This window comes from Clostridium sp. DSM 17811, from assembly GCF_018861905.1.
GTDB classification, from domain to species: domain Bacteria; phylum Bacillota; class Clostridia; order Clostridiales; family Clostridiaceae; genus Clostridium_AD; species Clostridium_AD frigoriphilum.
Window position 1 is genome coordinate 1 of the sequence record NZ_JAHLDU010000014.1, and the last position, 112915, is coordinate 112915.

Below are 112915 nucleotides of genomic sequence, written 5' to 3' on the forward strand. Positions count from 1 at the left end.
TAATAACACTTCCTTATTTTTTATTTCGACAATAAAAGTTTATAGGAAGTGTGTATTATAATAAAGAAGTATCTTAGTCAAATAAGATACTTCTTTCTATTTTATTTAAGTAAAAATTAAATTAATATGATTAGCACTCGTCTGCCACCGTTTTTAGCGGTTTAGTTCTATATCCGAAATACGAACTCTTCCTATATACATAGTTTCAATTACCTCATCAAATAATAAACGAACTTTCATTGATATAATACGAACTTTTGATGTTTTTCATTCATTTTATCATTATTGTTCTGATTCTTGGCTAAGGGAATAGTGGTATAATCAAATGAAATATGTATATATGAATTTGATTTTTTTAGGGGGAAAATATTATGAGTCAGATTAAAAAAGATAATTTTTGGGCTACTTTTATAAGTTGGTTCGTTACATTTACTCTAGGTACTGCTGTGGGTGATTATTTTGGACTTAAAGGAAGAATATTTTCATTAGATACTGTTTTACGTTTTGGAATATTTATGATTATCTTTTTTATTATGCAATTCCTTGTTTCAAAGGTTATATATGTATGGAACAAAAACGTAAATAATAATAAATAGCGAGATATTGCTAACTAAAAACCATTAATAACTAAACTATAAATATATCAGAATATTCTTTTATGTCGACACAAGTAAACCCATATCTAATGATATGGGTTTACTTTATTAAGCGTGTATTGATATTCTGAAAGTAACACAATACCAATTGAGTTACTTTCACATTGAGGCTATTAAGCATTTTAAGTGAATTGTAAATATACTTAAAATGGTAATTATGGTATCATTAAATATATTGTTAGTTGAAATAAGCTCATAGTTTATAACTTTAAGTTTAGCTGTATTAAACATTTATGGACCTTTTACAACCTCAATAGTATTTTATTAAACTATTAATAGTATGTCACCTAACCACTTATATATTCTATTTTATCAGACATATAAAACATATACACCTTGGTAAAAATTTTTCTAAAAACATTTAGATTCTTTTTTCCAATTTAAACAATCATCTTTTGCTGAATTCATTTCTTTTTTAAATTTTTGTATATTGTCATAAGCAACATTATCTTTTATTTTATCAGTATTTAAAGATTCATCTTGTTCGGTTGATTTATTTGTGCCCACTTTCATACTATTACTTCGTCTATTAAATATTTTCATTTTTAATCCTCCTCTTTCTATATTTGTTATTAACAACAGTTTCGGAGCGAACAACTCATTTTAGCATATTTAGAAGCAGGCAAGTCATCAGTAGTTGATGATCTTTCCAAAGCATCAAATTCATCTTCATGTGAAATTACTTTAAGTTCAGCTAGTCCTTCTGCAAGGGCTTCCTTATCTTGTATTTTACGCTCTAATCTACTTAGAATCAATATTATTACCTTTGGTTTTAATATTAGCTGTAATTAAATTAACCTCCGCTGCTACTTCTTAATTTATAAGCTGTCAGGGGTAGCATACACAAAAATGATATTTCGTACGTTAAGGAAACTAAAATGCCATAAATGTAAATACTTTATTCGTTAATTAACGGTAATAATAGTATAATTAAATAAATGTTTTGTGTCGCAACAGTAAGAAAATGCGACATATGAACGATATAAACAACTCAATAAATAGTAATTTCGGGAGGCATTTGATGATAGAAAGAGAAGAAATTTTTGCTTATGTAAAGGAAAAATTTAATACAGAACCAGACTATCCTTGGTTTAAGTATCCAGATTATGCGGTACTTAGACATGATGGTGGCGGCAAATGGTACGGACTAATTATGAATGTACCAAGAATTAAATTAGGTTTAACCGGAACAGGAAGTGCTGAGATATTAGACTTAAAGTGTGCCCCAGTAATAAACAGTTTATTAAGAGGTCAACAAGGGATTTTGCCTGCATACCATATGAATAAAGAACACTGGATTACAATTGTTTTGGATAGCTCTTTTCCTAAAGAGGAAATCTACAATTTAATTAATTTGAGTTATGATTTGACAAAATAGAAATTACTGAACAAAAATATAATTCACAAATTCCAATTTGTAGGGTTGCTATAGTATAATTTTAGATTCTTCAGTTACGTCGTATCTTTCTTTTATGTCGACACAATGAACCCCAAAATCATTAGATATGGGGGTTCCTTGTTAAGGATGTACTAATTGCCCTTACAATGATATTAGCACCTAATAATGTCGTGGAAGTCTGATTTCACATCATTTGTCTTTTTAAACTTTTAAAGTTGGACAACTTTTTATATGGGAATTACAATATTAATAGTATAATTAAGTAAATATTTTGTTTAACAATAGTATTATATAACGTGATAAATATACAATCTTATTAAGTAAACTGAGTAGGAACCTTCATATAGGCCGTATAAATTGATGGGAGATGATTGAATGGCTAGATGTCCGTATTGTGAAAATGAAATGAAAAAAGGTTTCGTTGTTGGTGATCCAAGAGCTGGTTTAATATGGGTAGGAGAAAATCAAAAAAGAAGTATTATACAAAAATTTAACAATGAAAATTGTATTGTGTTAGAAGAGTCAAATATGTTCCATAAAACTCGTCTTATGTCCAATTACTGTGATACCTGTAAAAAGATAATCATTGACATTAAATAAATAATCATCATTTACATAACATTCTTAAACTATATAAATAAATCTGTAAATTTGCTAATTTTTAGGCAAGGAACTTATACTAGATACAGTTAATAACTGTATAAGAAGTCATAAATCAAAAGTTCGTTAAATATTTATTTTTAGCATTAATTTTCACTATATGTTTAATTTAAAAAATAAGACCCCAAAAGTATTGTAAATATACTTTAGTTTTAAGGCGTACATTCTAAATAAATATCCATAATAATACAAAAACAACATTTTTAATAAAAGGGCAACGTCATCTGGAGTAAAGGTGTTTTTTTCCTTTTGGTTCACTATACTGTCTTATTTATCTTGAATATGTTTCGTAATTCAAGATAAATACTTACTAAATTTGTTAAATATAAAACTTATGTAATTGAAAAATTTACTTATTTTCTTTTATTACCCCAAGTCTTGCCCACTGTCCATGCTGCTTTTACTGATCCAAGAATGATAGCTACCAATGCAGATTTATCCATTAGAATCCCTCCTCACCTCATAACTAATTGTAAATTTAACCCAACTATATCATAATACCTATAAATTAAATGGTAGTATAGCACTTTGCCTAAAATTGTTATGCTTAAACAACATATAAATTCTCTCTAAATATTTTAGTTAAAATACAACATAGCATTAACATAAACCGTAGTTAAATAATAACAAATAGCTCAAAAGTGAAAGTAACTCAATAGCAATTGAGTTACTTTCACTTTGAGTCTATAGGCTAGATCTGCATATAGAACAAATACTGTGATTGGTAGACTATTCATTTCTAAAATCCAGCAGATATACCTGCATCGACAATTTGTTTTTCCTCCACGCTACTCCATGAATAGATTTTTGTTTTCGAAGTATCCTTTTTAAAAACAATAAATACTTGATAAGGAAGCACCCCCCCCTTCAATGGATCATAACTTACTTTTATTTTTTTTATTTCGTTTTCCTTATATCCATCTTTAGATAATTTCCATACGGTCGCATATAATATTTTTTCTCTCTCACTTTGCTTTCCTAAAAAAAATAATTTACCTCCCAAAAATAAGCTACAAAAAATTGATGTAATAAAAATTATAATCATTAAGTATTTTTTCATTACATTATCCCCCTTTAGTTTAAAAATTTTAAGAATTTTTTGATATTTTAATAATTAAAATTTCATTTAAATAAGTTATATAATACCATATACTTAAGGTTAAAATGTAAATTATATTCTTCATAGATTAAGATATTATCATAAAATCAAATTTTTATAATTGTATTGAATGTAACTCAGTGTTGATTTGTTACATTGAATGTAGCAAATTCGCTTTGCTCATAAAATCCCCCGGGGCACATGAACAAATTGTAACCACAATTTATTTTGCTAAAATATGTACTCATATTTATCTTGATAATATTACAAAAAATAAACTAAGCCTGAACTTATAATATGAAATGTATCTCAGGCCAACGTGTTCTCTTTTGAGGTGCATAGGTATGAATTAGCACATCAAATAGTGTGTATTTTGCAAATCTATTATTTTAATGCAATACCAATAGATCGAAGTAGTATTCACTATAGCACTTTATTATATTACATGGTTCTTAAATCTCTTTTTTATCTAATTTAAGGTAATCACAGTATACTTAAACACTACTGATGCTTATAATACGCTATCTTATTTTTATAATTTTGGATTCAATTTGTTTTCTTGTTAAATTGTAACCATTTGAAGGTAACCATAATTCATAGTAACTCTTATCTTTTTCATATGAGAATATTATACTATTCGTAACTATATTTTTCTCTTTTAAAATTTTCAGCACATCTTTTGCGTCCGAAATCTGGTCTACACCATTAATTAGGTCTATATATATTTGTATGTATGAAGCATTATTTTTAAACGGTATTGCACCGCTTCCCGTTACACTTTTTATGTGTTTCTGAATAGCTCTACCCTTAAATGCACTTTTAATCTTGGAGTTATATTGCATTACACTTTTGTATTGAATATAATCTTCGGAGATGTTTTCCTTATCTTTAGAAATAACAAAATATGTTCCATCATTTAAGCAAGTCACATCTGAATAATAGTTACCGTATAAAATATTATTTTTTGTAAGTCCTACTTTGAATGACAGTCTAGGATATTTTGTATCCAGATATTTTGTAAACTCACTTCTTATACTCAAAGAATAAATAAAGGCGGCTATTATAACAACGAGTATTATTCCCCCTATTTTAATTAATGCAACTTTCTTTTTAACCATAAAGTCACTTCCTATTTATTTTTTATCTACATACGCGAACTCTAGCTATCAGATAAATATACAAAGAATAAGACTTCAAGTATATATATGGGTTTAAGAAATGATTTTTAATATGATTTCTTATTAAGCTTTGAAATAATATTATATGATGCAAAAAATTTGAAGAGGACAGTTTATGGAATTTGTATTGAAAATTGTATTCATTTTGTTAGGCATCATCTCTTTACTAAGTGGTAAATATCAATCTCTAAAAATCATATTGAACGAATACATGATTAAGAAATAAAATACTATTCCATTTTTGATATCTTTGCTAATATTTCAGTAGATGCTGTTATTTCCTCTAAAGTTGCAGTTATCTCTTCAGTTGCGGCTGCTTGGGAATCAGCAATTAAACTTGAACTGTTAATTACATCTGTAATCTTTATTATGGATTTTTGTATTTCAAGTAGAGTTTTAGATACCTTTTTTGCTGATTCACTACTTAACTGAGACAACTTCTTTATTTCACTTGCAACTACACCAAATCCTCTACCTGCATCACCTGCTCTTGCAGCTTCAATGGCAGCATTTAATGCTAATAAATTCGATTGTGATGCAATATTTTCAATTGCAGATAAAATAGAACCAGTATCCTTGATTTTTTGACCAGCATCAGATGCAGCATTAACTACAATATCGATTGTATCAACTAACTTTTGGGAACCTGTTGCAATTTCCTCTATGCCTATGTTAGATTGTTGCATAGAACTAAATATATTGTTAGTGGCATCATGAATCGCAATGGGTTTTTCCATACTTTTTGCAATACCTACTGCACCAAAAACATTACCATTATTATCAATAAGGGGGTAACATATTGCCTTAAATACTATTCCTAAAACTTCTTTTGGAACTATTATTGTTAGAACCTTTTTGCTTTTCATTGCTTGTAAATAAGGGTCTCCTTCTTGAATTATATCACCGATTTTTAACTTTAAGGGAACTGACTCATGTGGCCAATATGATATAAACTTTGTTCGATCTGTAATTGATATCGCTAAGTCTTCTTGCAATATATCCATAACCAGCGGTAATACTTCTGTAAGTGATTTAATTATACTTTCATCCATAAATACTTTTTACCTCCAATTTTAATTAGCATATTTAGTTAAATTAAACAAAATGCACTATATTTGTATGTACGTTTATTGGTACAATATACTTTAAAATACAGGTAATTGTCAATAAGTAATAATTTACACCAGAGTTAAAACATGTTTAATTGATTTATATAAGATGCCTTATTTGTAAGTCCATGTAATAACCGTATTTTGAAGAAGCGGATACGTTGACCATTTTTGATACTAAATAAACTGTATCATCAAGTTTTATATTATTGGTATGTGCATATCTTAACAAATCACGCAGAGCGGCTGAACAATTTTCTTCTGAATAAAGGAACCGTTTGGTAATGTAACGGCCTTCATTGAGAAAAATTGTTTTGAGTCTTGATATCTTTTGGTCAGAAAATATGCCAAATCCTTTTACCTGAAGCTTTTTTGTCTTTGCATACTCAGATATGGAATATATAGAACACATTACATTGTTTTCACTATTATCTATAGTGATGGTGTCAATAGTATTTCTATTTACATACTTATCTATATCATAAATAGAAATATCCAGTTCAATATAATAAAGATAGCGATTCATGAGATACTGTTCAAATATTTCAATTTTTTCTGGATACTTATCACGATATTTAATATCGGCTATCAAACCATCAGTGATTCTTTTTGAATATTCGAGTTCGGCTATTCTTTTATCCAATAGATCTTTATGCGACTCTAAAATGCTTAACAATTTATCCTTTTCTTTATTTTCATCTATTAATTTTTTTATATTCTCTAACGGAACATACAGCATTTTATTTAAATAGCGAATGATATCGATAATAAAGAATTGCTCATAGTTATAATAGCGATATCTTGTATCAGTATCTGTATAAGAAGGTTTTATTAAATTTATTTCATCATAATGACGCAATGCTTTTGGTGGTATATTCAAAATGCGAGACACTTCGCCGATAGAATATAATTTTGTCATTTTTTTAACACTTCCCTATTGACCTTACCCTTAGGGCAAAGATTATAGTTGTATTATAATTTAATAGTTAAAAAATAGTCAAGTGGGTCGAAGAGATATTTAAAAAGGTATTAATGCTTCCATAATGGAAGCAGCTAAAAATAACTTAGTAAAAGATTATAAGAATGGAGTGTAAATAATGAAAATGGTATCGATTACGATTGATGGCTATAATTTAGAAGTAGACTCAAATAAAAGCGTTTTGAGTGCAGCGTTAGAATCAGACATGTATATTCCTCATTTATGCCATCATCCAGATTTGTCAGATATCGGGGCATGTGGATTGTGCGTTGTAGAAATAGAGGGATGTAACGAGATTAAGAAAGCCTGTACTACTAAGGTGGAAGATGGAATAGTTATACATACCAAAACAGAGAAGTTAAATGCAATGAGAAGGTTGTCAATGGAATTAATGTTGGCTAATCATGTTGATGATTGTACTACTTGCCCAAAATATTTAAATTGTGAATTGCAGTCATTAATTCAGTACTTGGGAGTGAGTACCTCTCGTTTGAAAAGAACATTAAACACTGTACCAGTGAATACTTGTAACCCACTTATTGTACGAGATTTGAATAGATGTGTGTCCTGTGGACGTTGTGTACGAGTTTGCAGGGACGTTAGAGGAGTCAATGTTTTAGATTACGAAGTGAGAGAAGATGATAGAATTATGGTTAATATTCGCAACCATAACTCTTTAGCAAAAGAAAATTGCCGTTTTTGTGGAGCTTGCGTAGAAGTCTGTCCTACAGGAGCATTGCAGGATAAAGAGGGAGTGTTTAAACAGAATTTCAATCGTGAACTGGGTCTTGTTCCATGTAAGGCAGAATGTCCGGCAAATATTGATGTTCCCAAATATATTAGATATATTAAAGAAAAAAAATACCAGGAGGCTATTGCGGTTATTCGTGAAAAGGCACCATTTCCTCATTCATTGGGATATGTTTGCATGGCGTTTTGTGAAAGTGCATGTAGAAGAAAAGAAATCAATAATTCATTATCAATCAGGGAATTAAAGAAATTTGCAGCTAAGCATGATCAGGGATTATGGCGTGATAAAGTTACCTTTAAACCTAAAACAAATAAAAAAGTTGCAGTTGTAGGTAGCGGACCTGCAGGTTTAACAGCAGCATATAATCTTGTAAAATGCGGACATGAAGTTACAGTATACGAAAAATCACCAGTGGCCGGAGGAATGTTATCAACGTGTATTCCAGAATATCGTCTTCCAAGAGAAGCAGTTAAGGCGGAAATTGCGGAGATAGAGCGTGCTGGAGTTAAAATAGTAACTAACACATATGTGTCTTCACTTAAAGATTTAAAAGCTAAAGGCTTTGATAAAATTTTAATAGCAATTGGCGCTGGAAAAGGTGTACGTTTACCAATTGACGGAGCTAATTGTGAAAATGTATATGAAAATATAGATTTTCTACAGAAAGTATCATTTCAAAAGCCTTTACCTATAGGCGAAAAAGTAATAGTTATGGGTGGCGGTAATGTAGCATTTGACTGCGCAAGAGTAGCAAAACGATTAGGCGCAAAAGATGTCACAATTGCTTGTCTTGAAAGTAGAGAGGCTATGACTGCAAGTGCTGATGAAATAGAAGAAGGATTAGAAGAAGGAATTACAATCTTGAATTCAAGAACATTTATGAATATTGAAAATGACGGAACTACTGCATCAGGAGTGAAGTGCCAGGAAGTAGCATCATTTAGCTTTGATGAAAATAAAAGATTGCAGCTTCAAATTGCACCAGATTCAGAATATGTTATCCCAGCAGATACAGTTATCTTTGCTACAGGACAAAGACCAGAAATACCGCAAGGATGGAATGTTCCTACTGGGAGAGGCAATTCAATTACAACTGAAGATGAAATGAAAATAAATGACTGTGATATGTATGCGGTTGGTGATGTAGTATATGGAACCAATTCTGTAATTAGAGCAATTGCAGCTGGACGTAGAGTTGCATCGGCTATAGATGTTGCATTGGGTGGAGATGGAATAATTGAGGACAAATTAACACAAGATGTAATGCCTAACCCATACATAGGTAAAGATGAAAATTTTTTATCTGTTGAAAGAGAAAAAAATGAATGTGAAGCTGTTGAAAGCCGTATTCAAAACTTCAAAGAAGTAAATCATTGTTTAAGTGAATCTTCAGCTTGCAAGGAAGCAAACAGATGCTTGCAGTGTGATTTACGTACACAGATTGCAAGACCAAAATTATGGGCTCAGTACAAGATTAAATAGAAGGAGGTGAAAAAGCATGACATTACGAGAAAGAAGATTATGGAAACAAGCATCTGTGGAAGAAATCAAAGATTTTGTAACTCAGGCATATAATCAAGAGGTAGAAAATCCATGCCCTGTTGATAAAATGAGAGCATTTACTGATAATATAAGACGTACAAGCTGTGGAGAATGTGTAATTTGCAGAGAGGGAATATTGCAGCTTAATGTATTGGCAGAAGGAATTACCCAAGGTACTGGGCGCGATGGAGATATTGAAGTTATAACCGAAGTGTCAGATAATTTAATAATAGGTTCCTGCTGTAATTATGGTAAAGAAGTCGGAAAAATCACTAAAAAGATAATTGAAAGTGATCAGGAGCAATTTGAAAAACATATAAAAAGAAGAAGATGTGATGCTGTAGTATGTAAGAAGTTTTTCAGTTACTACGTTGCACCGGAAAAATGTAACGGTTGCAATAAATGTGTAGATCAGTGTCTTAAAAAAGCAATTGATGGTGGCAAAGATTTGATTCATATAATTGATTCATCTCTTTGTGACAGATGTGGAGAATGCGTAACAGTATGTGAAGCATTCGCAATTCAAAAAGCAGGACCAGTAGTACCTAAAGTTCCAACTAAGCCCATAGCAGTGGGAAGTTTTGACAATCAGCTGCAAAATGGCGGTGGACTTATGACTCGCAAAAGACGTAGAAGAAGTGAATAATGTAAATATAAAAACTTATAATATAAAAGGAGGAAATTAAAATGAGAGAATTTGAAACAGACGTGGTTGTAATTGGAGGAGGAGCATCAGGACTTGCAGCAGCAATTACTGCAGCTGAAAAAGGTGCGCAGGTAATGATACTTGAAAAAGCCAATTCTACAGGTGGATGTGCCAATATGGCTATGGGACTTCTTGGAGTTGAAACAAAACTTCAAAAAGAAAGATTAATTGGTCTTACAAGAGAAGAAGCATTCGAAAAATTTATGGACTATACACACTGGAGATCAGATGCAAAATTAGTTAAGAAATATATTGATAAGTCAGCAGATACAATTGAATGGTTACAGGAAATGGGAGTGGAATTCGCATTACCTTCAAAATATTTCCCAGGTTCAGAAGCAACTTGGCATATTGTTAAGCCTAAAACTGGAAATCCAGGACTACGTGCAGCTGCTACAATGATTAAAGCAATGACAGAAAGAGCAGATGAATTAGGTGTGAAAATCTTATTAGAGACACCCGTAAAGAACCTTATTAAAGAAGATGGAGAAGTTATTGGTATAACAGCCAATGATAAAGATGGAGAATTAGAAGTTTATGCTGGAGCAGTTATTATTTCTACAGGTGGTTTTGGGGACAGCCCAGAGTTCATTAAGAAATACACTCCATATGAATGGGGAAAAGACATATTCTCATATCGTATCCCAGGATTAACTGGAGATGGAATTCAAATGGCATGGGATGCAGGCGCAGCTAAAGATTATATGAGCATGGAACTTGTATTCTTTGCTCCAAATACAGGAGGATATGCACCAATAGAACTACCCTTCCGTCAGCCTAATGTTTTCGTTAATTTAGATGGAAAGCGCTTTTACAATGAAGAAGTTGTTGAGAACCCAGTATTTTCAGTAAATGCTATTTCACGTCAGAAAAACCGTGTTGCATTCTCAATTATTGATGATAAATTAATTGAAAAATATGAAGAAAACGGCTTAGATTTAATTAATGTGGTAACATCTTCTATGGATATGTCATACTTTAATCACGAAAAAGAAGAAGCAATTAAAAACGGAAGTGACGTTTTATTTATTGCTGATTCAATTGAAGAGTTAGCTGAAAAGACAGGTATTGATAAAGAGGGATTAAAAACTACTTTGAAAAATTACAACGAAGCATGCAAAACAGGAGACAAAGACTTTGGCAAAAATCATAAATATATGCTTCCTATTGATGGTTCGAAGTTATATGCTTTGAAATTTGCACCAAGTGCATATGGAAGTTTAGGCGGAATTAAGATTAATGATATGACTGAAGTATTAACCGATGAGTTTAAAGTTATTTCAGGATTATATGCTGCAGGAACTGATGCAAATTCAGTTTGTAATCCTGATTACGTATTTATTTTGCCAGGCAATACTCTAGGATTTGCCGTAAATAGTGGTAGAATGGCAGGTAACAATGCTGTTGAATATATTAAAACAAACCTTGTAGAGGAATAGACAATAGCCCCAAAATGAATGTAACACAATTGTGTTACATTCAAAATATCCACACAACTTAAAAAAGCCACCCTCTATTATTAAGATATGGGGTGGCCTATTTGCGACGAAATAAAAAAACTTGTTATGTTAGGCTCAAATAGTTAATTATATTATCTATACTAACTTGTTTAATGCATTTGTCAATTTAACATTTTCACTGTAATCTACGGGACAATCTATAATAGCAGGAATGTTTTGAGCAAGTGCTTCTTTTAATGTTGGTATTAAATCCTCTGCTTTTGTTATTCTGTATCCTTTTGCCCCCATAGCCTCTGCATACATTACAAAGTCCGGATTTGTAAATCGTACATTCATGTCCTCACCATACCTATCCTCTTGCTTCCATTTTATAAGTCCATAGCAGGCATCATTAAATATCAATGTCACAAAAGGTGTTTTTATTCTTAGCGCAGTTTCTATTTCCTGACTGTTCATCATAAATCCACCATCACCAGTTACTGCTACAACTTTTCTTTGAGGATTGACGAGTTTTGCTGCCACTGCTCCAGGTACTGCAATTCCCATTGAGGCAAATCCATTCGATATTAGGCAAGTATTTGGCTTTACAGCTCTATAATGCCGTGCAATCCACATCTTATGAGCACCTACATCAGAAATAACAATATCATCATCACCCATTACCTTCCTTAAATCATACAATATCTTTTGTGGTTTCATTGGATAGCTAAAATCTTTTGCATAAGATTCATAATTAGCTTCCATCTTTGTTTTTATATGCAGAGCAACCACTGGTTCCAATACCCTATTAGCAAGTGCACTTATTTCATTAATAGAGTAAGATATATCACCCATAACCTCTACCTCAGGTATATAGCATTTATTAACTTCTGCATTTTCCTCTGCAATATGAATAATTTTAATATTTTCATTCTTATTCCATTTTTTAGGATCATATTCAACTATATCATATCCTACAGCAATTACTAAATCTACTTTTTCAAAAAAACAATTTACATAGTCGCGTTGTGCAAGTCCAATACTCCACAAAGACAAGGGATTTTTATATGAAACAACTCCTTTTGCCATAAAAGTGTTAGCTACAGGAATTCTCAGCTTTTCCACCATTTCGGTTAGTGCTTTACTAGCTTTTGAACGTATTATCCCATTACCAGCAAGAATAACTGGGTTTTTAGCATTACTTATAGCGTCTGCAGCTCTTTTAATGCTGCTATATGTGGCATAACTTTTTTCATTATCTCCATGAGCAAGCGGTCTTCCTAGTGCTGGCATTGAGGCTATGTTTTCTGGTAAATCTATATGGACAGCCCCTGGCTTTTCACCTATAGCCAGTTTAAAAGCTTTCCTTATAATTTCTGGTGCTGTATCTGGTCTTACAATCTGTTTATTCCATTTAGTAATTGGTGCAAACATTGAAATTAGATCTAAATGTTGATGAGATACAAGATGCATTCTGTCAGTTCCAGCTTGTCCTGTAATAGCTACCAAAGGGGCACCATCCATATTAGCATCAGCAACCCCAGTCATTAAATTTGTTGCTCCTGGACCAAGAGTTGAGAGACATACTCCCGGAGTACCTGTTAACCGTCCATAAACATCTGCCATAAAAGCTGCTCCTTGTTCATGACGAGTTGTAATAAACTTAATTTTAGAGCCCTTGAGTGCATGTAAGAATGTAAGGTTTTCTTCTCCTGGTATTCCAAATATATACTTAACCCCTTCACTTTCAAGGCATTGTACCATTAGTTCTGATGTATTTAGCTTTTCGATATTCTTCTTTACCTCTAACTTTTGCACTTCATTTCCATGTACATCCATTATTTTTTCTTCCTCCTATATAGTTATGTTTTACATTTGTTATCTTATATTAAATTAATTATGTTTACAATACTATCCTGGTATAAATGTTAAAATATTAAACAATAATATAATTTATTCCAACACATCATCTCTTGATTTACATTCAGATTTTGTTGTATGCCTTTTATCGTTTAACTTTAGTTCTCTTTTTTCCATAATATATAGGAGTGTGTATAATATGCTTAGAAGTCATAAAAAGGAAGCACATAGTAGAAGATTTATAACAGTAGTGACAGAGTAACTACTGTTATTTGGTTAAAAATCTCATTAATTGTGGTGCATTTATTATTATTATTTTCATTATAACAGGACCAAACATTGCAATTAATATAATTGAAAATACAATTTTCTTAAATGTTATATTCAAAGCTTACACTCCTTTGCCACATTAGAACTTCTACGAAATAAGGTAGCTGATTTATAGTTGTTTATATTTGTATCATTTACCATATTATAATAGTTCTAAGTCTTATGCGATACAGGGGTCTTTCCATTTTAAATTTTCCCTGCCAACCAATTAATAAATTGTTGTGCTGTCCTTCCCGAGGCCCCTCCATGTTGCATTTCCCACCTATTTGCTTCTTCACATAATTCTTCCTCGGAAAGTGTAATATTTCCGTGCTTCTTAGCCAGTTCTTTTACAATTTCATCATATTCATCTCGGCTAGGATTGTTATAACCAATAGTAAGACCAAATCGATTTGCTAGCGATAATTTTTCCTGCATAGTATCATTAGTATGGACGTCACCTCTTTCTTCAATATCGTTTCGATCATTCCACGTTTCGCGAATTAAGTGTCTTCGATTAGATGTAGCATATATTAATACATTATCTGGTTTAACTTCCACTCCACCTTCAATCACAGCTTTCAAAAATTTGTACTCTATTTCAAATTCCTCGAAAGATAAGTCATCCATATAAATGATATATTTATAATTTCTATTTTTAATGTGAGCAATTATAGCTGATAAATCCTGAAATTGATGCTTGTAGATTTCAATCATTCGCAAACCACGGTCATAATATTGATTAAGGATTGCTTTTATGCTTACTGATTTCCCAGTACCACTATCTCCATACAATAAAACATTATTGGCTGTCCTTCCTTCTACAAATGCTTCAGTATTCAGAGCAAGTTCTTCCTTTTGAAATTTATACCCCACTAAATCATCTAATATGACCTCATCCATATTGCTAATTGGGTAAAATTCTAACTTTCCATTTGTGTGGCCAACGCGAAATGCTTTATTCAGTCCAAACATTCCAACACCAAAATCCTTATAGAATCCTGTTATAATACAGAATACTTCTTCCTCGTCTTTTGCATTTTCAATGCAACTACTGATATATTGAACTTTCTCACTAACATTTTTATTATACATTCCTGCTTTTTTTACAATAGCTTTATAATTAGAAATAGTCGTAAAACAATCTATATCTAAGTCCTGTTCAATATGCGAAAAATCATAATCAAATAGGTTCTTGAATATTTTAAAATCATTTTTTGCGAAGTGATTCACCGTTCCATCACTTGCTCCTACTTTTTCACATGTAATACTAAAAGAATTTTCGTTGGTGATGAGCAGAAAAACTAAATAATTGTGCCATATATTTTTATCAAACCCATAGTTTGTTGCTAAATCCAAAATACGTTTCATTTCCCTATAAATACGGGTTATAATCTTTTCATTAGTGCAACTCTTTGAGTCATAATCCTCAATAATATCTGCTAAATTACATAAAATGCAGTTATCTCCCAAATCATTATATATGATCAACTTTGAAATTTCTTTATACATAAAATCAGCTCCTTCTATTCTTTATAATTATTCTATTTTGTTTACTAAAAATACTATAGATCAATGCGTGTTTCTGCCACCGAGTAGTATGAAAATCATCGATTTTATCTGGATATAACATGTGATAATACTTATGAACCCACTTGCCATCGCTGTTCCTTTTGTACATTATAAATTTAAATGAACTTCCCCAAGCAATGCTACCATAGCTACTAGTGCTAGTCCTAAATTAATCATCGTTTTTAACAAACACTTATATTTATACATATTATATCCTATTTAACTTATTAAAGGGATTAATATCTATTTTATGCAACAAAATATATCAAAAAAGCTAAAAAGACTGCATTCCTTTAATTTATATTAAAATGAATGTAGCCTTCCCATGTAAATGAGGGTAACATCGGAAGTATGAACTATATTATAAATTCATTTCAGGTAGAAAAAGTATTTTTTATTTAGTAATATCTTCGATCAGTATAAATGATTTCTACTTGATTATATTATTTTTACCGTAAATTTTATATAAAGTTAAAATATGTTTTGTTAATAGTGCAATATAATAATGATGTATGGAAAACACACAATGTCGTGAAAAAATAATTGAACTAAGCCGCTAATAGCGGTGGCAGACAAGTGCTAATTAGGTTAGTTTAATTTTCACTTAAATAAAATAGAAAGAAATATCCTAGTTACTAAGATACTTCTTTCTTATAATGGACACTTCCTATAAACTTTTATTGTCGAAATAAAAAATAAGGGAGTGTTATTATTTATGTCAAAATTAAGAGAAAGATTGAAAATGGATATGGAACTAAGGGGTTATAGCCCTGGAAGCATAAAAGCCTATACCAATCATGTTAGTAACTTTGCTAAATTTTATAATAAATCACCAAAGTTTTTAGGTGAAAAAGAAATACGCGATTATTTACACTATTGTATCACGAAAAAAAAATTAAGTGAATGTACGGTTAATTATATTAACTCAAGCCTTAAGTTTTTTTATACTAAAACGTTAGATAGGAATTGGAACAGTAATAAAATTGTGGAAATTATAATTAATAACCTTAATGTTAAAGCAAATTTCAGAAAGAGGTGAATGATTGAATCTCCATAGTAGAGTTAACGCGGCATCGTTCAATAGTTCGTTATACGACTTATGAATGATGTAAAACAACTCAGCAAAATCAACTACATCTAATTGGTCAATATAGAAATGGATTTACATCAATACTGTTGCACCATTCAAGTCTTTCTGAACAAAAATACGAAAGTGAAAAAAGTTGCAATAAATATAAAAATCTCAAATATAAATAAAAACTTTATCAAAAAAATATATTGGGATGAGAAAAATGAGGAGTATAAGAAAAAATGCTCCTCATTTCTATTATAGAAATATTAATATCAGTGTATTTGGATTAAGTAAAAAAAACAATTATTGTTGACTATGCAACAATAATGCGTTATACTTATATTGTTGCATAGTCAACAAAAACATTTTACTTGTATTTGTTGAAAGGAAGTGAACAAAAAACATATGTTGTATTCAGAATTATTACTTGATCAATTTACAGAACTTTTTGAAAAACACGATGTATTAGATAAATTAAACTCAAGAGAAATTTTATATAACTATGGACATTCGGAAATCCACTGCATTCACCTAATAGGTAAATTAGAACAGCCAAATGTTACAAAAATATCATTAAAGTTAAAAATGGATAAAAGTGCTATTAGTAGAATAGTAAAAAAATTATTAAATAATAGAGATATTGAAAGTTACCAATTAGAATGTAATAAAAAAGAGATTTATTACAAATTGACCCCAAAAGGTCAAGAATTATTTGATGAACATTTAAAAATACATTTTTCTGGGAGAGAAAGAGATAAAAAGTTTTTTGAAGAACTTGATGATATTGATTCCCACATTGTAAGCAAGTCCCTAAGTAAATATATCAAATACTTAGAAATTCAAATAGAGAAATTAAAATAAGGAGTGATAAATTTTGTTAATAGATTTAAGCGTAAAGATTACCAAAGAATCCAATAAAAATGTTTTAAATAATGATGAGGCAAAAATGGCTTCATTCGGTCATTTGGGAACTCATTTTGATGTAATGGACAAAGAGTTTCAACTAGAATATACAAAGAGGGACGCTATAGTATTTGATGTAAGTCAGATATTAGATAAAGACATTGATGTATCAGATATAGATATCAATTTAGTGAATGAAAATATGTTTGTTGCTTTTTACACAGGATATATAGAAAAAGAAGGATATGGTACAAAAACTTATTTCACATCACATCCACAGTTATCGGATGAATTAATTACTCAGTTGGTTAATCGTAAAATTTCAATTATTGGTATAGATTTTGCGGGAGTAAGACGTGGTAAAGACCATACAACTAAAGATCAATATTGTGCAGATAGAGATGTATTTGTTATTGAAAATTTATGTAATTTAGGTAAAGTTTTAAATCAAAAAAAATCAATTAAATTCACGGCTAATACATATCCAATTAACTTTGCAGATATGACAGGATTACCTTGTAGGGTAGTAGCTGAGATGGAATAAATATTATAATGAAATATTTAAGTAAAATGTAGTAGAGGAGAGTGAAACGATGAGAAAGAATTTTGGAGCAAAACCGTACACATTACCGCAGCCGGTTTTTATCATTTCAACCTATGGCGAAGACGGTACACCAAATGCGATGCTTGCCGTATGGGGAGGTATCAGCAATGAAACTGAGATATCAATATGCCTCAGTTCACAACGTAAGACTGTGAAGAATATCCTTGACCGTGGGGCGTTCACTGTTAGTATGGCAGATGCGGCTAATGTTGCAGCCTGTGACTATGTAGGAATTGAATCTGGTAATAAGGTGTCTGACAAATTCGAAAAAGCTGGCTTTCATGCGGTGAAGTCTGAGTTTGTAGATGCACCTTTGATTGAGGAACTGCCAATGGCTCTGGAGTGCAGAATTAAAAGTTACGACGAAGAGACCTGGAGAATGGTGGGAGAAATCGTTAATGTCAGCATAGATGAGCGTATTCTGGGAGAAAACGGGAAGGTATCACTTACGAAGTTTGACCCGATTATTTACGATTGGATGAGTAAGGATTACCTGAAAGTCGGAGAAAAGGTCGGCAATGCGTACCGTGATGGATTGGCACTAAAATAATAGACCAAAGCTGTGTAAATTCAAAAAAGAGAGGCAATGAAGTGTTCAGAACTGGTTGCAGAGTAGATTATCAGATGAGCAGTCTAAAAAATTGAGTATGCCTTAGTGTTAATAATCCCTACAAGGAATAAAATTTTACTTGTAGGGATTTTTATTCTATCATGGAGGTCATTGTGAAAAAAATACAAATATAAGTAATAAGAATTATTTCTTAAATCCATATATACTTGCTGTGAACCCAATTAGCATAATAACAAATCCTGCAATATCAAAATAAAAGACGTCACTAATAGCATCGAAACCTCCTCCACCCATTGCTATGACTGCAACTCCAAGAATGGTAATTTCCAAACCTATCAACATTATTTGCCATGGGGTATTGTGTTACATTAAGAATATCAACATTTGCTTAATAAAGTAAACCCATATCTAATGATATGAGTTTACTTGTGTCGACATATAAGAAAGTTGCGAACTACTTAAATTTTTCTGGATTTGTTACTCTCGTAGATAAAATGTAACCACATTCTGTACAAATCTCTGCAATTATTTCTGAACCCAGAGAAAAGGTTTTATCTATCGGGTACATTTTTCCTTGTGCATATTGCTTTCCCTTGCCAATTTCTTTACATCCACAAATAGGACAAATGTTATTATTTTCCATGAAATTCTCCTCCTATTTTTCTTAAACAATGGTTTACGAGTATTACATAATACATTTATTCAATTATATCCTATTGCCTTATCCAAGAGTCAGAATAATAATGAAAAAACGTTAAAAGTTCGTGTTATATCAACTTAAAGTTCGTTTATTTTATAGCGAGGTCATGGAATCTAGTTATATAATAAAGTTTATGATAGCCTTATATAATATTTAGTTTAATTATTTTAAGTTATCTTTAGCGTATTGAGCCTCTGATGGTGTAAATTTATCACCTGCTGAAGATATCAATTGATCATAAACTGCACTTGGAGACATTTCCTTATTACACGCTTTACAATTAACTAATGTACTCATGTTAATATATCCCCTTAAATTTTTGAGAGATCTCACGGAAACTCCTTAAATAAAAACCATAAACCATTGCTGAAGCCGAATGAGATTTTTTAGCATGTTCATATCGAGAATATTGTATGCCTTTTTGCTATTTTAATATTATAATGTAACTTTATTTAATTTCATTAATGATCTATCTATATTTCTAACATATTTATTTTTTGAATAGCCTAGAGCCAGCGCACCAACAATTATATTATCTTTTGGAATTTCTAAATATCTATAAATATCCAAATTATTTTCTGAAGCCTTTATGAAATATCCTGGTATAAAACTGCCAATTTCAATTCCTCTTGCCATATCCATGCAATTTCCTAGGGCCAGAATTCCATCTAGTTCTGTATAAGCAACATTTTTAGGGCCATAAAGGATTAATAAATTCTTTGAATTGAAAAATACACGATCCTCGTTAATTTCATTGGCATCCACTATTCCTTGAAAGCTTCTTAATAGTTTTCCTGCATCTTTGATTTTATTTGGTGCCATCCACTTTAATAGTCGTAGCATAAAGGGATGTTGCAATTGCTTAATTGTCTTTTTTAAATAAACTGATGTTATATTAGATAACTCAGCTATTAATTTAGAATCATTCGTGACAACCGCCTTAATATTATGCTGGTTATGAGCACTTGGAGCATTTGAACCAGCTTCAATAATCAAATTCATATCTTCATCACTTATTTCTTTGTTAGTAAATTGTCTAATTGAGTGACGATTCTTGTAAAATTCTATTAATTTATCTCTTTCAATAATTGGTTCTTTTGGGTTAACCCTATCATTTTCTTCTTTATAATTTAAGTTTTCATTTTTTATTGCATTTTGAGGACATACACTTATACATTGTCCACATGCAAAACATAAACTAGAATTATTGATTTGTGGAACCTGATCTTTTTTAGTTTGTCTAAAAATATTCTCTGGACATACATTTTTGCAACTACCACATTTAATACATTTTGAAGCATTAATCTCAATTTCCATATTTAAAACCCCTCTATTTTATAATTTTGGTGTTTTCATATCATTATTTTATATCATAAAATTTGAAGTGCTTATGCTCATTTTCTGCTTTATATCATAACCAGTCATGTTATTGGTCATAAGAAAACCAAGTATTGTAAATTCAGTCATTTAAATTGTCTCCTAATATAATTCTATTTTCTTAATATCTCGTTGATATATATCGTATCGATATATTATGCTATAATTTTATAGTATACACATATTATTCTTTTGTATATACATTTTTAATTTGATTTATATATTGGAACTGTAGGTTACAGTACTGAGCATACTGAACTTTCAGAAAAGGTACCATTTCATTAGATGAACTATTGTCTTTTAATTCTAAACTGTTAGAAGCCGATGTGAATCTAATTGATAAGTTGGAATTTCAGAAACTCCATAAATTAAATATTTTTAAATTTAGGTTGAATTTATCCTAAAAGTAATATAATAATGTATGACAATTAAAATTATACGAGGAATATATATGTTAGTAAACAGTCAAAAGATGGTTTCGATATCAGAAGCTAATCAGAATTTTTCTAAAATAGCAAAGTTAGTAGATGAGGACAAATCTGTAGTTATAATGAAAAACAATAAACCTAAATATATTCTTTTAGATTTTGATAAATTTAGCAAAGGGTCAATATCAGAGGAAGAAAAACTAGAGACAATTGCCGATAGAATATTATTTGAAAATTTAGATGCCTTTAAAGAATTAGCTAAATGAAATATATGTAATGTTAATTTTATTAGAATATAATGAAATTATATTATCATTTACACAAAATGAATTAATAGATTTAGGATTAGGTATAGCCAAAGGAGAAATCAAACAGAAGAATATATACGAGTGGATAAAAAAGCATAAAACAACTAAAAAAGAAGGTACCATTATATATACTATGTACCCTCTTCATCCTTTTTAGCTAATGTATTACTTCGACTTTTAATTTTGCATTTTGTAGGTCTCATTAATCAAATAATATCATAACATTAAATTATTCAGTGCATGTCCAACTTTTACTCCTAATAAAAATATTAAAGCACCTACACCTATAATCAAACAAGCTTTAATAAAGGGGTTGTCATTAATGAAAGATATAATATGAAAAAAAAATTTATTTTTTACCATTAATAAATCCAACAACAACACCTCCGACAAATATTGTACCCGCAACTACATAAGGAGTTGCTTTGGCAGCGCCTACAGCAACAAGCCAAGACCATATTCCACCATTAATTTCCGATAAATCACTTTCATTAAGTTCAATTAAATTATTCATAAGTATAAATTCACTCCCAAATTAACGTTTGTCATAAGCACTTCTTAATTCTTTGCCAACTTCAACACCTAGCTTAAACACTCCAACACCAGCGGTTATAATACCACATGCTAATAAAAAGCTACCACCATCAATATTTTCAAGTTCATTTGTTTCTAAAGTTTCAAAATTACGGTTTAATTCCACAATATCACCTCTTTTTAGATAAAATTATACAATATACGATTAATTTTACAATGTAATCATAGCATAATTTATCATAATTTGCTTTAATTATGATGAATTAATCATAATTAGATTGTGAGGTGCATAATGAAAAATATATTTAAAAAGTATTATTGTATTAAGCAACATGACTATAAAGATTGTGGTTGTGCTTGTCTAGCAACAATATGTAAGACAAATGGTTTAAAATATCCAATGTCTAAAATAAGAGAGGCATCTGATACAGATAAAAAGGGGACAAGCGCTTTAGGAATAATTAAAGCGGCAGAGCAATTAGGCTTTTCTGCTAAAGGGGTTAAAACTAATAAACCAGAATATATATTTAGTGGTATCCCGCTACCAACTATTGCGCATGTAGTTATAGATAAAGCTTTATTACACTATGTGGTTATACATAAAATAAGCGAAAATGAAATGAACTTAAGGGAGTATTTTCAAGTTGTTATTAGATGATATAGTACCAAATAATCTAACTCAATCATTACATATGTTTTCAATTGGATTTATTATTTTAATTACATTTAAGGTTATTACAAATGCATTTAGGTCAACGTTTAAATATTCCATTAATGCTTGGATATTATGACCATGTAATTAATTTACCAATGAACTTTTTTGGAACTAGAGAAGTTGGAGAAATCATATCAAGATTTAATGATGCGTCTAAAATAAGAGATGCTATTTCAGGGTTAACTCTTACTATGATGATAGATGTTTTTATGGTTATAATAGGTGATATAGAATTTAAAGATTTGGATTTTAAATATGGGACAAGAAGTCTTATATTAAAAAATATAAATCTAAAAGTTAAATCTGGAGAAAAGATAGCTTTAGTTGGTGAAAGTGGTTCTAATTTTTCAGGAGGACAAAAGCAAAGACTATCAATAGCAAGGGCCATACTTAGAAAGCCTGAAATCCTTATTATGGATGAAGCAACAAGCAATTTGGATTCAATAACTGAAAGAGCTATTGAAAAAGGCGAAATTATAGAAAGCAGTTCTCATACCGAACTTATAAAACAAAAGGGGAAGTACTCTGAGTTATGGAGAGAACAACTTCCTGATAGTTATGCAGAAGAAATGGTAGCAGCTACGGAGGTAGAAACAAATGATATTAATAATTTAGGTAAACTAAAGAAAAGCATTGCTGATGATACTAACTATTTCAAAGGTAGTAAAGAAGAAAAAGAGTATTATTATAAATATGAAAGTTATATTCTTGGTAATACGGTGTCAGTTGAAGATAAAACTAATTTAATAAACTCTAAAAATGATTCAGTTAATCAAATAAATCATTTAGAAAAATTAATTAGATCAATCGAAGATAATAAAAATTATAATGCAAAAGACAGTATTTATAATGAGCAGTTTAATAATTATCAAATTTCAAGAAAATCTATAGATGATAAAATACAACAATTAGTAATAAGCAAAAAAGTATTACAAAATAAAATAGGGTCTGATGATGCAATATCCGAAATTGATGCTGAAATACAAGATAATAAGAATGGGTTAATTAAATTAGAGAGTGATATTAAATTGGAGGCTAGGAAGTCAATCAATGAATTAAGGGGACAACTAAAAACTACTAATAGTAATGTAATTAAATTTGATGAAGGAGTAAATTTATCAAAAGAAAAAAACAAAATAACATTACTAGCTCAAATAGAGGAAAAGTTAAATTCAAATGCTTACAAAGTTGAATTAATTATACCTGATAAAGATATTGCAAATATAAAAGATGGACAGGAGATTAAATATAGTTTTACTTCATTACCATATAATGAATATGGATTTTTAAAAGGTAGTATGGAAAGCATAAGTGTTACTTCTCAAACGGATAGTGAAAAAGGTGTTGTTTTTTATAAAGGAGAAGGAATATTAAAAAATAACATTCTATATAGTCATAAAAATGAAGAAGCAGTAATAAAACCAGGCATGACATGTGAAGCAAGAATAATTACGCGAAGAGAAAATATGTTATATTATTTATTAGAAAAATTAAATCTTAAAGATTAATGAGGGTGTAAATTATTTTGTGTATTCTCTTTCTTTAAGCAAAATAATTTACACCCTCCATCAAATTAAAGAAATAGTAAATGCAAATTCTTCATTTACTATTGTAAACAAATTATATTATTATTCTTCACCACAAATGTCTCCAATCATTTCTAAAACTACATGTCTATTAATAGGCTCACCTTTATATACACCAGTTACACTACATAAACTTTGACAGCCGACAATCTGTACATCCTCATGAATAAATTCTGGTTCGTCAATCATTGCTACTAATTTTAAATTAAGATCTTCTGTTGGAATAGAAATACTAACTACTTTAGGATAATGTCTTCCTGTTTTGCTACTTGTCCAAATTTCATCATAAGTAACATCTGGGATTACATTTAATTGTGTACCATTTTTATTTATAATAGTAGCAAAAGCATATCTTCCATCATTTGAATAGTTATCCCAAAGAGAAATTGCTCCACTATTATCATCATTAAGAGTCATACCAAGCCATAGCCAAGAAGGTGGAACTACTCCGGACGCATCAGGTGCAAAAGATTCTGCATCTAATTTATGTGACCATTGTCTATCAAACCATGCAGTTGCATTCTTTATTTTATGTTCCTTACCTTTAATAGTAAATGTTCCTTCTATACTCATGTTAGGGAAAGAAAATTGAAGTGAATCAGTACCCATAAAATTTAATAAACCTGTTGTTCCATTGTAAAGCACTTCTTTTTTAGGAGTTAAGATAACATCTAAATTTCCATCTGCCACTTCAAGTTTTAATGCCATTTTGTTGTGATCTCCAGAAAGCACACCTAAAGATGAATATACATGCATTTTTTCAGCATCTGTTCCATTTTTTTCAGACTCTGGTTCAGTTATATCATTGTTAATCCAAATGTTTTCAGTACCATTCATTAATAAAAATTCTGCTGTAACCATTTTACCTGCTGGACCTGCATTAAAACTTTGTTGATGCCACATAAAACCTAATTGTTGTCCTTCACATTCAAAATTACTAATAACATACCATGAATCTATGCTACTCTTAAGCTTTGCAGGTAAATCCTTCTTATAATCCACATATAGTGGTATTCCTTTGTTTGTCATAAAATTCTTTCTCATTTAAATACACCTCTTCTTAATCATATTTTTAAGTAATTATTGAAATTTTCACCAAGATTGCAGCCTCACATTAAAGTTATAATATATTAATATTGATAGCTTGAATGTATGCCTTATTTCTTAATAATGTTATTATAATTGGGTAATATACATAAATAAACTTACAAAAACATCGAAATGTAATATTCTTTTACACTTCGATGTCTTTGTAAGTCTATAAAATTATTTAATGTTTATTATTTCTCCTGAAACTAATTTATCTATTTTATCTATCAAATCCCTTGTAGAAATTTGTAAGCTTTTATCACTCATTAGCCTAATACATATTCCAGTAATAGCACAACAATAAAACTCTATTGAAAAATCATAATCTTCCTTTTTTAGTGTATGTCCAAATTCTTGAACCTTTTTAAAGCTATTTAGATATTTTCTTATATTATTAAAAATAATTTTTTCTATAAATTCTCTTTTGGATGATTGTAATGATTTACCAATAAGCATTTTTTGTTGATTAATATAATCGAAGATACATTCAAGTGCATCTTGATAATCTTCACATTCAATACTTTTTTCAATTATTTCTTCAAAGTCTGTTTCGATAATCCATTCCCGGAGGTCGTAAATGTCTTGAAAGTGATAATAAAATGTCTGTCTAGATGTTTTAGCTTGCTTTATAATACTACTTACGGTTATCTTATCAATATCATTACCCATACTTAGTAGTTTTAAAAAACTATCCTTTATTATGGTTTTTGTAACATCTTTCTGCATATTTTCACCTCTGTAAAATTTTACATAATATGAACTTTCTAACTTAACCTAATACTATGCCAATTGATTCCAAAGTAAAATCATTATCTATAAATGAGTAATTTCATAACAAATTTCGAAATTAGAAAAAAATCAACAAAAATAGACATTCTATTCGTCCTAAAATATTATATTACTGCAAGACAATATAACTAAAGGATAGATTAAAACTTCTACATAAAATAATATAACATATGATAAATCTATTAACAACTTTATGGGGTGCCGCCACATAGCCATCAAGCTAAGAGAATCCTATAAAAAAGGAAAGTACGTTATTTATGGCTAATGCGAACCTTGGCTGAAAATAAAGGCCTTGAAGCCAGCGAAATCAAGACTTATGAAATAGTTCATGAATATCTACTGGTGTGATTCAGACTTATGTTGGAGAGAACCCAAATTGAGAACTTTAAATTAATTGCTCTTAAAACATGCATTTTTCACTAAAAGCAATTCAGTTAATTGCCTAGAGATTTGCTCAATAGGCATCGACATATTATTTTCAAGCCACCAAGATATTACAGAAAGTATAGCCCCTGCATAAAATTGAGAAACAATAGTGAGTGTAACAGTTCCATTACTATTATTAGCCGTTGTTTGTTTTAAATACTCCTTTATATCTTGAGCTATTTGATTGCAGAATATATTTCTAAGATTCTGGTTATCTTTTTTTAGAAGAATTTCAAAATATAAAGTATAATAAGAAGCCACATGTTTAAAAACATCAAGAGTAATCTTTCCAGCCTCTTCGAAGTTATCGTTACTAAATTTATCTGATGTAAGCAGTTCTATAATATTTTGTAATCCATATGTAAGTAAATGACATTTATTCTCAAAATGCATATAAAATGTGGAACGATGAACCATTGCTCGTTCACATATATCTTTAACGTTGATTTCATCAAAAGAGCATTCTTTCAATAGTTCCAAAAGAGCATTCCACAATAGCTTATGCGTTCTAATTATTCTAAGGTCTTTCTTAGGATAAGAATCAGATTTAGTCATAAAAGCCTCCTATGTTAGTTATCCGACACATTACTATGAAGTGTCTTTTGTATATAATACAACTGTATTGTACAATATTATTAAATAAAAATATATATTTATATTTTATTAATGAAAGGATGATGTAATAATGGAAGCAAATAAGAAACCTTTACTTGAAAACTTAAAAAAAATTGGAAAAGGCATAGTACCTTTTGTAAACCCTTTAGAGGATCTTTCTCGAAAAAAAGATTTTGATACTAATTCCTGGTTTGTAATAGGGCATTTTGAAGCAGAAGGGCATAAGTTAAATTTTTTATTTCATCTCATGACATTGCATATGCAAGATAACATGTCTATTCTAACTTCAGTGTTCTCCATTACTGATGAAACTACAGGTTTTTATTATGGAGAAGATAAAGTTTTTCCTTTATCTCTTGCTGAGATTTCAGAGACAGAATTCAGTATAAAAGCACCAAACGGATTCATGTCAGGCGATTTGAATCAAATGCATGTACAGGCTACAATGCCTTGCGGTAAAGTAGATGTCACACTGAATCCGGTTGGATATGCGTTATACAATGGCAGTACAGGATACTTCCCAATGTTAAACATGAACATTCATCAATATTCACTTCCAACACTGGCTACTACAGGAACTATAACAATAGAAGACAAAACATATGAGATAAATGGAACTTCCTGGTTTGATCGTCAGTGGCAAAACCAGTCTATCGATATTGGCGGTCACTGGAGTTGGATGGATATTAATTTAGATAATGGAGATAAGATAAGTCTTTGGGATACAGTTGAGGATTCAACGGGAAATGAAACTGCATGGGCTACAATTCTTCATCCAGATGGTTCTCAAACGGTAACTGCAGTTGAGCCGCTATCAATAGGTCAATCTGATTACTGGTTAAGCCAAAAATCCGGACAAAAATATCCGACTCATTGGATGGTGAAAATACCTACTTTAGATGCTTGTCTTGAAGTTACTCCTTGCCCAAAGGAACAGGAAATTGTATCTCAACATGAAGCTCTTCACAAATATGAAGGAGCTAGTTCAGTCAAGGGTACTTACAGAGGGAAAGAAACAACCGGTTATTGTTATGTGGAATTAGTTGGATCATGGAAGTAGAGTATTATTAGTTGTTATATTTTTAATGGATTAGATTTCTTCTTATTAGCCTTATAAGCGCATAAAACTGTTAGGATATAAGTATTTATATAATCAATACAAACCTAAGAAAGACTCAAAAACTTATAAAAAAGTAAGATACATTTCAATTTTCATAATATCAATAATAATAATAATAATAATAATAATAATAATAATAATAATATAAAACATCAAAAATTTAAAGATGTTATTGAAGGAGAGAAAAAAATGTTCCAATTAAGAACTTATACACTTGCTAATCAAGAAGCAGCACAAACTTATTTAAGCATACATTGGAAACGACATCTAGAAAGTTTACCTAGATTTGGAGTTAAAGTACATGGAGTCTTCTCAGTTAAAGACAAAGCACAGGTTGTTGCACTGGTTTCTTATCAAGAAGGTGTCAATATTTCAGAAATTGATGATGCATACATGAAAAGTCCAGAGTTTCGCTCAGATATGGATGGATTTGACATAAAAAACATGAAGGGCGTAGATACTATATTGTTAGAAGCAGCATATTTTCCATGCGTAAAGTAAATACAAAAAAATCTACTGTCACAATTATAATGTATTTATAATTGTGACAGTGCCTTAAATACGAGTTGAGCTGACATCCAACCGCCGTATATGGTTGGATATTTATAATATTATTACCATGGATTTACTCAAAAGAACCAATCTTTACATGATATTATATCAAAGACAGTCGTTATAAATAAGTAAGGATTACTTTCAATACTATTCCGTAATTAATTGATATTGGTTTATTGGCTTGTCATATATAGACAAGCCAATTTTTTTCATATATTCGTAACAAATAACCCCACTATTAATTAAATAGAGGGGTCATTCTATTAAGCGTGTATTAATTGTGAATGTAACACAATACTGAACTGTTACATTGAATGTATTTCAATAAGATAAACCTACACCATTGAGGTGATTAGAAAAGTTATCTGCCTGGGCATTATATTGTTCAAACTAGGATCTACTAAAATACAATTCACTTATGGATTAACAGTCTTCTTTGCTCCAGTAGTATCATATTTACTAAAAATATAACTATAGAGTATTAAAGTAGCAGTCATAAAAAATAAATCCAAGAAGAAGAGCTCTGCGGGTCATTTTATTTTTTATCACTGATCCTATTCCCATGTGTATTAGCTATCTTAAATTTAGAGGTTACCTTCAGTAGCTACCGGTTTTCTCATAAAACAGCTTCGCATAAATTTTTAACTAATAAATCAATTTTAAATTCGCTATTTTAATGAAAACGCGAGCTTTATTATGTATGGTTCTAAGGCGGTTACCACAAGTGGTAATTGATAAGGTAATGCTCAGGTGTCCTTTTTAACGTATTAAAATTATCTCAAATGTATATCCATGATATTATTTTTTAAAGAATTCCATTCCAAGTTCCAGATCACTTTTTCCCATTACCTTTTCTATAGTTCCATTTTTAAGTTTAGCGGCTAGAGCTAAAATATTAGTTATAACTTTACTAAGCTCTTGGAGCTGCACTTGTGATTTAGGGAGAGCCGATTCAATATTAGCTGTTAAGGTTTCTTCATTATGCCATTTTGATATTTGATTCTCATATAAACATATGAAATCTAATTGCTTCGAAAATACCTTAATAACTCTTTCTACTATTTCATCATTCAAAACATATGGTTTAGATTGCGCCTTCAAAAGATTTTCATATTGATCTTTAGCTTCTTCTAGTTGACCAGATATCATTGTAGACATCATAGGTAGCATACTGACAGGTAAATTATGCAAAGTAAGACTCGATGGTACAGGTTTAGTTAAATCAAATAGCCTTGGTTATGCTCAATATCTTTATGTTTTGAATAAGCAAATATATTATGTTAGTACATGTGCAAACATCACTAAGGAAGAATTTTATAAAATGACGAATCTCATTTCATTAATGCTTATAATGGTAGTATATTTTATAAAAATTTTTCTGCATGATATGCTTTCCATGTGCCAGGTGGTCCGTATAAAATCACTTGTTTTTTACGACTAATGACACTTTCAATCTCTGCAACTATACCAGTAAGATTTTCAAGCAAAGGTTCTTTCGATTCCTTAACTTTGATTTCATCATCAATCTCATTAGGTTCAATATAGACAAATAATATAGATCTTTAATATTTATTTTCCTATTGGATAAAGAGTTTATCATTTAGTGATTAAATCCTAGATATATCAATATTTTACACTGATGCTATATTCAAAAAGGATAAGATGGTGGTAAAGCAGACATGGATGAAACAAAAATAATCCTGAAGTAATGAAAAAGTTTGAAGTAGATATGACAATTTACGTTAAAAAAATGAGTAATAATTTTATAAATAAAAGTAAATGCCAATACAAAACTGATATTTTAGATTTAGGAAGAATTGCTGCTGCAAAGTATGGAAGATGTAAAGGGACTGATTGGGATAAGGTAATATGTAATTCTGATATTAAAGTTAATGTAAAGTTTACAGTAGATAAGCAAGGGAGAGGAAGTTTTTAGTTTGAAAGCTTATCTCGGATATAGCCGAAAAGCCAATCCATTCACATTGGATCTATTACCTATACCTTAAAGATCTTATTATGTTGAATGCTTTTTATCATATCTAATACAATGTAATTGGATAGAAAAAAGGCCATAGAAATACTAACAGATTTTCTATGGCCTTTTTTCTATTGGGTTCATGTTAAGTCGACTGTTACTGTCCTTATATTGAAAATTAGTCATTGCATGTATCTTTCTATAATTTGAATTTAAGCACCATTTCATTAAGCTTTTGTGCCATTTCAGCTTGACTTTGAGCTGTAAATGCAATCTGTTCTACACCTTGGGACACCTCGTCGATGCTTTCTTTTATAACTCCCGTACTTTCAGAAGAGCTTTGTGCAAGTGTGGACATATTTTGCATTCCATCATTCACTTCACTGATAGTTGTAGTAAGGTCTTCGGACATAGAAGCTATTTCTCCAGACATTGTACTAATAAAATTAGCATCATCATAGTATTGGATTCCCATTTTACTCATATCTTCAAGCTGAGGTTTAACATTTTCTTTAATAAATATTAATACCTCATTGCTATTTTTGGAAAGATTCTTAAATGCAGTTTGTACGCCACCAATTGTATTTTGGATGCTTACAACAGCCTTTGAAGTCTGTTCTGCGAGTTTTCTAACTTCGTCTGCCACGACCGCAAATCCTTTTCCCTGTGTACCAGCTCTTGCAGCCTCGATGGCAGCATTTAGCGCTAATAAGTTTGTTTGTGTAGAAATGCTTGCAATAGTGTCTGCCATTACCAATATATCATCAACTACACTACCCTCTTCTATAGCTTTCAGAATGCTTTTTTCTTTTTCGCTAAATACATTCTCTATACTTTCAGTAGCTTCTTTTCCTTTTTTTTGAACCTCGATTGCTCTTTCTTTTGCTTTTATTGAATTATTATTTCCTTCTATTGATTTGATTGACAATACGTGTATCTTAGAATCCACTGTTTGAGCAGATACTGTTATTTTATTTGAAGTGGTACTAGTCTCTTTAACCTTAATAGCTATTTGTTTTGTCTCATTATTTATCTGTTGGAATTTTGCCGTCAACTCTTCAACTGTGGCGGATAGTTCTTCACTTGAAGCACTTAAATCCTGAGAGTTTCCTAATATGCTTTTTATTAGAGCAACTAATTCTTTCTTCATAAGGACAAATGCATTTGCAAGCTGTCCTACTTCATCGTTTGATTTCAGAAGATGATTACAACTGTCATCCTCAGACAAATCAAAATCTGCTGTTTTTTTAACAAGCTTTGTGGTCAAAATAATGGGTTGTGATATTTTTTTACTTATCCACCACCCTATTATAGAGAACATAATTGTAAGAAATAAAGCAAGACAAATAATTATTTTCTCTAAGATGATTATTCTACTAAAAATATCTGAGTTTTTAACAGCTATAACCATAATATCACCATTTATTAACTTACTATAACCAAAAACATTTTCTTCACCATTTATTTTAGCATATGTATAACCGTTCGTATTATTTCTCATAGTAGTAGCAACAGATTTTAAATCTCCATTTTGAATTTTTTCTAAATTATCTTTAGTAGTATATTTTTTATCTACTAAAAAATCATATTTGTTGTTCAACAAAAACGCATATCCGTTATTATAAACACTTACACTATTTATCATTTTCACATAATCACTAAAGAACAGATCAATAGCAAGAACTGCTACTAATTTATTATTTTTATAAATTGGCATAGTATACGAAATTCTCTTGTCGTTACTAACAGATTTTCCGCTAGCATTAACATGTGGGTCACTCCATATACCATTTTTAGTTTTTATTGGGTTATAATACCATCCCATATTAGTTTTAGCCTCATTGAAATCTGATAAAATAAACTTACTATTTTTTTTAAATTGTTTATCTGTGTTTGTCCCTTCGTAGCAAATTTGATATAGATCCTTTGTAATATCAGGATTTAGTATTAAAGTAATTCCTAGCCCATTCTTTTGACTTTCCCCTATCTTTTTTATTGTAGGGTCTATCGATGCAAGATAAGCCTTCGTATATTTTGGGTCTGTATTTGCTTTATTCTCATCAAATGTTGTTGATAATATATTTTCTACATTATTTGCAGTATTTTCAGTGTTTAATAACAATTTGTTTACTTCGTTTGCCTTGTTTGAAGAAATATCAGTAAGTCGTGATTCAGCTTCACTTTGTATAACATTCTTACTCTCTATAGTACATACCGTTGCTATAATAGATGAAGTTAACAAACAACAAACAGTAATCGCAGCTACTATTTTGTAGCCAATACTTGATTTTAGTTTTTCTAATAATTTCAAAACAAATCCCCCTCATGTCTTCTTGCTTCTATTTACAGTCATATTATTTTACCCTCGTTATAATATCGGCCAAAACATTTTAAAATTAACTAGAAAAAAATAACATTTGTAGGTTATTACTAAAGCTATTAACCCTGTTCTATTATTTGCGACTATTATATAAAATGTAATAATCGCGTCGGAGGATAGTTATGAACATTTAATTAAAAAATGAATTAGTGTTGAAAACCCGATTTAAAATTGCTCACGCTGAAAAAAACTTGTCTCAAAGTGAATTATAAGAACTTATTGCTGTATCTCGTCAAACAATCAGTTCTATTGAAACAGGTCAATTTTATCCAACAGCTATAAATGGCTATGTGATACATGTGGAGAAACCTTTGAAATTACTTTAAAGCAAAATATATTCGGAGTAAATGCTGGTATAAATTATAGAAATTTGTATTGTCCTAAATGCCATAAGAAAACTATGTGTAAAGGTATACCTAAACAATAGCGAAGACAGTTTATTTTGCTAAATACCTGACTTGCTTGAAATGCCAGGGACTTAACATAAACATTCCCTTAAGCTTGGTCGGCTATGCTATTTTCTAGCTTTGCGTTACAAAAAATGAAACAAGAGAAGCCATTATAAAGAAGGCTCTCTTGTTTCATTTATATATTCATCCTTGATATCTTTTAATACAATTCGATCCAATCTAAATTCATCTTCTGTATATTCATTCCAAGGTATATTTTTATTTTTAAGCAAATCCATAAAGTCTACAAGAGCTATTCCCGATATTTCAGCCCCGCGTGCTAATGACACGGACTTGCTAGTAAATAATGCAATTGATATTGATATTGTTATATTATCATTCAAAGATTTTGAAAGCCCCAAATCTTCTATAAGTGGTATTAGATCATTGGGTAAATCCAAATTTATTTTTATTCGTTCAGCACCCATTTATTCCACATCCTTAATTTATAATAACAACCCTCAGCAATGCTGGGAGTTTTAATTCATTGGATCAAGAATGATATGCGACCTTTGATAGAATTAATGAGTACCACCAGGGCCTACTGGTCACTGTTTTATTCTTCTTCTACTTCCTTTTTATACTCATTGGCGAACTCAATATCTTCTACACCGTGTTTTCTACTTAAAAGCGTTAATATTTCATGTTCTAAACCAAACTTCTTCTTTGCATCTTCTCTTGATTCTTCATCTTTCCCATAGATAGACTCTAAAACAAGAAGTGACATATAAAGACGATCACTATTTTGTTACAAAATATCACATAAATTCAATATAGTATTAAAATATTATATATATACTATAAAACAATATATAATTGGTCAATAAAAAGGAGGTGTATCAAAATGATTTTTCTAATCATTTTGATACACCTTTTATTGTTTTTTAGGTTTTATTATAAAATATAAATTCGGTCTTTATTTTCTACTTTTTATTCTGAAACATTTATATACTCATATTAATGTAAGTATAAAGAATATTAGTAAAAGTACTTCGCAAATGTTCTGATAATAAAACAAGATACTACTAGCTGCATTTAAAACTAATAACAAACAACTGGAGTGCCTACCTCTATATTATTAAATATTGTTTTTGCTACCTCATATGGTGAATTTACACAACCATGGGATCCACCTGTCTTATACAACTTTCCCCCGAAATTACTTCGCCAACTTGCATCATGAATTCCTATTCCTTTGTTAAAAGGCATCCAAAACTTCACAGGAGAAGCGTAGTTTTCACCTACAAGAGTTGCATTTGTTTCTTTATAATCGATCTTATAAATTCCACTTGGTGTTCTAGTCTTATCAGATCCAGCATTACCTGTGACAACATCCCCTTGTGTTATTAGTTTTCCGTTTTTATAAAACCATAAGTGTTGCCCTGTAAGATCTATTTCTACATAGGTATTCCCAATATCATCATTACCCCGAGCTAATGCGGTTTGATAATATGCTGGTTCTCTTTCTATAGACTTCCCTTGCTTTATCATTGAAATTAAATCTTTAGTTTCTTTAACCTTATTAATTGACCAGCCATAACTACCACCACCAATGTTAATTTTCTTCCCTGATGATGAAACAAAATTTCTCGTCTTAGCAACTGTATTATATTTACTAGCAAGTACGTCCATATAGCTTTCAACGTACTTTTCATTAAATGTTATTTCATTATTCTCATCAACTGTAAACCACTTATTTATTGTAGTCCCATCTAAAATCTCTTTATCTTCCCCAAAAGTATATGTAATTTTTGAAGATACATATTTGTTAAGCATGTCCCTTGTAGCAACTACCTTCTGAGATTTCGAAGTGTATTCTGGCTTAACATAATAATTAATTGACTCTAAATCTATTATTGTTTTGCCCGTGCTCACTGCATCTATGGCATAATTATATAAGATGTCTTTATCTCCCTTGTTTCCAATAATTTCATCGACAATTACATAACCCTTCGCTGTATATTTATAGCTAGCATTTTTAGGTTCAACTACCTTACTACTATCAAAACAAGAGAGCTTATCCACTTTCTCTTTTAATAAATCTTTATCGTATTTAACTTCTGCTATCATTTTAGAATCTTTCGTATTAAAAACTGCCCAGATCCATTTATAAGGATTCTGTTTATCTTTAAACACTTTAAAATCAGCATTCGCATCATACTTTAAGCCAATTTCTACTCCTCTAATCTGTTCATTTTTACCGCCACGTTCTTTTATGTTTAGCTGATATGTTTGAATCTCAGATGCCATTTGTTTATTTACATCCTCTACACTTTTACCCGAAACATTAATGTTATTTATTACAGAACCAAAATAAAAATGATTCATGAAATATATTGCCATCCCAAAGTATATAACAAACAAAATAAATATAGAAATTATAATACCCAAAACAATTTTCTTACGCTTTCTTATTGGTTTTATTGCTGACTTTTCTACTTCAGTTTCCATAACTGCACCTCTCTTATGCATTTTGCCACAATAATTTCCCCAAAACAGGGTATCATTGTTACTTTAATTATATCATAGTTAGTTGTAGCAACATACTTCCAACCTATATAAGGAAATTCGCTTCGCTCATAAAATCCCCCGGTGGACGTGAACAAATTGTAAATACAATTTGTTTTGCTATTCTACAAATACACTTACGCTACTTCAAAATATAAAAGTTTCAATACTGTTACCTTATGCTATTTAATAGCATATTTATATACTGTCAAATACTATTTTGACAAAGGAGCGATAATTTGAATTTTCAAGGACTAACAGGTAAAGTTATAACCCCTTGCGATAAAGAATATGCTATTTTAAGACTTGAATACAACCTGGACATTAACAAATTCCCTTTAGCCATTGTTTATTGTCATAATTATGAAGGTTATTCAACAGGTACGGGTGTATTAGTAATTGATATATCTTGTATAAGTGAAGTTAATATAGATACTAAACACGATATTGCAGTAATACAGGCTGGTGCAAAGCTTTTGAGCATATACTCAAAGCTTGCCGATAAGGGTTATGGTTTCAATGGTGGTACATGTCCTACAGTTGGTATTTCTGGCTTAGTATTAGGAGGAGGAAACTGAAAAAATTCTAAAAGATTTTCTATTGCTTCCTGGTTTATTAGAAACTTCATCAATATAATATGTACCTTTTATTTCCGCAGTAAAAGCTATTGCTTCTTTTTATGGACCTCCAAATAGATTTAAAGCCACCGGAAGATTTGTGTATAAGACGTTATCTGAAAGAAATATTAAAAATTTGGTTCAGTTCGTGGACAATAGTCCCGGCGCAGATAATTGCTTTATTAGACTATACTCTTTGGGTGGTGCAATAAAAGAAGTACCTAGTAATAGCTCAGCATATTACTATAGAAAGTCTGAATATATTATTGGGATAACAGCTGACTTTAAAAAGGATGATGATTCAGACATCTATAAAGAATGGGTCGCAGAGGTTTTACAATATGTTAACCCGCTAACAAATGGAACCTATGTAAATTTTCCTTATGCAGAGCTTAAACACTATGGAAATGCCTACTACGGTAAAAATTATCCTCTTCTTAGAGTGATAAAAACAATATACGATCCCTGCAATATATTTAAATTTCGACAATCAATAAAACCTTTAATAATATAAAATTTTATAAAATCCTTAACTAATTTGCTTTTCCACTTTCTACTGTAGTTAAACCACTTACACCATCCCATTTATACCATGTTAATATTTTAGAACACGTTGCATTGCTAGAATCTGGATCATTAGTATCCCTTTCTAAAGAAGAGAGTTCTAGTAACCCATCTCCATCAATATCTTTAATTTTAGAAGGATAAAGTGAATATATATCATCTATTGCTGGAGTAAGTTCTCCAGCTTTAATTATATAAAGAGACTGCGATCCGCTGTGCATACCCATAATACCTGATACAAAGACTCCATTTATGTCATCTTTAGCTTTTGAAATATTTATACTCATACAACGTTCTGCATTAGTTTGCACTGTACTAAAAAGACTATATTTTCCATCAGTATATTTAAATAATTGTATATTACTCGGAATATATTTCTCAGAAGAATAATTTCTTTCAAATACTGCAACTTCAAGAGTTCCATCATTATCTATATCACCCACACTATAATAGTTAGTTATATCTTCTTCATTTAGATTTGTTTTTTTTACAAGTTCTGAATCTGCATATTTACTTAGAGCATTAATATACCCCGTATTATTTACAATGTTTATACCATACTTAACACATGTAGCATAAGCCTCTGCAGCTTCCTTATATTTATTATCAACAATCAGTGTAGCTGCTTTATCACTTTCAACCTCAAGGTATGAGTTCTTAAAAGTATCATCATTTAATATGTCTTTAGCTAAAAGTAATGCATTTTCCGCTTTAACAGAATTTATTTTTGACTCACTTTGTATTAAATCTATAAATGCTATAGAATTTACATCATTTACTTTATACTTTATTGAGCCCATTAACAGTGCTGCCTTATCTTCAAAATCTGTACTCTCAATAGCTCTACCATTAAAGTTTGTTATTGTAATATTATCTATTAAGCTTTTCGCAACCGCGAGTCCAGTAGAATTACTAATCCACGTTCCCTTACTTGTTTGGATATAAATATCACCTTCGTTATTTACTAAAGCCTCACTTATAACACTTGCATTTTTAGAATCATTAGCATATTGTAATTCATAAACCGAAGATCCTATTAGTATAGAAAACTCTGGTACTGTAAAACCCACGGCTAAAGCTGGTATACTTAATTGTGCTACTATTAAACTCATTGCTAAAATCTTCTTAATATTGTTCATCTTATTATGTCCCCCTTTAATATCAATCAAAAACAAGCCTATACTTCTACCTAATTTTATACTATATTTGTATATATTAACACTCTTATATTAACATCGAATAAAAGTTATCTTTCTTTACTATTTAATTGAATTTTATTTGCAAATATAAAACCTTCCAACTATGATGTAGCTGATGAAGATTTAAAAACAATTAGAAGTATGGCATATAAAGTTTTGGATGTATTTAAAATTAATATTATTATGTTAAATATTTGAAATTTGTATTAATATTCTATATAATTGAATAAGGACATAATTATAGTAAAAGTTGAAGCAAAGTTTAGTTAAAATGCAACTACTATTATTATTAAATGCTTATAATATTATAAACTAAGAGGGAGTGGTATTATTACGAATAATATATTTATACTGTTCATGGTTATAGTCGGATTGTGCATTATTCTGTATGGACTAACGAGAACAGAAACAAATTTTGATATGCTTAGATATGCTTTAACTACAAATACAAAAATTGATAATAAAAAGGGTTTTGTAAAATCTTATAAAATTAGCTCTTTAGTAATAGGGCTTTTATTATTAACGTTAAGTTTTTTATCGTATGCTGAGGTATTTTCTTTTAATTATACGTCTTTATGTTTTTTATCAATAATTTTATTAAAATCCATAATGAGAATGTTTATTCAATTTAAATATACTAAAAAATCTACAACGTAAGGGATGTTTAAAATATTAATATATTGAGTGCTTTTCATATAAATTGAATAAATTAATAAAAAGAAAATAACAAAGGTGTCTGCAGAATTATTTTTGTATTTTATTTCATTTTCACATTTAGTAATTAATATTACCTGTTTAATCATTACTTCTTCTACTTCTTCTTTATTTATTATTTCTTGTTCTTTACTTCTTATTCTATTACTTGGTAGCCCCTTAATAGGCTTTAAATGGGCTACCAAATGGGTTATTAATTTCATTTTCACAAGCCCTATTAATTTTTTCTTTTCTACAACATCATCATACCCTAGGTTTTCTTTATATAGCCTTAAGATATTTATATGCACTGAAAATTTTCTAAAACCCTTCTATTTCATTATTTTAAGAAATAAGCAATGATAAGTAGCTTTTACTTTATTATTTTCAGAAAAATTTTCATTATAATACTTGATTACTCTTTTAATAAAAGTTAGAGAAGTACATTTATTGTTTTTATTACTATTATTAGCACCAGTTTTTTTTATTGAAGTGAAAAAATCATTACAGTTATTGAAATATTCATATTCAAATTTTTCTTTACCCTCTACTAAAACATCATCAATATTCTGATTTTTTGTAGCATCTTTACATAATGTAGATAATTCATTAAGACTATAAAAAGACTGTCCTGAATATATGGATTCTTTTATAGATAGTTCTTCCTTTACTTTTTTAAAACATTTATTTAATTCACAAAAAGTATGTTCTCCAAATGTAGAAAAGCAAAGGATACCATTTGGATTCAATAGAGTATATAATTTTTCTATTGTTGCATGTATATGATTAAACCATTGAAAGGTGGCATTAGAAATAATAATATCGTAAGTATTATTAAAATTCATTTCTTCCAAATCACCACAAATAAAATCAACAGAATCATTTTTAATTTTTGACTTTATTTCAGTAATCATTCCTGGCGCAATATCAACAGCGGTTATATGCGAATGCGGAAAAAGATCAATTAAAGTAGATGTTAAGTACCCCGTTCCACAACCAATCTCTAAAATGTTTTTAACTTCAGTGTTATTTTTATTGTTTTGCATCATAAATTTCACTAAAAAATTTTTCATATCCTTTTGCACGTGAGCATATTCATCATAATTTGATGCATTTTTACTAAAATGAAGTTTTAACTGCTTTTTATCAATCATAAATTCTCTCCCTTTATAGGTGTTTTTTTATAAATTTTGATATGAAATTATAACAATCATGAGGATTTGTGAAAAATGGGATATGACCTCCACTCTTTATAACTTCTATATTAGAATGTGTTAATATATTTTTAATATATAAAGTAGCCTCTATTGGACATATTTTATCTTCTTCACCATGAATCATTAATAAAGGAATATTTATATCTACTAATTTATTTCTTAAATCTTTTTGAATTAAATAATCAAGCTCCAATGCCAAGGAATCTACTGACTGAATTTTAATGTTATCCCCCATTATCTTTAAAAATTCCGTGTTATATCCCTTTTCCTTTTCTTCATCTGAAAACAACGAGTCATAAAAATTAAATAGTGTTACTTTCGGATTTTTATATAGCTGAGATTTCATTCTTTCTACAATTCTTTTATTCCACCCTAAATTGTACCCCTCTTCTTTATGTTGAATAAAAGAGCTTGTACCTCCAATTAAAATTAAGTTATTAACATTCCACAAATTATCTAAAACAATTTCCTCCGCTACTAATGATCCGAGTGACCATCCAAGTAAGGAAAAAGAGGAAAGTTGTTTTTCTTCTATAATGTTTATTACCTTTTGTTTAAACCCATCTAATAAATCAATGTTATCCCATTCAATAAAAATCAATTCAAAATCCTTTGATAAAAATCCACTAATTCTTTTCCAAACACAACTGTTCATTCCAAAGCCAGGTAGCATAATCAAATAGGGCTTATTCATAATAAGCCCCCAATAATCTTTAATTCTTTTCCTATTTCTTTAATTTTAACCAATGCTTCTTCTAAATCTTCTTTTGAATGTGTTGCCATTAAAGAAATTCTTAAACGACTTGTTCCTCGCGGTACAGAAGGTGGTCGAATGGCTGGTACATATACGCCTTGCGATAATAATATTTTGCTGAATTCAACAGCCTTGTCTACTTCTCCAATTAATATGGGAATGATTGGGGTTTGGGTTTCCATTACATTAAATCCTGCTACTTTAAGTTGGTTTTGAAACCAGTTTGAGGTTTTTAATAATTTAACTCTTCTTTCCTCATCCTTTTCAATAATTTCTAGTGCCTTTATAGAAACTGCGATTGTACTAGGGCATAAAGCTGTAGAATAAATAAAGCTCCTTGCAGAGTTTATTAAATAATTAATTAAATCCTTTTTACCGGCTACATATCCGCCTTCTGAAGCAACAGCTTTACTTAACGTTCCCATAATGATATCAATTTCATTATCTAAGCCAAAATATGATGCTGTACCTGATCCATTTTTACCTAAGATCCCGGTAGCATGTGCATCATCTACCATTGTCATCATGTTGAATTTCTTTGCAATTTTCACAATGTCTGGCAATGGTGCAATATCACCATCCATGCTAAATACACCATCTGTTACAATTAAATTGTTACTTCCTTTATACTTATTTATTTTATTTAATAAATCATTCATATCACAATGCTTGTACCTTATAAGTTTTGCACCACTTAACCGATAGCCATCAATAATACTAGCATGATTTAATTTATCGGAAAAAATCACCCAGCTAGCATCGCACAAGGCTGAAATAATACCCACATTAGCCATATATCCAGTATTAAAAACTAAACTTGCTTCAGTCCCTTTAAATGATGCAATCTTTTCCTCTAATTGTTTATGTAGGTCATAACTTCCTGTGGTTAATCTAGAACCACCTGATCCAACACCATATTTGTTGATTGCATCAATAGCAGCTTTTTTTAGCCTAAAATCATCACAAAGACCTAAATAGTTATTTGATCCTAAAAGTATAAAATCCTTTCCTTCAATTTTAACCCTAGGTGATTGCGCTGTATCAATGTATCTAAGTTCTCTATATAATCCTTTATCCTTAATTTTTATAAGTTTATCTGTTATATAATTCATTAATTAGTCCCCCTATAATCAAAATATATAACAAAAGCAAAACTTTGTCAACCAAATTTGTATGTTCGGTTTACAATTCATCTAATTACCCACTTTATATCAAAATAAAAAATAAAAATCTTTATTATGGATAGATATTCTTTTTATGCAAATAATACTAATGAGGTGATATTAATGAATAGTAACATTGAGTTTTTAGACTATATTTATCAAAATGCTGAAATGGGCAAAAGTACAATTAGTGAATTAATTGATATTGTACAAGATGAGCCATACAGAAAAAATTTGGAGTCACAACTGAAAGAGTACACTGAAATATTTGATATAACAAATAATAAAATTAAGGATACACAAGAATCATCTAAAGGCATAGGAACTCTTACTAAAATAACTTCATATATAATGATTAATATTAAAACACTAACAAATAAAACCCCATCTCATATATCTGAAATGCTAATTCAAGGTAGTACCATGGGGATTATTGATATTACAAAAAGACTTAAACAATATAAAGATGCCACTCAAGATATAAAAGATATAGCGAATAGGTTGTTAAAGTTCGAGCAACAAAATGTTGAAGAAATGAAAAAGTTTTTATAATCAATTACAAATTCTAATAAACAGACACATGCTGATATTGAAGAGATTAATAATAATATAAAAAAAAATTACTAGCCTTTAAGAGTTAGCAATTTTTTATTAAAGCATTGAGTTATATCTGTTGTTAAGCACTTAGTTAAATTTAACTGAGCAATTGAATATAAGAAATTTGTTTTGCTAATAGTATCTTTTTATATTTTTTATACTCGCATAGGATGAGAATCTTAGTCTTCTAGCTTTAATGCACCTTTAGCTGGAGTTTTAAATTTAGGTATACCAAGTATTATAGCAAATACTGATGAAATGCCTAAAAGATATGGATAACAAAGGTATTTCATTATTAAAAATGGTGAAATTGCTGCAAGACTAGAAGCAACCAAGAGTTGCGCACCATAAGGTATACACCCCTGTACAAAGCAAGCAAAAGTGTCTAAAAGGCTAGCAGCTTTTCTTTTATCTACACCATATTTTTCAGATAAGTCCTTAGCTAGTAAACCAACTATAATTATAGAAACAGTATTATTAGCAGTACATAAATCTACTAAACTAACTAATATACCAATGCCAAATTCAGCACCTTTCTCGGAGTGAATTCTCTTTTGTATTGTATTTAATAAAAAATCTATACCACCGTTGAATTTTATTAATTCACCTATACCACCAATTAGTATGGATATTATACATATGTCCTCCATACCTGCGATACCTTTTGCACAAAGTTGAAGTACCATAAATATATTAAATGAACCGTAAATAAGACCTATTATAGTTGCTAATATGATACCTCCAACTAATACTAATACTACGTTAAATCCTGTTAAAGCTACTACCAGTACAGCTATGTAAGGTAATATTTTAACTAATTGGTAGTTGTAACTTCCTGAATGATTGATTTGCATACCACCAGTTAAAAATGCATATATAAGTAATGTTATAATAGCGGCAGGAAGTACTATTTTAAAATTCGCTTTGAATTTATCTACCATTTCACAATCTTGAGTTTTAGTCGCAGCTACAGTAGAATTCGATATCATAGATAATCCATCACCAAACATAGCACCACTGACTACAGCAGCAATTAAAATCCCTATAGGTAAACCTGTTTTTTGTGCAATCTCAACTGCAATAGGTCCTAAAGTTACTATTGTTCCAACGGAAGTTCCAAGTGACATGGATATAAAAGAACCAATTATAAATATACCAGCTACTATAAAGTTAGGTGGGAAAATAGCTAGTCCTAAATTTACAGTAGAATCGACAGCTCCCATAGATTTGCTGACTTCAGCAAAAGCACCTGCTAAAATAAAAATTAAACACATAAGTATGATACTGGAGTCTCCACCACCTCTACAAAACCTTTCAACTTTTAATTCTATAGGTATTTTTTTGTTTTGAAGTATGGCTATGGTAGATGCAATTATTAAAGCTACAACTACAGGCATTTTATAAAAGTCCTTCATTATAATTGAAACACCAAGAAATAGAACCATAAATATGCCTAATGGTAACAATGCAATGGCACTACCTTTTTTTTCATCCATTATTTTAAATGCCCCCTCTTATATACACTTACTTTTATACACATTATATCTCATTTAACTTATTAAAGTGATTAATTATTAATAGATTTGAAGGGCCATATGTTGTGTGTTAAAAAAGTAGTTAAGATTAATCTTAGCTACTTTTAATATTTGTGTTATATAAAATTTAGTATGTATTTAAAATTTTTATCATTATGTTAAATATTTTAAATTTATATTAATATTCTATATAATTGAATAAAGGCATACTTATAGTAAAAGTTGAAGCAAAGTTTAGTTAAAAGGCAACTACTATTATTATTAAATGCTTATAATATTAGCTCTTTAATAATAGGGCTTTTATTATTAACGTTAAGTTTTTTATCGTATATGGAAGGATGTTGTATGATAATATGTTTTTCGACAAGTGTACTTGTCGAAAAGTTAGAATAATGGTATATTATACGCATAGATAGTAAAAGGAGTTTGTTAATTATGAAAAAAGAAGAAATTTTAAAAAAAAGCAAATATGAAAATTTATGGGAAGATGAAAGGAGTAAACAAGTTACAATAAAATCAGAAAAAGATGCAGCACAAATAGCAACTTTCATAATAGCATTAGTTATGTTTTGGAAAATGTATCATAAAATGCCTTTTAATGATTTGTTTGGAATTATTTTTATTCAACCTGCAATTACTTTTCTTTATAAGTATAAAAATAAAACAGAAGGAAAGTTATATTTATTTTTTGGAATTATACTGCTTTGCGTCTCAATTATATTCTTATTAGATTTCTTTATTAATGGAGCTAACTAAATATGGAAAAATTAACTTTGAAAAACAAATTAAGAGTTGCAAGAGCAGAAAAAAAGCTAACTCAAGATAGTTTAGCTGAAATGATTGGAGTTTCTCGGCAAACAATAAGTTCAATTGAAACTGGACAATTTTGTCCAACTGCGAAACTTGCACTTATCCTTTGCATTTCATTGGATATGAAGTTTGAAGAGTTATTTTACTTTGATTAAGCGACATTCTAATTACATTACATAAAACAAAAATATCTATTGAATCATTATTGGAAAATATAGTATGTAGTGAAACGAAAAAAATCTAATGGAAACTATTCGTGTAAAAAAAACATACTATCGGTATAATGTTTAGATATTCAAATCGCTTTCGTGATAAAAGATACTCTCTATTTAAAATCTGCATTGAAATATTACACCGGCTATACCGGATATTTCATATATTAGATTCTTTAACACTACCTATTACCTTTATAAATTTCCTTATTTTATCTATTTTAGCTATAGTAACTGCAAGTGTTATTCCCATTGCACCTATACATTTCGTTATTTTCCACGCACTAGGATCAGCAACTATAGGGAAAACATTATTTTTAGTTAACTCAGTATTTGCTTGAGCTTTTTAATAGTACTTATGGTTAATGAGGTAACATAATAGGAATTGCTTTACATTCAGATTTTGTTTTAGTTTTAAAAAATTACGTTTTTAAATGGATCTTCTGGGTTCAAAAAAACATCTTATTATATTGAATGTTACTTATTTTATGTGGAACATAATGGTATAATTACTTTAACATCATTTTTTAATTCTAAGAAATGATAAGCAGAAGTTCTAATATAATGGATCTAATGTAAAATTAGATTTAGGTGAAAAAATTTAAAAACTATTTCTAAAATGTTAGTTAATTTATGTTTTTCTATGCTATATTGAAAAACATAAATTAACTAAGAGTGGAGGTTTAAAATGATTATATGCAAAAATTGTGGTAATGAAGTAGATGAAAATGAACCTTATTGTCATTATTGTAGTCATGATATATATGAGAGTTTAGAGGATTCTCAAATTTCTTCAATTAATAATATTCAAAAGTTAAATACTAAGAAAGGGCGCCTTACGACTCTATTGGTAGCAGGCACCATAATAGCATGTTTTTGTATACCGATATTAATGAGCCATAAATTAAATCATAATGTTGCTCTTCTTAAGCAATCATCTAATAAAAAATATAACAATGTATCACAAATACATTATAATGATAAAATTAGCAAAAAAATTAATCAGCATGTAGAAACATCTAAAGTGCCTTCTATAAGAAAACACAACAAGAAACAGCTATAACTAATCAATATATTAAAGAAGACACTGAAAACAATTTTAGCTACACAACAAACTATAGGAATATTAACGGAAGTAAAGACAGTTTAATTAATAAAAAATTATTGCAATGTTAATACAATGTCAATAATTTTCCATTACAATAATAATGATACAAATTTTGTATAATTTATACTATTATTGTAATAGAATAAAAATAAAAAACAGGAGTGATTTTAATATGAATAAGACATTATCTAGCTTAGTAATAGCTTTAGCATTGTCAACATCTGTAGTACCTACATTGGCGGTTAGCGCTACCACTGTACCAAAAGCAGCAACAACAAAAGTAAAAGCGGTAGTAAAATCTAAAACAGTATCTAAAATACAATATGGTGTAACTACATCTATTTTAAACATAAGAACCGGTGCATCAACTAGCGATTCTATACTAGGAAAATATGCTAACAAAACTAAAATTGCAATCCTCGGTAGAACCGGTAGTTTTTATAAAGTAAGCTACAGTGGTAAAACAGGATATGTAAGTATTAAATATGTGAAACTAACAACTAAATAAGGTATTATACCAAATTAGTAGGTTAATGAAGAATATTCTTTTATTTTGTCCCACTCACTATAGACGTTGGTATCACGAAAAATTTATAACCATTCCTCGCTCTCTAAGAGGTGGAATGGTTATTTTAAAAGTATTTAATCTAAAATATAAATTCTATCTAAACTTCCCCTCTCCTACCATGGATTTTAATTCTTTATTTGTAGCCGCTATAACCCTAACATTAACTCTATTAGTATTATTCGAACCAATTATTTGAATTTCCCCAGACTGAAGTACTAAAAGTCTGGATATCATTCGCCATTTCTTAAAAATGGCTTTACTCCACAGTATTAAATTACTACTATTATTGAACTTTACCTAAATCCCAATAAGTAGTTATTTTTTCTTTCCATACAAAACTATACTTTTCTAATAAATCTTTAGGATCTATCGGCTTTCTGCCAGTTAATTTTTCAACAGTATCCGTTTCATCTGCCATTAAACCATCTCTAATACCTGATTCATTTGTTACCATATCATTAGCACACCATGGTACAGGTGATTTTGGATAATTTCCATGTGAAGTACGAGGAATATATATTGAATCTAAATAATCATAATATTCTTCATTAAGCGTTGTATATTCATAATCAATACCAGATAATTTACTAATCATATCACAAATTTCATGTTGACTAACTAATTTACCTGGGCATGTAAAAATCAATTGCTCTCCTGATACCTCTTTCAACATATTTGAAGCTACTCTTCCTCCTAGTTGTCCATCTGATCCTGTAACAATATAACGCATATTTTTTCCCTCCATTTGTTTTTAATTAAAGGTATTAATCGAATAAATAATTTAATAAGCCGTTGGCTAAACTCAAACATTTACATCAAGTAATATCTTATTTGTTAATATTTTAACGTTTTTTTTATTGGAACAGAAATCGAAATATGTTATTATTAATAGAAAACTTCTATAAGTGAAGGCGGTAAATTAATACTCTAGAAGATGAACTCAGATTAAAATTATTAATTAGAACAAAGAGAAAAGAAATTTATTTACCAATTATAATTTTGATTTAACTTTCACTGTAAAAGAAAGTATTCAAGATTTATCAGATGTTGATTATGAAGAGCTTTTTACCGGAAGATTTGTCTGTGTCTTACCTAAAGACCATCCACTAACTCACAAAGCTATCATTAAAATAGATGACCTTCAAAATCAATCCCTTATTCTCTTAGACCCTGAGCTTTCCATTATTCCTATGGATATAAGTGATTTAATTTCATATGGGATTGCATGGCATAAAAACAATGTACACGATGAAATAAAAGGGTTCATTGCAATTACAAAACAAATCTATAAAATTCATAAAGTAAACTAATAATTTGTTGTTAAAATAATTAGAAAAAGCCTATCCATTCCATAAAATATCCTCCTTAAATTTGTTACATCATTTTTTACTGTTGCAGCATAAATAATTTATTTAATTATACCATTATTACTGTAAAATCCACGGCTAAAGCTGGTATACTTAATCCTATAATTGGACTTGAATTACATACAACTTTAGCTTTTGAAATATTCATACTTAGACAGTATTCGTATCATTTGGTGGGTAACCTAAAAAAGAGTATTATTTTTATTGACAGCTCATTGTTAATTGTATACAATGTAATTGAACGCAATTGATATATTGTATTATTAGAAAGGATTATAGGTTGCCTTTAATAACCTAAATATATTTTACAAGAGGTATAATAAATGAATATTGATTTTTCAATTGAAGATGCAGTAAAAAAAAGATACAGTGTAAGAAACTATCAAGAAAGAGAAATTGAACCAACTAAAAGAAAAGCTATTGAATCTTTTATTGATTCTTTAAATAATCCATTTGGAAATGAAGTCAATTTTCACTATCTTGATGACAAGGACATAAAAAACAAAGAAAAACTTGGAACCTACGGCGTTATTAAAGGCTCAAAGCAATACATCGGAACAACTATTAAATTAGAACCAATGGCACTCGAAGCATTGGGATATGAATTGGAATCAGTAGTTCTTTATTTAGCACATCTTGATCTTGGAACTTGCTTTCTCGGAGGAACCTTCGATCGTGAAGGCTTTGCAGATGCTATGAAGATTAAAGAAGGAGAATTATTCCCAATCATAACACCTTATGGATATGCCGCCGCCACTAAGCATGAAAAAGAGATAGAAATGAGAACAATGATTCAAGCAGATAAACGTAAAGAATGGGATCAATTATTTTATAAAAATGATTTTAATTCTCCTCTTACTAAAGAAGAAGCCGGTAGTCTTGCCTTTCCACTAGAAATGGTTCGATTAGCACCATCAGCATCAAATAAACAGCCGTGGAGAATACTTCTTAAAGATGGTGACTTCCATTTTTATGAATGTAAAGAACCTGGATATAGCGATAGGTTCCCCTACGATATCCAAAAAGTAGATATGGGAATTGCCGCAGCACACTTTGATTTTTCACTTAAAGAAAAAGGTATTAAAGGTCATTTTAATACGGTATCTAAGCCGAAGCTAGAGTTGCCTGAGAATATGGAGTATGTTTTTTCTTGGATAAGGGAATAAAAAGTGAAACAAGAGAAGCCATTATAAAGAGGCCTCTCTTGTTTCATTTATATTTACATATATTATTTTCATAAGGTTTAAGCACTTCTGAAGATATTTAATATCTTCGTCAGTTGTGTTTTCAGTTATTTCAGATCTAGGAGCGCAGACATAAAGATAAAGTTTATTTTGCTCAATTATAGATATTAGTTTTCAGGGTACTCCTCGTCAGTACAGTACCCTGAGTTATAGACGTTTTGGCAAGCTTCTTTGTAGTCTTTAGACGTTATTACAGATTTGTACCTGCTAAAGCTTAAAAGCTTTCCATGGTCCAGGATGCTTGCCTCGAGCGTTTCATACTTTCTAAACACACACACCATGGGAGTGCTTACTCCATTTATAAATTCATGAGTATTAAATTCTTGAACTTCATATCCAGAGCCTTCTGTCCATTTGATACCAAAGATGTTATTACCTTTAACATATTGCAGCCAGCCTGTTTCGAGTATTGCCTGAGCTATAGTTAATGAGGGAAGGATGTTGTATTTTTCATAGGATAGTAATGCTCCTGGGATTAGGCTTTCTATTATTTGGGTTTTGTCCATTGGTGATTCCTCCTTTAGGGTTTTAACTTATATATATGGAGGAAGGGAGAGGTTTTGAGATTTTGGGAAGATTATTTTATTATACTTAGTTAATTTTAACTGAGCAATTACGATTTTGAATGGATACTTTTGATTCAATATAATTTTCATTATTATTCTGACGCTTGGATAAGGCAATAGTAGTATAATTGAATAAATGTTTGATGTTATACTTGTACAGTACAATCATATTAAATTTAAAAATAAAATCAATGGGTGGTAGACTTAGTATGAGTAAAAAAACAAATAGATTCTGGAGCATTGTAGTAATTATTTTTTCAGTATTAGCAATTATTTGTGAACTATTATACAAACATTACTTAATATTAATATTTATGATTCCACAAATATTAATTGCAATTTATAACATAAAAAATTTTAGGGTGGAAAAATAGTTTGGTACAATTTATTCATTTATATCGATACAATTAAATCCACATTAAATGATATGGGTTTACTTTATTAAGTGCGTATTGATATTCTGAAAGTAACACAATACCAATTGAGTTACTTTCAGATTGAGGCTATTACTCATAATTTTTTTAAAGAATTAAATCTTTGTTTTCATAATACTTAATTGATATATTCACCGATGTATACAATATTATAAGTAATATACCTATGAGGGCAACATTAGCTATTATACCTGGTATACCACTAAAATATTTAACAATATTATAAATATTTTCACTGCCCATAATATACAAAACTAAGATTGGAACAAAACATATAAGAATACTTACAAGAGCAAAGATATTTCGTACCTTTAAATATTCTAATTTAAAATAAATCGGGAAATAAATAGATATAAACAATATAGTACTTAAAAGAGAATACATAATTATAATTTTGAAATTCATTAGTTTACTAAAATCATCAAGATGCATTAACTTACTTACATGAATAAAAGCACCAACGCCTAAACCAGAAATCCCTATACGTCTAAATACAAATGTGAAAACTATAGTGCAAATAATAGCAAAAATTAAAAATAGCATGGATTCTATATATTTTGAAAATACTACCTCTCTTCTGTTTACTGGTAAACTGCTAAACATAATATTGGAATTATACTTATAATCATTTTCACAAGAGTTCTTAAAATACTCATAGGCAATAAGTGGCGGAACTATTATATAAATAAACGCTGGAGCATTTATGAAAAACATATTATTTGTAAAACATAGTATTAAAACTACTGGAAAAGTTCCTTTGGTAATGCTAATGTCCTTTAAAACTAAATTAAACATATTACTTCCTCCATTAAAACCTTACTTATTTTTTATTCTTGTATATATTCCTATTGATAATAAAATTGCGATTCCTAAGAAAAAAAATGCAGATTGTTTTCTCACAATATATTCTGTAATAGTTGCTATTAACAATTTACTACCCCCTAATATCGAATTTGAATAAGTTTTCAACCTTATTATTTTAATCTATAAATCCTTATTAATATAAATTTTGAGTGAAGTAAAAATTGATATAGAAATTAATATAATTGAGCAGCATAGAAATGACATAACCATATATAATTCAAAATTAGGCAAAATCACAAAATTCATTAAAGAGTCTTTTGCAGTACCATTGTCAATGAGTGTAACTATCACAACTGTAATAGTTACACAAATAAATATAAAATAATTCAAAACCTTGTTAATCAATTGTGATTTTAAGTATCCAAGCCATAGATAAATGGGTAAATATACGCAGCTGTAAACAACAGTAAAAATTGAAACTATTATTATATCAGTTAAATTCATAAATCTATTAATATGGCTAAGTCCAGAAAATTTGATTATAGAAGCAAATAGTATTGTAATAGCAATTCCAATAATAAGAAAAATAAAACTTGATAAATACTTGCTAATAACTATTTCTTTTCGGTTTACTGGCAAGCTGTTAATCATTCTATCAACATCATTTCTTTCACCAAATCCACAACTGCTTGTAATTAATGAAATTGCAAATATAGATGGTGTTAAAATATAAACAGATGCAGCTCCTAGAAATTGTAGAATACAAATGATAATAAAATTTAATAAGATTGCTATCATTAAATCCTTAGTACTTTTTTTCTGCATAAGAATATCCTTTAGAACTAAGTTAAACATTCCTACCTCCCTTAACCGTATAAACCATAATATCCTCTAGACTTGCTCTTTCAATTAAAATGTCTTTACCAATAACCTTTTTTATTCTTTCAGCGTTGTCAGTTAAAGCTTCAAATCCAAAAGAATTTTCATTTATTCCAATAAATTCTCGTTTTATATTATCAGTTATAAGTGATCGATCACCTTTTACAATTTTGTATTTTTCTAATATATCATCTTTAGAATCAGAGAAAACTATCTTGCCCTTATTAATAAAGGTAATTGAATCAGCCACCTTCTCTAAATCTGTAGTTATATGTGTTGAAAAAAATATACTTTTATTTTCATCTTGAATGATAAAACGAAGAATTTGTAATAATTCACTTCTAAATACAGGATCTAACCCTGAAGTTGGTTCATCCATTAAGATAAGTTCAGCTTTATGTGAAAGTGCAATAGCAAGAGAATATTTTATTTTCATACCTTTTGACAATTCTTTTATCTTTTTATTTTTAGGTAAGTTAAAATCTAAAAGATATTTATTAAATGCATTATTATCCCAATTTTTATAGAACCGAGATATTATATTTTTCATTTCAATTAATTTTAAATTTTCATAACAGTATGTTTCATCGTATACAAAACCTATTCTCTGTTTAATATTCTTTTCACTTTTTATGTTATCAAGACCAAAAATTTTCACATTTCCTGAATCTTTTTTAATCAAATTCATTATAAGATTTATTGTAGTACTTTTGCCGGAACCATTTGGCCCTATAAACCCCATAATATAACCTTTTTTCAATTTAAAATTTACATCATTTAAAGTAAAATCTTTATAGTTTTTGGTTAAATTTTTAACTTCTAAAATATTATCCGTATTAATCCCCACCCCTATTTAGTATTTTCAGATAAAATATCAAGTAATTCTTTCAAATCGTCTAAAGACAAATCAATAAATTTGCTTTCTTCAATAGCCTCTGTTAATTTATCTTCAATAATTTTCATCTTTCTTTCCCTCAATAACTCTTTGTTTTGCCCTGCTACATAGGATCCTTTTCCATGTACGGTGTTTATAAAACCTTCCATTTCAAGCTTTTCATAAGCCCTTTTAGTTGTACTGACACTAATTCGAAGCTCAATAGCTAAATTTCTAATAGAGGGAAGTGCATCACCTTCATTTAATTGTTCACTAAAAATATTATTTTTTATCTGTGTTGTAATCTGTTCATATATCGGCTCATCAGATGAGTTTGAGATTATTATTTTCATTTTAAGTCTCCTTTAAGGAAATATATAACTGTGCTAACTGTACTAACTGTTTGTATACAGTATATGCTTTTTTTCGCTTATGTCAACATAATAAATAGAAAAAGTTGCTACAGCCGAATACTTATGTCGTCACCAATAACCCCATATAAATAAATATAGGGCTACTTTGTTAATCTCATATTAATAACCTGAAAGTAACACAATAGTAATTGTGTTACTTTCACTTGAAGTCTATAGGCTAAATGTACATTTATCTTTCCCATGTTAATTATATTAAATGGGCTATTACGGTGATATTTATTAATTGCAACCAGTGGTTGACGACAAAATGAAAATAATCGATTTTTACACGTATATCAGCTGTATCAGAGATTAATATTAGCTATTTAGTTCTACTATTTAAAAATGACTGAATTGTTATTGTAACAAAAAGAGCAGAAATAATAGCTAAATTTTTATCAATAAATCTACCAACTAAAAACCAACAACCAATACCGATTAAAAAACAAATTACTCCATTTAAAAAATACTTCATAGAACTCCTCCTTTATCAAAATCTAATTGGGCTGTTTTGCCTATTTCCGCGAAAAGTTATATTAATATGACGCAGTGACAGTATTTTACGTACTTAAAAATAATATTTGATAATTTTAAACCATGAATGTTACATAGCTTAAATATTGATATTGATAAGTAACATTAATTTTGAAATTTTATTTAACCTCTTGTAAGTCATTGCTGTACCCATAACTGACTTTATTCAACTTTTTTTCATTTTTATATTATCATATATAAACTTGTAATATACTCCAATTTACGTTAACAGTAGGTTTTATGTCCTAAACAGAACGTTAATGTGAATATCTAGATATTTATGTAGATACAAATGTAACCATGCTTAATTTATAATAATAGTATAATTAGCTATATTCTAAGACGGATTTGCAGAATTATATTAGTAGGAGAATAATGAATATTGATTGACAAAGTTTTTTTTCTTGGCTTTTTTCGTTCATCTGCATATCCTATATAGATAACATTTAAAGGTATTACATATTCAGGTATATCTAGCGCCTTTCGAACAGGTTTTAGTTTACTTGGAATTGGATAAAGCCCAATCCATAAAGTGCCTAAACCTAATCCCATTGCAGCAATGAGTATGTTTTCGGTTGCAGCGCTGCAATCCTGTATCCAATAATCACGACTAGGTTCTGAAAATGCATAGTTTAATAGCATTCGAGTTTGTACCTTTAACTGATAACGTAGCTATTTTTATGTTTCTATCTTTTAAAATCTGTAAACCTATTGCTATAAGCTCACGTGCTATATTTTTGTACTCATACATCACAATTGGTTATACTGATGCAACTGTTTTATTCAATCACATATGTGATCTAATTGCATATTAATAAAAAAATTCTGAGCAAAAACACCTTTAATACATATATTATATAATAATAATAATAATAATATATAGGAGTAGATAACTTGACTATAAATAAGTTCAATAAGAAAGATGATACAAATGTCGACCTTTCTTTTGTTATTAATGCAGGAGATACGCCGTCTATTCAAGAAGGTCCATTTTTTAATAGACCTGCAGCAAAGATTAAAGGTAGACTTTTTTTAGATATTGATCATGGTATTCTTTATCGAGATACTGGGAGACGCTGGGTACCACTGCAACTAGGGCAACAGGGGTTTCCTGGGTCTCAAGGCCCTCAAGGGCATCAAGGATATCAAGGGCCTCAAGGACCTCAAGGATCTCAGGGACCCCAAGGGCCTGCAGGATCGATACTTCCTACTTCCGTTAATTTAATTTACGTTACAAATGTTGACAGTAACAACGTCTCCGTGATTGACGTAAATAATACCGTGGTAGCTACTGTTACAGTAGGGACAACACCACGTGGTATAGATGTAAATTCTACAACGAATCGAATTTATGTGGCAAACAATAATAGTAATAATGTTTCGGTTATTGATGGGGCTACGAATACCATAATAGCCACTGTTCCGGTAGGGGTTGCCCCTCAAGGCGTTACTGTAAATCCTACAACTAACCGCATTTATGTAGCAAACTCTACAAGTAGTACTGTTTCGGTTATTGACGGAGCTACAAATACCGTTATAGCTACTGTTACAGTAGGAACTAACCCATTTGTCTTAAACGTAAATCCTATAACAAACCTAATTTATGTAACAAATTATATTAGTAATAATGTCTCGGTTATTAATGGAGCTACAAATACCGTAATTGCAACTATTCCAGTAGGAATTAAACCATTTGGAATAGGTATAAATCCTTTAACCAATGGAATTTATGTTGCAAACTCTTTCAGTAACTTTGTATCGGTCATTGATGGGGCTTCAAATACTGTCATAACTACTGTATTAGTAGGAGCATTTCCACGTGGTGTAGATGTAAATTCTACAACTAACAGAATTTACGTGACAAACGTTAATGGTAACAATGTTTCCGTCATTGACGGAGGTACAAATACCACCCTAGCACCTGTTCCTGTAGGAAATAACCCTAGTGGTATAGGTGTAGATTCTTTAACAAATAAAATCTATGTAGCAAACGTTTTTGGTAACAGTGTCTCGGTCATTAGTGGATTGTCGAATTCCGTCATAGCTACTGTTACGGTAGGATCTACACCCTTTGGCATCGGTGTGAATCCTTAATAAAAAAGAACTGTTTTAAAATTTGGGTACCGACATCAAAACTCGGAAATTATACGCTAAGGATTAAAACTAATCAAAACAAGTCAAATATACTCTAACGTATCTTTAACAATTGTAACTATATTGTGCCTGTAAATATGTCCACAAACTGATTTATCAGTAAATAAAACATTGGTTTGTTTTACCACTTATATGAAGTTTATTAAAGTTAGGTGAAATTCTTTATTTTTCTTTAAAAGGCATACAATATACTTTTCGGTATATTGTATGCCTTATGCTTTTAATGTAATACCAATAGATCGAAGGAGCATTCAAGATAACGCTTCCTATATGGTATGAATGTTATATTATTTATGGGATTTCTCAAAAAATAAAGGGCATAATAAGAAGAATAGTTATCAGAAAGAGGGACTTGGATATGTCACCAGCAATATATGTATTAATAATTTCATTAATAGGATTAATACTACTTTCTATATTTAACAAAAAATTGAAAAAAAGTATATTAACTATGAGTGAATATGGAATATGTATTACAACAATAATAGGAATTTTTCTAATGTTTTTTGAATCTTGTTAATAATAAAAAACTGTGCAACAATATAATACACTCTCTTGTTGCACGGTTTTACTCTACCTATGATAATTAATCTAAAAGTTGTGTTATGGTTAATGATCCAACAATTCCATCAGCCACTAATCCTTTTGAAGTTTGGAAAAGCTTAACACCAGCTAATGTGTTCACACTAAAGTATGAATCAGCTCCAGTTGTACCAACACTAAATCCTAATGCAATAAGTCTTTGCTGTATCCATCTTACTAATTCATTATGAGCTCCATTTGCAATCAATACTTTAGTTATAACCTGTGTGGTATAAGTTCCCACAATGCCATCTTCAACAAGCTTGTCCCCATTTGTATCTGTTAATCCAATTAAATTGGCAGCATGTTGAAATGCCTTTACAACTGCACTAACAGATACAGGTGATATTGAACTAAGAAATATACCAGAACTAAATTCATCTAAATCTACAGCTCCATTTATTCCATTTATGCTCCCAGAAGCTGAATATTGAAAACCTATATAATTAACTACATCCGGTTTTGATACTCCATAATGTGCTACCCATAAAGGAATATCTTTAACTGAGCTATTTAGATTATTTGCGTAAAAATAATCTCCTGTATAAATACATATTTCCTTTTTATTTGACATTAAATAATTCGCGAATATCCTTACATTAGAACTTACTTTAGTTAAGGCTTGTCCTAGTGCAACTTCTACATCTATAGCATATTTGCAATTAGCGGAAAGTCCATTTATAGTACTTAAAAAGTATTTTGCTTCTAACATCGGATCATTCGCTCTTAGATAATGATAAAATCCAACTTTAAGTCCTGCTGCCTTTGCTCCAGCATATTGCGACTTTAATAACGGATTACTATAAGTGATTCCTTCGGTGGCTTTAATATAAACTATCTCCACTCCGCTATTCTTTACTTTTACGAAATCTACATTTTGTTGATAACTAGATATATCTATTCCTTTCATAAAACCCCTCCACTTTAATTAATTTGTCGTATCATAGTATGTGACAACTAAATTTATGCTACAATTTTTTACCGTTATGATAGATCCTTTTAAAATTTTATTGTAAAAGAATGGGTCTATTATAAACTATGTACTAATTTTAATTAGGAAAAATATATATACTAGTTAGAAGTAGAAACTAATTTACTTAATTAAAATGGAAAGTGTGTATTTACTTTTGGGCTTTATCTTAAAATTTGGAGGGAAGTATGAATATAAACAACTTATTTTTATTAATGGAGGTAAGGGATATATTATAGTTCGACATAAAAGATATCCATTAAAAAAAGGTTCGTTGTTATACATTTGACCTAATGAACAATATTCTTTAGAGACAGATGTTGAGGAGCCCTTTTATGGGTTGTCAGTACATTTCAGTAATGATTTTAGAAACGTAACAGATGAGCAATGCTTAGCTTCTATGTCGACACAATTACTCCCATATCATTATATATAGGGGGAATTGTTTATATGGAAAAGAAATCTTTAATTACAGGATTAATAATAGTAACTGTACTTATTTCCATATTTTCTATTTTAAAACATCAAAACAATAATTTTAAAATAGCATCAGGTGTTAAAATGGTACCAAGTGTTAAACTGGCATCAAGTGCTAGCCAATCATTTGCCACTGGAACCGTAGATAATTTAATATCTGAGTCTCCATATATAGTTGAAGCTGTACAAACCGGCGAACAAACCGAAACAAACTATAAGGGCGTTACATTTGCTACTAATAAGCTTAAAATAAAACAAGTACTTAAAGGGGATTTGATTTCAACCAACGATGTTATTACTTTATTGCAACCGCAAATAGATGAAGATCCCGTTGTTAAAAAGAATGGACATGTTTTATTGTTTTTAGAAAAATATTCAGGTTCTATTGTAAAAGATGCATATGTATGTAAATGATTATACCAATGTCACTATGATATTAGCGATGATGGGACTTTAGTTAATTCATTTGATATAAAAAATTTAAACCCTGATTTAAATCAATATTTAAAGAAATATAATAAGTTTATTACTATGTTTAATTGGGGTTACTTTTTATTTATATTTAATATTAAAATATGAAAATTATATTTTCAGGTGATGTTGTGTAGTATACTACTATAACTTAACAAGTTATAAATAATTCACTTTTATCTTGATTTTGAAATTAAAATGTGATATATTTACAATACAAGTTATAAATATATCACATTAGGAGGTTATATTATGAGATTACAACAAATTAAAACAAAAGATAAAAAAATTAATTTAAGAGTTTGGATAAGCGCAGAAATAATTCCATCATTATGGTTATTTGCATATTATTGGATGTGTATAAAACATTATTATCAACCTATTCATGTAATCATGCAGTATGCATTTATTGGATGCATGATTTTGTTTTTAATGATAATTAAAAGCAAGCGGGATGTTTTTGATGAGTTTGCAAAAGAAACTCTTTATAAAACAAATACTATTTGTTTAGACATCGCTTATATTATCATGGCAATTATTTTATTTAACGCAATGTTTATAAATCAAACTGCTGTAATAATAGGATATTTAATTGCTGGTGGAATAGTGATATTATCTGTTACACGAGCAATCATCTTCTGCGTAATTGATAGCGAAGGGATGTAGTAATATGCCAACATTAAAAACAAAAGTTAAAGAGTATAGAGAGAAAATGAATATAAAGCAGAGTGAGTTAGCTAACTTAATTGGTGTACGTAGAGAAACCATTGTTCACCTTGAAAACGGCAAATACAATCCATCCCTTAAACTGGCAATGGATATTGCTAAAATTTTCAATACTTCTGTTGAGGAATTATTTAGATTTGAAGATTAACTAATATATATTTTTTATTAAAGTTTATTTATAGTAAACACAAAAGGCATAGATTATAAAAATCTATGCCTTACAAATAGCTTAAAACAATTATATTTTAATCTTCATTTTCTTTATCTTTTTTGCTATTAGTATGTATTACATGAGATATAAAAAGTATTATAATAACATTTGTGAGTATATATAATTTATGGTAATTATGTTATAATTAAGTGTATATTATTAGTCTAAGTTATAAAATTCAGCAAATATAAAAGGAGTATTTTAATGAAAAATAGAAATGAATTATTGGAAACTTATATTCCAATTGCAATTTTTGGATTTCTATGCTTAACACGTGTAGTTTTTACTAATGTTGTTGGCTTAAGCTTAACTTTTCTTTTTTCAATATTGTATTTATTTATTGAAAACAAAAGAAACAAAGGTCAAATGGAAGACATTGGTTTTATTCCAAAAAACATTTTACCTGATATAAAAAAATATTGGTGGTTAATTTTGATTCCTGTTGTTTCGGGTATTGTATCAATTAGTTTGTTTAAATTTGTCCTACCAGAGGTCTACTTGTATGCTTCAGATACAAAACCGATGTTATCATTTGGTAAATTACTTTTACAGATACCTCAATTATTGATTTTAGCATTTGCTGAGGAAATAGCATTTAGAGGATTTTTCCAGACTAAGCTTTGCAATATTACAAAACCAATTTGGGCTATCATCATTACTTCATTATTTTTTGCAATAGGAAATTTTTCGGCTGTCTCCATTTCAGGTATTATTTATATCTCGTTTTTTATTTTTATAGATAATATTATTTACGGTGTGATTTATCAAAAAACTAAGAATATTTACTCGTGCACTATTTCACATTTTTTAGCAAATGTCATTGAGATATTTATTTTATTCTTTTACTTATTTGATTAAACATAAGAATCGAGTATGAGGGTTATTCGGTTTTCTACAGTACACGGCATATCATAGTGATAGAATCCATCAGTAATTCTTAATTCAGAGCGAATTCTCTTATTCTCATTAAAATGAAAATCTTCATAGTCCTGGTTTGGAGCTGTATAATCAGTTTCAACATAAAAACCATTTTGTTTCAAACTTTTGAAAAGCATGTTAGCCTATTTTAATTCCTTTTCACATAAAGAATCGACATATTCTTTTGCTTCTAGTAACCCCAATCCAGTTACCATTCTATATTTTTTAATTGCTTCAATTTTTTTACCATCTAAAATAAGACTTTTCAGCTCATTTGTTACTGTATCCTGCACTCCAACTTGTTTAGCAATCTTATTTAGAGTTACATTTATTCTTTCAATGTCTTTTTGCGTACGAATAATAGCACATACTATAATTATTAGTAATCCTGCTCCTATAATTCCCCAAATAACTATGTTGTTCATAATTTCACTCCTTCCAATATAGTTTACGAGTATGAGATAAATTATTTACTTTACTAGAGTAACCATAAATTCTATATAAAAAATTAAAATATCTCTTGTTAATAATACAATAAAAAGCATAATAAGGTGATACCTAGTATGGCCCTTGATTATGTTACATTTCTTCTAACTATTAATATTTTTAATGATTAGACACTAGTGAGCATTAATATAATTAAACCAATAAAAGCAATTACACAACCTATTATCTCTAAAAGGTTTGACTTATTTTTATTTTTTTTATATTTGTACAAACTTTCAAATCCTTGCCCTACAAATAGGATACTAAAAAGACTATATGGAATTTGACTTTCCTTCATATATGTAATTATAATTAAAATTAATATATAAAACATCATAGCTAAATAACCTATAGATTTTGGTTGTACCCTATTAGCTTTTTCTTTACTAATATTATTTTCAGTCATTATTCCTTCACCTCTCGTATTTTTTATTTTTAATTTAAACTAAATTAGATAGATAATAATATAGATGTGACGTTCCAAATAAAATCACATCTATATCATTATAAAGTTAATTGATTAGAGATTACAATTCTCCTTTATTGCAGTAATACCTAATACTGCTGATCCTAACTGCATTAAAGCCGATCCAAAAGCCGTTCCTTTTTCAACACCAGTTGTTGATACTCCCATTAAAGCTGCGGCAGCTTCTTTCACTCCACCTAATGCAGCTACATATTTTTTTATTTTAAATATCTTAGCAACTGAAAATACACCAGAACCAATTGCCCAAGTTATAGAACCCACACATTTAGTTATTTGCCATGCTGATGGATCTGCAATAACAGGAAAAGCAGTATTATTTGTGAATTCAATAACTTGAGTTAATTTATTTCCATCTTGAATTTTATAATGTGTTGGAACTTTTTTACCGTTAGCATCATAAGCCCAAGGCTTATCTATAATCCCCGTAATAATATTTTTATTGTTTACAATAAAAACTTCACCAGTTGAAAACTCCTTCCCTAAGTATTCAGTGTCAGTTACAAGTTTTGTCCCCTCTTTTAAATTAAATTTAAAAGTATACTCTTTTGGAGCAGCACTATTGTTAATTGTAATTAGTGCTCTAACTCCCTCCATACCTTTTTCTTGTACAGCTTGAGCTCCAAAGGATGCAGAACTGTTATTAGTAGTATATACAACTGTTCCATTTTCACTTTTATTAACATTTGAATCATCAGCTTGCTCCGGTAATAACATACTAAAGTTATTGTTGTTATCATATGCAGAGTTAATTAAAATAGGATTAGAAGCCTTTTGTGGTATTTTAACAACTGCGTGAAAACCATCTGTCTTTACAACAAAATCATTTGATTCAGTTGTATTTTTTACAATAGTTTTTGTTCCTGTAATTTTCTCAATTGCATTTTGTGCTAATTTATTATTGTATTCAGTAGCATTAGCATGAACACTTGAACCTGATGCAACTAACATTGTTGTTAATAATACCCCTGCTATGTATTGTTTATAACTACTCATTTTATCTTTCCCCCTAATGTATTCATAATTTCTTCACTTTGACTTTCTACACTACAATCATAAACTTTTTCTACATTTCCTTTACTTACAACCATTATCGTTGGAACAGATTTAATACCTAGACTGTTTAAATAAACTCTCATTTCTTGCTTTTTACTAGCACGAACTTCAGTATTATAATACAATATTTGTTTATTTGTATCCGTTAATTTTTTTTCTAATTTAGGCGTAAATTTTCTACAATCAGGACATGATGGTCTACCGATATAAACTAAAAAACTCTCTTTGTTTTCTATTTTTTCAGCTAAACTTTCTTTATTAATGTCTAATAATATCTTGACCTTAGAAGTAGTTGGTATTTCATCATTTTCTTTAGAGTTACCATGTACTCTAGTCATATAAAAAGATCCTATTCCTAAAATTATTACAATAACTATAATACAGGTCCTTAAAAAATTTTTTTTAATCATAACACCTCTTTATATTTGATTTTTTTCATAAAACTTCTTTAAATGGAATTACTTTCTTATGTATATTAATATTCACTCTATTGTTCATAATATTTTTTTGGTAATTGAAGTTATTTGTCCCTTAGTTAACATGATGTTACATAAAGTTTTATAATACAACATAAAAACCCTAAAACGTCATTATTTCGACACGAATGGAATACCAACAGCAAAATAAAGAAAAGAAGTAAAACTCCAGAAGAAGCTTATAATACTGATATTTATTTAAATAACAAGTGGCTTTTAGATGGTAAGGACGCAAATGGATTTGCTGGGATAGCTTGGTGCTTTGGAAATCACGATAGACCTTGGGGTGAGAGAGCTGTCTTTGGATTAGTTAGATTTATGAATGATAAAGGATTAAAAAGAAAATTTGATATGGAAAGATATTTGTATATGATTGTGAAATAAATGTTGTATCATTCGCCATTCTTTACATCAATTTTTGTAAATGGCATATTAACTCCATCTTAATAAAATAGAATACTTCTTTATTATTTTATTAAGATGGAATTAAATTAACATAAATAATTATTCTAATTCATTTGTCCTTTCAAGAGCACTTTTTACACTTGACATAATGGTTCCATGAAAACTAGATTCACTTAACACATGTAATCCTGCAATTGTTGTACCTGCTGGTGAAGTCATTGTATCCGTAATTTGGTAAGGATGTTTTCCAGTTTTTTGAATGGTTAGTGCAGAAGCAATTAAATTCTCTAAAGCTATAGCTGTGGCATCCTTACGGGAAAAACCAGATTCCACTCCAGAATCTATAAGCGCTGCAAGAAAATACATTATGTAGGCAGGCCCAGCACAACTATATGCAGTAAATGCATTAAAGAGGTTTTCATCTATGAACATTGTCTGTCCTAATGCACTTAAAAGTGTTTCAACTATTTTTTTATCTTCAAGTTGAACCTGCTCATTTACGTTTGCTGCACTATAACCATGTTGTACGTCAATCATGGTATTTGGCATAATACGAACAAGTTTGTGATGGCTTTCAAATAAATTTTCTAGTTTTTCCATTTTGATTCCCGCACAGATAGAAATAATTATAGTAGATTCAGATAAATGATCTTTAATATTTTGTGCAACACTTACGATATTTTGGGGAAGTACTGCAATTAGAATAATATCTGCATCTTTTACAGCAACTGTGACATCTTCTGTCTCTACAATACCATATGTAACATTAAGGTACTTTCTTCTTTCACTTAATATATCAAAAACTGCAATGCTTTTTGGAGAAAATATTTCATTTGAAATAATTCCTCTGATAATCCCTTCGGCCATATTCCCACCGCCGATAAATGTAATTTTTTTATTTAACATATTTTATTCCTCCTGTTTTATTTGAAATTTTTTAAAACATCAAAATACTCTTTGCCGAATAGCAATATGTATTCTTCTACTACTTGACTAATAATTAGAATACCACCTTCGCCGAGTTCGTTTTTTAATGTTTCACTCATTGAATATAGCAAATGGGCAGTGTGAAAATTGAAATCTCTAGTGCAGGTACTACCCAGTTCCGTTCTCTTTTGAGCAAGTTTTATCGTATCCTCTTCATGCATTGGTTTTTCCCAGTGAAATTCACAATGATCTGCTCCAAAGCTTAGATTACTAGTAGCTTTCATATGAAAATTTTTATTGAAACCATTAAAAACAGCAGCATCTATATTTATACAGTAATATTTTCCATAATCTAAAAGATTATATTTTTTCCATGATACACACCATTCACATTTCGTTACAGTACTTACAAGTTCCGGTTCTGTTTCAAGAATAGCAAATTCCATTGTATTTTTTTCTGGAGCCCATTCACTGTAAGCTTGACTATTTATAAAATCTAATGCATCTCCATTTGCAATTGCTCTTTTAGCCATTCTTTTTCCACGTTCATGCCCATAATTTTCAATTCCAATATAGATCACCTCTTTGCCTTTTTCACCAAAACGCTCTATAGTATATTTTGCAAAGAGTGCGACTAATACTGCATGATGTTTAATCCTGCAATTAACTATTTCAACCTTACCCATTTTAATATCCAACATCCTTTCAATAATTTATTAATTTACTCAACAAACCTTAATTATAAGTCTTTTTCTATTAAATACTATGATTTACCTTATTCTCTTTTAATTCTTTAGTCTTCTCTCTTACTTCTTTATAAATCATAAATCCTGTGAAAACAATAGCTGAATATCCTGCCAAAGGATATAGAATATTCAACAATTTATCAAAAGGAAGTACTCCTCCAAATAACATACTGACTAAAGTTAGTGCTGTTGCAATGATGTTAAACTTTTTAGTTTTGTCAGTAGCAAACTTTCTAACAACCATTAAAAGAAATGAAGCCACTGCTGAATAAATACTTAGCACTATTAATACTGAAAAAATTAATCCTAATATAGGAGATATGTGATTAGCAATTGCTAATGTTGGAACTTGCGTACCTATAATTAATTTATAATAAACAAGTTCACCTACTATAAGTGCAATAATTGCAATAGTAAAAGCAACAGTTCCAACAACAGCTGCCGTTCTTGCTTCTTTTAAACTTCCTGCAGATGCTCCACAACTAACCTGAAATGGTATACTAACCATAAGAGCAAGAAAAGCATATAGTGCTCCTGACCATGCCCAATTAGAAGAAGCGGATTTAAACCCTAATGTTGGCATAAGCCTGCCAGCTTCTGACAATATAGTTGGCTGCCCAAAAATAGTTATAATTCCAAAAACTCCTATTATTGCCACAAATAAAATTTTAACTGGGCCTATAACACCTATTATGTCAATGAATTTTTCTACCCCAAGCAATATTGTGCCCAATGCAAGAAGAGCTATAGCGCCAGTACCTATATATGTTGGTATTCCATAATATTGATGAATTGTTGCTCCTCCACCAGCAAGCATAACTACAGATATAGCATACACCAATACAACACTGTACCATACATAAACTTTACCTAGAGCTTTTCCACAATAATATTCAAAAACATCATATGGATTATCAAATTTCTTTTTTTGCCCTATTCCATATAAAATGTACGTTAAGGGTATCATTAAAGCCACAAAAATTAATGCAGCTATAATACCCTTTGTCCCACTTGCTGCAAAAAATTGCAAGACCTCTTGTCCTGTTGCGAACCCAGATCCAATCCAATATGCACACAATGCGCCTGCAAGAAGTACTACTTTTTTTACACTAGTTAATTGTTTTTCCACCTTAACCACTCCTCTTTTCTAATTTAAATATTTATAATATTATTTCATTAAACATGTATTTGCTGAAACTTCCTAGGTCCAATACCTTACTATCTATAGATAAGAATAAATAATTTTTAAATATTCAATCGTTTTAGATTCATTATATTTACTTAATTTAATTAATACATACTATTCCTATTATATTACTATGCATTGTACTAATATGCAATGTAATAATATGGAGCAAGTATGTTTCTTTTGACTCTATTTGTTTTATTTAATCAAAATAAAATACATATATTGTAATAGGACGTTATATATATTTTTTTAATTGATTGTTTTTTTATACAAATGAATTAATAAAAAATAAAACTTGCATTTTCCACAAGCTAGTACTACAATAAAGCTAAAATTGCAAATGAAACTATACTTAACTCTATAATAACAAATAGAGCATTTTTTTTGTTATTAAATAACATAATAGCAATTAATATTTTATTAATGGAAAATTCAAAGGAGAACACGGGATGAAAAAATTAAAGCTTGGACTAGGTACACAGATTCTTATCGGACTTACACTTGGTGTTATCGTTGGTGCTGTTTTCTATGGTAATCCAGCAGTTATACCATTTCTACAACCTTTAGGCGATGTTTTCATACGTCTAATTAAAATGATTATAGTTCCAATTATATTTTGTGCACTTGTTGTTGGAATTGCAGGTGGAGAAGATGGTAAACAAATTGGTAGATTGGGTTTAAAGACTCTAATTTACTTTGAAGTAGTAACTACAGTTGCCATCTTAATTGGAATCTTGGCAGGCAATGTATTCCATCCTGGAACAGGTATAGATATGGCAACACTTGTAAAGACTAACATATCAAGTTATGTTAGTACTACTAAATCCGTTGCAAATCACAGCACGGTAGATATGCTTGTAAATATTGTTCCTACAAACATTGTTAGCGCTATGGCTGAAGGCAATATGCTTTCTATCATATTTTTCTCAGTTATGTTCGGATTAGGAATTTCTGCAGTCGGGGAAAAAGCGAAACCCGTTCTTCGGTTATGTCAAGGGATTTCTGAGGCAATGTTCTGGGTAACTAATCAAGTTATGAAAGTAGCTCCAATTGGAGTATTTGGCTTAATGGGCGTGACCGTTTCTAAATTTGGTCTTAAGTCCCTAATTCCTCTTGGTAAGTTAACTTTTACTGTTTATGGATGTATGATATTCTTCGTTTTAGTAATACTGGGATTAATAGCTAAAATGGTTGGAATAAACATTTTTTCACTAATTAAAGTTCTAAAAGATGAAATTATTCTTGCATACACTACAGCAAGTTCTGAAGCAGTATTACCTAGAGTAATGAACAAAATGGAGAGCTTTGGTTGTTCAAAATCTGTTGTATCATTTGTTATTCCAACTGGTTATTCATTTAACTTAGATGGATCAACATTATATCAATCTATTGCAGCACTATTTATTGCTCAGTTATATGGAGTTCATTTGTCAATATTTGCTCAAATTAACTTAGTGGTAGTTCTTGCAATTACTTCAAAAGGTATGGCAGGTGTAGCCGGAGCATCTTTAGTTGTATTATTAGCTACTCTTGGATCTGTAGGTATTCCATTAGAAGGAGTAGCATTTGTCGCTGGAATTGACCGTATCCTTGATATGGCAAGAACAGTTGTAAATGTAGTTGGTAACTCATTAGCTGCTGTGGTTATGTCTAAATGGGAAGGTAAATACGATGCAGTTAAAGGTGAGAAATATCTAGAAGAAATTAAGAACGGAGTTATTGATTCTAACAAAGCTCAGAGTTTGTAACTTCATTGCTATATTTTAAGTAATGTCTACAATATTATCATTTTTCAATCTCAGATTAAAATATCCTGCATCAATTTTGGTAATATCAATCAAGTTATTTAATAGTCTTACTAGCCCTAATAGGCTATTAAGGCTATTTTACTTCATAATATTTTTTAACTTTAACTTTGAGTATAAGGGGCCAGGCCCTTGGTTAAATATGTAAAGTTATTTTAAATCAAATTATCTATACCATTAACCGTAGTTTGTTCATTGTCATTAATTGGAATTACTATGCATTTTTGGCCATTAATTATTTGAGATTTTATTTGAGATACTTTTTCGGGTTTTACCTGTAGTATAACATCATAATCAGTGCTAACATTATTATCTCCTGAATATAGATCTGAAACTTTCTCTAAATTAGTTTCTAAAGTTTCTCCTAAATCAGTTGCTACCGCTTCTTCTAAAACCACATTGTCATCGTTAAGTTCTGTATACAGTTGAATTTCATTATCTATAGTATTATCTTGTTTAACTTGATCAAGTCTTGCCTTAAGTATTTCAACTTCTTTATAAAGGCGTTCTTCCTTTTTTCTTTGCACATTTGCCTTAAGTGCCTTTGCGTCAATTAAATTTTTAGCTAAAGTATTATCATCACCAAAGTTCTCTACATAGGCATTTTCAATCATAGTAGTAATTTCGCCTGGAACTTCACTTTCTATTAAAAGGTTTTGTATATCCTTCTTTGTTAAGCTTATAGGTTCACTATCTGCATCATCATTTAGCTCATCGTATTCTTCTATCATAGTGCTTAGGTTTTCTTGTATATCCATAAAAATTTTATCTGCTTTAATTTCATCTAAGCTAAAAGAATCTTTAATAATTGATTGGAATGTTTCCTTTTGAACCGTAGCCGTTTGTTTTGAGAGGCACCCTAGAACATTTTCCATTAATTCAGTATGTGTATCTTTTGCATTTTTTGTGTAATACATAATAGAGTTAACATCTGCACTACGATCAATAAAAGCAGGAAACACAAAACCATTAGTTGGGGACTCGACTACCCAATCTCTAATACGTGCTTTTATTTCGTTTTGTTCTTCAAAGTATCTAAGACCAGGCTCCGAAAGTGAAACTGGACATATTGCACATAACACATATTCATATACTTCTTCAGATTCATCTATCTTTATATTATCTTTGGTTTTGCTAATAACATCATAAGCATCATGAAAAAATAATATTAAAAAATTACCGGTGTAATCATAATTATCTATAATCAAATCATAAAGATTATCAAGAAAAGCATCATCTTTTAATTGACTGTTTTTAAGCTGCATAAGCGAAGTTTGTCTTTCATTTGTAAAATCTTCATTAGTTGAAAAGTTAAGTTCTAAAATATTATTCCCAATAGTTCCAGACAGTATTTTTTTAGCAATTTCTAAATATTTAAAGTATTCATCCTCATCTAAATTTAGAAAGCTTTCTTTAAATTTTAAAATAGTATGTTTTTCTCCATTAACATAGCAGCCACACACTTTAGTGAAGGTGCATTGTTCTTTTTTAAAACGTCTTTTTAACTCAAGTATATCTTTTCTTCTCATGTGTAAGCTCCTCAATTTATAGACAAACTTTACGTAATAGTTTGCCCTTAGTATTTTTTTTATAGGTATAATTATTATATTATCATTATAGTATTTTACTTACAAAAAATAAAGTAACAAATTCACTTTGGATTCTTTAACTCTACAATATCACCTTCTGAAGGATTTATCATAATATACTTTTTCTCACCATTATTTTTAACAAAAGAAAAATAATAAAATCTATGATTTATTACAACAAATGCATACTCATTTTTTTCATTTATTTTTTTAACCATCAGGAATATTGTACCATCAACGAACTGCTTCCTGTCAAGTGGACAGTGTAAATTAATATTAGATTTAAATGATATTCGGGAAAAATTTAATAATTTCGCATGTAATAGTTTAGACCAAAATCTTAAGATAACTGATAACTTTGAAGTTACAAGATATATGATGGGAATATGTAATAAAGCTCGCATTTTTATTAAAGCATCTCCTGGGTAGCTGCAACAGCGACCAAGGAGATGCTTTAATCTAAAACCATCTATCTTTATTAATAAGCAATACTACAGCAATACATATAGTTGGAATAAATATCATTCCGAATACTACCCAAAATGCCAGTACATAATTATGCATTGGAATCCCTTGTACATTCATAGAAAAAAGTCCACTAACAAGAGTCATAGGTAAGATTGCAACTTGAACAATAGTAAATATACGCATCAAACCATTCATTGTGTGGTTTGTGAGTGATGCAAAGGTACTGTCAGCGGACTCAATAACTTCTTTATAATTTTCAAGCATATCCCATATTTTTTCTATTTTATCAGTAATATCATCAAAATATATGTCCATATCCTTAGGAAGATATTTTACAATATCTTTTTCGAGTGTTATTACAACGGGTCTTAATGGTTTAATTACACTTCTATAGTTAATTATCTGCATTTTAGTCTTTGATATATTTTCAAGCATTTCCTTAGAACGAGTAAGAAATACTTGCTTATTTATTTCACTAACCTTAGCTCCAATCTTATCTAGCATAGGAAAGCAATAATCAAATAATATCTTGATTATCTCATAGAGCAATAATGCTGAACCCTTCTCCATATATTCTTTCCTTAATGCTTCATTTAATTGGCAATTTTGTGCTAAATCCACTAAAGGTTTGAATTCTCCCTCATGAAGTGTAACTACGTAATCATGACTTATAAAAATATCTAATTCTACAGAGTCAATCCTGTCACAGTCTTTTCTATATCTTGGAAGGTGAAGTACAATAAAACTATAATCTTCATAGGAATCAATTTTTGACCTTTGATGCTCAGTCATACAATCCTCTATCAAAAGTTCATGAAATCCATAGACATCTTTAAGCATCTCAAATTCCTTATTAGTAGGTCTAATTATATCAACCCATTTAATCCCTTCATGTTCAATTAGTTTTACCTCTGTAGGTAAAGCTTTTATAACAGGTTGTTGTTTCTTTGCATTTTGGAATGGTAGTGTTAACATAAACATAGTAATGTCCTCCTTTTTATAGAGAGGATCTTACCCTTAACAAAAATGAGTAGTAAAACATAATCCTCTCTTTTTCAATATTAAATTATTTATAAAAATATCATACAGATCGGGGTTGCTTTCCACTCAAATTCACCACCTTTTTAGTGTATTTATCAAAATAATATTCTTAAATATTTATAAAAATAAAAAAATCTCCCCACAACAAAGTGAAGAGATTCAATACGAACCAAATAATAGTTTCTTCACTCGTTGAGTTTTAGCACTGTAAAGCATAGAACATAACCATTCATATTTTATATGAATGTTGTCAGCTACATTAAGTAAAACCTTAATCCGGTAGTACCTGCTGACCCATTGGCGTCTCTCGACGTTTCTGGGCAGTAGCATATATCTATACAGTAACCTCACCTAACAAGAATATTAAATTTTTATTCTCAATTAGTCTTAATCTTATACTTTATACTATGCGAAAAACCAAAGGATGTCAATAATATTTTCATTTGTTAAATGTTTTTTAAAGTTCATACAGATACCATGTATTTGTGTAAAATATTGGAGCAATTTATAAAAATTAATATAGCCGTATTTCATTTGGCCAAGGATTTTCTCTTGCTTCCCTCCATGATTTATCTATATAGCGATTTGTATATTTTTGTTCTAATAAATGATAAAAATAAGTTCCTTTTTTAGTTAGAATATAGCTATTTTCCACTTTAGTAAGTAATCTTAATGCAATACCAATTCTTAATTCAATTTTGAACATTTTCTCTAGATTTACCCCAAACAACTTTTTGAATTCATCATCATTAAATTTTAAAAATTCCTTTGTTAGTGAAGTCGCACTAGGTCCAAACCTGATAAAAGCATCTCTGGTAATCTATGAGTAACGCGAGGTGCCTTTTTTAGCAAAACTCCAAACCGCTGTTCGATCACACCCTATCTCAACGCTAGTTTTCTCCAAACAATTTAGATGTCGCTTTTTTTCTTGTTTTCCTAAAGGTTTCCTTATATTATTGGCATATGAAAAATCAATAAACGGATATGTAGAAACTTGAGTGGCCCCTAATTCAAATGCCATTAAAAAATCCTTTCTTAAAACATCTTCCCCTTGATTTGCTATACCAAAAATCAAATCAACATCTATAGTATTAAACCCAGCTGCTTTTGCCAATCTTACTTTTTCCGCACCATCAATATATTCTCTACCTAGGGCATTAAGACATTCCAATTGAAAAGATTGTATTGTTATTCTTCTATAACCGTAAATTTCATTTACTTTATTGCAAATTTCAATAATCTCTTTCATCAATATCTTATTTTCAGACTCTACTACGGACCCTTCACGCGTTAACCACTTATAGTATGAAGAACGTGTAATTGTATGAAAATCCCCCGTGGGACGTGAACAAATTATAAATACAATTTGTTTTTCTAATTTCTTTTGTTATCAAATGAATGTTGTATTTTGCCTTTAAGTGCATAACAAGAACATAACTACAGTTAACTTCATAATATATATAATGTATTTATATTATGGAGGGAAGGTTTTGAGCAAATTCAATACAGATATGTTACACGTTAATTTTGGCATGGGAACAAGTGAAACAAAACCAATTATTCCTAGGAAATATACTCTTACTCATTCAGATGATACCGGAGAATTGTTTTTGACTATTGCAGCAAAATATGATTATGATAAAATCACTGACATGAGGGATGAAGTACTGGCAGAATGGATCATGATTAATAACGAGTACGCACTGATGGTTAATGTTATGGTAGATAAAGAAAAGAACCCCATAATGTCAGCGGTACGTAATAGCATTTTCGCAAAAGAATTGCCGCTAGCACTTTCGGCGCTTAGATATGGAGATAGAGAGTTTTTTAGAGAAAATCCATCTTTAGATAAAGCACCTATTTATGTGAAATTTAATTCTGTTTATCCTATGTTTAATCGTTTAGAACTATGGGGAACGCCTTCAGATTATAAGTAAAAATTCTTAAATTAGTCTCCATATGACATAAGTTAAACCTCCAATGAGAGTATAAGCATTTCTGTAGATATTTAATATCTTCATCAGTTGTATTTTTAGTGATTTCAGATCTAGGAGCGCAATCGTAAACATAAAGTTTATTTTGCTCAATTATAGCTATTAGGTTTTGTGGGTGGATAACAATTGAGAATTGTTATCTACTAAATAGAATTACAAATGGGTAAATCAGTAGTCAATGCATCTTCTTCGAAGCTGTTACAGCGACCCAGGAGATAATTCATTCAAAAAAAATTACTAACTCTTGAAAGTTAGTAATTTTTTATTAAAGCATTAGTTTTATTTGGTAGAGATAACTTGAGGTGCCATTTTAACTAATTCATCTTTCGATATATGAGAATTCATTGATGATAAAGAATAATGAATTCCATCCTGCATCCAATCTAAATATTTAAACTGAGAGATTTCTATCTTGTCACTTCCATAGCTGAACACATATTTACCGGACAATTTATCCTGCTTATCCTGCTCTGTCAATTTATAATTTGCTGGTACAGTCTTATAAACAGATGAACTATAATATAAATCTATACCGTTACAAGTATCAAAAACAGTCTCTTTATTTGATCTTTCCTCGAGCATTCCGTTTTCCATAGAAAGATCTAATTTGTCATTACCTTTTGTATACGTAAAATCAAGGGATTTTGTTTTTTTTACAGTATTGCCATTCTCATCAACTCCTTTTTTATTGTCTGTATATCCATCTGCAAAAGTGTATCCGTTGTCAAATTTATCAACTAATTTAGGCTTAAATTTAAATTTATTCTTTACTTGTTCTACTGTAGGTATAGTAGTATATGTTGGTATAGCGCTTGAACTTCCATATATAGACTGTATTTTTCCTGTGCCTGTGGCAAATACAGTCGTTCCTATTACCATAGTAGCTGCCAATATAATAATAATTTTTTTCCTCATTGATCCTCTTTTATATGGTTTTATATTTTTTATTTCATCATTCTCCTTTTTTTCCGGTAAACTGCTTAATGTTTCATTCACCTTACTTTTAAAACTTTTAGGCATATCTGGAAAGATATTATTCCAATTATAGGAATCCATAATTCGCCTCCATATTCTCTAATTTTATTTTTATTAATTTTCGTCCTTTTGATAACCTGCTTTTTACAGTTCCAGTGGGTATTCCTAAAATCTGTTTAATTTCTTTTACTGAATATCCATCTACATAATAAAGAACAATTGTAATACGAATACGCTCAGGTAAATTCTGAATGGCCATATATAATTCACTATAATCATTTTTATCATCAGCCTTGTCAGACTCAAAGTATTCTTCATAAGGTACTTGTGAATGTTCTTTACTTTTCAAACTATAACATTCATTTATTAGTATCCTAACTAACCATGTTTTAAAATATTGTTCTTTCTTTAGTGTATCTAATTTGTTATAGGCTTTTAAAATTGCCCCCTGAACTGCATCCTCACAATCTTGCTCATGAATCAAAATTGATTTAGACACATGATATAAAATAGATTGAATCTCAAGAACTTTATCTGTAAATATAGTCTTGTTCAATTGACTTCCTACCTTTCTTTGCAAACTGTAGCGCTACCTCTTTTTGCTTTACACTAATTAGATAGATATATCTGCTAAATGGTTCATTTAATTTTAAATTTTTTATAACATCCCATTATATTGTATCCCCTAATGGTATTAAAGTTTAACTATTTATAATATTATGATATTATTAGGTAATGATTACATAGGAGAGGGATAATAAAGTAAATGCTTTGATGAAATTGCTTGTAGACTATCTTAAAGACGAGTTTAAAGAGTTAAATAAAATGAATACAAGGAGGTTTTATTATGATTAACAATTTAACAGTAACAGCAGATTTAATAAATGACGAGGTGAAATTCTCAGCGATATCTCGTGATAACAATAATGTATTTATAAATGCTATACAACCTTTAGGTGAGGCAGATGGTTATACTCCACTTGAATTATTTCTTATGAGTCTAGCAACTTGCAGTGGAATGACTTTGGTTTTATTACTAAGGAAGATGAATAAGAATGTATCTGGATTAAATGTAAGTGCATCAGGTGAAAGAAAAGAAACATTACCGAAATATTTTAAAAGTATACACTTAAAATTTGAACTTACATCTAATGATGTACATGCAGATGATATTGAGAAGGTTATAAAAAATATGGAAGAATGTTCATGTCCTATTTGGAATATGGTAAAAGATAATGTTGATATAAGCAGTGAATATAAGATAAATTAGCAATCACGAATAAAAAGTGTCATGAAAGTCACAATAACACAATTACTATGAGGCTTAGTCAATAAGTACATCATTAAGTTTTCTTAACTCCTCTAACGTCCTTGGAATAAGTTTTAGTGCTGTCATCTTACCCGCTGTTGGGAATACATCATTTGTAGATTGTCCCATATTCACATGATCATTTGGATGAACTTTATCATATGCACCCAATTTACCAGCTATTATTTCATCACATGTTTGTACTATAGCGTCTTTAATTTTTTTATTCATTAACCCAGCTTCATTATTTGTAATAGCTGTTGCTTTTTTCACCTAGGCAAGACTAATTATTAGGTCCTTGTGCATCCTTCTACCTGTAATATTAAAATTTTCTGAAGCTCTCAATGATTGGACTCCAAAATATGCTTCTACAGGTACATTTTCAGATCCCACAGAATCACTTTCCACTCTAAATTTTTGCATGTTTTCTTTCATATTATTACCCCCTATTTACTTTAATAGGCTTACAATAACATTATACATAAATGTTGTCAACTTGGTTTCTATGCATTAAATCATTATTAATAAGTGATATAACTAAATTAAATCCATTGCTTTTTGCTCATTATGCATTGGTATTACATGTTTTAAGTCATTAAGTTCAAAAATCTTTTTTTGATTTATGTATAATTTTACTGATTGTTTATTGTTATCTTAATATTTAGAATATTGCATTTATTGCATGAATAGCGTTAATTTTATTTTAGATTTGTTTTTCGATTAATAATTTACATAAAAAAAATAAGCACCACAACACACTATGCTATAACTAGAAATTATCTCCTTGTTACTATGATTTCTTTACTATTTGCAGTCAGATAACATCAAATCACAATGCATAAGTTCATCTGTTAATTAATCATTCTGTAATTGTTTACAGCAATGCATTTATAATTATCACACATTCCATCCCCCTTTGCCTTTATGATAATATATTATCATAAATGCAGATTAATGAAATTTGTTTTAGATAATAATTTTGATAACGATTTGAGTAACTAGTTTATATTAATTAAATATTTGTATATAAAGGATTGAGTTGATTGGAAAATAACAAACAAGATTTGATGAAATCTATTCAAACTAAATTTCTACGTTTAAGTAAGGGGCAAAAATTGATAGCTCAATATATTCTAAAACACTATGATAAAGCAGCATTTATGACAGCAGCTAAATTAGGTATTCGTGTAGGAGTAAGCGAAGCAACTGTTATAAGATTTGCAAACGAGTTCGGATTTAATGGTTATCCTAAACTACAAAAATCTCTTCAGGAATTAATTAAAAATAAATTAACTACTATGCACAGATTTAACTTATCTTATGACTCCATGACTCAAGAAAATGTACTAGACGAAGTTTTAAAAGGTGATATAGAAAATATTAGAGTTACTTTAGAGAAAATAAATAATCAAACTTTTGAGGATATAGTTAATTCATTATTTAAAGCTAGAAAGGTATATATAATTGGACTTAGAAGCTCCTCTGCATTAGCAGGATTTTTAGCTTTCTATTTAAATCTTATTTTAGAAAATGTCCAGGTAGTTGCATATGGTGTTAGTGATATATTTGAGCAGATGTTTAATGTTGATGAACGAGACATAATAATTGGGATAGGATTTGCTAGGTATGCTACAAGAACAATTGAAGCTCTAGAATTCGTTAGAAGCAAACATGGCATCGTTGTAGCAATTACTGATAGTTTATCATCTCCCTTAGCATCGAATGCTAACTATACGTTAATAGCACAAAGTAACATAACTTCCTTTGTTGATTCCTTAGTAGCACCATTTAGTGTAATAAATGCATTAATCATAGCTGTTGAATTAAGAGGAAAAGAAAAAATCGTAAAAACATTCTCTACTTTAGAGAACATATGGGAAGAATATAATGTTTATTCCTTAAAAGATAAGGATAACAAATATCTTTAATATAGATATTCCATTTTTTAAACCATAAAGCAAAAACGGAACTACTCTTTTGGGGCTACTCGTCCTTTAACAATCAATTTTCTTAACTACAAAAAAATATTTTCTTATATTGTATGGCTTTTTTTATTATATACAATTGAATACGCTCACCATCATTTTAAATGCATAACAAGAACATAACAACAGTTAACTTCATAATATATATAATGTATTTATGTTATGGAGGGAAGGCTTTGAACAAATTCAATATGGAAATGTTACACGTTAATTTCGGCATGAGAACAGGTGAAACAAAGCCAATTATCCCTAGGAAATATACCCTTACTCATTCAGACGTTACCGGAGAATTTTTTTGACTATTGCACCAACGTATGATTATGATAAAATCACTGACATGATGGATTAAATGCTGGCAGAATGGATCATGGTTAATAGTGAGTACGCAATGATGGTTAATGTTATGTTAGATAAAGAAAAGAACCCAATAATATCAGCGGTACGTAATAGCATTTTCACAAAAGAATTACCGTCACCAATATATTACAGCCCGTTTGTTTAATTTTTCTTATTATAAAAGAAATAAGCACTAAACCATACTAATACCATAGTAGCACTAATAATACTTAAAGTTGTTACAATAGGTCCAACTAATTGAGCGCCCCACCATTTAACCCCTTGAACTGAAAGTATTAATAAAAACAAAATGCATAAACAAAATGTAATAATACATGTTATATTACCTGACTTAAAAAAAATAAATTTTTCTCGTTCGTCTTCAGAATCTTTATCCTCAATACTACTTTTTTTGTTTAAACTTCTTATTATTTCTTCTATTCCTGTTACCGTTAAAATAATCAAAAGTATTATACTTGATTTACTTGAATCCACAAAAAACATAACAACCTCAGCAATTGCGAAAAGTAAAGATAGTACTCCCAATATAAATCCCTTATTATTATATATTTTCATTTATATTCTCCTTACTATATTTATTTAAATAATACAATTTGAAAGATTTCCATCGCTCAGTTAACATGATATTGCATTACCGCCTATAATGTAACCATAAAAGCATGAAACGTCTGTTTTATGACATAAAACGATATTTTGTAATTTTTACATATTATTTTATTAACTTGTAATCAAAGGCTTATATACTATTCTAAATCTATACCCGACAACTTAATTAAATATAAAGCATTCTTAGTAGTTGATACTCCGTCTCGAATTTTATAGTCAAATTTTATCTCATTATTTACATAATACTCTTGGAAGTTATAATTCTTAATTTTGAAATACTCATATTGTAAATCACACAATTCCAAGTCGTGAGTAGAAATAAGTCCTGACGCACCTTGTTCACCTAATTGTTTTATTAATGCTTTAGCTCCATCATGTCTATCAATAGAATTAGTTCCCTTAAATAATTCATCTAATAAGAAAAATACTTTTTTATTCTTTCTTTTCTCTTCAACAATCATTTTTATCCTTAATATTTCTGCATAAAAAGAAGATATGTTATTTTCTAAGTCATCACTTATTCTCATACAAGTAATAATTTTCATAAGTGAGCATTCAAATTTTTCTGCACATACAGTGGCGCCAATATAACTTAATACTAAATTTATACCTATGGTTCTTAGAAATGTACTCTTACCAGACATATTCGAGCCTGTTATTAGTAAAATGTTTTTTTCATTACTGATTGTAATATTATTACATATTTTTTTATAACCTAAAAGTGGATGACCTAATCCATTGGCTTTTACTATGAAGTCGCAAATTGAGTAATTTCTTTTATTGATTGCTTTACTCTTCTCTATAATTAAATAAATAAAAATAACCAGTGAAACAATAAAAACACTTATACTTACCAAATAACTTTTAATGATAAAAGTATAGACTGTAACGCTAAAATCAATTACGAAGGTAAAAAATCTAAAATAAACTAAACTCTTTATTGACTTATTTTGTTCTTCAATTAAATCTTTGTAAGTCCTCAATTTATTAACATAATTATTATATGCACTAACCAACGTTTGCCCTCCAATTTCCGTCATAATATTTCGTTCTAATATATTTTAAAAATAAGTATTTGCTTATGGCAATATCATAGTAGGTATCGATTATAAAAATATAACTCTGCTCCATTTCAACAAACATACTCAATTATCCTTTAAAATTTCTACCTACCAGCTTTAATTAAGTTATTAAAGTCATACTTTGATCATTTCCACAATTTCATCAGTATTTATATACCCTTACTCATTCAGACGTTACCGGAGAATTATTTTTGACTATTGCAGCAAAGTATGATTATGATAAAATCACTGACATGAGGGATGAAGTGCTGGCAGAATGGATCCATGTTTAATAGTGAGTATGCACTGATGGTTAATGTTATGGTAGATAAAGCAAATCACCCAATAATGTCAGCGGTACGTAATAGCATTTCACAAAAGAATTATAGCTAGCACTTTCGGCGCTTAGATATGTAGATATAAAATTTTTTAGAGAAAATCCCTAGATGTTTTAGTGCTTTTCAAAAATTAATGCTCCATCAATCAAATAGAGTTTATTTTAAAAAGTATGGTGAAATGAATAGTGTTGAGGGAAAATCCAATAAAACTTGGATTAGGTTTATAGACAATAAATTAGTATGGAATGGATTAGATATAAATGTGATTATAAATAAAAACGATGAATACGCACAAGTTTCATTATTAAATAAAACTAAATATTGTAGAGTGGTAAGAAAATTAATTCGTGGTAAATATAAATATTATGCACAAACGGTAAATTCAACAATAAAAAGCGATTTGGTAAGAGTTTAGCAAATAAAGCACCATCAATACTTTTAACAATATTAGATAATAAGCTAAAATGGCATAATACTAAGTTAACCAAGATTAATAAATGCCATTATATAATAATGCATTGGAATCCCTTGTACATTCATAATGTTTTTTAAAGTTCATACAAATACCATGTATTTGTGTAAAATATTAATGCCGTGGAAGCAAAATTTCACGGCATTTCTTGTATATGAACATCTAGCCTATAGCCCCAAAGTAAAAGTAACACAATTACATTTATGCTATATTCACTTTGGGGCTATTGATATCATAATAATAAAAAATATAAGTGACAGACTAGTCCCTATATTAAATACCACCTATGTAATATACTTTAAAAATAGTATCCTTAAGTAAATGATTTAGTTTATAATTGTAAGATAAGGCATAACAAAAAAATTGTATAATTCTAAAACATTGGAGTAATTTATAAAAATTAATATAGACGTATTTCATTTGGCCAAGGATTTTTTCTTGCTTCCCTCCACGATTTATCTATATAGCGATTTGTATATTTTTGTTCTAATAAATGATAAAAATAAGTTCCTTTTTTAGTTAGAATATAGCTATTTTCCACTTTAGTAAGTAATCTTAATGCAATACCAATTCTTAATTCAATTTTGAACATTTTCTCTAGATTTACTCCAAACAACTTTTTGAATTCATCATCATTAAATTTTAAAGTATATGCATTCCAAAACAACCAATAAAGAGCTCGATTTCTCTCGCTAAACTTCATTGTCATGGCTGTAGGTATTTTCCCTTTATTTACACACTTGATATACTCCTCTACTGAAAAAGTATTTAATTTTAAAAATTCCTTTGTTAGTGAAGTCGCACTAGGTCCAAACCCGATAAAAGCATCTCTGGTAATCGATGAATATCGTATTGTGCCTTTTTTAGCAAAAGTCCAAACAGCTGTTCGATCGCACCCTATCTCAATGCTAGTTTTCTCCAAACAATTTAGAAGTCGCTTTTTTTCTTGTTTTCCTAAAGGTTTCCTTATATTATTGGCATATGAAAAATCAATAAATGGATATGTAGAAACTTGAGTGGCCCCTAATTCAAAAGCCATTAAAAAATCCTTTTTTAAAATATCTTCACCTTGATTTGCTATACCAAAAATTAAATCAACATCTATAGTTTTAAATCCAGCTGCTTTTACCAATCTTACTTTTTCTGCACCATCAATATATTCTCTACCTAGGGTATTAAGACATTCTAATTGAAAAGATTGTATACCTATACTAACCATATCAAATCCAATGCTTTTAATTTTTAATAAGCTTTCTTTAGTAATATCGCTTGGATGTAGTTCTATACCAATAGAAGTACTTATATTAAAGTTTTTCTTTAAAGCAGTGATAATTTCACCAAGCTCATTAAGCATAAGTGCAGGGCTACCTCCTCCAAAATATACACTTGTTATAACTTTCTTACGTCCATATAGTCCTCCTACCATATTTATTTCATCAATCAATGCAGTTTTATATGGGTTTATCATACTTTCATCATATTTGATTTTATTATAAGGGCAAAAGGGACATAACGTCTTACAAAAGGGTATATGTACATATATTCCTATTTCGTTTGAATCAAATTCCATTTTATAATCAACTTTAGATGTAAACATTAAAGGTTTAAATGATCTTGTAAGAATCACTCTTAAAATACTTGTTATCATGGTTTCATACTCCTTTCCACATAATTCGAATAGATTTTACCGTAATTCGAATTATTGTTTGATAATTTCAATTCTAACATATAGTTCTATAAATAATAATAGTTTCCTTTTATTTTCTAACTCACGATTCAGGTTCATCGTTATCCTTATATAACCGTAAATTCCGTTTACTTTATTGTAAATTTTAATATTCTCTTTCATCAATATCTTATTTTCAGACTCTAGTACGGACCCTTCACTCGTTACCCACTTATAGTTAAAATACTCCAAGTTCAATAAACCTTACAAAACTGTAAGGTTTTATTATATAAATCAATTTATTAATTTCCTTAATTCATATAGAATTTATTTATGTTTGGAGCCTTTAAATGCACACCAAACAAATCAATCCAGAAAAATTAAGGAGGTCTACTACTATGAAAAAATCTATAACTTATATGCAAAGATTTTTAATAATTATAATAATTATTGCATATGTACTTCCGTTTTTATGCTTTCAAATAAAATGCTTAGCACATATTCTGAGTACTCACCAAACTGTTACAACAACAGAAAGTAAAGAAAAAAATTCTATATCTTTATTAGGTAACAACCATAAAGAGCCTTTAAATAAGGACAATGTAGAAAAGTTTGCAGATGGTCTGTTTAATGAACAGTTGAAAAAATTTAAAGTACCCGGAGCAGTTTTTGCTGTTGTTAAAGACAATACTGTTCTTTTTGAAAAAGGATATGGATATTCAGATATAGATAAAAAAATACCTGTCGATCCTAAGACAACTGTTTTTAGAGTAGCTTCAATTTCGAAACTTTTTACTGCTACAGCTGTTATGCAGCTAAAAGAAAAAGGTAAGGTAAATTTAAAGGAAGATATAAATAAATATTTAAAGGATTTTAAAATAGAAAACAAATACTCAAAACCTGTAACACTTGAAAATCTATTGACTCACACCGCTGGTTTTGATGAAAAAATTATCGGAGAATCTCAAACAAAAAGTTATCTACAAGAAAAGCCATTAAAAGATACCTTAATATCTCGCCTTCGTCCTATAATTCGTGAGCCTGGTGAATCTCCCCAGTACAGTAACTATGGTATGTCTGTAGCTGGTTATGTTGTTGAAAGTATGACTGGTACTCCTTTTGATAAATATATGGAAGATAATATATTGAAGCCTCTACATATGAATAACAGTAGTTTTTCTTTCAATAACAAAATACTAGGTAACTTATCTAAAGGATATGATTACAAAAATGGTGTTTATAAAAAGGTCCCTATATATGGAACAACCTTGGCACCAGCGGGTGGATTAAAAACCACCGCAGATGATATGACTAAGTTTATGATAGCGCATTTAAATAATGGTACTTATGATAATACTGCAATATTGAATAAAGATACTACAGTGGATATGCATAAAAAGCATTTTCCATTGGATATAAATATTCCCGGTTTATGCTATGGATTTGAAGAAAACAATATAAATGGGGTGAGAGTACTTGGCCATGGTGGTAACGATTATGGTTTTAATAGTCTCTTATATTTAATACCTGACAGTAATTTGGGATTTTTTATTTCAACCAATGGTGATACTGGAGCCAATATCGGTGGTAATATAGCCAATGAATTCATGAAAAAATATTATCCACAATCTAAAGTACAAACCAGTATGGATAATAAAGTTAAATTTACAAAAAGTAATTTAAAAGAATTGGAAGGTGTTTACCAAGCTAGTAGATATCCAAGAAATGAAATAGGTAAATTAGTATTACTACTGGTTCCACCATTAAATATAAAAAGCAAGTCGGATACATTGATCGTAAAAAACCCAGGTGGGCAAAATCTCTATAAAGAGATAGAACCTTTACTTTTTAAGAATATTAAAGGAGATGATACTATTGCCTTTAAAGCAAATAAACAAGGAAATATATCTTATATGCTTACTCCTGGTTCAAGCATTGCCTATGAGAAAATACATTGGTATGAAAACCCTATGTTGCATAAAATCATTTTTGTACTTTTTTCAGTATTGTTTTTATGTATGTCCATTACAATGCTATTACTTAATTTCAAGAAAAAAGCTACTAAGGAATTGTCAATTTATAAGCATCATAGATATATTATACTTTCTATATGCATATTAAATTTAGTATTTTTATTGGGTATGACTAAAGAATGTATTGATTTATCATCCTCTCTTACTTTTTTACCAGAATTACCTAAGATGGTTATATTTCTATTGTTTATTCCAATACTAACTACCATATTTACTTTTGGACTATTGATTGCAACCTATGTATATTGGAACAAGGAAAAGTCTAATCCCAGTATACTTGTACGTAATATAATACTTTGTTGTGTATTTTTAATTTTTAGTCTTTATCTAAATTACTGGAACCTTTTAGGATTCAAGTTTTAGTCAAAAATCAGACTCAGTTTCCTTTACTATCAAATTCAATCTTCTTTCCGCCCTTTTAAGTTATGATATAATATAGAAAAGTTACTATATTATATCATAACTTTAAAAAGGAGGAATCTGTTTTGTATAAGATACTTATTATTGAAGATGATATCAGGCTAAATAAACTCGTAACAGAACATCTTCAAAAATATAGATTTGATGTTACTTATATACAAGATTTTAGAAATGTAGAGGTAGAACTTAAAAATTCAAAAGCTGACTTGATTCTTTTAGATATAAATCTTCCATATTCCGATGGGTTTCAATTGTGTAAAACTTTTAGAAGAACCTCAAAAATACCTGTAATTATTATTTCTTCAAGAGATAGTAGAGAGGAACAAATACGTGGACTTGAACTCGGAGCAGATGATTATATTACAAAACCCTTTAACTTTGACTTTCTGCTTGCTAAGATACAAGCAGCAATACGAAGAGTGTACGGTGAATATGCAAATGAATCCACTATAATTGAAAGTATGGGAGGTATTAAGCTTAATAAAGATACTTTTAAAATACATTATAATGGAATTGAACTTGAGCTTAGTAAAAATGAGTTCAAGCTCTTAAGTATACTTATTAAGAATGAAAATAGAATAGTCAGTAGAGAATACCTTTTAGAAGAGCTTTGGAATGATACTACTTTTGTAGATGATAATACGTTAACAGTTAATATAGCAAGAATAAGAACTAAACTTAAAGAATTTGGTGTTAGTGAAGTTATCTCAACCAAATGGGGTATAGGATACATGTTTCAATGTGATTCTGAGCAAGAGGGTTAAATATGAACAAAAATATATTAATAAATTTTGCAAAAGATAAACTATCACTTACTATTGTATATTTTCTTAGTACAATTTTAATTCTTATTTACATTTACTCATTAGATACTCAAATTGATGTATTATATCCTTTGTTACTATCTATAGTACTATACCTACTTTTAATATTAAGTGAATGGTCCAAATATTATAAGTTTAATAGAAGTATCAATGAAGGCATAGAAAGCAGGTACTTTAATTTAAATCCAAAAACAAATGAACAGCTAGAAACAGCTAATGCTATATTTAAAATTCATGAAAACTATACAAATAAAATAAGTAAAATTCATGCACAAAATACAGATAATAAGTACTTTTTGTCTCAATGGATTCATAATATAAAGACTCCTCCTTCAATAATTGATCTTATCATTCAAAAAGCTACTAAAGAAACAAGCTTTAGTAACGAGGATTCCACAATGAACCAATTGAATATATTAAGATTGTTCTTTGATATAAGAGAAGAAAATAATAAAGTTAAGAATGGTTTAGATCAAATTCTAAACATTAGTAGATTAAAAGATTTTCCAAAAGATTATGAACCCCAAACAGCGGACTTAGTTCAATTATTAAAGGAGGTCATCAATAATAAAAAAAGTCAATTTATCTATAATAATGTATTTCCTAAAATAGAATTTAAATATGAAAAAATATTGATTGTTACAGATAAAAAGTGGAATAAATTTATGCTTGAACAACTTCTATCAAATGCTATTAAATATTCTAAAGATAACAAAAAAAACACATATGTATATTTTAATATATATAGAAATGATAAAGAAACAAAATTAACAATTCGAGATGAAGGTATTGGAATTCCAAGCTATGATATAAAAAGAGTTTTCGAACCATTTTTCACAGGAGAAAACGGTAGAAAAGTGGGCGATGCTACTGGCATAGGCCTATATATTTGCAAAGTAATATCAAAGAAGTTGAATCATAGCATAGCCATAGAATCTGAGATTAATAAAGGAACTACTATTTCAGTTACTTATCCATCAAAAATTTAAAAACAATGGGGTGATTGCATTGGAAGTTTTATGTGCTGAGGATATTATTAAGGTGTATGGAGGAAATTTAGAAGTTAACTCTAATAATGTATTAAACGGTATAGATTTAAGCATTGAAAGTGGAGAATTTACTGCTATTATGGGACAATCAGGAAGTGGTAAAACAACTCTGCTTAATATCTTATCAGGTATTGACACGTCTAATAGTGGAACAGTGAAAATAATGAATAAATATATAACTTCCTTAAGCAAAAAAGAAAAATCTATTTTTAGGCGTGAAAATCTAGGAATTATATTTCAAAGCTTTAATCTTCTTGATAATATTACACTTGCAGAAAATGCTGCACTTCCATTGATATTTAAGGGAATCAGTGCCCCAATAATTGATGAAAAAATAAAAGAATATTTTATGTTTTTTGATATATACGATATTAGAAATAGATATCCATATAATGTGTCTTTAGGAGAACAACAAAGAGCAGCCGCATGTAGAGCTCTAATAAATGATCCATATATTATTTTAGCTGATGAACCAACTGGAAGTCTTGATCCAAATACTTCTAAAAAATTTATGAATTACTTGCAAATGATAAATGATGTCAAAAAAGCAACAATTCTTATGGTTACACATGACATATACGCTGCAAGCTGCTGCAGACGAGTGATTTTCATAAAATCCGGAAAAATATTTGTAGATATATATAACAAAGGAGATCAAAGTGCTTTTTTTAATAGAATATTGGATACTCTAGCAGTGATTAGTGGTGAATGATATGAATTATGCAAAGATGCTGAAACAAACTATAAAATTAAATTTAGATCAATATTTCTTGTTTGTATTTTCCCTAATAATCTCAGTTATATTCTTTTTTACTGAGTTAACACTATATAATTCATATGTATCAGCAATTAATCGAAAAAATGTTTTTGTATTACCCGCAATTGCTGTCTTTAATACTGCATTATGGAGTATTTTGACGTACATTTCCTTCGTAAAACACAGACAAAAAGAATTTGCAACATTTTTGGCTTTGGGCATGACCTGTAATGAGCTGAAAATGCTACTTCTCCTAGAAAATATTTTAAATTTTTTCATATATGTGCCTATAGGATTAATTTTAGGTATTATATTTTCAAAAATAATTGTACTTTTCATATTTAAATTAGCAGGAATTTCTGCTTTTACTTTTAAATTTAAATCAATTATCTACATAATTACTATTGGACATTATATTTTGCTTGCTATTATATTCATTTTATGGACATCTAAATTTATTAATAGTCTGTCCTTAATAAAAATAACAAATCATAAAAATTTACATATGGTACATTCTAAAAAAGAAAATTTATTAAGAATAGCACCCTATGTTTTAATACTATGTTGCATTCATTTTAATGAAAGAATAGCCCTAAACTTTCAATCTAGATATTATATCGACTATTCTTTAATATGTATAGTAGTAATTTTTATATTATTTTTAATTTTCATAAATATATTTATTGTTTTTACAAAAAAAAATAAAAATTTTTATTATAAGAGAATTTTTTTAATAAATGAATTAGAGGATTCTTTAAAGGATAATAAAATTATAATTTTCTTTATCGCTTTTTTAAACTTCACCTTTATTATTTCCGAAAGAATTGGTAATTTGACTAATGTAAAAACACGTTTTAACACTTACAACATTTTTCAAATGTCTTCTTTTAATTCCATATATATTTTTATTGTATTGCTAAGTTTTATCGCTTCCTCCACTATATTATATTTTAAAATCAAAATAGATCTAGATAACTGGAAATTTGAGAAGATCAAATTATATAATATTGGACTAATTGATAAAGAAATAGATAGTATATTATTATGCAAACTTAAGTTAATATTTTTTTCACATATATTTATAACAACTCTCACAAGTATCGTATATCTTTATATTTGCAAATTAGGTAAAGTTTTTGTGATAAATACAATTAAAATATTTATATGTTATTTTATTATACAATTATTAGGATATATTGTAACTAGAATAAAAATAATTGAAACGAACGGATGAAAAGTTTATTTTCCACGCCAGATAATACTTCAGGTCCACATATACCATCGATAGAAAGGTTAAGTGTTTACTAAAGCTTTTTAATATATGATTCAAGGTAAAAATAGTATAATTAACTAGATATTCATACTACACTCGTAGGAAACTGCGAAGTATTTTGATAATGGCTGTAGCAGATATTCTTTTTTATTTTGTATCATTTTTGGCCTTATTTTATCAATGATATATGGGATTTCCGTCAGTTGATTATAAATATAATTTAACTTTTGAAACTGATAATGGGCTATTGAATTATAAACATGGAGTAGCAAACAGATTTATATCCTTTAATATTACAGCAATTGAATAGTATTCATATTTCATGAACAACTATTCAAACCGAATAATCCCTCAAAATAGCGTAAAATTCAGTTATAAATAATACATTAATTAAGTTAATAAAGCCTTTAATATGAGCGGGCACCGCAATTTGATTAATAATATTAGTTATTTGATCAAATTAAAATAAATAGAGCGGGTACTAAAAAATGAGCCTGTATATGACCAGGCTCATCCAAACTAATCTATATTCAAATTCATATTAAAATGGGGGAATCTTTTAATATGAAGAGATCTTTTAAAGTTACGTTTAACATGCCGTGCAATGTAGGTTCCGCACACATGTTTTAGTGGGATTGTTTCTTGAAATTCTCTTCATCGATCCAGTATCCCTGTTGATTGTAATGTTGGTACAGCTTGCTTTCATAGTCTCGTGTTATCAGAGACTCCTCAGTATATTCCGGTGCCTGCTTGATTGTCTCACGAATAAGGTTGACAAATACTTTAGATTCTTTCCAACTAACACGCTCTATCCATTTCGGTGAAATCAGAATTTTTTTCCCCGGCCACCAGTTCATTGTAGCAATAACTAAATAACGAATTTCCAATGTCTCATAATCAATGATAAAATCTTCAACGTGTCCAATTTCGCCATCTATGGCTTGAATGTTGTAGCCACTCACCTCATGAGTGCTACGTAAATGGCTATCCCAACCTTTATCACCTTGAGTTGATTCCATCAATTTTTCTTGATTTTGACCACTAACAATAAAAGGAGAAAGCCCACCAGTTATCCCGATGTTTGGGTCACCCCAATATACTGGCCATTCATAATACGTATAGTAATCTTCTTCGAATTGTCGTGATATGGGTTTGTCACTGGCCAAAGAGGGACTGTTTTCAATCTGCTTTTTGGTCAAATTAATTACGATATATTGGTCTTCGTTATTTACGCCATCCAACGCATAAGGTGATATTAACACCTGTCTGCCAACTAACCAATTTCCTGTGTCGGCAATCAAATATCGAATTGTCCAAAAGTGGTCATCAAAATAGAATTCTTTGACCTTACCTATTTCTCCATCGGGACATTGCAACTTGTAACCCTTTAGTGTTTTGACTTTGCTTAACATAATAATTCTCCTTTCTTCTTTTAGTTATTTGTGAAAAACTTCTTTATTGTATTTAAATGTAGTTTTTATGAATTACCTTTAATCTTACAGAATGCCGAGTAATTTAAGTATTACAATTATAACAACCACGCCACCAATTATTTCTAGCATATAATTCACACTCCTTTTATCCTTAAATTATAGAGTATTTATATCGTACTTTACTATCACTCTCTTATATTATATCATATCTTTCGACAAAAATATGCAAATTCAGACACATGTGATTGATATATACAGTTTCAATTTACTTACGAAATCTATAGTACGAAAGAGAATCTAGGCATATATTGAGTTACTAATGATAAAAGTTCAATATCATTCAATACCCTGTTTGTTGCTTCTCTTACAAATGTATAACCTTTTATATGAGCAGGAATTCCAATTTCATGAATAATATTAGTTATTTGATTGATCATATCCATTCGCTGAGTTATATTAATTTTAGCATTGCGATAGGACTTTTGGGTTATTTTATCTTGACCAACTGTTATATAAATAAGTAAGTAAGTAAATGAATAAACTAAATTATTTGTCGAAAAAGGTTGAAATTTGATGGCATCCGTGATACAATATAACCATAATATTCTAAGTTTTCCGTAAATTTAAATTTATGTAGTATTAGTCATAAAGTTTAGGTATTAACACTATTTGTTAAAAATCATTTTATAAATGAATGATATATATGGGATTATTACGTTGGTTAGCAGCGATATTAATAATTTTCTGGTTATTGGGGCTGGTGATTAATATTGGTGGTGGCGTGATACACATATTAATTGTCATAGCTGTTATATTATTCGTTTTTGATGTTATTGGTTGACGAGGACAGTAATAGAAATTGTTCTTTTAAATATAACACAGAACCATTTTACAAAAAACTTGAATACGAAAGGGATGTTATTATGTTAAACAAAGCCAAAACACTAAAGAATTACAAATTAAGCTGTATAGACGGAGAAATAGGTAAGGTCAAAGAATTCTATTTTGATGACCACTTTTGGGCAATTCGCTATTTGATTGTAAACACAGGAAATTGGTTAACTGGTAGACAAGTAATAATCTCACCGTATGCGTTGGCTGGGGTTAATAAAGAAGAAGAATCCATCACCATTAATCTCACCAAGAATCAGATTGAAAACAGTCCGTCTTTGTATAATGATGAACCTATATCACGACAATATGAAGAAGATTACTATAAGTATTATGAATGGCCTGTATATTGGGGTGGACCAAACATGTGGGGAGCGTATGGACTTTCTCCTCGCATAGAGAGTAGTCAAGACCAAGAAAAATTAATGGGATCACCTCAAGTTAACGAACAGTGGGAAAACCATTTACACATGGCTAGTGATGTAATTGGGTACGACATCCAAGCTACAGATGGCACGATTGGACATGTTGATGATTTTATCATTGATGATAAAACATTGGCGATTCGTTACCTAATCATTGATACAAAGAATTGGTTGCCGGGGAAAAAGGTTCTTATTTCACCAAAATGGATAGAACGTGTTAGTTGGGATGAATCTAAAGTATTCATCAACCTTCTTCGTGAGAATATTAAGCAGTCACCGGAATACACGGATGAATCTCTGTTAACCCGAGATTACGAGAATGGACTGTATCAACATTATAATCAACAGGGATACTGGATTGATGAAGAGATTTCCAATGAACATTTACGCTAAAACAGTTGAGTGAGAATCTACATTTTTTTAATATAACTATATGTCGGTGTAAATATATATGTTGATAAAGAACTAATTAATTAAACGGCAATGGTATAAATTGTATTTACCATTGCCGTATTTGTTACAGAAAAACTGATAGTTAGAGAAAAAAAAGGAGTGTGAATTATATGTTAGCAATAATTGGTGGAGTGGTTGTAATAATTGTAATACTTAAGGTTCTCCATATTTTTTAGTTGTTGTTTTATATATAATAACAAAAATAGGTTGAAAAATGGTAAGTATAATCTAATTAGAACTCATAAAAATGTTAAATTTATGTATTAATGGATTTTGTTAAAAATAAATTTATGAAAGGAAGTGATATATATGGGATTTTTACGATGGATAATAGGAGTAATGATAATATTATGGTTACTAGGGTTTGTCCTTCATATTGGTGGAGGTATGATACATATCTTGATTGTAATAGCTGTAATTTTATTTGTTTTTGATTTTGTTACAGGTAGAGGAAAACATTAGATAATATTTAGGAATAGTAGTCTTAATTTGGACACAAGAAAAAATGTTTATAAATTCTGGATTGTAATCTTATGTGATAATCCAGAATTTGTTTTTTTTGTTTTATTCTCTAAAATAGACCTATTCAAAAAAGGATACTTTAATACTTACCATTGCATATGTATTTATTATAATGTAAAGAAACTAGTTAGAAAGGGCAAAAGAAAATGAAAACAGATAAAAAATTATTACAATACTGCTTATATGCCACGATAACCGTGCTACTAATTTATATTGGTATAACAATTTTCAATAATATAAAAGATATATTATCTTTATTATCAATCATAATAGGAAATATTATTGGAATTATAAAGCCGCTTCTTATGGCATTAGTAATTGTTTACTTATTGAAACCAGGTGTGAAAGGTATTGAAAATTTCTTGGAAAAGAAAAAAATATTTAAAAGAGCAACACCCAGAAGGGTAGTAGGAATTTCAGGAATGTATATATTAGTAATAGCTGTTTTTGTAACTATTATTAGTGGAATATATATTATGATTGGTGGAAAAATTTCTAATAATATAACCATATCTACGATGATAGGATATCTGAATAATTATTTAAATAACCCGACAGCAGTAGTTAGTTCTACTATTACTAAGAAATTACAAAGTTCAAATATTTCGATGATAGGAAATCTACATGAAAAGATTATCCATGTTGTAAGTTATGTTCAGTCGTATTTTTCGACAAGCATAGAAGTGATGACAGCTTCTATGTTATCTATAGGAGGCAATATAGTTTCGTTTTTCATAGCAATAGTATTAAGTATATATTTAATGCAAGACTCAGAATACTTTATGAATTTATGGAATAAAATTTTTAATCTTATATTTGGAAAAAGTAAATCAGGAAATATATTAAAAGAAATACTATCTGTTATTAATAGTACGTTTTATAAATATATGAGGGGACAATTAGTAGAAGCTTGCTTTGTAGGCGTTCTGTCAGCTATTGTACTGTATTTCATCGGAATAGATTATGCTTTAATAATAGGAATTATTGCAGGCATTTGTAACATGATACCATATATTGGACCCGTTATTGGAACTATTCTCGCAGTTATTATTGCCTTACTAAGTGGACAACCCATTAAGGCAATATGGGTGATAATTGGAATGCTTGTAATTCAACAAGTGGATAATAGCTTGTTAGCACCAAAAATTGTTGGTGATAGTGTAGGTTTGCATCCAGTATTCATTATGCTTGCTATTATTATAGGTGGTAATGTAGGTGGACTTTTAGGGATGCTAATAGCTGTACCGGTTACTGCCTCTTTGAAAATATTGCTTAGTAGATGGTATACTTCTCACATGCAACGATTGAACTAATATGCTCTTTCTTGACATATAAATTACCTTTTTCATATTTTAAAATAATTTTCATTTATAATTGAATACACAGACCTAAATATATTCTTTTAGATTTTGATGAATTTAGCAAAGGGTCAATATCCGCGGAAGAAAAACTAGAGACAATTGCCAATAGAATATTATTTGAAAATTTAGAAACATTTAAGGAATTAGCTAAATGAAATATCTATCAGCTAAATACACTTTCACGATTTCTTTGTCGCAAAATGTTGAAATTTGATAGCATATATGGTATATTGTATAAAATATTCTAAATTTTTTATACATTTGCAGGTACCATTATAAACTAATTATCATTTTTTTATAATGTTATGATTATACCTATGCAATAAGGAATTATTAGTCCCATATTGAATAGGTGTTAAATTATATAACTATTTTATAGGAGGGTAATTTTCATAAACGGAAAATAGAGCAAGACAATTTTGCTAATAAAATTATAGTTCTTGTGAAAATTTATGTTATCTAACATTTTAGTATCGATAAATTTATATACAAAATGGAGGGGTGAAAATGTCAATTTATGATTATAAAGCAATTCAACAAAATGGAATTTCACGAAATTTCTTATTGACAGAGATGGTAGAATAGTTAAAAGATATGAACCAACAACTGAACCTTTCGCTATGTCGAAAGATATTGAACAGCTCTTATAGTTATCAAAACATAATAACATCCCAGTAATAGATAAATTTGAAACAGACGTAAATAATAAAAAAATCTATACTGGCAATGATGATGAAGAAGTCTTAAATTGTGAGGGAAAACCTTGTAACTTTGTATACGATGATAAACCGATAGAAAAAGAATAAAAAAAATATTTAAAGGGAGGTAGTTTTTATGTCTGAAAAAAAGATATTTACGAGGGAACAGGCTAAGGAAATAGGTGAAAACCTTGGTATAAACTGGAGCAAGTTTAGTACAGAACAATTTAGAATGGGACTTGACGTTGAACTTGAACATGGCACAATAGATCCACATACCAATGTTTCAAATAATGATTCATTAATTACAGGCAAAATTGCACTTGCACATTTGATAGAATTTCCTGACTACTATAACAGACTTGAAAAAATGGAAACTGAAGCAGCAAAATATTGGGAAAATAAATAATTTAACATAAAATAAAAAATATATAGAGGAGGCAAAAATAATGAGCATGATTACTATGAAAGATGGTACACAGATTTATTATAAAGACTGGGGCACAGGACAACCTGTTGTGTTTAGCCATGGTTGGCCACTCAATTCAGATAGTTGGGAGGCTCAAATGATGTTCTTAGCTTCAAACGGCTATCGCTGTATCGCTCATGATCGTCGTGGCCATGGACGATCGAGCCAACCTTGGATTGGTAACGAGATGAATACCTATGCAGACAATCTCTCGGAGCTCATCGAAACACTCGACTTAAAGAATGTTATCTTAGTTGGGTTCTCTGCGGGAGGTGGCGAAATTTCCCGATATATAGGTAGACACGGAACAAAACGTGTGGCCAAGGCAGCTCTTATATCATCTGTTCCACCATTTATGCTAAAAACAGCAAGCAATCCACTTGGCTTACCTATTGAGGTGTTCGATGAAATTCGCTCTAATTCCCTGGCAGACCGTTCGCAATTCTACAAAGATCTTGCCAGTGGTCCGTTCTTCGGAGCAAATAGACCTGGTTCAAAGGTATCACAGGGTATGATCGACTCGTTTTGGCTTCAAGGGATGCAAGCAGGTAGTAAAAATACATTTGATTGCATTAAGGCGTTCTCAGAAACAGATTTCACAGAAGATCTCAAGAAGTTTGACGTACCAACGTTAATCATTCACGGTGACGATGATCAAGTTGTGCCAATTGGTGCCGCAGGTCTCAGTTCATCAAAGTTGGTAAAGAATTCAATCCTAAAGATTTACAAGGGTGCACCCCACGGTCTGGCATACACTCATAAAGATAAGCTTAATGCCGATTTATTGGAATTCATTAAGATGTAGGATCGTTTTTATGATAATGGTATAAGAATACACTTATAAGTCATTTATAATATTAAATAAATTAAGAGGAGATGTTTTTATGGATATTTACGTTTGTTCAGTATGTGGTTACGAGTATGATCCAGCAACAGGAGATTCAGATGGTGGAATAGCCCCAGGCACTAAGTTTGAGGATATTCCAGAAGATTGGGTTTGTCCAGTATGTGGAGCTATAAAATCAAATTTTGAAAAAAAGAAATAACGTTTCTCAATAAATCAAACACAAAATTTAGGAGGTATAATTATGAATAAGATTAAAGAAGTTTATAAATGTAAAATTTGCGGTAATATAGTAGAGATTGTACATGCAGGTGATGGAGTTTTAGTTTGTTGTGGACAACCAATGATACAGCAAATTGAGAATACCGTGGATGCAGCGAAAGAAAAGCATGTGCCCGTTGTTGAAAAAGTTAAAGGTGGAGTTCTTGTTAAAGTTGGTGCTGCTCTACATCCCATGTTAGAAACACATTATATTGAATGGATAGAAATTCAAACTGCAAATAAAATGTACAGAAAACATCTAAATCCTGGCGATAAACCTGAAGCTATATTTCTTCTAGAAGAAGAGATTTTGAGTGCACGAGAATACTGTAATGTTCATGGATTATGGAAAGTATAGAATATTTCACTGAATTTAATTAAATATATACTTTATGATGAGGTTAAATGTTGAGAAAAGACATGAGGCTAGATACAGAAAACTATTAAAAACTAAATAGTGAAACTAATTGTTTTTTTAAAGAAATGAATAAAGCAGTGAATTAAACTCACAGCTTTAAACATTTCTTTAATTTTTATAAAATATCAGGTAAAATTCCAGTACACAAGAGAGGACTAAAGTAGCTTACTTTAGTCCTCTCTTATTGTAAAAGCTATTATTAAAGTGGAATTGTATTATTAACGACATTTTAATAAACATATAGTATAATCTAAATAGTATTAATTTAAATTAGATTAAAGAATACAATAAGTTTGAGAGTGTGATATTATGAATTTTTTAAGAAATATAGAAAAAGGAACTATAAATATTAAAAAAATAACAATAAAAAAAGCGTTTTTTATAATGATTCTAATGGTTTTATTAGAATCATTAGGACAAATACCTATCGTTATTATCAATATACTTTCTAAAAAATATTCTACTGCATTACCATATATAGACCTTGTAGCTGATGTAATAATTAAATTTTTTGTTATTACTCTTTTATTAAAATGGTATAGTAAAATATCCTATGATATGCCCCGTAAACAAGGTTTAGATAAGAAAAAATTTATTCATGTTGCTGTAATTATTATAGGTTTTCGTTTAGCTTACGATAATAGCTTAATATACTTAGTTGATAAGATACCTATGCCCAATTTTATAAGTCAAGCCTTTGGAGAAATGTCTATTTCACCTATTATTATGATACTTACCATTGCAGTTATAGCACCTATATATGAGGAAGTCATTTTTAGAGGAATACTTCTAAAGGGTATGGCAAACAAAATAAATCCAAACTTAGCACTTATAATATCCGCCTTAATTTTTGCATTAGTTCATATGAATATCCCCCAGGGCATAAACGCATTTTTATTAGGATTAATTATTGGAGCTATATACTTAAGCTCGAATTCAATATATTTATGTATATTTGCACACTTTATAAATAATTCTGTTGGAATTACAATTTCAGGCTCCTTCCAATTATTAAGTGGAAAGTATTCCATGATAATTCGTGGTATATTGTTTCTTGTAGGGATTACAATTTTAATTTTTGCTTATAGATGGTACACTCGAAAGAAACCAGGAGATACATTAGATATATACAAAGAATTTATAGAAAGATAATAAGCTAAACTAATCCTTGAAGAACAAGGAGAATGGAGTAATATTAGATGTTTCAATCACACTTAGGCGAAATGGCTGCACTTGCAACTGCATTATGTTGGACAATTACTGCTGTATCATTTGAAGCCGCAGGAAAAAAAGTCGGGTCGATATCAGTAAATTTAATAAGACTTATTATCGCATTTATATTAATATCAATTTATAATTTATTTTCTAGAGGAATGATCTTGCCAATAGATGCTTCCAGTTCTACCTGGTTATGGTTAACTTTTTCAGGAATAGTTGGTTTTGTTATAGGGGATTTATTTTTGTTTCAGGCATATGTTGAAGTTGGCGCACGTATATCAATGTTAATTATGTCAACGGTACCACCAATAACAGCGATTACAGGATTCCTTCTTATGGGTGAAAAAATCACGGTGCTCGGGCTTTCGGGCATGATAATAACTATTGTTGGTATCGCTCTTGTAATCCTGACTAAAAATCCAGGTAATAAAAAGGTAAGGTTATCCCATCCAATTAAGGGATTAGTATATGCTTTTATAGGTGCATTAGGGCAAGCTTTTGGTCTTGTTTTTAGTAAGTTTGGGATGGGATCATATGATCCGTTTGCTGCAACTCAAATTAGAATTATAGCAGCAATTATTGGGTTTTCAATTGTCATTTCTGTATTAAAGAAGTGGGGTGAGCTAGTTGTTGCGGTTAAAGATAGGCGGGCAATGAAATATATTTCTATTGGTTCACTATTTGGTCCATTTGTAGGAGTATCCCTCTCTTTACTAGCTGTTCAACATGCATCAACTGGAGTAGTTTCAACAATAACATCAATAACTCCAATACTACTAATACCTATTTCAATTATTGTATTTAAGGAAAGAATTGCTCCAAGAGAAATATTTGGAGCAGTTATAACTTTGTTAGGTATTTCACTTTTATTTATATAAGCAAATCACTGGTTTCATTCCTTTATTGTGACAAGGAGTTTTACTTTTGGCTCCTTGCTTGAATGTTAATTTCTCTGAATCACACCTTATTTTATATCCTCATCCTCTCTAACCGCTTCTTTTTATTTTCTATACACATTATATCCTATTTAACTTATTAAAGGGATTAATATGCGCCAAGGTGTATTCAAAAGAGCTAAAGGAACATGCTAATATCTTTTCTTCCACTTGAGCCTATTCCTAGTATCATACTATCCCTTCTTTTTCTTAATTACTTTTACCTTAACTCAAACAATTTTGAAACTCCATTTAATGATTTTGATTCCATATCTGTTTTAAATGGTAAGGCTTCCTTTTTACCATTTAAACGATTTATCCAAAATTAAATAATTTTAAAACCATCCGATATAAGCGAGTTAATTGTTATATAATGCTTTAAATGTTATAATAAAAATATATATTAACTGGGTAGTATTTTAAATATCTAAAATTTAAAGATACTAATATCTAGAATAAGTGAGGTGATTAAAATATTAGTAACATATAAAATTAAAATTAAATCTGATGCTATTAAAAGTTTAGTCAAAATGACACGCTCCAAAATCAAATGGAGAAAAAGACTTGAAGCGACTACTAAATTAAAAAAATTGAATTGTAATCAATCACCAATGATATTAACGAGATCAGCATTACATAATTTATTATTTAGTAGCTGTTTGTAAACGTTTTAACAATACGTATAATTATTAGCACTTAAATTAAGTGCTAATAACAGAGTTAGATTACTTAATACTCCATCATAATAGTACTGAGTACTACTCGATACATTTTTAATATTAAGGTGCTAGGTACTAGCACCTTAATATACTTAGTCCAAAATTAAGGCTTAGAAACTTGCCGGAACTATGGTTCAATAATTCCACTAACTTGAACAGGTTTCACCTACAACTACAACAGCCTTAGGATATTTATTTACCTCTTACCTTTTCTTGCTCTCTTTGTAAAACCATATTAGATAACATCATATAAAAATCTTGCTCTTGTTTACTCTTTGCCTTTCTAAATAAATCTTTTAATTGACTATATGATAAACTTAAAAAAATCTCATATATATCCTTATCTTTAATTTTCATATCTAATATCTCCAATTCAAACTATTTATATAATATTATATTCTCATAATCTTTATGCAAATATCTATATATTTTTACTCCTTCATAGAAATATCCCGCTTAAGCCTAATCCATAAATATAATCCTATTATGCAAGTTAATATTTCTGTTATAGTCATCGACCATATAACCCCATCTAAACCAAAAGTATATTTTCCTAAAACCATAATAGGAATTAATAATATTCCCTGCACTACAGACATTATGGTTGCCTCTTTACCTCTTCCAGCTCCTTGGAATATCCCTATAAAAAGACCAGTAATGCTAGCAAACAAAGCTGAAATAAGCAAAGCTATCAAAATGTATATACCCGTGTTTATTACATAAGTATTGTTGCTAAATAAACGTACTATTGATTCTCTGAAAATAAATATTATTAATGAAAATGCGAAAGTTAGGATTGCAATATAGGCTGCAGTAATCTTTATAATACTCTTCATTCGCTTTATATTCTTAGCTGCATATGCATAAGCAATTAAGGGAATAACTCCAATATATAAACCTTTAGCAGCAAACTGAGCAAGTTGGGCAATTCGCTGAGATATTCCAAATGCAGCAACAGCATAGTCGCCATAGTATGCTGAAAAATTATTTAGCAATAAAACGGAAATAATCATAAATGCATCTAATAAGAAAGAGGATATTCCTATCTTAAAATTTTCTCTGAAACCAATGACAAACCGATACCCTTCATGGAAGTGTGCAAATCTTTTCTTTCATGCGCCGGTCCATTTCGCATACCATTAACGACAACTACGTCTTTAACATCGAATTCCAGCATCTGAAACATTTTTTTCATATAATCATAATACGTCTGAAACAGGCTAGAATCAGGATTACCCTGATCAAACACAAGAATCATCTTTATCGCAGCACGTTCCTTGAATTGCGGATAAAATCGCGGATGGTTTGTTGCGGACAACCTGTCGACGAATATCTTCGCCTGGGCGCTCATCTGCCCCATGTAAACCGGCGAGCCTAGAACAAGAGCATCGACATCCTTAAGCTCTTCATAAAGTTTCTGCATATCGTCGCATATAACACAACCCCCGTCACCATTGTGGCAGCCCAAACAACCCTGGCACGGTTTGATATCAAGATCGTTGAAAGCCCAGACTTTAGTTTCGGCACCTTCTTCTTTCGCACCTTCTAGTATTTTGTTTACTATCCATGCAGTGTTGCCTTTTTTTCGCGGACTTCCGATAAATCCCATGACTTTCATTTTCTTTTCCATATAATGACCCTCCTTAAATTTTCAGTAGTGTAAATTCTTTTACACTACTTATTTGATTCTTTCTTTATATATTAACGGGTTATTCTGTAGATTGTTTATTGACTTAAATTTACACATTTAGAATTCTCACCTCTCTAAAAAAGTATTTATGTTTCCTTGGAAACATAAATACTCTATCATTTTATTGTTTCCTTGTCAACAATAAAATAGAGCTGCATCATACGCTCATGTTTCAGCGTTTTGATACAGCCCCATTTAGGCTACTTTTTGATACAACACCATTATTCAAAATCATTTTGATTTATTATATCTGCACCACCTTGTTTCTTTATTTCTGCATCCAAATGCCTGCTATACTTTTCCATGAAACTAAGCATGATATCAAATTGTTCCTCGGTTACCTGCTCAAATACGACTTTATCCCGCTCTTGAAACTCTTTGTGCAGTTCCCCATGGACTTTGTTAATTACTTTCCCTTGCTCAGTAAGCCTAAAATAGATTTCTTTCTTGTTATCCGGTTTCTGATAGCTTTCGATAATGCCCTTTTTTATGAGCTTTTTAGTTATTTTACTTATGGCACCCCTAGTCATATAAAAGTACTCCGCAAGTTTTGTCACATTGGAATCTACATTGCTTCCAATGTATTCGATGCAATGTACTTCAGAAGACTTATAACCCTTAAGACTGTCTTTCATCTTAAACTTATTAAGTGAAACCCTCTTGTTGAATAAGTCCCTGAAACCCATTATGACCTGTTCTTCTTTGTTCATGACCTATCCTCCCATACCTCATTTAAAAAAATATCAATTACCTCAACAAAATTTTATCTTTTGTTTACATTCATTATTATAACAGTTTCTTTATCACTCAACCTTGAATTGTAGCTAATGTTACACTTGTTGAAACTCCACTTTTTAAATCATATCCATTTATCACCAATGAGCTAATCGTACTAAAATCAATTCCCGCGTTTGCTGTTATTGTAAGCACACCATTATTAGCTTTAACTTGAGCAATATTAGATGAGAACGTCACATTGGTTCCATTGGTAACATCATTTCCATATTGGTCATATACACTATATAATGCATACCCAATATCTCCATGAGTTCCTATCTTTGTTGATATCACTTTAATTTTATCTATTTTTGAATTTACAGTATTAAATATTGAACTTGTTGTTGCTCCAGTTATGGTATCACTTAATGTAAGGGTGATTTTTTCATTAGTATCAGAAAACTTATATGTTATCGTACCTGTACCTGTTGATGGATCTAAGCTTGTTATGATTGAATTTCCAACTAGCTGTGATGCTGGAATTACTTGTGTAATATCACGACCATTTTTATTTATTACCTGATACTTGAAAGTGGCGGTGGTATCACTAGTCTTCGTTAATTCCTTTGTATCAAACATAAATTCAGATATAGGTGACGCCGCTTGTGCTTGTGCATCAGCTATATTGCCCTGAGCTATTTCTGTAGGAGTACTATTAATGGGTGCTGCAGCTTTTGAACTTAGCCCTATTGCTCCTTTGTTTTTAATACCTAATAGAACCATATAGTCTTTATCTATATAAGCAAAAGTTTCAAATGTTATAGTGCCTGTACCTGATAATGGATCGATGATTACTGATGAATATGAAGTAGCAGATCCCTCTATATCTAAAACTGTTTTAGTAATATCTATGCCATTTTCATCTAATACTCTGTATTTAAAAATAGCTGTGGTTTCTCCAGTCTTCGTTATAGCTGAAGTAAACTGAATAATCTTCATAGCTTTTAAAGTTACAGGAATTCCAGAAGTTTCTTTAACTGGTGTGCTTAAAGTACTTCCGATCCCTTGACCATTATTATATTTAATAGTCGAAATGTCTACAGAATCCTTATTAACTTGTTTTCCATCACTATTTTTTATCCAACCAGTTTCATCAGTTTTTATAAAAATATCACCTTTATTTTTAACTACTGTATCACTAATCAGCCTCGCATTCGTTGGATTATTTGCATACTCTAAAGTATACATATTATCTCCTATTACCACTGAGAAATTTGGAACATTGGTAAAACTATCTAACCCCAGTGCCATCACTGGCTTTGACAGTATAACTATCAATAACATAAACCCCATCATCATAATGCTTTTAAAATTTTTCATTAATAAAACACCCCTGTTTTTATATTTTTATGCATTTAAATAAAATTTCAATACAAGCTATTCAAATATGAATTTACAAAGAATAGTTTTATTGTTAATGATTACATAATACCACAACTTGTCCCATAAATTATAATTTTTAATTGAGAACACTAATGTTAAATTTAGATAATAAAATCATTGTAAATGCAGAGGACCTGACGTTTGCTTTTTTTGCAGGTCGCCAAGACACTTATCTCAATATAAAGGGAGAAAACTCAACACTCCACGTGTACTTACAATAGATGGAGAAGAAATTAACGCAGGCAACAAGAAAAATTAGCCTTATTAAACCCCAGGGGTATACAATTTGGTTTTTGTTAAAATCTTGGTTTTTATTTGATATGCTTCTTTTATAAATAAAAAAGGAAGTGTTAATTATGCAAAAAGACTATTTATTAGTAACCCAAGAATTAACGAAAATATTTAAAAAGGAATATGCAGTAGATGCTATTTCCATCTCAGTTCCGAAAAATCATATTTATGGATTACTAGGGGCTAATGGCGCAGGTAAATCTACCACATTAAAAATGATAACAGGACTATTAAAGCCAACTTCGGGTGAAATTAATTTTGATGGACATCCATGGAGCCGTAATGATTTAAAAAACATTGGTGCCTTGATTGAGCAGCCACCTATCTATGGGAATTTAACTGCACATGAAAATTTAAAAGTTCATACCACTCTTTTAGGATTACCAGATCACCGTATTTCCGAAGTATTAGAAATTGTAGATTTGACAAATACAGAAAAAAAGCAAGCCAAGCATTTTTCTATGGGAATGAAACAGCGTTTAGGAATTGCTACTGCAATTCTGAATCATCCTAAATTGTTGATTTTAGATGAGCCCACTAATGGGTTAGATCCCATTGGTATTCTTGACTTACGAAAATTAATAAAATCTTTTCCTGAGCAAGGAATCACTGTAATTTTATCCAGTCACGTTTTATCCGAAGTAGAACAGGTTATAGACTATGTTGGGATTATGAGCGGTGGCATCTTAGGTTATCAAGGTGAAATTAACGAGAATGAAGATTTGGAAACTTTGTTTATGAATGTTGCAGATAAAAATAATGAAAAAAGGAGCATTGCCAGATGAAAAAATATTTAATATCGGAAACATTAAAAACCAAGAGAACTATGCTCCGTAAATTAACAATTTTTATACCAATATTATCTGTGGCCCTTGCCTCTATTTTTGGTTTTTTAGGAGGCGATATCAAGAGCGCTGATATTACTTCGATTAATCATTGGTCATTATTATGGTTGCCAGCTTTAATTTCCTTACTTACAGGTATGTTTCATAAACTTGAACAAAATAGTACAGGTTACAAAACAATTTTTTCTTTTCCTATTAATTTAAGAAAAAGTTGGATATCTAAAATTATACTTTTATCATTATTCACTTTAGTATCCTCTGTTTTTTTAGGTATACTTATTCTTATATTAAACTTTACCATTATTAAGGCATCAACAAATGGGATCTTAATAATGGGACAACATTTGAGTAATGTCCCATTTTACAATTACTTTATAGCCATTATCATAAGTTGGTTGGTATCACTTTGGCAGATTCCTTTATGCTTATGGTTAAGTAAAAAAATAAACTTTTTTGTTTTACTATTTATAACTTGTGCAGCTAATTTAGAACTTGGCGCAGGAAAAGCTGCTTCTTCTTTGTGGTGGATGAATCCATGGACTTGGCCTTTGCGGTTACAATGTCCACTATTACACCTTCATCCAAATGGTCTTCCATTAGAATCAAACAGTACTTTATTAAACAGTGGAGTTATTCCAATAGGTATATTATTAGGTGTTTTTCTATTTTTAATTCTAACTTTTCTCACCAGCTTTTCATTTAAAAGAAGTGAGGTGCATTAATATGAGTGTATTTTGGCATAGTTATAAAGCAGAATTTTTTAAAAACAAACACAGTGTTTTTCTTTGGTCACATATTGTAATGCCTTTTCTTTTAGTTGCCATTATGACTTTTAGTCGCTTTGGCAAGTTGAGTAGTTTAGGCTTGTTTGTGATTTTTTTTAAGATGATTGGTTTTGCCTTTCCACTGCTTGCTGCAGCACTTTGTGGATTAATTGCAAGTCAAGAGAAACAGGCTGGAGATTATCAAATGATGATTGGTAAACTTCCACATAAAACAACTACTTTTATAAGCCAATTGTGCATGTTACTCACAATGTGTTTAGGTGCTATATTTTCAGCTATCCTGTTATTTATGATATCAATGAAATGGATATTACATGTAACTAACATCAATTATCTTTTATTTTTTAAAACAGGAGGATTGATATTTTTAAGCGTTATCTTCCTTTATAGTTTATATTTAATTTTAGCTTATCATTTCAATACAGGAGTTTGCACTATGGTCGGATTTTCTGGAGTTATCATTGTAGCTTTAGCTTCTACGAGTCAGGGAGATAGTATTTGGATGTTTTTACCTTGGGTCTGGTCTGTACGATTTATCGACTTTATAGTTGCACTTCGATTTAATGATTTAAGTAAAATACCACTGAAGTATATTTCTTACCCTCAAGGTGGGATGGATATAGGATTGATGTGTATGGGAGTAATGACAATTTTCTGCGTTGCTGTTTATATTTTTACATTTCATTTTTGGGAAGGTAGACAAAAATAATCAGAAAAAGTATTATGTAAATAATGGAGGTGAAAATATGGCGAAAATTTTAGCTGTGGACGATGATAAGCGAATTTTAAAATTGATAAAAAACGCTTTAGAAATCAACCAACATAATGTGGTTACATTACAAAATGCAGAAAATACTCCTATAGAAACCTTTTGTGGATATGATTTGATCTTACTGGATATAATGATGCCAGGAATAGACGGATTTAAACTTTGTGAGAAAATACGCCATACAGTAGATTGTCCAATTATTTTCTTAACAGCAAAAACAGAAGAATCAGCAATTGTTAGAGCTCTAATGCTTGGAGGTGACGATTATATAAAAAAACCCTTTGGAGTAATGGAACTCAACGCCCGTGTTGATGCATACCTACGGCGAGAAACCCGTGGAAAGCCCACGAGAAAGTTAGTGTATGACAATATTACAATTGACTTTGATAAAAAGGAGATTAGGGTTTGTAACAATCTTATTGCGTATACGAAAAATGAATACAACATTTGTGAGTTTTTAGCATTGAACAGAGGTAAAGTATTTACAAAGCAGGGAATTTTTGAAGCGATTTATGATTTTAGTAGCGATACCCAATTTTCAGTGATTACTGAATATATCCGATTAATCCGCAATAAATTCAAAGAATATAATTGTTTCCCTATTGAAACGGTTTGGGGAGTTGGATACATGTGGAAATAAAAAAAACATCCTTACAAGTTTATATTATTAAATTTATTTTTAAAATAGGATTTTCTTCTATAATGTTTTTATTTGTTATTTTACTTATTTTCAGTTATATGGGAAGTTCCGGCATTCTTCTATCAGCCAACCATTCACAGCGATTAGTAGAAAAGGCTAAAACAAATATAAAAAATGCTAAACAAGTAACTCCTCAATTAATACCCGAAAACTTAAAATATGTGATTTTAGATAAACAAACTTTAAAAACTATTAATGGTACTATGAATAAATCTGAAACCGAAAAAGCAAAAATTAATGTTAAGAATCATCAACTAGGAACTAATGTTTATGAGGTAATTGAGCGGCCAGAATCATACTGCGTCATTCATTACCAATTGATTGTCCAATTTGCGAATCCAATATTTCGAAGGCTAATACCTTATCCTGAGATAACTATCGTTGCAATTTTTGTTGTTATTTTATTAATTGCGCTATATGCTCTTTCTTTGCAATTTTCGAACAAAATAAAAAAAGAATTAAACAAATTTAGTTTGATCACCGAAAAGATTCAGCAGCAGGATCTTGATTTTGAAGTTCAGCCTACCTGTTTTGTAGAACATCAAAAGGTTATGAATTCCTTGGACAGTTTGCGTCATAATCTTAAAAAGTCCTTAACTTACCAATTTGAACAAGAAAAAAACAAGCAAGAACAGATTAGTTCATTGGCACATGACATTAAGATACCTATTACCATTATTAAAGGAAATGCAGAACTGTTGAGTCTTACACAAAAGGATGAAAAGGCATTAGACTACGCAAATGAAATCATAGAGGCAACAAGTGAAATCGAAGAATACACACAACTGTTGATTGATACTTCTCAAAACGATCAAATTTTCACCATGCATAAAGAAACAAACAATATAAATGAATTTCTAAATATAATTCAAAAGGATACACTTGCATCTATTGGGAATCGAGATATTCGTTTTGGGATTAATAACCACATGCCCAAAGAGGTAATATGGATCATTGATTATTCTTCAATGAAACGGACATTCATGAATATTATTATAAATGCACTTGAATATACTCCGAATGAAACATCATTAAATTTAGAGGTTTCTCTGAGAGATAATTTAGCTTCTTTTGTTATTACCGACTCTGGAAAAGGGTTTTCTTCTGAAGCCTTAAAAAAAGCTACAGAAATGTTTTATACAAATAATAAAAGCCGAAGTCAAACAGGACATTACGGTATCGGATTAGCTTTTGCTGATAAGGTAATTAAGGTTCATAATGGTACGCTTCGCATACAGAATGATATATATACAGGCGGTGGACAGATTGTAATATTATTGCCAGTAGAGCTCCGCAGGAGATGATTTAATTATTGACATTTGTTATAACCTAAAGTATAATAAAAAATATAGACCAGTCACTATAATTTATTAGAGAGGTATACCGATATGAATAATAAGGTAAATGTAAAAGAAAAATTTATAGAAACTGCATCAAGACTTTTTCAAATCAAGGGATATAACGCAACTGGGCTAAATGAGATTTTAGCAAAAAGTGGAGCACCAAAAGGATCATTATATTATCATTTTCCTAAAGGAAAAGAGCAACTTGCCTTAGAATCCGTAAAATTAGCAGGTCAAAAAATAATAACTAAAGTAATTAATGCATTAGACAGTATCGAAGATCCAATTGAAGCTATTAAATTTAATATAGAAAACATTGCAATACTAATTGATAATGAAAAAAGTACTCCAGATATTTCTATAAGCTTAATAGCTTTAGAGACATATATAACAAGTGAAATTTTAAGGAACGCTTGCGACGAGATATTTACTTCATTAGAAAATATATATGCAAAAAAATTAATCAACTCTGGAATTAGCAAAGATAAAGCATATGAATTAGGTTGTGTAATTGCTGCAATGGTAGAAGGCGGAATTACCTTATCACTTACAAAGAAAAATGGTGATTCACTTAGAATCCTAGCTAAACAAATACCTAATTTAATAAATATATAGTAATGGAATATGAAATTTAAATGATTTATTAATGCCTATTTTATAATAGGTGTTTTTTTAGGAGTTTATTATAAAGACTGGTCTAATAATAGGAGGAACGAAATTTATGGAAACAACAAAACCTACAAAAAAATTCAATTCAACCGCAATTATAGGCGTATTAGCCTTCAGCGCATTTTTAGCTGTATTTAATGAAACTATATTAAATGTAGCATTATCTCCTCTTATGAAGGAAATGAATGTTACAGCAGGAACGGTGCAATGGATAATTACTGCATACATGATAGTTGTATCAGTTATGGTGCCAATTACAGCGTTTCTAATTCAAACATTTGAAACAAAACATTTATTTTTAGGGGCAATGACATTACTTTTAGTCGGAACAATATGTGCAGCTTGTTCGAGCTCTTTTGCAATGTTACTTGTTTCAAGAATGTTACAAGCCTCGGGAACTGGAATGATGATTCCACTTTTAATGAATACAGTATTATTGGTAACCCCACCCGAAAAGCATGGAGCGGCTATGGGAATTTGTGGTTGTGTAATTTCAATTGGGCCCGCACTTGGACCAACGGTTTCAGGAATCCTATTACAATTTTTTAGTTGGCATGCATTATTTATAATGCTAATACCACTTATACTAATAGCTATGATTTTAGGTTCAATTTATTTAGTTAATGTGTCAACTCTAACAAAACCTAAGATAGATTTTATATCAATCATATTATCAAGCCTCGGAATTGGTGGAGTTATATATGGTATAAGTAGTTTTAGTGGTGATGGAAATATGAAGATTATTAGTTTAATTTTTATTGTTGGAATAATATCATTAATTATATTTGTTAAACGTCAATTGTCTTTAAAAGAACCAATGTTAGAAATGCGTATATTTAAATATCCTTTATTTTCAGTAGGGGTAGTACTTGTTATGTTAACAATGATGACAATGTTCACTATGAACGTAATGTTACCTATGTTCCTTCAAGGAGCCCTTAAAACAACAACTTTTGTAGCCGCTATGGTATTACTTCCAGCATCACTTGCTTGTGGAATTGTAACTCCAATAGGCGGAAAAATTTATGATAAATTTGGAGTGAAAGTACTAATACCAGTAGGTTTTACTATAATCCTTGTGGCATTATTCGTTTTATCACGTTCAAATAGTGATACATCTCTTATTAAGATTATGGTTTCATATATAGTAGTCTGCATTGGGGTTGGGCTTACAATGTCACCTTGTCAAACGAGTTCTCTTAACCAACTACCAAAAGAAGCTTACCCACATGGAATAGCGGTTATGAATACCCTTCAACAAATATCAGCAGCACTTGGCTCCTCATTATTTATTGGTATTATGTCAGCTTCCCAGCTAAAAGCCTTAAATAATTCAGCTTCCGAGCAAATTGCAGTAGCTACTGGATTTCAGTCAAGTGCAACAGTCGCAGTAATATTTGTTTTAGTAGGACTTTGTTTATCCTTTACTTTAAAATTTGGAAATAAGAATTCTCGTTCAACCTCTGATTTAAGCCTAGAAAACGAAAAAGCGAGCGGTCTTTAATTTAAATATCATATATAATGAGGAGGATAAAAAATGAAAATTTTAGGTATTTCAGGTGGAAGAAAAGATGGCAATAATGATTCAATGTGTAAAGAAGCTTTGATGGCTGCAAAGGAAATGGGTGCAGAGGTTGAATTTATTCATTTATTAGATTTGGATATAAAATATTGTATTGGGTGCACAGCATGTGTTGCCTCACTTATGACAGGAAAAGGAAATATGTGTGTATTAAAAGATGATTTTGATTGGTTACTAAACAAGATGTTAGATGCAGATGGAGTAATTTTTACAAATCCAATTTTCTGTAAAGGGACTCCAAGTTTATTCCTTACAATTAGAGACCGTTTTGGACCAAGAATGGATAGAGGTAATAATGTTATAGCAACTAAAATTGCAAAAGCAACAGGAAGCAAAGCACCAGATCCAAGAATATTAAAAGATAAAGTGATTTCTTATATAGGGTTTGGTGGTTCAGACTGGGTTACAAGATTTCAATGTGACTGTGCAATACAAGCATTAACTCCTATGTGGAAAGTTATAGATAACGAAGTATTTCCTTGGTCTACAGGTATTATTATAGATAATGATAAAGTTACACGAGTACATGAAATAGGTATGAATCTTGCAAAAGCTGCAAAAGATATTGCAAATGCTTCTTATAAAGGAGAGGAAGGAGTTTGTCCACATTGTCATAGTAGAAACTTCTATTTAGATAGAGAATCTACACATGCAATTTGCTGTATGTGTGGTATTGAAGGTGATGTTAAAATTATAGATGGTAAAGTAAGATTTGAATTCCCAAATGAGCAATTAGAACACGCTCATGATACTTTATCTGGAAAACTTATTCATGTAGAGGATATCAAAAATACTGTTGCTATAAGCATGGAATTAAAGAAATCAGATGATTATAAACAACGTTTAGAAAACTATAAGGAATTTATTACGGCAACTAAACCAGAAAAATAAAACATTATTTTTTCAGATATTGATTTGCTCACCTTTCCGGTAACAGGTTAAATAATAAAATTTTTTCACCGGAAAGGATAATATTTTTTTCTTCAATAATTGCCATGACTCCTAATAGGAAGAAGTAAATTAACAAACCGATCAATGGAGCCCTTTTTCTATTAACGACGTTCATTATGCTGAATATTTATTATTTTTGATTGTTTTTGTCCATATAGTCTACTAGTATTGGTCGATCAAGTTTAAAAGGTTTAGTATTCTCAGAATCATTATTTGCGACTTCTGCATTAACCGGATCTATTTTCTCTACTGCATGTAACTTTTTAATCTTCTTTAACTTCTTAATCTTTTGAAATATCTTCATGTTTTCCCCTATCAATCATTATTTTAAGCTATTTTTTTATATTTTGGCCTTCCATTCGTCCATTAAATCACTAATGTGTATACCTATCATATCAGACTTTTCACTTAATATCATTATAGAAAAAATGTTAAATGAACAGGTTTGGATAAAAGCCTGTGTAATTTTATGCTAAAAACAGTTATATTTGACATGGATTGAGTAATTATTGAACTTAGAAAAATATAACTCCATATCATTAGTCTCCTTTTTATTAGTACCTTACATTAAAGTGCATACTATCATTAATGTCCTACTAATTATATAATATATGTGAAGATGCTTTACCAAGTAAAATAATTATTAGGAACCTATAATAGAGTCTGATGTAGTAAACAAGGAGGATCGATATGAAAAATTTATTTGAGAAAACAACCGTTAATAATATGCAGGTTAAAAACAGATTTATTAGAGCGGCTACTTGGGATGAAATGGCAGAAGATGATGGTCATATAAATAACGCATTTATTCAGCGATATGAGAATCTAGCAAAGGGAGGCGTTGGATTAATACTAACCGGATATGCATTTATATCAAAGGATGAGAAACCTAATCCTGGCATGTCTGGAATTTATGATGATTCTTTTATTGAAGAATATAAAATTTTAGTATATAAAGTACATAAATATGAAACTAAGATTGCAATGCAGATAGTATATGGAGGCTCACAAAACGAGCATGCAAATGCCAGTGAAATGTACATATATGGACCTTCAGCTATTAAAAACATAGTAAGTGGAATTACACCAAAGGAAGCTACAAAAGCTGATATAAAAGTAATTGTTGCCAAATTTGGTGATGCGGCGGTGAGAGTAAAAAAAGCTGGTTTTGATGCTGTAGAAATTCATGCAGCCCATGGATATTTATTAAGCCAATTTTTAACACCTTATTATAATAGAAGAACCGATGAATATGGTGGAGATATACATAACAGAGCAAGAATAATTTATGAAGTAATAGCGGAAATAAGAAAAAGAGTTGGCAGGGATTACCCAATTATGATAAAAATTAATTTTGATGACTTTATGGATAAAAATCAAGGCCTTAGCAAAGAGGAATCTATAGAAGTTTTTAAGAGAATTGATAAACTAGGAATAGATATGATTGAACCTAGTGCAGTTAACCTATCTTCTGGAGAAGGTAAAGTTCCATTTTTAAAAGGAATTAATACTGTAGATAAACAATCATATTTTAAAGAAGCTGTAATGAATATTGCAAGTGTTGTAAATGCCAAAGTAATCCTAGTTGGAGGAAATAAGAATATGGATTTAATGAATGAGATTTTAAATACTACGCAAATTCAATATTTCTCATTATCTAGAACTTTACTCTGTGAGCCAGATTTAATTAATAAATGGAGGGATAACAAAGATTATAAGCCTAAATGTATTTCTTGTAATAAATGTTGGGACGAGATACCAAATTCTTGCATTTTTAATAGATAAGTAAGATACTAAAATAATTATTTATCATAAAACAACCTCTCATAATGTCATATTCATATTTCCCTCCATGAGGGTGTTTATTTAAATACAAAATATTTACAATTTGTTATTTATTTTGGTATAAAATATTAACATTGAATTGATATAATTATTATATTAAAGGAGCCCCCTTTGAACTGCCCCCTGTCAAGTAGACAGTGGAAATAATTAAAGATTTCAAGCAAGGCGTCTATCATTTGGTAGGCGCTTTGTTTATGCTGCATTACCTAATAGATATCGCTGA

General features: G+C 29.8%; 125 protein-coding genes, 9 pseudogenes and 1 riboswitch. Of the genes and pseudogenes, 68 read left to right on the forward strand and 66 right to left on the reverse strand.

The genetic code is table 11. From position 1 onward, the window contains the following. Positions 1 to 371 precede the first annotated feature (371 nt). Positions 372 to 596 (forward strand): hypothetical protein, encoded by a 225-nt coding sequence (locus KPL44_RS16145; RefSeq protein WP_216252378.1) that lies wholly within the window; start codon positions 372 to 374, stop codon positions 594 to 596. A gap of 411 nt (positions 597 to 1007) precedes the next feature. On the opposite strand, the gene KPL44_RS16150 is transcribed toward KPL44_RS16145, so the two are convergent. Both KPL44_RS16150 and KPL44_RS16155 read right to left on the reverse strand, forming a co-directional pair. Then, complete coding sequence (locus KPL44_RS16150) at positions 1008 to 1199, reverse strand: hypothetical protein (protein ID WP_216252379.1); 192 nt, start codon at positions 1197 to 1199, stop codon at positions 1008 to 1010. A gap of 29 nt (positions 1200 to 1228) precedes the next feature. After that, a complete protein-coding gene (locus tag KPL44_RS16155; RefSeq protein ID WP_216252382.1) occupies positions 1229 to 1411 on the reverse strand; it encodes a hypothetical protein in 183 nt (60 codons plus the stop codon). Between the two features lie 266 nt (positions 1412 to 1677). Here KPL44_RS16155 and KPL44_RS16160 point away from each other — a divergent pair, with 266 nt between their 5' ends. Further along, on the forward strand, positions 1678 to 2034 hold the full coding sequence (locus KPL44_RS16160; RefSeq protein WP_216252384.1) for an MmcQ/YjbR family DNA-binding protein: 357 nt from the start codon (positions 1678 to 1680) through the stop codon (positions 2032 to 2034). A 396-nt stretch (positions 2035 to 2430) separates the two neighbouring features. Then, positions 2431 to 2655 (forward strand): PF20097 family protein, encoded by a 225-nt coding sequence (locus KPL44_RS16165; protein ID WP_216252386.1) that lies wholly within the window; start codon positions 2431 to 2433, stop codon positions 2653 to 2655. Between the two features lie 799 nt (positions 2656 to 3454). On the opposite strand, the gene KPL44_RS16170 is transcribed toward KPL44_RS16165, so the two are convergent. The 4 genes from KPL44_RS16170 to KPL44_RS16185 all read right to left on the reverse strand — a co-directional run bounded on the left by KPL44_RS16170 (position 3455) and on the right by KPL44_RS16185 (position 7020). After that, positions 3455 to 3775 (reverse strand): DUF3139 domain-containing protein, encoded by a 321-nt coding sequence (locus KPL44_RS16170; protein ID WP_216252388.1) that lies wholly within the window; start codon positions 3773 to 3775, stop codon positions 3455 to 3457. A 560-nt stretch (positions 3776 to 4335) separates the two neighbouring features. Beyond that, entirely contained in the window at positions 4336 to 4932 is a 597-nt protein-coding gene (locus tag KPL44_RS16175) for a hypothetical protein (protein ID WP_216252390.1), read from the reverse strand. Positions 4933 to 5222: 290 nt separating this feature from the next. Next, complete coding sequence (locus tag KPL44_RS25830; protein WP_216252392.1) at positions 5223 to 6044, reverse strand: methyl-accepting chemotaxis protein; 822 nt, start codon at positions 6042 to 6044, stop codon at positions 5223 to 5225. Between the two features lie 157 nt (positions 6045 to 6201). Continuing rightward, positions 6202 to 7020, reverse strand: a complete 819-nt coding sequence (locus tag KPL44_RS16185) for a MerR family transcriptional regulator (RefSeq protein ID WP_216252393.1) — start codon at positions 7018 to 7020, stop codon at positions 6202 to 6204. A gap of 178 nt (positions 7021 to 7198) precedes the next feature. Here KPL44_RS16185 and KPL44_RS16190 point away from each other — a divergent pair, with 178 nt between their 5' ends. Genes KPL44_RS16190 through KPL44_RS16200 form a run of 3 tightly spaced genes read left to right on the forward strand, consistent with a single transcriptional unit; the run spans position 7199 to position 11518 of the window. After that, on the forward strand, positions 7199 to 9313 hold the full coding sequence (locus KPL44_RS16190; RefSeq protein WP_216252395.1) for an FAD-dependent oxidoreductase: 2115 nt from the start codon (positions 7199 to 7201) through the stop codon (positions 9311 to 9313). Positions 9314 to 9329: 16 nt separating this feature from the next. After that, positions 9330 to 10019, forward strand: coding sequence for an NADH-ubiquinone oxidoreductase-F iron-sulfur binding region domain-containing protein (locus KPL44_RS16195; RefSeq protein ID WP_216252397.1), 690 nt, complete (start codon positions 9330 to 9332; stop codon positions 10017 to 10019). Positions 10020 to 10060: 41 nt separating this feature from the next. Next, the gene (locus KPL44_RS16200; RefSeq protein WP_216252399.1) at positions 10061 to 11518 is read left to right on the forward strand and encodes an FAD-dependent oxidoreductase; all 1458 of its coding nucleotides are present in this window, start codon (positions 10061 to 10063) and stop codon (positions 11516 to 11518) included. A 156-nt stretch (positions 11519 to 11674) separates the two neighbouring features. On the opposite strand, the gene KPL44_RS16205 is transcribed toward KPL44_RS16200, so the two are convergent. Together KPL44_RS16205 and KPL44_RS16210 are read right to left on the reverse strand one after the other, a co-directional pair. Next, positions 11675 to 13357 (reverse strand): acetolactate synthase large subunit, encoded by a 1683-nt coding sequence (locus KPL44_RS16205; protein WP_216252401.1) that lies wholly within the window; start codon positions 13355 to 13357, stop codon positions 11675 to 11677. A 537-nt stretch (positions 13358 to 13894) separates the two neighbouring features. Beyond that, positions 13895 to 15199, reverse strand: a complete 1305-nt coding sequence (locus KPL44_RS16210; RefSeq protein ID WP_216252403.1) for an ATP-binding protein — start codon at positions 15197 to 15199, stop codon at positions 13895 to 13897. Between the two features lie 775 nt (positions 15200 to 15974). Between KPL44_RS16210 and KPL44_RS16215 the strand changes: the two genes are divergently transcribed. The 4 genes from KPL44_RS16215 (at position 15975) to KPL44_RS16230 (ending at position 18388) form a co-directional block, all read left to right on the forward strand. Continuing rightward, positions 15975 to 16298: a site-specific integrase gene (locus tag KPL44_RS16215; RefSeq protein ID WP_216252404.1), complete on the forward strand. Its 324-nt coding sequence runs from the start codon at positions 15975 to 15977 to the stop codon at positions 16296 to 16298. 438 nt (positions 16299 to 16736) lie between these two features. Further along, positions 16737 to 17192, forward strand: coding sequence for a MarR family transcriptional regulator (locus tag KPL44_RS16220; protein ID WP_216252405.1), 456 nt, complete (start codon positions 16737 to 16739; stop codon positions 17190 to 17192). 13 nt (positions 17193 to 17205) lie between these two features. Further along, positions 17206 to 17778 (forward strand): cyclase family protein, encoded by a 573-nt coding sequence (locus KPL44_RS16225; protein WP_216252406.1) that lies wholly within the window; start codon positions 17206 to 17208, stop codon positions 17776 to 17778. A gap of 49 nt (positions 17779 to 17827) precedes the next feature. Then, positions 17828 to 18388 (forward strand): flavin reductase family protein, encoded by a 561-nt coding sequence (locus tag KPL44_RS16230; protein ID WP_216252407.1) that lies wholly within the window; start codon positions 17828 to 17830, stop codon positions 18386 to 18388. Positions 18389 to 18592: 204 nt separating this feature from the next. On the opposite strand, the gene KPL44_RS16235 is transcribed toward KPL44_RS16230, so the two are convergent. The 4 genes and pseudogenes from KPL44_RS16235 to KPL44_RS16250 form a co-directional block, all read right to left on the reverse strand. Further along, entirely contained in the window at positions 18593 to 18751 is a 159-nt protein-coding gene (locus KPL44_RS16235) for a hypothetical protein (RefSeq protein WP_216252408.1), read from the reverse strand. 112 nt (positions 18752 to 18863) lie between these two features. Further along, complete coding sequence (locus tag KPL44_RS16240) at positions 18864 to 19052, reverse strand: transcription initiation factor TFIIIB (protein ID WP_216252409.1); 189 nt, start codon at positions 19050 to 19052, stop codon at positions 18864 to 18866. A 219-nt stretch (positions 19053 to 19271) separates the two neighbouring features. Next, a pseudogene (locus KPL44_RS16245) lies at positions 19272 to 19367 on the reverse strand (Ltp family lipoprotein); the annotation flags it as partial. Between the two features lie 177 nt (positions 19368 to 19544). Next, positions 19545 to 20426, reverse strand: a complete 882-nt coding sequence (locus tag KPL44_RS16250) for a nitroreductase family protein (RefSeq protein WP_216252412.1) — start codon at positions 20424 to 20426, stop codon at positions 19545 to 19547. 511 nt (positions 20427 to 20937) lie between these two features. Between KPL44_RS16250 and KPL44_RS16255 the strand changes: the two genes are divergently transcribed. Continuing rightward, positions 20938 to 21180 carry a type II toxin-antitoxin system Phd/YefM family antitoxin gene (locus KPL44_RS16255; RefSeq protein ID WP_216252413.1) on the forward strand — a complete coding sequence of 81 codons (243 nt, stop codon included), beginning with the start codon at positions 20938 to 20940 and terminating at the stop codon, positions 21178 to 21180. Positions 21181 to 21190: 10 nt separating this feature from the next. Continuing rightward, positions 21191 to 21379, forward strand: coding sequence for a type II toxin-antitoxin system death-on-curing family toxin (locus KPL44_RS16260; protein WP_216252416.1), 189 nt, complete (start codon positions 21191 to 21193; stop codon positions 21377 to 21379). A 192-nt stretch (positions 21380 to 21571) separates the two neighbouring features. Here KPL44_RS16260 and KPL44_RS16265 read toward each other — a convergent pair whose 3' ends face one another. Beyond that, positions 21572 to 21736: a class IIb bacteriocin, lactobin A/cerein 7B family gene (locus tag KPL44_RS16265; protein ID WP_216252418.1), complete on the reverse strand. Its 165-nt coding sequence runs from the start codon at positions 21734 to 21736 to the stop codon at positions 21572 to 21574. A 21-nt stretch (positions 21737 to 21757) separates the two neighbouring features. Beyond that, the gene (locus tag KPL44_RS25835; protein ID WP_216203388.1) at positions 21758 to 21922 is read right to left on the reverse strand and encodes a class IIb bacteriocin, lactobin A/cerein 7B family; all 165 of its coding nucleotides are present in this window, start codon (positions 21920 to 21922) and stop codon (positions 21758 to 21760) included. Between the two features lie 126 nt (positions 21923 to 22048). Between KPL44_RS25835 and KPL44_RS25840 the strand changes: the two are divergent. Further along, a pseudogene (locus KPL44_RS25840) lies at positions 22049 to 22701 on the forward strand (cysteine peptidase family C39 domain-containing protein); the annotation flags it as partial. Continuing rightward, positions 22681 to 23979 carry an ATP-binding cassette domain-containing protein gene (locus tag KPL44_RS26215; RefSeq protein WP_407935022.1) on the forward strand — a complete coding sequence of 433 codons (1299 nt, stop codon included), beginning with the start codon at positions 22681 to 22683 and terminating at the stop codon, positions 23977 to 23979. The pseudogene KPL44_RS25840 and the gene KPL44_RS26215, both read left to right, overlap by 21 nt. A 120-nt stretch (positions 23980 to 24099) precedes the next feature. On the opposite strand, the gene KPL44_RS16285 is transcribed toward KPL44_RS26215, so the two are convergent. From KPL44_RS16285 to KPL44_RS16295, 3 genes are all read right to left on the reverse strand, one after another. After that, entirely contained in the window at positions 24100 to 25101 is a 1002-nt protein-coding gene (locus KPL44_RS16285) for a lipocalin-like domain-containing protein (protein WP_216252419.1), read from the reverse strand. 222 nt (positions 25102 to 25323) lie between these two features. Continuing rightward, the gene (locus KPL44_RS16290; protein ID WP_216252421.1) at positions 25324 to 25872 is read right to left on the reverse strand and encodes a TetR/AcrR family transcriptional regulator C-terminal domain-containing protein; all 549 of its coding nucleotides are present in this window, start codon (positions 25870 to 25872) and stop codon (positions 25324 to 25326) included. A 453-nt stretch (positions 25873 to 26325) separates the two neighbouring features. Further along, positions 26326 to 26916 (reverse strand): TetR-like C-terminal domain-containing protein, encoded by a 591-nt coding sequence (locus KPL44_RS16295; protein WP_216252423.1) that lies wholly within the window; start codon positions 26914 to 26916, stop codon positions 26326 to 26328. 130 nt (positions 26917 to 27046) lie between these two features. Between KPL44_RS16295 and KPL44_RS16300 the strand changes: the two genes are divergently transcribed. Then, positions 27047 to 28036 carry a lipocalin family protein gene (locus KPL44_RS16300; RefSeq protein WP_216252426.1) on the forward strand — a complete coding sequence of 330 codons (990 nt, stop codon included), beginning with the start codon at positions 27047 to 27049 and terminating at the stop codon, positions 28034 to 28036. A 249-nt stretch (positions 28037 to 28285) separates the two neighbouring features. Further along, positions 28286 to 28597, forward strand: coding sequence for an NIPSNAP family protein (locus KPL44_RS16305; protein ID WP_216252428.1), 312 nt, complete (start codon positions 28286 to 28288; stop codon positions 28595 to 28597). 852 nt (positions 28598 to 29449) lie between these two features. Here KPL44_RS16305 and KPL44_RS16310 read toward each other — a convergent pair. After that, a complete protein-coding gene (locus KPL44_RS16310) occupies positions 29450 to 29842 on the reverse strand; it encodes a hypothetical protein (protein ID WP_216252430.1) in 393 nt (130 codons plus the stop codon). Between the two features lie 173 nt (positions 29843 to 30015). Then, entirely contained in the window at positions 30016 to 30138 is a 123-nt protein-coding gene (locus KPL44_RS25845; RefSeq protein ID WP_301182972.1) for a hypothetical protein, read from the reverse strand. Positions 30139 to 30356: 218 nt separating this feature from the next. On the opposite strand from KPL44_RS25845, the pseudogene KPL44_RS16315 reads away from it, so the two are divergent. Continuing rightward, positions 30357 to 30587, forward strand: a pseudogene (locus tag KPL44_RS16315) (Ger(x)C family spore germination C-terminal domain-containing protein); the annotation flags it as partial. Between the two features lie 238 nt (positions 30588 to 30825). Here the strand turns inward: KPL44_RS16315 and KPL44_RS16320 are convergent. Beyond that, positions 30826 to 32937: a methyl-accepting chemotaxis protein gene (locus KPL44_RS16320; protein WP_216252434.1), complete on the reverse strand. Its 2112-nt coding sequence runs from the start codon at positions 32935 to 32937 to the stop codon at positions 30826 to 30828. 218 nt (positions 32938 to 33155) lie between these two features. Between KPL44_RS16320 and KPL44_RS25400 the strand changes: the two are divergent. After that, a pseudogene (locus tag KPL44_RS25400) lies at positions 33156 to 33284 on the forward strand (helix-turn-helix transcriptional regulator); the annotation flags it as partial. Positions 33285 to 33565: 281 nt separating this feature from the next. On the opposite strand, the gene KPL44_RS16325 reads toward KPL44_RS25400, so the two are convergent. The 3 genes from KPL44_RS16325 to KPL44_RS16335 form a co-directional block, all read right to left on the reverse strand. Next, positions 33566 to 33883: a UPF0175 family protein gene (locus KPL44_RS16325; protein ID WP_216252436.1), complete on the reverse strand. Its 318-nt coding sequence runs from the start codon at positions 33881 to 33883 to the stop codon at positions 33566 to 33568. 128 nt (positions 33884 to 34011) lie between these two features. Continuing rightward, positions 34012 to 34182: a hypothetical protein gene (locus KPL44_RS16330; protein ID WP_216252438.1), complete on the reverse strand. Its 171-nt coding sequence runs from the start codon at positions 34180 to 34182 to the stop codon at positions 34012 to 34014. 314 nt (positions 34183 to 34496) lie between these two features. After that, positions 34497 to 35906, reverse strand: coding sequence for a L,D-transpeptidase family protein (locus KPL44_RS16335; RefSeq protein WP_216252439.1), 1410 nt, complete (start codon positions 35904 to 35906; stop codon positions 34497 to 34499). A gap of 296 nt (positions 35907 to 36202) precedes the next feature. On the opposite strand from KPL44_RS16335, the gene KPL44_RS25405 reads away from it, so the two are divergent. Next, on the forward strand, positions 36203 to 36541 hold the full coding sequence (locus KPL44_RS25405) for an FAD-binding protein (protein WP_253201811.1): 339 nt from the start codon (positions 36203 to 36205) through the stop codon (positions 36539 to 36541). A gap of 139 nt (positions 36542 to 36680) precedes the next feature. Continuing rightward, positions 36681 to 37094 carry a BBE domain-containing protein gene (locus KPL44_RS25410; RefSeq protein WP_331702777.1) on the forward strand — a complete coding sequence of 138 codons (414 nt, stop codon included), beginning with the start codon at positions 36681 to 36683 and terminating at the stop codon, positions 37092 to 37094. Between the two features lie 19 nt (positions 37095 to 37113). On the opposite strand, the gene KPL44_RS16345 is transcribed toward KPL44_RS25410, so the two are convergent. The 5 genes from KPL44_RS16345 to bioF form a co-directional block, all read right to left on the reverse strand. Beyond that, positions 37114 to 38283, reverse strand: coding sequence for a hypothetical protein (locus KPL44_RS16345; RefSeq protein WP_216252441.1), 1170 nt, complete (start codon positions 38281 to 38283; stop codon positions 37114 to 37116). Positions 38284 to 38966: 683 nt separating this feature from the next. Next, on the reverse strand, positions 38967 to 39347 hold the full coding sequence (locus tag KPL44_RS16350; protein WP_216252442.1) for a hypothetical protein: 381 nt from the start codon (positions 39345 to 39347) through the stop codon (positions 38967 to 38969). A 21-nt stretch (positions 39348 to 39368) separates the two neighbouring features. Beyond that, positions 39369 to 40190: a malonyl-ACP O-methyltransferase BioC gene (gene bioC, locus KPL44_RS16355; protein WP_216252444.1), complete on the reverse strand. Its 822-nt coding sequence runs from the start codon at positions 40188 to 40190 to the stop codon at positions 39369 to 39371. A gap of 13 nt (positions 40191 to 40203) precedes the next feature. Then, positions 40204 to 40947, reverse strand: a complete 744-nt coding sequence (locus KPL44_RS16360; RefSeq protein WP_216252446.1) for an alpha/beta fold hydrolase — start codon at positions 40945 to 40947, stop codon at positions 40204 to 40206. Further along, positions 40944 to 42119, reverse strand: a complete 1176-nt coding sequence (gene bioF / locus KPL44_RS16365; protein WP_216252447.1) for an 8-amino-7-oxononanoate synthase — start codon at positions 42117 to 42119, stop codon at positions 40944 to 40946. The genes KPL44_RS16360 and bioF overlap by 4 nt, the downstream gene beginning before the upstream one ends. A 174-nt stretch (positions 42120 to 42293) precedes the next feature. Between bioF and KPL44_RS16370 the strand changes: the two genes are divergently transcribed. After that, a complete protein-coding gene (locus KPL44_RS16370; protein WP_216252449.1) occupies positions 42294 to 42722 on the forward strand; it encodes a hypothetical protein in 429 nt (142 codons plus the stop codon). A gap of 224 nt (positions 42723 to 42946) precedes the next feature. On the opposite strand, the gene KPL44_RS16375 is transcribed toward KPL44_RS16370, so the two are convergent. Next, positions 42947 to 44263: a Na+/H+ antiporter NhaC family protein gene (locus KPL44_RS16375; protein WP_216252451.1), complete on the reverse strand. Its 1317-nt coding sequence runs from the start codon at positions 44261 to 44263 to the stop codon at positions 42947 to 42949. Positions 44264 to 44737: 474 nt separating this feature from the next. On the opposite strand from KPL44_RS16375, the gene KPL44_RS16380 reads away from it, so the two are divergent. The 4 genes from KPL44_RS16380 to KPL44_RS16395 all read left to right on the forward strand — a co-directional run bounded on the left by KPL44_RS16380 (position 44738) and on the right by KPL44_RS16395 (position 46940). Beyond that, positions 44738 to 45058, forward strand: a complete 321-nt coding sequence (locus KPL44_RS16380; RefSeq protein WP_216252453.1) for a DUF6442 family protein — start codon at positions 44738 to 44740, stop codon at positions 45056 to 45058. Between the two features lie 2 nt (positions 45059 to 45060). Continuing rightward, a complete protein-coding gene (locus tag KPL44_RS16385; RefSeq protein ID WP_216171385.1) occupies positions 45061 to 45267 on the forward strand; it encodes a helix-turn-helix transcriptional regulator in 207 nt (68 codons plus the stop codon). 745 nt (positions 45268 to 46012) lie between these two features. Next, positions 46013 to 46387: a zinc-ribbon domain-containing protein gene (locus KPL44_RS16390; RefSeq protein ID WP_216252454.1), complete on the forward strand. Its 375-nt coding sequence runs from the start codon at positions 46013 to 46015 to the stop codon at positions 46385 to 46387. Positions 46388 to 46604: 217 nt separating this feature from the next. After that, the gene (locus KPL44_RS16395) at positions 46605 to 46940 is read left to right on the forward strand and encodes an SH3 domain-containing protein (protein WP_216252457.1); all 336 of its coding nucleotides are present in this window, start codon (positions 46605 to 46607) and stop codon (positions 46938 to 46940) included. Positions 46941 to 47093: 153 nt separating this feature from the next. On the opposite strand, the gene KPL44_RS16400 is transcribed toward KPL44_RS16395, so the two are convergent. Next, the gene (locus KPL44_RS16400) at positions 47094 to 47234 is read right to left on the reverse strand and encodes a sigma 54-interacting transcriptional regulator (RefSeq protein ID WP_216252458.1); all 141 of its coding nucleotides are present in this window, start codon (positions 47232 to 47234) and stop codon (positions 47094 to 47096) included. Between the two features lie 49 nt (positions 47235 to 47283). Further along, the gene (locus tag KPL44_RS16405; protein ID WP_253201812.1) at positions 47284 to 47730 is read right to left on the reverse strand and encodes a hypothetical protein; all 447 of its coding nucleotides are present in this window, start codon (positions 47728 to 47730) and stop codon (positions 47284 to 47286) included. Between the two features lie 271 nt (positions 47731 to 48001). Between KPL44_RS16405 and KPL44_RS16410 the strand changes: the two are divergent. Together KPL44_RS16410 and KPL44_RS16415 are read left to right on the forward strand one after the other, a co-directional pair. Continuing rightward, positions 48002 to 48310: pseudogene (locus tag KPL44_RS16410) on the forward strand (LysR substrate-binding domain-containing protein); the annotation flags it as partial. Between the two features lie 380 nt (positions 48311 to 48690). Further along, positions 48691 to 49533, forward strand: coding sequence for a nitroreductase family protein (locus KPL44_RS16415; RefSeq protein WP_216252460.1), 843 nt, complete (start codon positions 48691 to 48693; stop codon positions 49531 to 49533). A 185-nt stretch (positions 49534 to 49718) separates the two neighbouring features. Here the strand turns inward: KPL44_RS16415 and KPL44_RS16420 are convergent, their stop codons facing one another. Then, positions 49719 to 50117 (reverse strand): glycoside hydrolase family 73 protein, encoded by a 399-nt coding sequence (locus KPL44_RS16420; protein ID WP_216252462.1) that lies wholly within the window; start codon positions 50115 to 50117, stop codon positions 49719 to 49721. A gap of 269 nt (positions 50118 to 50386) precedes the next feature. Here KPL44_RS16420 and KPL44_RS16425 point away from each other — a divergent pair, with 269 nt between their 5' ends. Further along, positions 50387 to 50551 carry a hypothetical protein gene (locus KPL44_RS16425; RefSeq protein ID WP_216252463.1) on the forward strand — a complete coding sequence of 55 codons (165 nt, stop codon included), beginning with the start codon at positions 50387 to 50389 and terminating at the stop codon, positions 50549 to 50551. 147 nt (positions 50552 to 50698) lie between these two features. Here the strand turns inward: KPL44_RS16425 and KPL44_RS16430 are convergent, their stop codons facing one another. The 6 genes from KPL44_RS16430 to KPL44_RS16455 all read right to left on the reverse strand — a co-directional run bounded on the left by KPL44_RS16430 (position 50699) and on the right by KPL44_RS16455 (position 54757). After that, positions 50699 to 51406 carry an ABC-2 transporter permease gene (locus tag KPL44_RS16430; RefSeq protein WP_216252465.1) on the reverse strand — a complete coding sequence of 236 codons (708 nt, stop codon included), beginning with the start codon at positions 51404 to 51406 and terminating at the stop codon, positions 50699 to 50701. A 189-nt stretch (positions 51407 to 51595) separates the two neighbouring features. After that, the gene (locus tag KPL44_RS16435; protein WP_216252467.1) at positions 51596 to 52270 is read right to left on the reverse strand and encodes an ABC-2 transporter permease; all 675 of its coding nucleotides are present in this window, start codon (positions 52268 to 52270) and stop codon (positions 51596 to 51598) included. Continuing rightward, entirely contained in the window at positions 52263 to 53141 is an 879-nt protein-coding gene (locus KPL44_RS16440; RefSeq protein WP_331702775.1) for an ABC transporter ATP-binding protein, read from the reverse strand. Before KPL44_RS16440 ends, KPL44_RS16435 begins: the two co-directional genes overlap by 8 nt. A gap of 2 nt (positions 53142 to 53143) precedes the next feature. Beyond that, entirely contained in the window at positions 53144 to 53521 is a 378-nt protein-coding gene (locus KPL44_RS16445; RefSeq protein ID WP_216252469.1) for a GntR family transcriptional regulator, read from the reverse strand. Positions 53522 to 53903: 382 nt separating this feature from the next. Beyond that, positions 53904 to 54056, reverse strand: coding sequence for a hypothetical protein (locus KPL44_RS16450; protein WP_216252471.1), 153 nt, complete (start codon positions 54054 to 54056; stop codon positions 53904 to 53906). 389 nt (positions 54057 to 54445) lie between these two features. Continuing rightward, on the reverse strand, positions 54446 to 54757 hold the full coding sequence (locus KPL44_RS16455; RefSeq protein WP_216252473.1) for a nitroreductase family protein: 312 nt from the start codon (positions 54755 to 54757) through the stop codon (positions 54446 to 54448). A 252-nt stretch (positions 54758 to 55009) separates the two neighbouring features. On the opposite strand from KPL44_RS16455, the gene KPL44_RS16460 reads away from it, so the two are divergent. Together KPL44_RS16460 and KPL44_RS16465 are read left to right on the forward strand one after the other, a co-directional pair. After that, entirely contained in the window at positions 55010 to 56209 is a 1200-nt protein-coding gene (locus KPL44_RS16460) for a YncE family protein (RefSeq protein WP_253201813.1), read from the forward strand. Positions 56210 to 56627: 418 nt separating this feature from the next. Continuing rightward, entirely contained in the window at positions 56628 to 56789 is a 162-nt protein-coding gene (locus tag KPL44_RS16465) for a hypothetical protein (RefSeq protein ID WP_216252475.1), read from the forward strand. Positions 56790 to 56855: 66 nt separating this feature from the next. On the opposite strand, the gene KPL44_RS16470 is transcribed toward KPL44_RS16465, so the two are convergent. After that, positions 56856 to 57761, reverse strand: coding sequence for a GH25 family lysozyme (locus KPL44_RS16470; RefSeq protein ID WP_216252477.1), 906 nt, complete (start codon positions 57759 to 57761; stop codon positions 56856 to 56858). 510 nt (positions 57762 to 58271) lie between these two features. On the opposite strand from KPL44_RS16470, the gene KPL44_RS16475 reads away from it, so the two are divergent. From KPL44_RS16475 to KPL44_RS16490, 4 genes are all read left to right on the forward strand, one after another. Beyond that, positions 58272 to 58712, forward strand: a complete 441-nt coding sequence (locus KPL44_RS16475; protein ID WP_216252479.1) for a hypothetical protein — start codon at positions 58272 to 58274, stop codon at positions 58710 to 58712. 309 nt (positions 58713 to 59021) lie between these two features. After that, positions 59022 to 59435 carry a hypothetical protein gene (locus tag KPL44_RS16480; protein ID WP_216252481.1) on the forward strand — a complete coding sequence of 138 codons (414 nt, stop codon included), beginning with the start codon at positions 59022 to 59024 and terminating at the stop codon, positions 59433 to 59435. Between the two features lie 4 nt (positions 59436 to 59439). Further along, a complete protein-coding gene (locus KPL44_RS16485) occupies positions 59440 to 59643 on the forward strand; it encodes a helix-turn-helix transcriptional regulator (RefSeq protein WP_216252483.1) in 204 nt (67 codons plus the stop codon). A 267-nt stretch (positions 59644 to 59910) separates the two neighbouring features. Continuing rightward, positions 59911 to 60564: a CPBP family intramembrane glutamic endopeptidase gene (locus KPL44_RS16490; RefSeq protein ID WP_216252485.1), complete on the forward strand. Its 654-nt coding sequence runs from the start codon at positions 59911 to 59913 to the stop codon at positions 60562 to 60564. Here KPL44_RS16490 and KPL44_RS16495 read toward each other — a convergent pair. The 8 genes from KPL44_RS16495 to KPL44_RS16530 form a co-directional block, all read right to left on the reverse strand. Further along, positions 60561 to 60746, reverse strand: a complete 186-nt coding sequence (locus tag KPL44_RS16495) for a hypothetical protein (RefSeq protein ID WP_216252487.1) — start codon at positions 60744 to 60746, stop codon at positions 60561 to 60563. The two genes, KPL44_RS16490 and KPL44_RS16495, sit on opposite strands and share 4 nt — an antisense overlap. A 21-nt stretch (positions 60747 to 60767) precedes the next feature. Further along, complete coding sequence (locus KPL44_RS16500; protein WP_216252488.1) at positions 60768 to 61049, reverse strand: ribosomal protein L7/L12; 282 nt, start codon at positions 61047 to 61049, stop codon at positions 60768 to 60770. 188 nt (positions 61050 to 61237) lie between these two features. Further along, complete coding sequence (locus tag KPL44_RS16505) at positions 61238 to 61516, reverse strand: DUF6442 family protein (RefSeq protein ID WP_216252490.1); 279 nt, start codon at positions 61514 to 61516, stop codon at positions 61238 to 61240. 114 nt (positions 61517 to 61630) lie between these two features. Continuing rightward, positions 61631 to 62590: a hypothetical protein gene (locus KPL44_RS16510; protein ID WP_171295924.1), complete on the reverse strand. Its 960-nt coding sequence runs from the start codon at positions 62588 to 62590 to the stop codon at positions 61631 to 61633. Beyond that, positions 62587 to 63060 carry a thioredoxin family protein gene (locus tag KPL44_RS16515; protein WP_216252492.1) on the reverse strand — a complete coding sequence of 158 codons (474 nt, stop codon included), beginning with the start codon at positions 63058 to 63060 and terminating at the stop codon, positions 62587 to 62589. Before KPL44_RS16515 ends, KPL44_RS16510 begins: the two co-directional genes overlap by 4 nt. Before the next feature lie 570 nt (positions 63061 to 63630). Continuing rightward, positions 63631 to 64437 (reverse strand): pyrroline-5-carboxylate reductase, encoded by an 807-nt coding sequence (proC, locus tag KPL44_RS16520; RefSeq protein WP_216252494.1) that lies wholly within the window; start codon positions 64435 to 64437, stop codon positions 63631 to 63633. 17 nt (positions 64438 to 64454) lie between these two features. Beyond that, complete coding sequence (locus KPL44_RS16525) at positions 64455 to 65144, reverse strand: L-2-amino-thiazoline-4-carboxylic acid hydrolase (protein WP_216252496.1); 690 nt, start codon at positions 65142 to 65144, stop codon at positions 64455 to 64457. A gap of 70 nt (positions 65145 to 65214) precedes the next feature. Then, entirely contained in the window at positions 65215 to 66333 is a 1119-nt protein-coding gene (locus KPL44_RS16530; RefSeq protein WP_216252497.1) for a YkvI family membrane protein, read from the reverse strand. A gap of 509 nt (positions 66334 to 66842) precedes the next feature. Between KPL44_RS16530 and KPL44_RS16535 the strand changes: the two genes are divergently transcribed. After that, complete coding sequence (locus tag KPL44_RS16535; RefSeq protein WP_216252499.1) at positions 66843 to 68141, forward strand: cation:dicarboxylate symporter family transporter; 1299 nt, start codon at positions 66843 to 66845, stop codon at positions 68139 to 68141. A gap of 212 nt (positions 68142 to 68353) precedes the next feature. On the opposite strand, the gene KPL44_RS16540 is transcribed toward KPL44_RS16535, so the two are convergent. From KPL44_RS16540 to KPL44_RS16560, 5 genes are all read right to left on the reverse strand, one after another. Further along, on the reverse strand, positions 68354 to 69727 hold the full coding sequence (locus KPL44_RS16540; protein WP_216252501.1) for a DUF4317 domain-containing protein: 1374 nt from the start codon (positions 69725 to 69727) through the stop codon (positions 68354 to 68356). A 122-nt stretch (positions 69728 to 69849) separates the two neighbouring features. Next, positions 69850 to 70191 (reverse strand): hypothetical protein, encoded by a 342-nt coding sequence (locus KPL44_RS16545; RefSeq protein ID WP_216252503.1) that lies wholly within the window; start codon positions 70189 to 70191, stop codon positions 69850 to 69852. 55 nt (positions 70192 to 70246) lie between these two features. Continuing rightward, positions 70247 to 71236, reverse strand: a complete 990-nt coding sequence (locus tag KPL44_RS16550; RefSeq protein WP_253201814.1) for a magnesium transporter CorA family protein — start codon at positions 71234 to 71236, stop codon at positions 70247 to 70249. 236 nt (positions 71237 to 71472) lie between these two features. Next, a riboswitch (M-box (ykoK) riboswitch) is annotated at positions 71473 to 71662 on the reverse strand. A 148-nt stretch (positions 71663 to 71810) separates the two neighbouring features. Then, positions 71811 to 72002: a hypothetical protein gene (locus KPL44_RS16555; protein WP_216252504.1), complete on the reverse strand. Its 192-nt coding sequence runs from the start codon at positions 72000 to 72002 to the stop codon at positions 71811 to 71813. Between the two features lie 114 nt (positions 72003 to 72116). Next, a complete protein-coding gene (locus KPL44_RS16560) occupies positions 72117 to 72548 on the reverse strand; it encodes a hypothetical protein (RefSeq protein ID WP_216252505.1) in 432 nt (143 codons plus the stop codon). A gap of 238 nt (positions 72549 to 72786) precedes the next feature. Here KPL44_RS16560 and KPL44_RS16565 point away from each other — a divergent pair, with 238 nt between their 5' ends. Beyond that, entirely contained in the window at positions 72787 to 73233 is a 447-nt protein-coding gene (locus KPL44_RS16565) for a staygreen family protein (protein ID WP_216252506.1), read from the forward strand. 336 nt (positions 73234 to 73569) lie between these two features. On the opposite strand, the gene KPL44_RS16570 is transcribed toward KPL44_RS16565, so the two are convergent. Together KPL44_RS16570 and KPL44_RS16575 are read right to left on the reverse strand one after the other, a co-directional pair. After that, positions 73570 to 74346, reverse strand: coding sequence for a hypothetical protein (locus KPL44_RS16570; protein ID WP_216252507.1), 777 nt, complete (start codon positions 74344 to 74346; stop codon positions 73570 to 73572). After that, a complete protein-coding gene (locus KPL44_RS16575; RefSeq protein WP_216252581.1) occupies positions 74333 to 74821 on the reverse strand; it encodes an RNA polymerase sigma factor in 489 nt (162 codons plus the stop codon). Before KPL44_RS16575 ends, KPL44_RS16570 begins: the two co-directional genes overlap by 14 nt. Before the next feature lie 291 nt (positions 74822 to 75112). Here KPL44_RS16575 and KPL44_RS16580 point away from each other — a divergent pair, with 291 nt between their 5' ends. Continuing rightward, on the forward strand, positions 75113 to 75535 hold the full coding sequence (locus KPL44_RS16580; RefSeq protein WP_216252508.1) for an OsmC family protein: 423 nt from the start codon (positions 75113 to 75115) through the stop codon (positions 75533 to 75535). A 63-nt stretch (positions 75536 to 75598) separates the two neighbouring features. Here the strand turns inward: KPL44_RS16580 and KPL44_RS16585 are convergent. Further along, positions 75599 to 76009 (reverse strand): annotated as a pseudogene (locus KPL44_RS16585) (lyase family protein); the annotation flags it as partial. A 608-nt stretch (positions 76010 to 76617) separates the two neighbouring features. Between KPL44_RS16585 and KPL44_RS16590 the strand changes: the two are divergent. The 3 genes from KPL44_RS16590 to KPL44_RS16600 all read left to right on the forward strand — a co-directional run bounded on the left by KPL44_RS16590 (position 76618) and on the right by KPL44_RS16600 (position 78061). Continuing rightward, complete coding sequence (locus tag KPL44_RS16590) at positions 76618 to 77502, forward strand: MurR/RpiR family transcriptional regulator (RefSeq protein WP_216252509.1); 885 nt, start codon at positions 76618 to 76620, stop codon at positions 77500 to 77502. 233 nt (positions 77503 to 77735) lie between these two features. After that, positions 77736 to 77858 (forward strand): staygreen family protein, encoded by a 123-nt coding sequence (locus KPL44_RS16595; RefSeq protein WP_216252510.1) that lies wholly within the window; start codon positions 77736 to 77738, stop codon positions 77856 to 77858. Positions 77859 to 77908: 50 nt separating this feature from the next. Further along, positions 77909 to 78061, forward strand: coding sequence for a hypothetical protein (locus tag KPL44_RS16600; protein ID WP_216252511.1), 153 nt, complete (start codon positions 77909 to 77911; stop codon positions 78059 to 78061). Here KPL44_RS16600 and KPL44_RS16605 read toward each other — a convergent pair. Further along, positions 78058 to 78471 carry a hypothetical protein gene (locus tag KPL44_RS16605; protein WP_216252513.1) on the reverse strand — a complete coding sequence of 138 codons (414 nt, stop codon included), beginning with the start codon at positions 78469 to 78471 and terminating at the stop codon, positions 78058 to 78060. The two genes, KPL44_RS16600 and KPL44_RS16605, sit on opposite strands and share 4 nt — an antisense overlap. 188 nt (positions 78472 to 78659) lie before the next feature. Then, positions 78660 to 79271, reverse strand: a pseudogene (locus tag KPL44_RS16610) (MutS family DNA mismatch repair protein); the annotation flags it as partial. A gap of 524 nt (positions 79272 to 79795) precedes the next feature. Between KPL44_RS16610 and KPL44_RS25415 the strand changes: the two are divergent. The 3 genes from KPL44_RS25415 (at position 79796) to KPL44_RS16620 (ending at position 80336) form a co-directional block, all read left to right on the forward strand. Further along, the gene (locus KPL44_RS25415) at positions 79796 to 79876 is read left to right on the forward strand and encodes a staygreen family protein (protein WP_253201820.1); all 81 of its coding nucleotides are present in this window, start codon (positions 79796 to 79798) and stop codon (positions 79874 to 79876) included. After that, a complete protein-coding gene (locus KPL44_RS25850; RefSeq protein ID WP_301182974.1) occupies positions 79845 to 79976 on the forward strand; it encodes a hypothetical protein in 132 nt (43 codons plus the stop codon). Before KPL44_RS25415 ends, KPL44_RS25850 begins: the two co-directional genes overlap by 32 nt. Positions 79977 to 80054: 78 nt before the next feature. Continuing rightward, entirely contained in the window at positions 80055 to 80336 is a 282-nt protein-coding gene (locus KPL44_RS16620; protein WP_216252517.1) for a hypothetical protein, read from the forward strand. 457 nt (positions 80337 to 80793) lie between these two features. Here the strand turns inward: KPL44_RS16620 and KPL44_RS16625 are convergent, their stop codons facing one another. Continuing rightward, positions 80794 to 82041: a radical SAM protein gene (locus tag KPL44_RS16625; RefSeq protein ID WP_216252519.1), complete on the reverse strand. Its 1248-nt coding sequence runs from the start codon at positions 82039 to 82041 to the stop codon at positions 80794 to 80796. A gap of 416 nt (positions 82042 to 82457) precedes the next feature. Between KPL44_RS16625 and KPL44_RS16630 the strand changes: the two genes are divergently transcribed. The 5 genes from KPL44_RS16630 to KPL44_RS26075 all read left to right on the forward strand — a co-directional run bounded on the left by KPL44_RS16630 (position 82458) and on the right by KPL44_RS26075 (position 88376). Beyond that, positions 82458 to 84455 carry a serine hydrolase gene (locus KPL44_RS16630; protein WP_216252521.1) on the forward strand — a complete coding sequence of 666 codons (1998 nt, stop codon included), beginning with the start codon at positions 82458 to 82460 and terminating at the stop codon, positions 84453 to 84455. A gap of 122 nt (positions 84456 to 84577) precedes the next feature. Further along, entirely contained in the window at positions 84578 to 85276 is a 699-nt protein-coding gene (locus KPL44_RS16635) for a response regulator transcription factor (RefSeq protein WP_216252523.1), read from the forward strand. Between the two features lie 2 nt (positions 85277 to 85278). Continuing rightward, complete coding sequence (locus tag KPL44_RS16640) at positions 85279 to 86325, forward strand: sensor histidine kinase (protein ID WP_216252525.1); 1047 nt, start codon at positions 85279 to 85281, stop codon at positions 86323 to 86325. Between the two features lie 10 nt (positions 86326 to 86335). Continuing rightward, positions 86336 to 87097 carry an ABC transporter ATP-binding protein gene (locus tag KPL44_RS16645; protein ID WP_331702769.1) on the forward strand — a complete coding sequence of 254 codons (762 nt, stop codon included), beginning with the start codon at positions 86336 to 86338 and terminating at the stop codon, positions 87095 to 87097. 16 nt (positions 87098 to 87113) lie between these two features. Then, complete coding sequence (locus tag KPL44_RS26075; protein WP_367302954.1) at positions 87114 to 88376, forward strand: FtsX-like permease family protein; 1263 nt, start codon at positions 87114 to 87116, stop codon at positions 88374 to 88376. 665 nt (positions 88377 to 89041) lie between these two features. On the opposite strand, the gene KPL44_RS16655 is transcribed toward KPL44_RS26075, so the two are convergent. Both KPL44_RS16655 and KPL44_RS16660 read right to left on the reverse strand, forming a co-directional pair. Continuing rightward, on the reverse strand, positions 89042 to 89827 hold the full coding sequence (locus tag KPL44_RS16655) for a PRC-barrel domain-containing protein (RefSeq protein WP_216252530.1): 786 nt from the start codon (positions 89825 to 89827) through the stop codon (positions 89042 to 89044). A 329-nt stretch (positions 89828 to 90156) separates the two neighbouring features. Continuing rightward, positions 90157 to 90279: pseudogene (locus tag KPL44_RS16660) on the reverse strand (sporulation initiation factor Spo0A C-terminal domain-containing protein); the annotation flags it as partial. A 272-nt stretch (positions 90280 to 90551) separates the two neighbouring features. On the opposite strand from KPL44_RS16660, the gene KPL44_RS16665 reads away from it, so the two are divergent. The 11 genes and pseudogenes from KPL44_RS16665 to KPL44_RS16710 all read left to right on the forward strand — a co-directional run bounded on the left by KPL44_RS16665 (position 90552) and on the right by KPL44_RS16710 (position 98286). Next, a complete protein-coding gene (locus KPL44_RS16665) occupies positions 90552 to 90689 on the forward strand; it encodes a lmo0937 family membrane protein (RefSeq protein WP_216252583.1) in 138 nt (45 codons plus the stop codon). 82 nt (positions 90690 to 90771) lie between these two features. Further along, positions 90772 to 91557: a PRC-barrel domain-containing protein gene (locus KPL44_RS16670; RefSeq protein WP_216252532.1), complete on the forward strand. Its 786-nt coding sequence runs from the start codon at positions 90772 to 90774 to the stop codon at positions 91555 to 91557. A 369-nt stretch (positions 91558 to 91926) separates the two neighbouring features. Further along, positions 91927 to 92079, forward strand: a complete 153-nt coding sequence (locus tag KPL44_RS16675) for a lmo0937 family membrane protein (RefSeq protein ID WP_216252533.1) — start codon at positions 91927 to 91929, stop codon at positions 92077 to 92079. Between the two features lie 206 nt (positions 92080 to 92285). Then, on the forward strand, positions 92286 to 93452 hold the full coding sequence (locus KPL44_RS16680) for an AI-2E family transporter (RefSeq protein ID WP_216252534.1): 1167 nt from the start codon (positions 92286 to 92288) through the stop codon (positions 93450 to 93452). Positions 93453 to 94030: 578 nt separating this feature from the next. Next, a pseudogene (locus tag KPL44_RS25425) lies at positions 94031 to 94150 on the forward strand (glutathione peroxidase); the annotation flags it as partial. Between the two features lie 184 nt (positions 94151 to 94334). Next, entirely contained in the window at positions 94335 to 94607 is a 273-nt protein-coding gene (locus tag KPL44_RS16685; RefSeq protein ID WP_216252535.1) for a DUF5661 family protein, read from the forward strand. A gap of 40 nt (positions 94608 to 94647) precedes the next feature. Then, entirely contained in the window at positions 94648 to 95472 is an 825-nt protein-coding gene (locus KPL44_RS16690) for an alpha/beta fold hydrolase (RefSeq protein WP_216252536.1), read from the forward strand. A 79-nt stretch (positions 95473 to 95551) separates the two neighbouring features. Continuing rightward, complete coding sequence (rd, locus tag KPL44_RS16695) at positions 95552 to 95713, forward strand: rubredoxin (RefSeq protein WP_216252537.1); 162 nt, start codon at positions 95552 to 95554, stop codon at positions 95711 to 95713. A 42-nt stretch (positions 95714 to 95755) separates the two neighbouring features. Beyond that, positions 95756 to 96130, forward strand: coding sequence for a desulfoferrodoxin (locus KPL44_RS16700; protein ID WP_216252538.1), 375 nt, complete (start codon positions 95756 to 95758; stop codon positions 96128 to 96130). Positions 96131 to 96499: 369 nt separating this feature from the next. Further along, the gene (locus KPL44_RS16705) at positions 96500 to 97342 is read left to right on the forward strand and encodes a CPBP family intramembrane glutamic endopeptidase (protein ID WP_216252540.1); all 843 of its coding nucleotides are present in this window, start codon (positions 96500 to 96502) and stop codon (positions 97340 to 97342) included. Positions 97343 to 97389: 47 nt separating this feature from the next. Further along, a complete protein-coding gene (locus KPL44_RS16710) occupies positions 97390 to 98286 on the forward strand; it encodes a DMT family transporter (RefSeq protein ID WP_216252542.1) in 897 nt (298 codons plus the stop codon). A 968-nt stretch (positions 98287 to 99254) separates the two neighbouring features. Here KPL44_RS16710 and KPL44_RS16715 read toward each other — a convergent pair. The 5 genes from KPL44_RS16715 to KPL44_RS16735 form a co-directional block, all read right to left on the reverse strand. Further along, a complete protein-coding gene (locus KPL44_RS16715) occupies positions 99255 to 99419 on the reverse strand; it encodes a hypothetical protein (protein ID WP_216252544.1) in 165 nt (54 codons plus the stop codon). Between the two features lie 74 nt (positions 99420 to 99493). Continuing rightward, the gene (locus KPL44_RS16720) at positions 99494 to 100075 is read right to left on the reverse strand and encodes an MATE family efflux transporter (protein WP_216252545.1); all 582 of its coding nucleotides are present in this window, start codon (positions 100073 to 100075) and stop codon (positions 99494 to 99496) included. A gap of 29 nt (positions 100076 to 100104) precedes the next feature. Continuing rightward, a complete protein-coding gene (locus KPL44_RS16725) occupies positions 100105 to 100680 on the reverse strand; it encodes a flavodoxin family protein (RefSeq protein ID WP_216252585.1) in 576 nt (191 codons plus the stop codon). Positions 100681 to 100973: 293 nt separating this feature from the next. Next, positions 100974 to 101462, reverse strand: coding sequence for a MarR family transcriptional regulator (locus tag KPL44_RS16730; RefSeq protein WP_216252547.1), 489 nt, complete (start codon positions 101460 to 101462; stop codon positions 100974 to 100976). Between the two features lie 97 nt (positions 101463 to 101559). Continuing rightward, the gene (locus KPL44_RS16735; RefSeq protein ID WP_216252550.1) at positions 101560 to 102849 is read right to left on the reverse strand and encodes a hypothetical protein; all 1290 of its coding nucleotides are present in this window, start codon (positions 102847 to 102849) and stop codon (positions 101560 to 101562) included. A 419-nt stretch (positions 102850 to 103268) separates the two neighbouring features. On the opposite strand from KPL44_RS16735, the gene KPL44_RS16745 reads away from it, so the two are divergent. The 8 genes from KPL44_RS16745 (at position 103269) to KPL44_RS16780 (ending at position 110787) form a co-directional block, all read left to right on the forward strand. Continuing rightward, positions 103269 to 103988, forward strand: coding sequence for a lantibiotic protection ABC transporter ATP-binding protein (locus tag KPL44_RS16745; protein WP_216252554.1), 720 nt, complete (start codon positions 103269 to 103271; stop codon positions 103986 to 103988). Then, positions 103985 to 104770, forward strand: a complete 786-nt coding sequence (locus KPL44_RS16750; protein ID WP_216252557.1) for a lantibiotic immunity ABC transporter MutE/EpiE family permease subunit — start codon at positions 103985 to 103987, stop codon at positions 104768 to 104770. Before KPL44_RS16745 ends, KPL44_RS16750 begins: the two co-directional genes overlap by 4 nt. 1 nt (position 104771) lies before the next feature. Beyond that, positions 104772 to 105542, forward strand: a complete 771-nt coding sequence (locus KPL44_RS16755; RefSeq protein WP_216252559.1) for a lantibiotic immunity ABC transporter MutG family permease subunit — start codon at positions 104772 to 104774, stop codon at positions 105540 to 105542. Positions 105543 to 105579: 37 nt separating this feature from the next. After that, positions 105580 to 106242 carry a response regulator transcription factor gene (locus KPL44_RS16760; RefSeq protein ID WP_216252561.1) on the forward strand — a complete coding sequence of 221 codons (663 nt, stop codon included), beginning with the start codon at positions 105580 to 105582 and terminating at the stop codon, positions 106240 to 106242. Then, on the forward strand, positions 106233 to 107606 hold the full coding sequence (locus KPL44_RS26080; protein WP_216252563.1) for a sensor histidine kinase: 1374 nt from the start codon (positions 106233 to 106235) through the stop codon (positions 107604 to 107606). Before KPL44_RS16760 ends, KPL44_RS26080 begins: the two co-directional genes overlap by 10 nt. A gap of 84 nt (positions 107607 to 107690) precedes the next feature. Next, entirely contained in the window at positions 107691 to 108260 is a 570-nt protein-coding gene (locus KPL44_RS16770; RefSeq protein ID WP_216252565.1) for a TetR/AcrR family transcriptional regulator, read from the forward strand. Positions 108261 to 108366: 106 nt separating this feature from the next. Beyond that, positions 108367 to 109818, forward strand: coding sequence for an MDR family MFS transporter (locus KPL44_RS16775; protein ID WP_216252567.1), 1452 nt, complete (start codon positions 108367 to 108369; stop codon positions 109816 to 109818). 33 nt (positions 109819 to 109851) lie between these two features. Further along, the gene (locus KPL44_RS16780; RefSeq protein ID WP_216252568.1) at positions 109852 to 110787 is read left to right on the forward strand and encodes a flavodoxin family protein; all 936 of its coding nucleotides are present in this window, start codon (positions 109852 to 109854) and stop codon (positions 110785 to 110787) included. 190 nt (positions 110788 to 110977) lie between these two features. Here the strand turns inward: KPL44_RS16780 and KPL44_RS16785 are convergent, their stop codons facing one another. Further along, positions 110978 to 111151, reverse strand: coding sequence for a hypothetical protein (locus tag KPL44_RS16785; protein WP_216252570.1), 174 nt, complete (start codon positions 111149 to 111151; stop codon positions 110978 to 110980). Between the two features lie 386 nt (positions 111152 to 111537). Between KPL44_RS16785 and KPL44_RS16790 the strand changes: the two genes are divergently transcribed. Continuing rightward, the gene (locus KPL44_RS16790; RefSeq protein WP_216252572.1) at positions 111538 to 112632 is read left to right on the forward strand and encodes an NADH:flavin oxidoreductase; all 1095 of its coding nucleotides are present in this window, start codon (positions 111538 to 111540) and stop codon (positions 112630 to 112632) included. The last annotated feature ends 283 nt before the right edge of the window (positions 112633 to 112915 follow it).

What these genes read in the sequence shown, in the direction of transcription:
- KPL44_RS16145 (WP_216252378.1), top strand. Translation starts at nt 372, where the DNA reads ATGAGTCAGATTAAAAAAGATAATTTTTGGGCTACTTTTATAAGTTGG.
- KPL44_RS16150 (WP_216252379.1), bottom strand. Translation starts at nt 1,199, where the DNA reads ATGAAAATATTTAATAGACGAAGTAATAGTATGAAAGTGGGCACAAAT.
- KPL44_RS16160 (WP_216252384.1), top strand. Translation starts at nt 1,678, where the DNA reads ATGATAGAAAGAGAAGAAATTTTTGCTTATGTAAAGGAAAAATTTAAT.
- KPL44_RS16165 (WP_216252386.1), top strand. Translation starts at nt 2,431, where the DNA reads ATGGCTAGATGTCCGTATTGTGAAAATGAAATGAAAAAAGGTTTCGTT.
- KPL44_RS16170 (WP_216252388.1), bottom strand. Translation starts at nt 3,775, where the DNA reads ATGAAAAAATACTTAATGATTATAATTTTTATTACATCAATTTTTTGT.
- KPL44_RS16175 (WP_216252390.1), bottom strand. Translation starts at nt 4,932, where the DNA reads ATGGTTAAAAAGAAAGTTGCATTAATTAAAATAGGGGGAATAATACTC.
- KPL44_RS25830 (WP_216252392.1), bottom strand. Translation starts at nt 6,044, where the DNA reads ATGGATGAAAGTATAATTAAATCACTTACAGAAGTATTACCGCTGGTT.
- KPL44_RS16185 (WP_216252393.1), bottom strand. Translation starts at nt 7,020, where the DNA reads ATGACAAAATTATATTCTATCGGCGAAGTGTCTCGCATTTTGAATATA.
- KPL44_RS16190 (WP_216252395.1), top strand. Translation starts at nt 7,199, where the DNA reads ATGAAAATGGTATCGATTACGATTGATGGCTATAATTTAGAAGTAGAC.
- KPL44_RS16195 (WP_216252397.1), top strand. Translation starts at nt 9,330, where the DNA reads ATGACATTACGAGAAAGAAGATTATGGAAACAAGCATCTGTGGAAGAA.
- KPL44_RS16200 (WP_216252399.1), top strand. Translation starts at nt 10,061, where the DNA reads ATGAGAGAATTTGAAACAGACGTGGTTGTAATTGGAGGAGGAGCATCA.
- KPL44_RS16205 (WP_216252401.1), bottom strand. Translation starts at nt 13,357, where the DNA reads ATGGATGTACATGGAAATGAAGTGCAAAAGTTAGAGGTAAAGAAGAAT.
- KPL44_RS16210 (WP_216252403.1), bottom strand. Translation starts at nt 15,199, where the DNA reads ATGTATAAAGAAATTTCAAAGTTGATCATATATAATGATTTGGGAGAT.
- KPL44_RS16215 (WP_216252404.1), top strand. Translation starts at nt 15,975, where the DNA reads ATGTCAAAATTAAGAGAAAGATTGAAAATGGATATGGAACTAAGGGGT.
- KPL44_RS16220 (WP_216252405.1), top strand. Translation starts at nt 16,737, where the DNA reads ATGTTGTATTCAGAATTATTACTTGATCAATTTACAGAACTTTTTGAA.
- KPL44_RS16230 (WP_216252407.1), top strand. Translation starts at nt 17,828, where the DNA reads ATGAGAAAGAATTTTGGAGCAAAACCGTACACATTACCGCAGCCGGTT.
- KPL44_RS16235 (WP_216252408.1), bottom strand. Translation starts at nt 18,751, where the DNA reads ATGTTGATAGGTTTGGAAATTACCATTCTTGGAGTTGCAGTCATAGCA.
- KPL44_RS16240 (WP_216252409.1), bottom strand. Translation starts at nt 19,052, where the DNA reads ATGGAAAATAATAACATTTGTCCTATTTGTGGATGTAAAGAAATTGGC.
- KPL44_RS16250 (WP_216252412.1), bottom strand. Translation starts at nt 20,426, where the DNA reads ATGGAAATTGAGATTAATGCTTCAAAATGTATTAAATGTGGTAGTTGC.
- KPL44_RS16255 (WP_216252413.1), top strand. Translation starts at nt 20,938, where the DNA reads ATGTTAGTAAACAGTCAAAAGATGGTTTCGATATCAGAAGCTAATCAG.
- KPL44_RS16260 (WP_216252416.1), top strand. Translation starts at nt 21,191, where the DNA reads ATGTTAATTTTATTAGAATATAATGAAATTATATTATCATTTACACAA.
- KPL44_RS16265 (WP_216252418.1), bottom strand. Translation starts at nt 21,736, where the DNA reads ATGAATAATTTAATTGAACTTAATGAAAGTGATTTATCGGAAATTAAT.
- KPL44_RS26215 (WP_407935022.1), top strand. Translation starts at nt 22,681, where the DNA reads ATGGTTATAATAGGTGATATAGAATTTAAAGATTTGGATTTTAAATAT.
- KPL44_RS16285 (WP_216252419.1), bottom strand. Translation starts at nt 25,101, where the DNA reads ATGAGAAAGAATTTTATGACAAACAAAGGAATACCACTATATGTGGAT.
- KPL44_RS16290 (WP_216252421.1), bottom strand. Translation starts at nt 25,872, where the DNA reads ATGCAGAAAGATGTTACAAAAACCATAATAAAGGATAGTTTTTTAAAA.
- KPL44_RS16295 (WP_216252423.1), bottom strand. Translation starts at nt 26,916, where the DNA reads ATGACTAAATCTGATTCTTATCCTAAGAAAGACCTTAGAATAATTAGA.
- KPL44_RS16300 (WP_216252426.1), top strand. Translation starts at nt 27,047, where the DNA reads ATGGAAGCAAATAAGAAACCTTTACTTGAAAACTTAAAAAAAATTGGA.
- KPL44_RS16305 (WP_216252428.1), top strand. Translation starts at nt 28,286, where the DNA reads ATGTTCCAATTAAGAACTTATACACTTGCTAATCAAGAAGCAGCACAA.
- KPL44_RS16325 (WP_216252436.1), bottom strand. Translation starts at nt 33,883, where the DNA reads ATGGGTGCTGAACGAATAAAAATAAATTTGGATTTACCCAATGATCTA.
- KPL44_RS16330 (WP_216252438.1), bottom strand. Translation starts at nt 34,182, where the DNA reads ATGTCACTTCTTGTTTTAGAGTCTATCTATGGGAAAGATGAAGAATCA.
- KPL44_RS16335 (WP_216252439.1), bottom strand. Translation starts at nt 35,906, where the DNA reads ATGGAAACTGAAGTAGAAAAGTCAGCAATAAAACCAATAAGAAAGCGT.
- KPL44_RS16345 (WP_216252441.1), bottom strand. Translation starts at nt 38,283, where the DNA reads ATGAACAATATTAAGAAGATTTTAGCAATGAGTTTAATAGTAGCACAA.
- bioC (WP_216252444.1), bottom strand. Translation starts at nt 40,190, where the DNA reads ATGATTGATAAAAAGCAGTTAAAACTTCATTTTAGTAAAAATGCATCA.
- KPL44_RS16360 (WP_216252446.1), bottom strand. Translation starts at nt 40,947, where the DNA reads ATGAATAAGCCCTATTTGATTATGCTACCTGGCTTTGGAATGAACAGT.
- bioF (WP_216252447.1), bottom strand. Translation starts at nt 42,119, where the DNA reads ATGAATTATATAACAGATAAACTTATAAAAATTAAGGATAAAGGATTA.
- KPL44_RS16370 (WP_216252449.1), top strand. Translation starts at nt 42,294, where the DNA reads ATGAATAGTAACATTGAGTTTTTAGACTATATTTATCAAAATGCTGAA.
- KPL44_RS16375 (WP_216252451.1), bottom strand. Translation starts at nt 44,263, where the DNA reads ATGGATGAAAAAAAAGGTAGTGCCATTGCATTGTTACCATTAGGCATA.
- KPL44_RS16380 (WP_216252453.1), top strand. Translation starts at nt 44,738, where the DNA reads ATGAAAAAAGAAGAAATTTTAAAAAAAAGCAAATATGAAAATTTATGG.
- KPL44_RS16385 (WP_216171385.1), top strand. Translation starts at nt 45,061, where the DNA reads ATGGAAAAATTAACTTTGAAAAACAAATTAAGAGTTGCAAGAGCAGAA.
- KPL44_RS16390 (WP_216252454.1), top strand. Translation starts at nt 46,013, where the DNA reads ATGATTATATGCAAAAATTGTGGTAATGAAGTAGATGAAAATGAACCT.
- KPL44_RS16395 (WP_216252457.1), top strand. Translation starts at nt 46,605, where the DNA reads ATGAATAAGACATTATCTAGCTTAGTAATAGCTTTAGCATTGTCAACA.
- KPL44_RS16400 (WP_216252458.1), bottom strand. Translation starts at nt 47,234, where the DNA reads ATGATATCCAGACTTTTAGTACTTCAGTCTGGGGAAATTCAAATAATT.
- KPL44_RS16405 (WP_253201812.1), bottom strand. Translation starts at nt 47,730, where the DNA reads ATGCGTTATATTGTTACAGGATCAGATGGACAACTAGGAGGAAGAGTA.
- KPL44_RS16415 (WP_216252460.1), top strand. Translation starts at nt 48,691, where the DNA reads ATGAATATTGATTTTTCAATTGAAGATGCAGTAAAAAAAAGATACAGT.
- KPL44_RS16420 (WP_216252462.1), bottom strand. Translation starts at nt 50,117, where the DNA reads ATGGACAAAACCCAAATAATAGAAAGCCTAATCCCAGGAGCATTACTA.
- KPL44_RS16425 (WP_216252463.1), top strand. Translation starts at nt 50,387, where the DNA reads ATGAGTAAAAAAACAAATAGATTCTGGAGCATTGTAGTAATTATTTTT.
- KPL44_RS16430 (WP_216252465.1), bottom strand. Translation starts at nt 51,406, where the DNA reads ATGTTTAATTTAGTTTTAAAGGACATTAGCATTACCAAAGGAACTTTT.
- KPL44_RS16435 (WP_216252467.1), bottom strand. Translation starts at nt 52,270, where the DNA reads ATGTTTAACTTAGTTCTAAAGGATATTCTTATGCAGAAAAAAAGTACT.
- KPL44_RS16445 (WP_216252469.1), bottom strand. Translation starts at nt 53,521, where the DNA reads ATGAAAATAATAATCTCAAACTCATCTGATGAGCCGATATATGAACAG.
- KPL44_RS16450 (WP_216252471.1), bottom strand. Translation starts at nt 54,056, where the DNA reads ATGAAGTATTTTTTAAATGGAGTAATTTGTTTTTTAATCGGTATTGGT.
- KPL44_RS16455 (WP_216252473.1), bottom strand. Translation starts at nt 54,757, where the DNA reads ATGCTATTAAACTATGCATTTTCAGAACCTAGTCGTGATTATTGGATA.
- KPL44_RS16465 (WP_216252475.1), top strand. Translation starts at nt 56,628, where the DNA reads ATGTCACCAGCAATATATGTATTAATAATTTCATTAATAGGATTAATA.
- KPL44_RS16470 (WP_216252477.1), bottom strand. Translation starts at nt 57,761, where the DNA reads ATGAAAGGAATAGATATATCTAGTTATCAACAAAATGTAGATTTCGTA.
- KPL44_RS16475 (WP_216252479.1), top strand. Translation starts at nt 58,272, where the DNA reads ATGGAAAAGAAATCTTTAATTACAGGATTAATAATAGTAACTGTACTT.
- KPL44_RS16480 (WP_216252481.1), top strand. Translation starts at nt 59,022, where the DNA reads ATGAGATTACAACAAATTAAAACAAAAGATAAAAAAATTAATTTAAGA.
- KPL44_RS16485 (WP_216252483.1), top strand. Translation starts at nt 59,440, where the DNA reads ATGCCAACATTAAAAACAAAAGTTAAAGAGTATAGAGAGAAAATGAAT.
- KPL44_RS16490 (WP_216252485.1), top strand. Translation starts at nt 59,911, where the DNA reads ATGAAAAATAGAAATGAATTATTGGAAACTTATATTCCAATTGCAATT.
- KPL44_RS16500 (WP_216252488.1), bottom strand. Translation starts at nt 61,049, where the DNA reads ATGAACAACATAGTTATTTGGGGAATTATAGGAGCAGGATTACTAATA.
- KPL44_RS16505 (WP_216252490.1), bottom strand. Translation starts at nt 61,516, where the DNA reads ATGACTGAAAATAATATTAGTAAAGAAAAAGCTAATAGGGTACAACCA.
- KPL44_RS16510 (WP_171295924.1), bottom strand. Translation starts at nt 62,590, where the DNA reads ATGAGTAGTTATAAACAATACATAGCAGGGGTATTATTAACAACAATG.
- KPL44_RS16515 (WP_216252492.1), bottom strand. Translation starts at nt 63,060, where the DNA reads ATGATTAAAAAAAATTTTTTAAGGACCTGTATTATAGTTATTGTAATA.
- proC (WP_216252494.1), bottom strand. Translation starts at nt 64,437, where the DNA reads ATGTTAAATAAAAAAATTACATTTATCGGCGGTGGGAATATGGCCGAA.
- KPL44_RS16525 (WP_216252496.1), bottom strand. Translation starts at nt 65,144, where the DNA reads ATGGGTAAGGTTGAAATAGTTAATTGCAGGATTAAACATCATGCAGTA.
- KPL44_RS16535 (WP_216252499.1), top strand. Translation starts at nt 66,843, where the DNA reads ATGAAAAAATTAAAGCTTGGACTAGGTACACAGATTCTTATCGGACTT.
- KPL44_RS16540 (WP_216252501.1), bottom strand. Translation starts at nt 69,727, where the DNA reads ATGAGAAGAAAAGATATACTTGAGTTAAAAAGACGTTTTAAAAAAGAA.
- KPL44_RS16545 (WP_216252503.1), bottom strand. Translation starts at nt 70,191, where the DNA reads ATGCGAGCTTTATTACATATTCCCATCATATATCTTGTAACTTCAAAG.
- KPL44_RS16550 (WP_253201814.1), bottom strand. Translation starts at nt 71,236, where the DNA reads ATGTTTATGTTAACACTACCATTCCAAAATGCAAAGAAACAACAACCT.
- KPL44_RS16555 (WP_216252504.1), bottom strand. Translation starts at nt 72,002, where the DNA reads ATGTTCAAAATTGAATTAAGAATTGGTATTGCATTAAGATTACTTACT.
- KPL44_RS16570 (WP_216252507.1), bottom strand. Translation starts at nt 74,346, where the DNA reads ATGGATTCCTATAATTGGAATAATATCTTTCCAGATATGCCTAAAAGT.
- KPL44_RS16580 (WP_216252508.1), top strand. Translation starts at nt 75,113, where the DNA reads ATGATTAACAATTTAACAGTAACAGCAGATTTAATAAATGACGAGGTG.
- KPL44_RS16600 (WP_216252511.1), top strand. Translation starts at nt 77,909, where the DNA reads ATGCTGGCAGAATGGATCATGGTTAATAGTGAGTACGCAATGATGGTT.
- KPL44_RS16605 (WP_216252513.1), bottom strand. Translation starts at nt 78,471, where the DNA reads ATGAAAATATATAATAATAAGGGATTTATATTGGGAGTACTATCTTTA.
- KPL44_RS25850 (WP_301182974.1), top strand. Translation starts at nt 79,845, where the DNA reads ATGAAGTGCTGGCAGAATGGATCCATGTTTAATAGTGAGTATGCACTG.
- KPL44_RS16620 (WP_216252517.1), top strand. Translation starts at nt 80,055, where the DNA reads ATGCTCCATCAATCAAATAGAGTTTATTTTAAAAAGTATGGTGAAATG.
- KPL44_RS16625 (WP_216252519.1), bottom strand. Translation starts at nt 82,041, where the DNA reads ATGATAACAAGTATTTTAAGAGTGATTCTTACAAGATCATTTAAACCT.
- KPL44_RS16630 (WP_216252521.1), top strand. Translation starts at nt 82,458, where the DNA reads ATGAAAAAATCTATAACTTATATGCAAAGATTTTTAATAATTATAATA.
- KPL44_RS16640 (WP_216252525.1), top strand. Translation starts at nt 85,279, where the DNA reads ATGAACAAAAATATATTAATAAATTTTGCAAAAGATAAACTATCACTT.
- KPL44_RS26075 (WP_367302954.1), top strand. Translation starts at nt 87,114, where the DNA reads ATGCTGAAACAAACTATAAAATTAAATTTAGATCAATATTTCTTGTTT.
- KPL44_RS16655 (WP_216252530.1), bottom strand. Translation starts at nt 89,827, where the DNA reads ATGTTAAGCAAAGTCAAAACACTAAAGGGTTACAAGTTGCAATGTCCC.
- KPL44_RS16665 (WP_216252583.1), top strand. Translation starts at nt 90,552, where the DNA reads ATGGGATTATTACGTTGGTTAGCAGCGATATTAATAATTTTCTGGTTA.
- KPL44_RS16670 (WP_216252532.1), top strand. Translation starts at nt 90,772, where the DNA reads ATGTTAAACAAAGCCAAAACACTAAAGAATTACAAATTAAGCTGTATA.
- KPL44_RS16675 (WP_216252533.1), top strand. Translation starts at nt 91,927, where the DNA reads ATGGGATTTTTACGATGGATAATAGGAGTAATGATAATATTATGGTTA.
- KPL44_RS16680 (WP_216252534.1), top strand. Translation starts at nt 92,286, where the DNA reads ATGAAAACAGATAAAAAATTATTACAATACTGCTTATATGCCACGATA.
- KPL44_RS16685 (WP_216252535.1), top strand. Translation starts at nt 94,335, where the DNA reads ATGTCTGAAAAAAAGATATTTACGAGGGAACAGGCTAAGGAAATAGGT.
- KPL44_RS16690 (WP_216252536.1), top strand. Translation starts at nt 94,648, where the DNA reads ATGAGCATGATTACTATGAAAGATGGTACACAGATTTATTATAAAGAC.
- rd (WP_216252537.1), top strand. Translation starts at nt 95,552, where the DNA reads ATGGATATTTACGTTTGTTCAGTATGTGGTTACGAGTATGATCCAGCA.
- KPL44_RS16700 (WP_216252538.1), top strand. Translation starts at nt 95,756, where the DNA reads ATGAATAAGATTAAAGAAGTTTATAAATGTAAAATTTGCGGTAATATA.
- KPL44_RS16705 (WP_216252540.1), top strand. Translation starts at nt 96,500, where the DNA reads ATGAATTTTTTAAGAAATATAGAAAAAGGAACTATAAATATTAAAAAA.
- KPL44_RS16710 (WP_216252542.1), top strand. Translation starts at nt 97,390, where the DNA reads ATGTTTCAATCACACTTAGGCGAAATGGCTGCACTTGCAACTGCATTA.
- KPL44_RS16715 (WP_216252544.1), bottom strand. Translation starts at nt 99,419, where the DNA reads ATGAAAATTAAAGATAAGGATATATATGAGATTTTTTTAAGTTTATCA.
- KPL44_RS16720 (WP_216252545.1), bottom strand. Translation starts at nt 100,075, where the DNA reads ATGATTATTTCCGTTTTATTGCTAAATAATTTTTCAGCATACTATGGC.
- KPL44_RS16725 (WP_216252585.1), bottom strand. Translation starts at nt 100,680, where the DNA reads ATGAAAGTCATGGGATTTATCGGAAGTCCGCGAAAAAAAGGCAACACT.
- KPL44_RS16730 (WP_216252547.1), bottom strand. Translation starts at nt 101,462, where the DNA reads ATGAACAAAGAAGAACAGGTCATAATGGGTTTCAGGGACTTATTCAAC.
- KPL44_RS16735 (WP_216252550.1), bottom strand. Translation starts at nt 102,849, where the DNA reads ATGAAAAATTTTAAAAGCATTATGATGATGGGGTTTATGTTATTGATA.
- KPL44_RS16745 (WP_216252554.1), top strand. Translation starts at nt 103,269, where the DNA reads ATGCAAAAAGACTATTTATTAGTAACCCAAGAATTAACGAAAATATTT.
- KPL44_RS16750 (WP_216252557.1), top strand. Translation starts at nt 103,985, where the DNA reads ATGAAAAAATATTTAATATCGGAAACATTAAAAACCAAGAGAACTATG.
- KPL44_RS16755 (WP_216252559.1), top strand. Translation starts at nt 104,772, where the DNA reads ATGAGTGTATTTTGGCATAGTTATAAAGCAGAATTTTTTAAAAACAAA.
- KPL44_RS16760 (WP_216252561.1), top strand. Translation starts at nt 105,580, where the DNA reads ATGGCGAAAATTTTAGCTGTGGACGATGATAAGCGAATTTTAAAATTG.
- KPL44_RS16770 (WP_216252565.1), top strand. Translation starts at nt 107,691, where the DNA reads ATGAATAATAAGGTAAATGTAAAAGAAAAATTTATAGAAACTGCATCA.
- KPL44_RS16775 (WP_216252567.1), top strand. Translation starts at nt 108,367, where the DNA reads ATGGAAACAACAAAACCTACAAAAAAATTCAATTCAACCGCAATTATA.
- KPL44_RS16780 (WP_216252568.1), top strand. Translation starts at nt 109,852, where the DNA reads ATGAAAATTTTAGGTATTTCAGGTGGAAGAAAAGATGGCAATAATGAT.
- KPL44_RS16785 (WP_216252570.1), bottom strand. Translation starts at nt 111,151, where the DNA reads ATGAAGATATTTCAAAAGATTAAGAAGTTAAAGAAGATTAAAAAGTTA.
- KPL44_RS16790 (WP_216252572.1), top strand. Translation starts at nt 111,538, where the DNA reads ATGAAAAATTTATTTGAGAAAACAACCGTTAATAATATGCAGGTTAAA.